Origin of the sequence: Methanohalophilus portucalensis (assembly GCF_002761295.1) — an archaeon.
In the GTDB taxonomy this organism is placed as follows: domain Archaea; phylum Halobacteriota; class Methanosarcinia; order Methanosarcinales; family Methanosarcinaceae; genus Methanohalophilus; species Methanohalophilus portucalensis.
Genome location: NZ_CP017881.1, coordinates 1,731,421 through 1,846,763 on the forward strand (window position 1 = coordinate 1,731,421; position 115,343 = coordinate 1,846,763).

Consider the following 115,343-nt stretch of genomic DNA (forward strand, 5'->3'; position numbering starts at 1 on the left):
CACCGGACCCAGCGCTGCACCGAGCCATCGAATCATATTGAACGTACTCATCGTGGTACCCAGTATGCTTGAATCGGTACGTACAACCTCGTCCACCAAGATGGTTGAGGTAAGTGTTACAACCGGACTGAAACACAACCCCACCAGTGCGAAATTCAGGGCGATTGCCAGCGGGTCCACTGGCATCCTGCAGAACAGGATTAAAGCGACCGCTGCCACGAATGTGACTGCGACCATAGGTTTTTTCCGGCCGATTGTATCGGAGCATTTGCCACAACCTGAAGCACTTATTGAACTGACCGCTGCAAACGGTACGAACAACAAACCGGTAGTTGACGTAGATATACCCTGGTCCTGGGCGAAGAAGGGCAGCACATAGGTGGCACCGATGGAAGCCATGTTGCAGAACATAGCTATAAAGGTCACATATACGATGGTGCGGGTCTTGAATAGATTGAGTGACAGGCTCATAAGTTTCAGGAAATGGGTGCTTTCCCGATATTTCGGAGCAGTCTCTTCCAGCAGGAAAAAGACAGCACATACAAGAAAAACGATCAATGAAAGTGCCTTGAAGACAACCCGCCATCCGTATTCTCCTCCCAGTGTACCCCCGGCTATATATCCGGAAATCGTACCCAACCCCACAGCAATGGCTATAATACCCATTGCCCTTCCCCTCTCCTTTAATTCATAAATGTCACCAATCATCGTGAACGAGGTCGAAAAAAAGATTGCAGCCCCAATTCCTGAAATAGCACGTGCCCCCAGGAGGCTGAGAAAGGAATAAGCAAAGGAAGTCACAAATAATCCGCTTGAAAAAATGAATATACCGCCGATTATCATGGGCTTTCTTCCCAACCTGTCTGACATCATGCCAAAGGGAATCTGGAAAAATGCCATACATATCATGAAAATTCCCGCCACCCAACCCAGGTTTGAGCGGGAAATGTTGAGTTCTGCAGCTATGGGGGGCAGCAGGGGAATAAAAGATAAAAGGGCCAGGAAAACACAGAAGGTCCCCAGGAATAAAAGGGTAAGTTGTCTGGATGGGTGCTTTCCTGATAGAATTTTCATTTTTTCTCTCGTTATTTACCTGAATCTGGAAGCTAAATAAAAGCACTTCATGAATGGACCACTGCAGAACTTTTTGTATCAAAAGGATTTGTTCGCATTGCCAGAGAGAAAAGATATGGGTGGTTGTGCTTTAAATACTTCATGTAATTCAGCCATTCTATAACAAGCCTGCTATAAGCCCTTTCTATATCAAGAGCCAGATGATCAAAATCCGACTCCGGAAGATCTTCCAGATCCGCGCGGCTAACCAGTTCCTCCATCAGGTGGAAGACGGCACGCAATAGACCCGTAAAGGATTCATGTTCAAGCAGTGAAGGATTTTCAAGTAAACCTGCCATGAAACTGCGGTGATTTCTCAGGAAATCACGCAGGAAGACAAGATCCACGTTGCCTATATCCACCGAATATTCATAATTGCGCAGGAATGTAGTAATTTCCTCAAAATCTTCGTCGGTCCAGTCTTTCCTCACGATTAGCCGATTGCGAACATTTTCAAGACCTGGATCGGCGTCTGAAAAGAAAGCGAGCAATTTAGTTCCCACTTCGCTGAAAAAAACACCGATAACCATATTCAATTTTTCAAGCCGCTTGCTTTTCTCCATATCACTAAGCAATTTATGTAATATCATCGTGACAAGCAAAACCTCTATTGGAACAAATGCTATATCGCTCACGAGGAATATGAATATGTGGTGTGGGTCGTTAAAAATCAGGTAATGGAAGAAGTAAATAATGGTTGATGCAACCACCAGCGTTATTCCAAATATTTTGTAACTTTTTGAAATGTCCATGAATTGATATCTCCTGTATAACAGATATTCTTAAGCAATCAAATATGTTTGTTCTTCCTATATAGGATTTCAAGAAATAAAAACTTATAATTATACTACAAAAAGCAACTATGAACAATTTAATCAAAATAATCCTGATATTTGCCATTTTAATTATAGCAGCCTCGGTCCTATGGGCCAACCACCAGAACCAGATGTACGAGGATACTTTCCAGAGCGAGTATCAATATGATGTCAGCATAGAAACATTGCAATCACTCCACAATGTGACCCTGTATTTACCCCTTCCTTCTGATGGGAATGAATCTTTTCTTTCAGAGGCCCTGAAATCAGAGAACAATCTGAATAAGCCAATCGGATGGAACTGTACCATTACAGAAACCAAACACGGAAAAATGCTGCAAATCACAGCACATGAAATTGACCCTGAATTCCATTCAACTCAGGTTCCAATAGAAGAAGGCCAGAGTGAAGGACCGAACCGTACAATAAACGAATCCACTGAATATTCAGAAGATACGCCTGTTCCCTATCCAGAGGGTTTCAGCATCTACCAGAATGCTGATCATGAATTGAACACAAAAAATCCTCTGGAAAACGAAACTACATTCATACCAAAATACAACATAAAAAAAGTTACAAACCAATTCCCCAATGAAGACAATGAAAATGTCAAGACGTACCAATACGAAAGCCGTCTTTATGCAAAGTACAACACAACTCCAGAAAACACGGTAGATATTTCCATGAGCTTTATGGGAATGAACAACTGGTGGATCTATGGCTGGAGCGGCAACCAGTATCATGAACATCTATCCATAACCCTGGAAGGAAGTCAGGACGGCTGGGCACCAATAGAAGGAGAAATCGTTACTGGTGAGGGGAATTACCGGTGAAATTGTAGCAATAACTTATTTACAAAAGAAGGGAGTTGCTTGGGAACTCCTCAATCAGTTAAACTTCAATTTTATCTCAAATCATCACCCAAAAACCCAACAAAATGAGAGATAAACCACTAATTAATTTCAAATATCTCCTGTGTTCACGAATACGTTTGGATAAAGTATACCCTCCAACCAATCCTATTCCTAGGAAAGGAGTCAATACCCCAAAACTGAAAGTAAACAATAGGACCAGATTGTTAATTGTTCCTTCTGTTAAAGACTTGTTCAGTAAAATTAGAAGCGTAGGTACAGTGCAAGGCACCTTTACCAGAGAAAACAGGACTCCCAGAAAAAACAATCCTCCAATTGTCCCTGCGTGTTTTCTGGCTGTGTTCTGAAAATATTTGTCAAAGGATATCGGAAGGCGAAAAATTCCCATCAAAAAGAGGCCTATTCCAATAACTATGATTCCTGTAATCACAGAAAATAATTCCATGTCTGGAAGTGTCTTCCAGAACACAAGCAATCCTACCCCTATGGCGAGGTAAGATGTCATTAATCCGACACCAAAGACTAGTGCCCGTTCCATACCGCTACGTGCAGACTTACCGGTACCGGCTGTAAAAGTCAAAAGAAATCCGAGTATGGCCATCAAACAGGGGGATAATCCGGCAAAAAGGCCAAGCGAATAAGCAAACGGAATATTCAGGTCACTGTTTATGTATTGGTTTTCAGGTTTACTGTCTTCAAGATATTTGTCAATCGATATCCTGAGATTTTTTTCGGTGATTTCTCCTTTTGGGATTTTAGTTTCATTATTTATGACCACACCCGGAACCTCAATAAAGCCGTATTGGTTCCACCGGTTGAATCCATCAGTTGTATCAACATTCGTTCTTACAATTTCCACATCATCATATTGTTTTTCAGTTTGATCAATAATGGGATCTGTTATCTCGCAGTCATGGCAACCTGTCTGATGGAAATATTCGATGTATATAGGCTGTGCTTGAACAGTTGGAATCAGTAAAAAGAGAAGAAGAAAAAGAACTATGCTTTTTTTCATCATATTTCCTTATTTCCTTTTGATGTCTATTAGCTCACTAGCAGTATATGATTTTTGAGGGGTAGAACGATGGATATTTTCAATGCCAAGGTCCTTATAAAGTTCTGAAAAATCAGTCATTGTATTTTTATTGACGTTGTATTCTGACTTTGCCAAAAAACCTCTGTCCAAATCAATCCAGTTTTCTCCTTGTACAACACCATTTGTTTTTAAGAAAATTGATTCATTTTCAGATTTATACTTGGCATCCAAGATATAATCAGTAGTGGTTTCAATTGCTACACAATCAAATTTTCCCGCCTTAACAGATATTTCGCTTCGCTCAGAGCATTTGTATGTAGTGTTCCCGGATACAGTATACTCGACTAAATTGTTGTCTATAAATAAACTATCATTTTTGCTAAAATATGAACTCCAGACATCACCTTCCGCAAACTCTTTTTTGGGATATTCTAATATTGATACCAACTCAAGTTGAATTTCTGGTATTATTAAGTCATTAGATTTTATTTTAATGATTTCTCCACTAGGAGTCATATTCATATGGTAAATTTGTTCTTCTGATTTGGTATTAGTCACCGTTTTAGTTAGCACTTTCAAATTTATATGATTGTTTTCTTCGCTTACCACATAGATATCAGTAGTTTCAGAAACTTTTGTACTTGGTTTTTCGATTGCAGTTAGAACTTCGTAGCTATATTGCTCGCCCTGCTTAAAGTTATACTTCAACTCATATTTCTCTAAATCGTTTTGTTGGGAAGTTACAAGGCACCCAGCAGTTAGCAAAAATAATGTGATTAATGCTATTAATGTTATTGATAATTTAAAATTCATATAAATACTCCAAGATGTCATTTTAATGTTTTTATATAATCTACTACAGCCAGTAAGAGAAATGTAATACCAAGTATTAGTGCATAGTAATTACCTGAGGTAACATAAGATCCAATAATAACTGCAGAGATAAATAAAACAACCAAGTATTTACAAACCCCGCCATATTCTGTTTTATACATACCAATGGACGAAAACAATGCAGCAAAACTGAGCAAAATCATATCCACATAATACTTTGAAACAACAAAATATCCGTAGAAAATCCACAATACTATGAAACAAAAAATGATAAAGGGGATGTATCTCCCCATTTTAGTCATTACCAAGTCCTCCTTTCAACAATGAGTTTCTGCCATCTCACAAGCGTCTTCAAAGCCCTCTGAACAACCACATAAATAGCATGGACACAGTGAATCGTATGCTGCAGCTGCAAGACATGCTACACAAAGTGCTCCCATGGTTAGTACTCCTCCACTAACACAGACTGCTGAGCAACCAATTCCATAAATTAATATTCTTGTTAGGCATGTTCCACAATCAGTGACTCCGCGCACTGCCAAACTTTCGCCCGTCTGATCATTATATGCATAATTCAACCCATCAATATTCCCGTCAGCATCTTCAAATTTAAATGTTGAAACTTTGGCATCAACAACAGATCCATCTTCTGCAGTTATTTCTAGGCTGTATGTTTCAACATCCTTTTGTTCAAATCCTTCTTCTTTTAGTTCTTCTTTAAGGCTAATGATTGCCTTATCTGCAAGAGCTTTATCTAGAAGTTCATCCCTGTCGTTTCCTTTTAATTCAACAGGTTCTCCCATCATTATATTGTCATCACATGTCTTCTCGCCACATGTTCCGCCAGGCACACATGCCATAGCAGGCACTACTGAAAACATACTCACAACCAACATTACCATAAGCAATGCTGCAATTCTAATTCCCTTACTTTTCATTTCTTCGCCTCTTTGATTTTATTCCAGAGACAAAGCTATGTTTATATAGTGTAAACCACAACCTAACCCTGCCTCCGGGCCAATGTGGAGTTCTGTTTGATAACGCGCATTCAAGCTCCACATTGCAAAATACTATAATGTAATACCATATATAGTTGAGGATTACACATATTAGCTTTCTTGTTAACAAAAATGTCGTTAATATTTATAATAAAAAATATGTATGAGAAGCATACAAAGTAATCATCCTCTAAATTTACAGAAATTCTTTTATATAAACTAAAATATATATAAATTATATTATCAAAAATGAATTAAAGATGAAAGACTGAATTATTCCTCCCCATTGATTTTTCATTAATATAACAGATGAATATTAATTACTCCGTTTTTGAGGGTTATCTTTTTGATTCCTATTAAACATAATTTTATCCCAAGCTTGACAGTATCCGCTCCTTGATGAAGATATCTTTTCCTCTTTCAACCTAAAATTTCCGCTTTTTTTGCCAGGAAACCCGTTTGACAATATGGTCTATTTTACGACAATTTCTACGAGTTTATCCTTTTTTGTCTTAAAGACAGTGTTCTAAAATACACTATTTATTTGGTTTCTCATGTAATCGACCGTAAGTGCCAGATTACTGAGTGAACATTATGTAAAGCATGCCACCTATTAAAAAACCAACTGGATAAAAAATAGCTCTGGTGGGTGTTTTGGTTGTATCACCTATTGATTTCCATATTCCTTTGTAACGATATGGTTTGTATTTTTTGAGATAAAACGGATATAGTGACATAATAGTAAGAACGGCAACAGTAACTATAATTGGTCCAACAGTCATGATCTTTCACCTATTAATACATACATTGATTTGAAATATTTATAAAAAATAAAAATTGTGCTTATTAATATCATACATAGTGGGATGAATCAGCCCTTTTCTATATATTATGAAAGACACGAAAAATATTATGACCACAGCCGGAACCTCAATAAAGCCGTATTGATTCAACCGGTTGAACACTTCAGTGTTTATGACATCGGTTCTCACAATTTCTACGTCTTCATATTCTTTTTCAATTTGATCAATAATAAGATCTGTTATCTCGCAGTCATGGCAACCTGTCTGATGGAAATATTCGACATATAGTGGTTGTGCACCAGATATAGGAATTGACAGTAGAAGAAAAGAAAAAATCTCACCATTTTTTCCCCCTAAACATTATGAGAATTGCTATAGCTCCTATCAAAGGTGAAAGGCCTAACGGTATTAATTCTGGTTCTGATTGGGAAGAAGAATCGATCGTTTCAATTGTATTTTTAAATTCTACTATTGCATTTGCTTGTTCTTTTGCAATAAATGCATTGCGTATAGATATGTCTGCAAGAGGTATAGAACTGGTTGAATCTTTTATTCTGGATTCTTCTAACCGAATTTTTGCGGATTCAAAATGAAGTACTATTATGGGAGCATCAATTTCAGGATTGCCAAGAAGGCTGCTCAGGGATGCATTTGTATTTTCCATTTGTTTTTCAGCGCTACGTATAGCCTCTTTGTGACCTACAACCCTTTTATAGTCAATTCCAAAATCAGCCAGAGCTTTAGCTTCTGCTGCATTCATAGTTGCCAAATAGTATCTTTCTGCAGAATAGTGCTGCTTTGCAGTTTCCAATATGTTTTCGGAAGAGGCGAGTATATCTTTTCGGTTTCCCGATTCACTTAAGATCTTTATTTGCTCGTCTGCAACCTGTATCCATTTGGATGCAGTTTCTTCTCCACCTTCAATACTCTGGATATGATTTATTTTTGAAGACTCATTGTTCTTATGTTTTGCAACATTTAACAAATTTTCTGCCTTATAAATAGCGAAATTTGATTCAATTAACGTTTCCAAAGTATCATTGAAATTTCCATTATCATAATGTTCTTGAGAAATAGAGAAATAACGTCTACTTTCTTCAATTTCATTCTCAGCAAGAGAAAACCATTCCATTCCCGAAAAGCTTAAATTGTTTTCACTTAGACCTGCTAATTGTTCATCAATTTCATTATTTTTACTCTCAATTTCATCAAACGTGTCATCAATAACGATTTTAGTTCCATGAACAGAGGCCATGTCATTCATGTCCATTTTCATAACAATTCTACGACATTTTAATGCTAAATTATAAGTGTAAAATGGATATTCCTTACTGTATTCAGAAGACTGGGTATAAAATTCATTCAATGGAAAAGTGGAGTTGTTTTGATAATAAAATGATAATTCTGAGATCTCTTTTGAAGATAAGTCGTAAAATATATTTTCTTCGGAAGCTGCCGGAACTATCGATATAATTACAATTACGAGTAAATAAAGTAATTTTTTAATATTCATAAAATCCCCTATTTATTGGATGAAGTATGTTGCTATAATTACACCAGAAATACCGCAAATAAGACAAAATATTGCGAATAACAGTGATTGGATTTGCGTCCATTTTTTTTCTCTAGCAACTAGATAGAAGTATATACCAATCAAAAACAGAATTGGTGAAAAAATCGATTCATACATTGATAATATCTCAAATTTTAAAATAAAGTAATTAAAGATTATTTCAAATATATCAATCAAAATTGTGGCGAATATAAAAAGTAGAAATAACTGTGAAGGTTTGTATTGTTTGTAGCCAATCATGATCATAATCCTCCAAAAAAGATAAATGCTGTATTAACATACAGCATCACAAATTGCATCACAGTAGACCGTTATGTCTACGAAACAAATACCTAGGCATATGCCCACACACGCTACATATCCGACACCAGTTGGAGCAAGGACTCCACAAAGATATGGACAAGCTGCACCACATCCCTGGCCTCCTAAACCAGCACATGTGCCCATACATAATTCGTAACAATCAATACTTTGAGTTGTTACCATCCCTGAAGCTGAATCATATACAGTAATTTTGCCACTGTTAGATGTGGAATCTCCTGCAATATTTACTGATATTTCCTGACCTTTGTCTGATACTAATGATACTTGGTATCCACCCACTATCACTGATGAAGTTCCACTCCATACTTCTGTTATTTCATAATTTTTCGATATGTCGTAAAGTTTAAATGAGTCGGCAGACTCTTGATAACTGAATATAAACCCACCTGTGTCTGGATTTTTTGAAATGGAATACTCCTCAGGCAGGCTTATTTCCTCTGCTACAAGTTTCAAAATTTTCTTTTCAGCAGACTTGTCTATAGGTTCTTGTGGTCCTTGTGGTGCACACGCCATAGCCGGTGCTATCGCAAACATACTCATAACTAGCATTGCCATAAACAATGCTGCAATTCTTGTTCCTTTATTTTTCATTTCTTCGCCTCTTTGATTTTATTCCAGAGGCAAAGCTATGTTTATATAGTGTAAACCACAACCTAATCCTGCCTCCGGGCCAATGTGGAGTTCTGATTGGTAACGCACATTCAAACTCCACATTGTAAAATACTATAATGTAATGGTATATATAGTTGAGGGTTACACATATTAGCTTTCTTATTAACAAAAATGTCGTTAATATTTATAATAAAAATATGTATGAGCTCTATATAAAATAATTATTTCTTACCTTTGTAGAAATATTCTATACTAATTAAAATATCTATAATTTGTAACATCAAAAAGGAATTACCGGTGAAAAAACCGAGTTATTCCTCCCCATTGATTTTTCATTAATATAACAGATGAATATTAATTACTCCGTTTTTGAGGGTTATCTTTTTGATGCCTATTAAACATATTTTATCATCTAATCTATACTTTATTTTGAATTTTAATTGTTTGAAAAGTATGTAAACTATAGGAGGAGTGGAAATGGTAAGTTTTGGGGATGTTTTTGACGTAGTAGCAGGAGTGGCAACAGGTGGATTATACACACTTGGTAAATCGATTTATGAGAGCAGTGAATCTGCAGGGGATGCCGCAGAAGCCGCAGGTATATCCATCGCGATAATTGGCTCGACAATCCAATCCGTAGGAGAACAGCTAAATTCTTTCCTGCAGGAAACAGAAGAACTCATAACCATAAGAAGGCTGAGCCCACGGGCAGAAAATGATCTCTGGGAAGAAGAGAAAGACAGACTTGATGAACTGAAAATTGAAAAACAGGAATTGTTGCAACAACTTCAAAATCTGGGTTTGGAAGACCCTCTGGATTTTTCCTTTACATTCGGGGATATGATTTCAGATATGGAAAATGTACTGGAAAAGTTCGAAATCCTGTCAAGAATCGCAGCTATCAACGGTCAGATAATGGAGATTCTCTACAAGGAACCGGGAGTTCTTACCACCGGGATATACAACGCAAAAGAAGTTCTTGAACGCCTGAATACCGTTGAACAGCCTATGATAGAAGATGTCCTCGGAGGAATTGATGACAATCTGGAGGTTAGTGAAGAAGTATTGACAGAAACAAAGAAATTGTTTGTTACCAAAGAAAAGGTACCTATATCCATTACAGACCTTAAACCTGCACAGAAACTTAAACTTGACAGAATAACTGCACGTAAAGCCTACTTCAATGACCTGATAGAACGCAAAGGTGAGATAACATCATCCCTGCAATCCTTAATGAAAGAAATGCCTGCTGCAAAATTTGAAGTGAAGAAGGATATCATTCAACCTGTGGGAAAGATTGATACATCCGACTACCTGAAATTTCCAACACCCGCTTTATTAGGGCAGGATTCATCCAGTTTCATGCCAGAAAGTGATGATAATGAAGTTAAAAGAACCTTTAATCCTGATGATCTGAAAAATGAAGAGAATCAATTTGCAAAGATCGACACAGGAAAAAGGGATTACCAAAATACGGAAGAAAAATCTGGATTTAAAGATAAAATACCTTCAAACACAGAGGCAAACATTTCAGCTATAAGGAATTCATTAGAATCTTCAGGAAAACATTCACTGGAAAAAGAACAGCCTGCAGGTGCAAGGGTTTCAGCTTCCATTGCGACAAAATTTGATGGCTACCAGCGCAATTTTGATCATATCCTGGCCCAAAGTTCCCTTTATGAAAGGCAATTGCATAAACTTGAAAAAGAAGAATTAATGCTAACCCATATCTGGAAGGATACACCCGGCATTATCCCGCAAACCCTTGATGAAGCTCATGGGGTCCTGGAAAGCTTGCATAACGACCAACAACCACGCATCAATACTGTGCTGGACAACCTGAATGATAATCTTGAAGAATCAAAAGAAACACTTTCAAAAGCAAACGACACAATGGATTCAGTACAACAATCCCTTTCAATATTCGATTTCAATACCACATGGCTCAAATACGGATTAATAGCAATCGGAGGGCTTGTTGTATTGAATTTACTGATGGGGCTTATAGTGCTTACACGTACGGCTTTTGGAATATAAGCAACTTTCAATACATAGGTTTAAATTTGGAAAGCTTAATAATAAAAAGGAGGTGGAAACTTAGAATCTCATTTGGACAATAAATTCAATAGAAATATTCTTAATGATATTATGAATCAGTAAATTCAGTTATCAACTTTCGACTGTGCTTCTTTGGTTTTTCATTTTGCATCTTAGAAGAAAAAGGGCTACTCAAAGAGAATATAAAGTTTATTTCCGTGATAAATCTCCTTTTCATGGATACATTAAATAAAGTAAACTTTCATAAGCAGCCAATATATGAACTGTCACCACACCAAAAAAGGATTATTTAGTAGAGTGAATTAATTGTCCATATTCCATTGTAATAACCCTGTTTGCATTTTTTAATATATTCTGATCATGTGAAATTACAATAAGGGTTTTACCATTGTTATGCATACCTTCCAACATCCCAGCAATTTTTTCAGCTGATTTTCTGTCAAGATTTGCTGTAGGTTCATCTACAAGTACTATGGTTGGATCATTCATTAGTGACCTTGCTATCCCAACTTTTTGTTGCTCCCCTCCACTTAGTTCATTCGGGTAATGAAATAATCGAGCCTCTAACCCCTGCTCATATAATAATCGTCTTGCTATTTCAACTATGGTAGAATAATCTTTGTTTGCAATGATAGAAGGAACAATTACATTTTGTAACACATTGAACTCCCTAATGAGATTAAATTGTTGAAAAACCATACCTATTTTTTTATTTCTGAATTGAGAAAATTGTTCATCATTAAATGTGGATAGATCAAATCCATCAACCATAATCTTTCCACTTGTTGGTGTATCAAATCCTGCAATTAAATTGATTAATGTTGTCTTACCAGAACCTGACATTCCCATAATACCTAAAAATTCACCTCTCTTAACAGACAGGTCTACATTATCAACTGCTTTCACTACATGGCTATTTTTCAAATATGTTTTTGAAACATTGTTCATATTAATGATGTTAGTTGCCATAAATTACACCTTCAATAATTTAGCAATCGGAATTTTACTGATTTTCCTATGACTGTACAACAAGGCTATTATAACAGCAATTGAATAAACAACTAAACCGATCATTATTCCTTGAAATCCCACTTCTATTGGAAGATAAAGTTCAAACAATAACTGGTATATCAAATACTTTGTCACAATTAAAGCAAGAAATAATACACAAACCATAACAAGAATCTGTTCAATTGTGTATATTTTCATAATTTGCTTTTTGCTAGCCCCAAGTGAAGTTAATATAGAAAAATTTCTTTTCTTGCTATCAATAGCAATATTTTGCTCACGGAGGAGTATTGTAAGATGAAGCAATAATCCACCTGAAAAAAATACAATTCTTATAGTTAAGGGTAATAGCTCTTTCAATTCTGTTGCTGCTCTATTTAGTTGTTCTTCTTTAGTAGTTAGTACCCAATCTTTTTCATTTTTAGTCATATAAGCTTGGATATATTCAAATGTAGCCTCTTGGTTACTACTGGCTATGTACAAATTACCAGCAAGTTCTTCATCTTCTGCAATAAGATCAATAGGTCTTGTATCTTCAATAATAAATTCTGTTTCAGAAGTCGGAATTGTTATACCTGTGATTTTATAAACATATTTGGAGCTGCCTACCCAATATATGATCGTGTCGCCAATATTAACATCCAGTCTCTTTGCTATATTCCAACCGACTAAAACAGATCTAAAATCCAGATATCCACTTTCAATATTACCTGAAATTAAGAAATGGTCAAGACCTATAATTTCGAGTTTTGATGTATTCTTAAGTGTTTCAGAATCCAATAATAAAGTATTAACAGGAATAGTTGTTTCTATATAAGTATCACTAATATTTCCATTGTATACTTTCCCGGACCCATAACTACCAACTGCAGAATCAACAATATTAGGCCCTTTTAATAATTGTGAATGGTCATATTTTGTAATTTCACCATTTACAAATATATCATAATTTGCTTTTTCTAAAGGAGAAAGTTGTTCATGTTCAAAACGAATGGGAACTAATATCAAAGTTAAAGCGATTGAGAAGACAATTGTTAAAACTAATAACTGCCTTAGCAATTGCCCAGGAGTTTTTCTAAATTCATTTTTTAAATAAAAAAAAGAAAGATAGGAAATATAATCCCTCCTTTTAAGAAAGATTGACATACACATATGCATTATCGCCATTAGCAAGTGTCAATCCCGCATATTGACGAGCTTTATACCTCCCCGTATTTTTGGCATCTGCATTTGAATAAACATGTTTATTAGTAGGTCCCCCAAACATGCCCATTGAATAACGATGAGTCCAAGCCTTACCTATCGCAGTATTCGACTTATAGACGTATTCGATATCCTCTGAAGATGATGTAACTTCAGGTTTATTGAAACCTTCATAACTTATATCATTAGCAAACCATGCATATTCCGGAAGAGGCACTCCATAAACTTCAGCCTCATATGTAGCTTCTCCTTCAAAATCAAAATTTGAACCTACTGTTCCTTGATGTTTATCTACAGATAAACTTGCATCTGCAACCAGGCTCCTAATAGTTACGTTTTCTTCAATGTCAGGATTTAGATTTTCTTTTGCACTCACGGTTGGCATTAAGCAACACGCCATCAACAACATTGCTGCAAACAATATACTGATTTGAAATTTTGGTATATTCCTCATTTTATTTCTACCTCTTTGATTTTACTCCAGAGGCAAAGCTATGTTTATATAGTGTAAACCACAACCTAATCCTGCCTACGGGCCAATGTGGAGTTCTGATTGGTAACGCACATCCAATCTCCACATTGTAAAATACTATAATGTAATGGTATATATAGTTGAGGGTTACACATATTAGCTTTCTTGTTAACAAAAATAAGAGCAATCTTTGCACTAAAATTGTGTATAGAAAACATAAATATATAAACTCTGACGGCAGGATAGTAAAACAAATTCTCATGAATCATTTCTTGATAATATCCCTAAACTTAACCCTTCTGCGAGTCATGATAACAGTTTTATCGGTACCACGAATGACCTGTTCAAGGAACACATCCTTCAGAAAGTTCTTGAAGAATGGGCGGGTGGTTGAGCCCAAAAAGATCACATCATGATTCTTTGCCTCTTCATCAATTACGGACACTGCATCATCACCAACAATAAACTTGCTTTCGTTTTCCGCTCCCGATAAATGAGCGGAAACTCCATGGAATACCTTGAAGAGAAAAGAAAAATACTGGAAAAGATTTTCTCTTTATGTGTCTGTATTGTTCAATAACAGGGGATAACTGTTATCGATTTTCCACTTTTCCATACATATTAATTCATGCAACATCCGGTGTATTTCGGAACATTTGATCCTTCAATATCCCGTATTCATCAAAACACATACGGGATGTCAGGAAAATTGCAAGTGTCACACATGTAACAGTGGATACATAAACAGAAACCATTACTGCAATCTGGTATTTGATCGCCAGGATCGGTGATGCTCCGGCTATCAACTGGCCACTCATCATGCCGGGTAGATGAACTATTCCTATCGTAGAAATATCTCCTACAGCCGGTTTCAGGGAAGAACGGAGACCTTTTCTTACATAGGGCATAAGTGCCTCATTCATTCCGGCACCAAAAGAAAGTCTGGACACATAGCGGTTTTCATTCCTTTTCAAACTGCTGTAGAAATTTCCTACACCAATTATAGTTCCGCCAAGGGAATTACCAAGCAATATACCACCTATGGGTATGAGGTAGGGAGCTTCAAACACATTGGCCAGGTCAATTACAAAGGAGTTCACATACATAAGTATCAGGAACGTCCCTCCCAAGAAAGCACCAAGTGTAGGGATATAGAGGGATTTGAGATCCATTTCCTGACGCTGGACAGACTCAAAGGCTGCAAATGAAACCATCAGGAAAAACCACAATAAATTCAATACAGGATTATTCATATCAAACACAAATGTCAGGAATAAGCCGGCAAGGAAAAGCTGTATCGTCATCCTGAGAATAGCTGTAAGGGATTCTTTACCCATATTCAGCCGCACATATCTCATTATGAATAAAGGAATTATGAGCAGAAGAAAACCAAAAAATAAACCTGTGTAAGAAATCTCGTCAGGCATTTATTTCACATCCGTCAACAAAGACTTCATCCATAGCTACTCTATCCCATGTGTTGTCGTGGGACACAACAAGAAGTGTCCAATCTTCATTTTCAAGAAAGAAGTCCACAACCTTTTCCTTAAGTTCGGGATCCAGTGCCGATGTGACTTCATCAAGCAGGAAAATCTCCTTGCCCAGTAACACGGAAATTATTATGCATATTCTCTGTTTCTCCCCTCCAGACAGATCCTCAAACTTCTTGTACACAATGGACCTGTCCAATCCAAAGTATTCAAGCAGGGAATTACGTCTCCTGTGATACTTTCTTCCCTGGTTATGGTCAAAAGAAAATATTTCGTTGATCAAATCCTTGACAATCCCCTCACCGATATCAGTATCCTGTGAAACATATGCGATTTCTTTCCTGATGTCCCATATGTTAGAGGCCGAAACTTTTCTGCCCCTGTAAAAAACCTCTCCATCATCGACACGTAAAATACCCAATAGTATTTTGAGAAGAGTTGACTTACCGCTTCCTGATCGCCCTTTCAGAATTAACTTATCACCCAGATTGACAGTCAGGTTAAAGTTAGAAAAAAGACGGGAACCATGAAAATCAACACATATATCCTTATATCGTATCAGTTCTGAACTCATGTATGAACCTCACTCAAAAATCCTCATTTAGTAACACTTAAATCATAAATATCATATTTATTCTTGCAATAAATCATACTAATTAATACAGCGTTACATATTGTTTTTTTATAAAATATAGCAATTAGATCTATTTTACTTGTTTTTTAGATTCAATTATTTCAATTAATAATCTATTATGTGCATATTAGATATGAATTTTACTTATTATTTTTAACACTAAAGTTGTATTTGATTATAATAAAATCCCCTATAGTAACACCCTAACTTCACATCGACAAAATCTGTCAATGATGTTGAAAACAAAAATATGGAAGGATAACACTGAAGTAGTAAATGAACCAAAGCTAAAGGAAATAGAGAATAAAACATCTTATACAAAGGTCAACCATGCAACAAAAACAGAGAATCATCAATGCACTGGAATGCAAATCGGTAGATAAAATTCCTGTAGGATTGTTCACAACCGCTGCTCCACTGGAAATTATGGATTCATGTGGTGTTGCCAGGCCCGAAGCTGACTTTGATCCTGAAAAGATGGCTGAGCTGGCAATAGCCACTCAGAGTATCCCCGGATTTGAGACTATACGCTACCCCTTTGACTTAACAGTGCTGGCAGAAAGTTTCGGCTGTAAGATTCACAGGGGATCAAAGGACATACCTCCTGCTGTACTCGAAGGACCGGAGATCAATATTGAAGACATAGAAGTTCCTGAAGATTTGATGCAAAAAGGAAGAATGCCTGCAATCCTTGAAGCCACACATATTATAAAAAGACAAGTAGGGAATGAAGTTCCACTTATATGTGGTTTTGCCGGTCCTGTGGACCTTGCTGTTAATCTGATGGGCATGAAGCCGTTCCTGTTAAAAATACTTAAAGAACCACATAAAATAGAAAGATTAATGGAAGTCACTACCCAGGCATGCATAAAAGCTGCTAATGAAAGCCTGGGAGCAGGAGCAGATGTGATATGTTTCGGAGAAGCAGTTGTTTCCCCCGACATTGTTCCACCGGCTATGTTTAAGTCCGTCATAAAACCATACTATAGACAACTTGTAGATTCTGTTAACGGGAAATGTGTAATCCATGTATGCGGAAAAGCCGATCCCGTAATAAAAGATATTGCCGAATGTGGATTTTGTGGTATAAGTGTTGAAGAAAGTGTTGAAGATCTGCAATACGCCATAAAAATGGCACATGAAGGCGGTGCTGCACTGATAGGCAATGTTTCAACTTCCACTACCATATACAATAAAACTGCTGAAGAAGTAAAAGCAGAAGCTTTGAAATGTCTGGAGGCAGGCGTGGATATCCTGGCTCCGGGTTGTGGGATCGCACCACAGTCACCCATAAAGAATATGCAGGCCCTTGCACAGGCACGGAATGAATTCTGCGAGGAAAGATAAAAACGGATCAAGAAGTAACTTATTTCTCAAAGGTGTAATGAATGAAAGTAATAATCATTGGCGGATTCCTGGGCAGCGGTAAAACTACTACCCTGCTTAAGCTGGGAAAATATCTCAATGATAAAGGCGAAAAAATCGCCATTATCGTAAATGAGATAGGTGAAATCGGAGTTGACGGGACAACACTGGATATAGAAGGAGTGGAAACCAGGGAAATCACCAACGGATGTATTTGCTGCACTTTGAAAATCGATATGGAACAGGCGCTTGACTCCCTTGCCGAGGAATATGGGCCAGATACAGTAATTATTGAACCAACTGGCGTCGCATTTCCCCGACAGATCAAAGAAGAAATTGAATTGATGAAAATTGCAGAAATGGAGTTTTCCCCCATAATAAATCTGATAGATGGAAGCAGGTTCGATCTGGAAATTGAGCAGATTCCAAAATTCATAAAAACTCAGATAGAGGATGCAGACATCCTGGGCATTAACAAAATAGACATTGCGACAGACGAACAGATCAGTAAGGTCAAAGCGTTATTGCAACACTATAATACAGATGCAAAAATACTGGAATTTTCGGCAAAAGAAAATGCAGGAAATTTTGAAGAATTAATAGAAACCATAGGTGGAGAAGGAAAACAAAGAGACCATTCCACAAAACAAAATTCTATTGCTGAATCAAATGTATCATCCCATGCCATTGAATTTGCAATTGAGTCAAATGATCTGGAAATCAAGAAGGGCCACAAGCTGGCAAATGAAATTGTTGATTCCATACATAGCCAGTTCATTCAATTGAATCCGGATTTTATAGGCCATATAAAGATGTCCATGGACCTACCGGAAACTTTCCTGAAAATCAGCCTCACATCCTCTACAAACAAACCTGAAATAGAAATTTTTGAGAGGGAAAATGCTGCAAACCCAAAGGTTAGAGCATTGGCAGCTGTGACAAATATCAGACAGGATGATGTAGTCAAAATACTGGAAAACACTATTGAGGAAATGTTTGCGGAAACAGGAATTGACCTTCAGAGACTTCAGCAACATACAGACACAAAAAATATCATTAACCTGTGTGATATTTCTATATAAACAGAACCGGGGGTCTAATAATAACTGATAACAAATCGGAGCAAAATCAGAGAGTGATGCCTATATGGGTATCTGCAGGAGCTATTGCGGGTGCACTCTACGGCAACCTGTTACTTGGACCGTCTATAGGAAGCGTGGGGCTTGGCACTATAATGGGTATAGCAATAGGGTCACTTGGTGGTATTTCTTTCGGATTATCACAAATCCGAAAACAGGAAGGAGATGAAAGATATTCTTTTGAAGGTGAAGAAAACCTCATGAAGATCATGGGAGCAGTCGCCATCATCCTTTTTGTAATCACTCTTGCTATGTTGTTCTGACCAGAAGAATGCCGATAAGGGGTGATCGACATTCCTCAAATGAGCCATGCAGCCTGTTATGCTATGCGAGAAACTTATATACCATTTGCAAACATATAAACATGTTAACAATTGTGAAATTGCAGATATAATAAATATTCAGGGGAAAAGAAATGACAAAAATAGAAGTAGATACAAGGGGAGAGACCTGCCCGGTCCCGCTAGTTGAATGCAGGAAGGCACTGAGAAAAGCTACACCGGGAGATGAGGTAATAGTTACCGGCACACATCCAGCTTCAAAGAAGGAGATACCAATGGCCTGCGAATCCATGGGGCTTGAAATTATCGGTATCGATGAAGAAGCTGATGAGTGGAAAATCAGAATTAAGCGTTAAAAGGGTTGGTTTCTGTGAGCAATAAAACAGTCATAATAGTCCATAGCGGGGACATGGACAAACTGTACAGTGCACTCATTATTGCAAATGGTTCACTGTCGATGGGAATGGAAGCTTCCCTATATTTTACTTTTTGGGGCCTTGAGCGGTTGAAAAAAGGAGGACTTGAAAAGGGTCCCTTATCCAAAATGAATTTCCTGGGGCTTGGCAAATGGATGGTCAAAAGCAGGATGAAAAAGGTCAATGTAGCTCCCCTTGAAAAAATGATGACCGATTTCAAGGAACTTGGGGGTAAAATAATTGCCTGTGAAATGACCATGGAAATTATGGGAATCAAGCAAGAACAGCTACGTACCGAATGGATTGATGAATATGGTGCTGTGGGTACCTATGTCCATGAAGCAAAAGATGCAGAGATTACATTGTTTATCTGAGGAATTTTATGGAAGACAAAACTGCTTATTTTGATAATTCCGCAAGCACAAGGCTGGATGAAAGAGTGTTTGAGGCAATGAAGCCGTATTATTTTGATACTTATGCAGTGGCAACATCAGAGTTTGCTTATTCGATGGGTATCGATGCAAAGGAGGCACTTGAAGAAGCCAGGTCCACAATTGCAGATTCATTAAATGCTTCGCCTGGAGAAATTGTTTTCACATCCGGAAGCACCGAATCAAGCAACATGGCAATAAAGGGAGTAACATCTGCACTCAAAAAGAAAGGGAAACACCTTATTGTCTCAAAAATCGAGGATTTCCCCGTCCTGAATACCGCAAAAGCACTGGAAAAACAGGGTTTTGAAATCGATTTCATTGAAGTGGATGGCAGTGGTCGGCTAAATACAGAACAACTTGCAGAGACGATCACAGATGAAACTGTTCTCGTCTCGATACAGCATGCCAATCAGGAAATAGGTACGCTGCAGGATCTGGAAAGCATTTCAAGCATATGCAAGGAGAAAGGAGTACTTCTGCATACAGATGCCACCCATAGTTTCACACGCGTTCCAATAGATGTACAAAAAATTCCTGTGGACCTGATAACGATTGCATCGCATACCATACATGGCCCCCGGGGTATTGGAAGTCTCTACATACGCAAAGACACACCTATCAACAAATGGATGGACGGCGGATTCCAGGAATTCAATCTCAGGGCAGGTCTTGAAAACATACCCGCATCTGTAGGGTTTGCAAAGGCAGTCGAACTTGTGACAGAAGAGGAAAACAGACAGATCAAAGCGCTGAGAGACCATCTTATAGAGAGAATATCCAGTGAAATCACGGATGTAATATTAAATGGAAGTAAGGAACACAGGAGTCCACATAATGCCAACATAACGTTCCATTATGTAGAAGGTGAATCACTTACCCTCCATCTAGATATGCGTGGATTTGCGGTCAGCACGGGTTCTGCGTGTTTTAGCCGCTCCCTTGAAGCAAGTCACGTTATACTGGGCATAGGTGGAGACCATGAAAGGGCCCATGGATCATTGCGCTTTACCTTCAGTCGTTACAATACCCTTGAGGAAACCGATGCCATTGTGGATGCGATTAAGGAAATAGTTGCTCAATTAAGAGAGATTAGTCCATTGTACGAGAAAAAGTGAGGTGTTTAATGTGAAATTCCCTTACAGTGAAAAAGTTCTTGATCACTTTAAAAACCCCCGAAATGTGGGTAAAATAGAAAATCCGGATGGCAAGGGGCTGGAAGGAAGTCCGGCATGTGGTGACATGGTGGCAGTATACCTGAATGTCAATCCCGAAACCCTGGTGATAGAGGATATAAGATTTGAATCCTATGGATGTGCATCCAATATCGCTACAGCTTCCATAATTACCGAAATGGCCAAGGGAAAGACCCTGGATGAGGCTAAAAATATCTCATGGAAGCAGGCCACCGAAGAACTAGGAGGGCTGCCCACCGTAAAAGCACACTGTTCAGTACTGGCTGTGGAAGGTTTGAGGGCAGCAATACGGGATTATGAAGAAAAGCATGGCCTTGTGAGCGAGAAAGAAACTACTACTGAAGAAGTCGTCAGAAGACGCCTGAAACATGTCATGAATCCCATGGCAGGGTTGGATATCATCAGGACAGAACTTGTGACAAAGATAGAGATCAATGAGGGTTCTGTGAGAATACTTATAGACCTTCCTTCAGATCACCAGTTCGCATCGGCTATTAAAGAGGATATTCTGGAGAAAGTAAAGTCACTCTGGGATATCGAAGAAGTGAATGTCGTTTTCACAGAATAATTACAGAAGAGGAGGAATATAATATTACAATCGATATCCTGGGAATCTGTGCAAGCCCCAGAAAGGCAGGCAATACTGACGTATTGCTGGATGAGGTAATGGAAGGAGCAAAAAGTAACGGTGCTACAGCCGAGATAGCACATCTGCGGGATTACAGTATCGAGTCCTGTGTGGGATGCGAAAGATGTCGCCAGGATAAGACCTGTACCCGCTTCCATGACGGGATGAATTTACTTTATCCGAAGATCGAAGAAGCAAAGGGTCTGGTTCTTGGCTCCCCTACCTACAATTACAACGTTACCTCCCTTATGAAAACCTTCATAGACCGCCTCTATCCTTACTACAATTTCACAGATGACAGGCCACGTGAGTATTCCAGCCGGCTGGCAGGACAGGGAAGACGTGCCTGCGTTTTCACCATTGGAGAGCAACCTATCATAGAAGATATCGGGTTCAGCCTGGAAGCCATGAGTTATCCCCTGGAAGCCCTGGGATACACAGTGGATAAGGCGATGCCTGTGCTTAACCAGTTTGACAGAGGAATTATCAAAAAGGATGAAGCAGCGCTTAAAAATGCTTTCGAAATGGGCGAGGAACTTGCAGGGAAATTAAAGTGAAGTATGGCCTATTGGATTGATAACTAAAATACATTTGTTATTGAAGAATACAGGCACAATTAATCAGTACTGTTTGATATAGAATTTACATAATCTATGTAGGTAACACTTATTGCCACATCAGCTCCTCTATATTTCATGAAAGAAAGCAACGAAAATGTCAAAGTACTTTTCATTTGTGTACACAACAGTGCAAGAAGCCAGATAGCAGAAGAATACCTGAAAAGACTTGGAGAAGGCAAGTTCGAAGCTGAGAGTGCGGGTTTTGAGCCCGAACAGATTAATCCACTAATCCTTGAAGTAATGAAGGAGGATGGATTCGACCTTACAAATAAAAAGACCCAGGATGCATGGGATCTCTTCCGGGCGGGTAAATTTTTCCATTTTGTAATCACTGTTTGCAACAGAGAGCACGAGGAGAGATGTCCCATATATCCAAAACCCTTTGCAAAATTATACTGGCCATTCCCGGAACCTGAAAATTTCACAGGCACACATGAAGAAAAGCTGGAACAAATGAGAAATTTGAGAGATGCAATAAAAAAGAGAGTGGAACAATTCGTAGAAGAAACAAGTGGATTTTCACAAGGACAAAAATAATTCAATTCCGGAATACCTTTTAAGTGGAGGGCATAAATCACTCCACATAATGCTTTTTGTTTTTTACTCACATAAGGATAAACTATATAAGAAACCTTTATCACAGCAATAGCAATAATCATTTTAATAAAGATGCACCACTGAGTGTATCGTCTTTATTTTACAATTATTGAGGAGAAAAAATGGTATCAAAAGAAGTACCTTTTACTAAAGAAAAAGTACAGGAGATCTCGGAAAAATATCCCACTCCTTTCCATCTCTATGATGAGAAAGGCATACTGGAAAATGTGGAAAAACTTAAAGAAGCCTTCGGGATTCTGGAAGGTTTTCAGGAATACTACGCTGTAAAAGCCCTCCCCAATCCTTATATACTCAAAATCCTGAAAAATCAGGGATTCGGTGCCGATTGCAGTTCCCTCCCCGAACTTGTACTTGCTGAAAAAGCGGGTATTGTTGGCGAAAATATTATGTTCAGCTCCAACGATACACCAGCAGAAGAGTTCGTCAAAGCAAAAGAACTGGGCGCTATAATCAATCTTGACGACATAAGCCATATCGATTACCTTGAAAAACATGCAGGCCTGCCTGAAATGATATGTTTCCGCTATAATCCCGGTGCATTAAAAAAAGGTAACAAGTTCATAGGCAATCCAGAAGATGCAAAATACGGTTTTACCCGGGAACAGCTCTTTGAAGGATATAAAAAACTGGCCGATAAAGGGGTCAAGAGATTCGGTATCCACACAATGGTAGCATCCAATGAACTGGACCCTACCTATTTCATAGAAACTGCCAGGATTCTCTTTGAAGTTATCGCCGATATTTCAAAGGAACTCGGTATCAAATTCGAATTCGCAAATCTGGGAGGCGGTATAGGAATACCCTACGAGCCAGACCAGGAGCCAGTCCCCTATGATGTTATAGCAAAGGGTGTTAAGGAAGAATATGATAAAATAATTTCCGCAAACGGCCTTGACCCCCTCAAGATCTACCTTGAATGCGGGAGAGTAATCACCGGACCCTATGGATACCTTATCAGTAAAGTACGCCATCTCAAGCATACCTACAAGGATTTTGTAGGAATGGATGCCACAATGGCAAACCTTATGAGGCCGGGCGTTTACGGCGCTTACCACCATATAACTGTACCTGGCAAGGAAAACCAGCCTCATGACCATACATATGATGTGACAGGCTCTCTTTGCGAAAACAATGACAAATTCGCCATAGACAGGAAACTGCCTGAAATCGAAATTGGTGACATCCTGGCAATGCATGATGCCGGAGCACACGGCCATGCAATGGGATTCAATTATAATGGAAAATTACGCTCTGCTGAAATTTTGCTCAGGGAAGATGGCAGTGCTGTACAAATCAGAAGAGCAGAAACCATGGAAGACTATTTTGCCACACTGGATTTTGAAGGTCTTGAGAATTTTAAATGAAATGGCCTGAAAAAACAAATATAATCGGGTATAAACCCGATTATTTATTATACCACCGTGAAGGCAGCTCATATCCCAGATTGAGATCGTATTCCTTTGGCAGGAAGAATTTCGTTCCCCTGTTGTCCAGAGCCTCTTCAAAGCCCGGATCTATGGAATCAAGTTTCAGTTTGGTTGTCTTTGCCTCTGAAGATTTACCTATCCTATAAAGGGCAAACCGCTTATTATAAAGTACAGAAGGATTGTTCGGATCAATCGAAAGGGCTTGATCATAGCATTCGATTGCCTCATCGACATTACCCATCATGTTATTGGCAAATCCTTTGTTGTACCATGCAGTAATGCAATTAGGTTTCACCTCAAGTAGACGATCATAATATTTTATTGAGCCTGCATAGCTACTCAACAGGTACTTGACAGTAGCCTTGTGATAGAGAGCATCAGCGTTGTTGGGCTGGAGCGTTAGAATCTGGTCATATACAACATCGGCTTTATTGTACTCCCCAAGAAGGTATAGATTAAACCCTTTATGCTCCATTGCAGCAACATGCTGTGGATTAACGGCAAGTAACTGTTCATAGCATTCAATTGCTTTCTGGTATTGTCCGATATTTTCAAAAGCCAGCCCCTTATTAAACAATGCATCCTGATTTTCGGGGTCAGAATCCAGAATTTCATCATAAACAACTATTGCATCACTGAAACGGCCCATCTTTTCAAGGTTGTCAGATTTGAGATACAAAGCATCCTGATCAGAGGGGTGATTATTAATGACAGTATCGATTGCATTCAGGGATACATCATACATCCTTGCTTTGTGTGCAGATTGGGCCAGCAGATACCATGTGTCCATATCTTTTGGCTCCAAACTGAGATATTTCTGGTAAGCATTGGCTGCATTCCTGAAACTTCCAATTTTGTCGTATATCAAACCCCTGTTATACAGAGCATCCTTATTATCCGGATCATTCTCTACCACTCTTCCATAAGCATACAGTGCAGTCTGGAGGTCATCTGCCTTTTGTGATACTATTGCGTATTTATGCCACAATTTTACAGAATCAGGATTAACTGAAAGAGCCTGTTTAAACGCATCTGAAGAATCGTCCCATTGATTGTATTTTTTGAAAAGATCCCCTTTACCTTCCCACGCAGCTGCATAATCAGGTGCTACCATTGTAGCCATTTCAAATGAAGAAAGGGATTTATTCGTATTATTTACGGCTGACATTGTCATGGCGCGTGAATACCATAGGTATTCGGGAGCTGGCAGCTTACCATCTTCAATAGACGTAAGGGGGTTGACGGACACATCTGTCCCACTTCCCATGAAAGCCAGGTCAAAGCCGTTACTCTTCAGGAAATCAAGGAACGGGGAATTGCCTGCATAATGAAAATTATTCCTATGATCAGATTCTTTTTGATTGGATTCTAATAGCTTACTCTGATCAGTCCTTAGTTGATAACTAGCTGCTGAGTGACCAGGATTCAGTTCAAGGACTTTTTCATAAGAAGTGATAGCTTCATCATATCTTCCAAGTTCATCCAGAACGGCCCCTCTCTCATACCACACCTGTGCTGAGGATGGCTCAAGTTCACAGACTTTATCATAGGCCTCTAAAGATTGCTCATATTTACCAAGTATTTTCAGGTCAACAGCCATTTCATACCAGGCAAGGGTATAGTTCTCATCCCTTTCTGTGGCCTCCTCATAGCTCTTTACCGCTTTTCCATACTCGCCTATCCTGTCTAACAATACCGCCTGTTCATACCATACAGCAGGAGCGTTCGGTTCAAGATCAAGGGCTTCTTCATAGCTATCGATAGCTTCGGAAAAATCACCATTATCTTTCAGAATAGTGGCTTTTCGGTACCATACAACTGCATGAGGTTCGGTATCAAGTACGTCATTATAGCATTCAAGTGCATCCTCATATTTTTCCAGCCTGTAGAATGCTTCACCTTTATTGAACAGTATCTGGGCAGACTCTGAATCAAACTGTGGTGTTTCATAAAAAACCTCATGGGAATCGGTTTCAATTATAATTGAGGGTGCCTCTGAAACACGTCCGATGCCACGTGCATGATCAGGATTTAATTTCAGTGCCTGGTCATAACATTCAATCGACTCCTCATACCTACCCATTTTATCCAGTAATTGTCCCTTCAGGTTCCATAGTGTCTTATTTTCCGGATCGTATTTCAGTGCCTGGTTGTAACAGGTAAGTGCATAATTATTCTGACCCAGCTCTTCAAGACTGCGAGCTTTGTATCTCCATGAATCCACATTGTATGGCTGTATCTCAAGCACCCTTTCATAATATTCAATGGCCAGGTTGTGATTATCCATTTTTTCTGCAACAAGACCATACTTCAATAATAATACAGAATTATTTGGATCCCTCTGGAGGGCCTTTTCATAATTATCCTGTGCTTTCTGGTACTCTCCCATAGCTTCATAGCATTCTCCCAACTGTGTCCAGGAATCGGTTTTGGAGGGATTAATACGCAAAGCAGCCTGGAAATGTTCAATAGCATCCCCGTAGTTGCCTTCATTTTTGTGATACAGACCTTTGTTATAGAGGTCCTCAGAATGATATCCATAAGCACTCAATGCTGCATTCTGATATGTAAGAGAATCATTATAATTACCCTCTAAATGGCTTAATTTTCCTTTAAGGAATAGAATTGGCAACGTTTCAAGATCTGGATTATCGACCATTTCAGTTATATTTTGATCAGCATCATTCAGGTTCAAAAGAGCTTTTTCATAATACTTTGTGGCTTCATTCTCACGAGCCAGATTTTCGAGACTCAGGCCAGCCATGTATAGGGCATAAGTAGAATTGGGATTGGAATCTAGAACCCTTTTGGAAACTTCCAGAGATTTATCATAGTTTCCTGATAAATAAAAAGATGAAATGTTCTCATATGTGTCATTATAAGGGTACTGAGAATCATTTGTCTGTGAAATATTTACTTCATCCGAATAAAGGGATATATCATCATTCAAATTGTCAACAGCAACAGCTGGATGACATAGAGTAATTGCTAAAAGTAAGACTAAAGTAAATCTTAATAAAATGTTTTTGAGCCCCATCATCATTTGAACCTACCACCACGGTCCATTAAATCAATATTATAATACAATGCTTTACTAAAATTTAAAGTTATTGTCCGGATATAAAATCATCACAGGACAACAAAAAAGACAAATGAATGTAATCAGAGGGGTTTGGCAGTCCACATTCTTATTTGCTTATAATCAATGTTGCAACCTATTAATCTTGCTTTTTGCTATTTGGATTCACATTCCTGCAAAAATGTACATTTACCAATTGTATTCCATATAATGCAATCTGAACAAAATATTTCTTTGTTTTCCTGAGAATAACCAAATTTTTCGATCTGGCACATTGTAACCCTTCATGTTAGCATATCAGAATTGGATCGATTCTAGCCTGGCCTTTTTGAGTCCAGTAATGGCAGCATTCACATATCTGATAACCGTTGTTTTCCCTGAGATCTGTTCCGCAAACCGGGCAATTTTTTAAGAGATAGTCATATTGGTTCATTGAATCACTCCTTACTGCTCCATGAGGAAAGAACATTAATATATATTTTTGGAATATAAACTATAGAAATAGTTCATTAATATATAGTTAATCTGCATGATTTCTAATTACAACCTGGAATCTGAATTGCTTCATGCAAGTCTTCAAAAATTAATTTTACCATTTGTGCACAAATACATATATAAAAATAAATTAAACTAAAAGATGACTTTTATAAATAATCAGTGCTTTATTAAACAAAAAATCTCTGATTTTCATGACAGGCTGGCCAAAATGCTTTACCGGAGAAGATAAAGGGAAAAACTATACCCTCTATTTAATAACTATCGCATTAGTTTCCATGCTCATATTTCCATTCTTAAGCAGGGAAATCTTACTCCTGATCTTTGCAGGTGCCGGTGTATATGGCTACATAACCAGTAGCAATCGGAATATAACCAATCTTATTGTCTCAGTAGTTTTGCTACTTTTGATAAGTATTACTGCGAATCACTATTCCTATTCCCTACCAAAATACATAATTATATCAGCAATCCAGATCTCCACTATTGGTTTCACAAGTGCAACCATAGTGCGCTGTGGCACCAAAAAGGACTTACAGGAAAATACCACCAACCTGCCATCAAGCCTTGCTTTATTAATAGCAGGGGCCTCTTCTGCCTTCATAGCAGGTTCATGGTATGCATACTGGACAGCCGCTGTATCATACGAACTTATATTTTTCATAGCAGTAATCGGAGCAATTACAGCAGCTCTATTTGAATCCATACCATCCTCTGTAGATCGGCTTTTTTCAATGACCCTCGGTTCGGCAATGGCAATGTGGATTCTTGCATCCTTTGGTTACACAGTTGCCCCTTTACATTTATTGATTGCATTCAGTTTTGCACTCTTTTTGGGGTATCTGGCATATCGCACCAATATAGCCGATATTTCCGCAGTGTTGAGTGCTACACTTATGGGAGTTTTGATAATTGTTTTTAGTAACATCCTCTGGTTTGTTTTGCTACTTACCTTTTTCATACTCGGAGGAGTATTCACTAAATACAAATACAACTATAAGCTCGATCTGGGTATCGCACAGGAAAAGGGAGGAGTAAGGACTTATGAAAATGTTTTCAGCAACAGTACTGCTGCCCTTGTGCTTGCCATTGCATGTGGCATATATCCACAACATAGCAATCTAATAACATATGCTTTCCTGGGAACCGTAGCAACAGCTGCAGGGGACACCCTTGCAAGTGAAATCGGAACAACTGCACGCCAGACACCCAGGATGATAACAAACTTAAAACCTACAAAAACCGGTACTGATGGGGCTGTAACATCACTCGGAGAGCTTGCAGCCTTTGGAGGAGCACTGGCAATCGGAATACTCGGAGCAGCCTTTGGTTTTGTGGAGCAGATAATTCCTGCCATAATTATTACATGTGCAGGCGGATGGGGAGGTACAAATATCGATAGTTTACTAGGTGCTACATTCCAGAAAAATGGTTACCTTTCCAATAGTGGAGTCAATTTTGTAGCAACTGCCACAGGTGCCCTCATATCCGGTATACTGTATATTCTTGTCCTGTAAGGACAAAAAAGATATACTTACCGCAATTATATCTAACATATGAAAGTAGAGGGGATTGCCCGGGAAACACTGGAATTTATATTGAAAAGTAGTGAATCAACATATCCCCGGGAATTTGTGGGTTTACTGGAAACAGAAAAAGGCATAATAAGCAATGTGATGATTCTGCCTGGAACAGAGAGCAGTGAAATGAATGCAGTAATCAAATTATTCATGATGCCAAATGTACAATCCGTAGGTTCTGTGCACAGCCATCCGGGACCCAGTTATCGGCCCTCAAATGCCGACCTTATAATGTTTGGTAAGACAGGGGACTGGCATATAATCGTTGCCGAACCTTTTGATGAGAACAGCTGGCAATGCTATAATAGGGAGGGCTATCCTGTAGACCTTCCAGTACTTGATGTAGAATTGGACCAGCCGGAACTGCCCTAACAAAAAAATAAATATGAACAGAAATAGAATTCTTTAAAGGGATGATAAATATGGAACCTGAAGACTATGTAATAAAAGAAGGACCAATACCACATGAAAATGCCAAATTTGGAGCCGGTCTTGTAATATTGATCCTGTACATTATTGTACTTGGAAGATGGCTGGGAGTATTTTAATCCCATTACTTATTTTTCCCGCAGGACCGAATATGTAAACCCCCCGAGCCAATAGCCTATCATTCCAAAAAGGAAAGCTGCGGGGATCAGTATAAGAGATTCATAACCCAAATCCAGTATCCATTCAAAAGCCAGTATTACAAACAGGATTACAAAAAGAATATATCCTGCATATTTGGCACTTGTTTTGCCCAGGTACATTTTAATCACTTTAAATCATCTGGCAGGCAGATCCTCCAAATCCACATCTGGACATCATAGAGTCTATTTGTTCTTCAGAAGAAAAATCATCATATGCTTTATTCGCCTCTTCCACACTGGAATAGAGGCGTGCAAAGATACAATCCCAGCACCCATCATCACTTTTTACAATTGAATTATAATGATTGGTTTCAGCGGGTGCCCATATCAACACCTGTCCACCGGTTCCCTGCTGGGACTGGACTTCGACCTTCAACCTTCCAAGAGCCTTGGTTTCATGATTAATACTATTATTTTCTGCCATAGCATCCCAATATAATTCCATCATTTTTAACCTATTGGGTCACCGGAAACGATTTGTATTTAAAGATCAAAAACAAAATTCGACAGGTACTTAAAGAAGATAAATTAAAGAGGAAATGCGAAAGAAATAATGGGGGTAATTATTCCTATGCAGGACAAAAATCAAGAATACGAAAATCCCATAATAGTTTTTCTATGGAATGCAGAAAAGGACTGGCCGGTTGAATTTGTATCCGATAATATTCAGCAATTCGGATACAACGCCGAGGATTTTATATCCGGGGACAAGACTTATGCACAGATAATCCATCCACACGATATCGATGAAGTCAGAGAAAACATACGCCGCATCTGTAAGGAAGGCATCAAAGAATACACCCATCGATACAGGATACTAACTGCTGATGATCAGGAAAGGTGGGTTATGGAAAAAACCCTTGTGGAAAGAGACATCGAGGATGAACCTTGCCATTTCCAGGGTTTTGTAATGGATATCACAGGCCAGATGGATTCGGAAGAGATGAGTGTGGATATGATATCTACAAAAAGTCCTGTTGTAGCATTTGTCTGGAAAGTAGAAAAGGGGTGGCCTGTAGAATACGTATCAGATGAAATTGAAAAGTATGGCTACACAACCGAAGAATTCCTGTCCGGCAATCTCAATTACGGGGACATTATCCACAAAGACGATCTAAAAAGAGTAGAAGACGAACTGAGCAGGAGATGCCGCGAAGGATACAATGATTTCTATCAGGAATATCGGATATACACAAAAGAAGGCCAGATACGCAAAGTTGCTGAAAGGACCCTTATAATTCGTGACGAGCATGGCAATCCTTCAAAATACCAGGGAATCATTGAAGACCTCTGATTCCCAGATAAATTATATATAAAATAATATTATATTTTAATAGTAAGTATGCGTGCCTACTTCAACAGAAAAGGTTTGAGAGATTATATAATATACACACTGGCCTTGCTTCCCATAGCCATGTTGTGTTACAAGCAACAGCTAACTCTTGGACCAATTTCATCATACCCCCTCTTTTTAATCCTAGTTCTGATGCCAATTGCATCAAATATAGAAATACCGATAACCAAAATCAGAACTCGCAAAAACCAGCATATGCATAGGGACGCCCTTCTTCTGGAGGAAACGTACGGTGTACCTGTGGTAAATGAACTTACTACAGGCACAAACCTGATCTATGACACAAAGATCACACTGAATATCGGTGGATTTGTAATTCCTATGTTAACAATTCTGTACCTACTTGTCAGTGAAATGGATTTTGTTGCGTTGGAGATAATGCTCATAGTACTGGTTGTCGTTGCATTACTGTCCGATTTTGTTGATGGTATAGGAATAGTAATACCCTCATACACAGGAATATTTACAATTCCATTGGCATTGATATTGGCCCCTCAGAATGCAGATACTATAATATTCATCGCCGGGGCAGGCGGAATCATAGCAGGCTCTGTGGCATCCCTGATGGCCTTGAAAAGAGAAGAAAAAGGAAGCGCTTATATTGATATAGGTGGAGCAGCCTGCTTTCAGGCAATATATGTAACCACCTTACTGGCCGCATTAATATCCGGGTTCATTCCTTGAATAAGGACTAACATTCCCCTCATTTCCAATTTTATTTTGCAGGACTTTTGATGTTTGAATGGAACGATATTTTTCAATCCCTTTCTCACCGAACCTGAATGATTGAGGAGTGGAATCTATTTTTGTGGCCCTCATTTTTTGTATGGCCATAACAGGAGTCAAAGTGTTATCAATATCATTTAATTGCATGGAATCAAGAAATATGATACCATCACCCAGAAAATCATATTCATCAAAATCTTTGGTTTCAATACCATGCTTTTTTTCTGTTATTAAAAATGAAGTTATATTCCTATTCTTAATTGTCCTGTGTAACGAACGCCAGCCTCCGGAATTGCGGAATTGTTCAGGATTGCTAAAAACATTAAGGGAATCAAACACGATGCGACGGGGCTTATACGTCTCAATAATCTCTGTGATCTCTTCAAAGGTCAACATCGACATCCCAAAAACTTCCAGGTAGCCATCATCGATGTATTTTGCAACATCCCATCCAAATCTCATAAATTGTTGCACCAGCTGTGGAAGACGTTCTTCAAAGGAAAAAAGAACACATTTCTCTCCTTTGGTTACACCCTCCATAAGATATTGCATGCAAAGAGTGGTCTTTCCCGTACCAGGAGGACCTGTAACAATCACAGAGAAACCTTCCGGTATACCTCCTTCAAGCATATCATCCAGCCCAACAATACCGGTACTTATCCGTTTTATTGAACATTGCAAATTACCGGCATCCATTTTTGACCTGAAGCGCCCCTTGTCAAGCGAGAGTAAAGCTTTCTCGAGTACAAGGTTTTTAGCACCAAGTTCTTTTTCATACCTATCAAGAACTTTAATGGCATCCGAACTGAGTGTCGTATGAACCGGATATTTGTTACGTACCATGCTTTAAGGATATAGTCCATAGTGCATATAAAATTTTGCGCACCATGGACACAAAAAAAGAAAGTATGTACATCAATCGTCGTCTTTAGCAGAGCCGGCACCCGGAAGGAAGTTACCCCTTCCCCGCCTTCCCACAATATCACCATCCCAGATAATCTCCCCGCGGGAAATGGTATATTCAGGGAATATGCCTTCCATCCCTTCATACGGAGTCCATCCTGCCTTACTGTGCAGCATGTCTGAATTAATAGGTTTCACATTACCCGGATCCATGACTATTAAATCAGCATCATAGCCTTCAGCAAAAACACCTTTTCCGTGTTTGTCAAGTCCGAAAATTCTTGCCGGATTGCTGCTTGTGACTTCAATGAGACGCTTGATATGGAAAAGATTTCTTTTAGCCCCCACCATCATAAGGGGCATAAGGGTTTCCACTCCCGGTACACCCGATGGAGCGCTCTTAATGTCTCCCTCCTTCTCTGATTCCCTGTGAGGAGCATGATCTGAAGCTACAACATCAACTGTACCATCATTTATTCCATTAACAAGTGCTTTCACACTTTGCCGGTTCCTCAGAGGGGGATTCATTTTACCGAAAGTATCAAGTCTTTCCCAATCACGGTCTGATAGGAAAAGGTGATGAGGAGCTACCTCAAAGCTTAAATGACGCGAAACATCCTCTTTTTCAAGAATGTATTTTTCCCTTTTTAGCTGACCAAAAGCTTCCAGGGTACTGATGTGGCAAAAATGAGTATTCACGGATGTCAAACCAGACAGCTCAAGCGCATTCTTAACTGCCATTGCCTCACATTGATTGGAGCGAATCCGGGAATGGGACTGAGGAGTGAAATCTTTCTTGAGTAAGATTTCGTTATCGCATTTGATATTTTCATCCTCAGCATGGATACAGGCCAATGCTCCAAGTTGCTGGATTGTTTCAAGAGCCTCTTTTAGCAAATCTGAATCCAATCCCAGACCGGCAGTTGATTCTGCCATGAAAATTTCTCCAAAAGCCGTAACACCCAGCCCCCAGAGACTTTCCAGCTTTTCAATGTTCTTTCCCACACCACCATTAATTCCAAAATCAATGATGGATTTACGGTTTGCCAATTTGAATTTTTCCCTGAAAGATTTTCTGTCAAGAACCGGAGGCAATGTGTTTGGGTGTTCCACAACTGTCCCAATACCACCCGCAGCAGCAGCACAACTTCCTGAATACCAATCTTCTTTGTGAGTCATACCGGGCTCCCGGAAATGCACATGTACATCGATGCCTGCTGGAATAGTAAGTCCGCCGTGTGCATCAATATGCCTGTCCGCCTCCTCACCCTTCAGATTTTTGGCAATTTTCTTTATTTTACCTTCATCTATGAGCACTTCGCCGGGTTGCAACTGATTTTTATAAAAAACTTTAGTGTTCTTAATTAATATATCATTCATACTCTTCCCTTCGACTAGTTATTGGTAGGTATGCATATTATTTTTCCCATTTTACATCTTCCGACCGGATGGAAATAATGATTTAAATTTTATATATAGATATTTGGGATAAAGTATATATTAATGAAATACATTACTTATTTTGGAGGAGGAAGTGATAGACAATATGAAATGCATTGAGAAAAATGAAAGGGAACTTAAATCCCAAAAAGGTAATCCTAACATTTCCCATACAATCTATAGGGGAAGGATTAGTGGAAACCTTGACAATGAAGAAATGGACCTTTACAGATTCCTTATAGGTGGAATCGAAGGAAAATGAGTGCAAAAACAATGGCCAATGTTGTGCCAGGCAATGTACAATGTTATTTTTGCAGCTCATATCTTGAGAACAGGCGCCTGGGAAATATGGCCATATACTTTTGCAACAATTGCAATCATATAATACCAAAAAAGATCGAGTAATATTAACTACTCAATCACTTTTTTCGATTCCATAAATGAAGAGTAAGTCAATATATTCACCATAGAATATATACACATATATAGAATATAGTAACAAATATTTATAAATGCCTAGTTCACTTATTTTAAAAAGAAACTTTACTTACATTAGAGGGTTTATATGATAAAATCACACAGGCCATTAATAATTATACTTATTTTATTGCTGGCATTATTTGCTGCAGGATGCCTTAATGAAAGTGATAACACACAAGACGAGAAGATAAATGAAACAATAACAGAACATACTAAAGTCGAAAATCTTAACTTAGAAGGATCCACTACTGTCTTCCCTCTTGCACAGGCAGCAGCTGAAATATACATGGAAAATCATCCTGAGAAGTCAATAAATGTTATTAGCGGAGGATCAACCACTGGCATAAAAGCCCTGATCGATGGTAAAGTAGATATTGCAATGGCATCCAGGAAAATGAAAAATTCCGAAATAGAAGCAGCAGAAGCAAACGGACTTGACCCTGTAGAACACGTAATTGCATGGGATGGACTCACAGTAGTTGTAAATCCGGAGAACCCTGTAAACCAGCTGACCTACGATCAGATAAAGGGAATTTATGATGGCTCCATCAGCAACTGGGCAGATGTAGGCGGAGAAGATCAAGAAATAATAATACAGAACCGCGATCCGAGTTCCGGAACCTATGGCTATTTCAAAGACGAATTATTAGGAGAAGATAAATTCCGCCCGGATTTAGTCTCGCGGGACTCAAACGGAGCCATTGTCCAGGCAGTCACCCATGAAGATGCAGCAATTGGGTACATAGGATTTGCATATCTGGATGATAGTGTGAAGGCCGTAGATATCGATGCCGGGAATGGAATGGTTGAGCCTACTTCAAAAAATATCCTTTCAGGCAAATATCCACTTGCCAGACCCCTTCATTTATACACAGACGGACAGCCTACAGGCCTTGCTGCAGACTTCATAGAATTTATCCTGAGCGAAAAAGGCACAATAATTATAAATGATGTGGGATACTTCCCCGCATAAATCTCCTAAAAACGCCTGCTGTTAACCCTCTATTTTTTTAAGTGCACTGAAATTACATACCCAATATACCTATATAGACTATATGTTGAAATATAGTGTAGTATAGAATATTGCGATAAAGACTATAAGTACGGTATCCATTACTTTTTCCGAGGCTTAAGCCTTCAAATGGAAAAGGATAATGTAACTATGGTAGAAAGGTCAAAAATACTTTCAATAGCACTTACTTTAATAATGGTACTGGCGTTATTCACCGCCGGCTGTGTCAGCAATGATGAAGAACCAGCAGAACCAACAGAAAGCTCTGGTGATGACTATTCAACTGGTGCTGAAGAATCTGAAGAACTTAATGTAAAAGGTTCAACAACTGTGCTCCCCCTCGCACAGGCAGCAGCTGAAACCTACATGGAAAATCATCCTGAGGCTTCAATCAGTATCAGTGGTGGCGGCTCCGGTACAGGTATCGCAGCCCTGATCGATGGTGACGTTCACATTGCAATGGCTTCTAGGCAAATCAAAGATTCCGAAATCGAAGAAGCAGAAGCAAACGGAATTGATCCTGTAGAACACGTAATTGCATGGGATGGACTCACAGTAGTTGTAAACCCGGAAAATCCCGTAGACCAGCTTACATACGACCAGATAAAGGGAATCTATGACGGTTCCATCAGCAATTGGGCAGATGTAGGTGGCCCTGACAAGGAAATTGTAGTAATTAACCGTGACAGCAGCTCCGGTACATACGGCTATTTCCAGGGAGAAGTTCTTGGTGATGATAATGAATTCCGTGAGGACGCAGTTTCCACAAGTTCAAACGGTGCAGTATTACAGTCCGTTTCACAGAACGATGCAGCAATCGGCTACATTGGTTTTGCTTACCTCACTGACAATGTGAAAGGCCTTGATGTCAACAAGGGAGACGGAATGGTAGCACCAACCGCTGAGAACATTCTTGCAGGCGACTACCCACTTGCCAGACCTCTTCACTTCTACACAAACGGACAGCCCACTGGCCTTGCTGCAGACTTCAAAGAATATATCCTGAGTGAGGAAGGTACAGAGATCGTCTACGATGTAGGATACTTCCCTGCAGAATCATCTTCTGAAACTGCAGAGGCTGAAGAAATCAATGTAAAAGGTTCAACAACTGTGCTCCCCCTCGCACAGGCAGCAGCTGAAACCTACATGGAAAATCATCCTGAGGCTTCAATCAGTATCAGTGGTGGCGGCTCCGGTACAGGTATCGCAGCCCTGATCGATGGTGACGTTCACATTGCAATGGCTTCCAGGCAAATCAAAGATTCCGAAATCGAAGAAGCAGAAGCAAACGGAATTGACCCTGTAGAACATGTAATTGCATGGGATGGACTCACAGTAGTTGTAAACCCTGCAAACTCCGTAGACCAGCTTACCTACGACCAGATAAAGGGAATCTATGACGGATCCATCAGCAACTGGGCAGATGTCGGTGGCGAGGATGAAGAAATCGTAGTTATTAACCGTGACAGCAGCTCCGGTACCTATGGTTACTTCCAGGAAGAAGTACTCGGTGAAGAAAATGAATTCCGCCCGGACGCACTTGCACAGAGTTCAAACGGTGCAGTGGTACAGGCAGTTTCACAGAACGATGCAGCTATCGGTTACATCGGTTTTGCTTACCTCAATGAAAACGTAAAGGGTGTAGATGTCAACAAGGGAGACGGAATGGTTGCACCAACTTCCGAAAACATCCTTGCAGGCGACTACCCACTTGCCAGACCACTTCACTTCTACACAGACGGACAGACTACCGGCCTTGCTGCAGACTTCAAAGAATATATCCTGAGTGAGGAAGGTACAGAGATCGTCTATGAAGTAGGATACTTCCCTGTTGAGTAAATGATTTGAAGCATGAACCCTTAGAGGTGAGCGATGTTTCACAGAAGACTTAAAGAGAAGGGCATTGAAATCGGCCTGTTCTTAGCAGCGGCAACGACTGTCGTTGTCCTTCTCTTCATTTGTATTTTTCTTTTCCGAGATGGATACCTGTTATTCGAAACAAGTTCTTTTACTGGTTTCATAACCGGTAGTTCATGGTACACCGCTTCAACACCGCCACGTTTTGGAATACTCCCCCTTTTATTCGGCTCATTTCTGGTCACAGCAGGCGCAATCGCCATAGCTGTACCCCTGGGTGTTGCTGCAGCAATATATATTTCAGAGTTGGCAAGCCCAAAAATCGCCGACTTATTGAAACCATTCATTGAAATCCTTGCAGGTATACCTTCTGTTGTATACGGTTTCTTTGGTCTGATAGTCCTTGTCCCCCTTATAAAAGATATTTTTGATATACCCACAGGTCAAACAGCCCTTACAGGTTCTATAATGCTTGCAATGATGGCACTACCCACAATAATTTCAATTTCCGAAGATTCCATTAATGCGGTACCACAGGCACTTAAAGAAGGTTCGTTAGCCCTGGGAAGTACACAATGGCAGACAATTTATAAAGTAACATTGCCGGCTGCCCTTTCCGGAATATCCGCCGCAGTGATATTGGGAGTAGGCAGAGCAATCGGTGAAACAATGACAGTATTGATGGTAACAGGTAACATGGCCATAATACCTGGATTCCCCGAGGGATTTCTTGATCCTGTCAGGACAATGACAGCAACTATTGCACTTGAAATGGGAGAAGTGCCTAAAGGCAGCCCGCATTTCCATGCATTGTTTGCAGTTGGTTCTGTATTGTTTATTACGACCTTCATAATAAATATGGTTGCAGATCAAATAAAGAGAAAATATAAACTCAAGGAGGGGCTCTGATTGGACTCAAAAACTACTGAAAAATTAGCATTTGGTTTCCTCAGAGCATGTATATGGATTGTTGTTGCATTTGTAGCAATCCTTATACTCTACATTGTAATACAGGGATACAGCATAATGAGCTGGGAATTCCTGACTGAGATGCCCAAAAACCGGATGACTGAAGGTGGCATCTATCCCGCTTTGATAGGAACGGCACATCTTGTTGCCATATCCATGGCTGTCGCAATTCCCCTTGGCGTTCTTTCAGCTATATACCTAAATGAATATGCAAAGGAAAGCCGTTCAACCTGGATCATTGAAATGGCAATCAACAATCTTGCCGGCACCCCTTCCGTAGTATTCGGATTGTTCGGATTGGCATTGTTTGTCAAATATTTAGCATTTAAACCTTCAATTATCTCGGCATCCCTTACCCTTTCCCTCTTGATATTGCCAGTTGTAATCAGAGCAAGCAAAGAAGCCCTGATAACCGTTCCTCAGGCACACAGGGAAGCTTCTCTTGCCCTTGGCGTAACAAAATGGAAGACCATAAGTAGTATAGTATTACCAGAAGCATTACCCGGAATAGTAACCGGAATTATCCTGAGTATTGGCAGGGTTGCAGGTGAAACAGCCCCCATAATGTTCACAGGTGCAGCTTTCTTCTTACCACGTCTGCCGGAGTCTGTATTTTCACAATTCATGGCTTTGCCCTATCATTTGTATATACTGGCTACCTCCGGCCTCAACCCTATGGAAACCAGACACATACAGTACGGAACTGCTCTTGTGTTACTGATATTGGTACTGCTCATAAACAGCATAGCAATTATTATCAGAAAACATTACAGGAAAAAACTTCACAGATAATTATTCGAGGATAAGAGATGAGTGAAATTAATGATTTCGCAGACATAGAGGTTGAGGATCTCAACCTATGGTATGGATCCAACCAAGCCCTCCAGGACATAAATATTAAAATCCCCAGCAAAAGTGTAACCGCCCTTATAGGTCCTTCAGGATGTGGAAAATCCACCTTCCTGCGCTGTATAAACCGGATGAATGATCTTATAAAAGTATGTCATATCGAAGGCAGAGTGAAAATCGACAATAAAAACATCTACGATGAAGATGTGGATGTAGTTGAACTCAGAAAGAAGGTTGGCATGGTTTTCCAGAAACCAAACCCATTTCCCATGTCAGTTTTTGATAATATTGCCTATGGTCCAAAAATCCACAAAGTTCCCAAAAAAGACATAAAGGGAATTGTTGATAAAACCCTGCAGGATTCAGCTCTTTACGGAGAAGTATCTGACAGGCTGGATTCATCAGCCCTGGACCTCAGCGGAGGACAGCAGCAGAGACTCTGCATTGCAAGGACCATGGCCGTAGAACCGGAGATAATTCTTTTTGATGAGCCATGCAGTGCCCTTGATCCCATATCTACAAATAAGATCGAAGACCTGATTCTTGAATTGAAGAAAGATTACACAATTGTAATTGTTACCCACAATATGCAGCAAGCGGCCAGAATTTCTGACTACACCGCATTTTTCCTTATGGGAAAAATAATCGAGTTTGGAGAAACAAACCAGATATTTGAAAATCCCAGGGAAAAACGTACTGAAGATTACATCACGGGAAGATTCGGGTGATTAAATGGTTCGTGAGAAATACCACGCTGAACTAGATGAACTAAAAGAAAACATCTCTGATATGAGCGCCGTATCCCAGGAAATGTTCAGGAAGTCTATAAAGGCACTTGCAAATATTGATAAAGAACTTGCTCAGGAAATCATTGAAATGGATCATACAGTAAATGATTTTGAAGAGAAAGTTGAAACCCGTATCACAAGATTACTGGCATTACAGCAGCCAATTGCCAGTGACCTGCGACTTATAACGGCTTCTTATCGAATATCAATCGATCTGGAAAGAATGGGTGATCTGGCAGTGGATGTAGCCAAAAGAATAAAAAAGATGGATGCTGAGAAGGCTCTTTCAATTTCTGAATGTAAACCTATTATATCCACATGTGAAGAAATGATAGAACAATCCATAAAAGCCTATTCTGAATTGGATACTGAGCTGGCAAAAGATATCACTTCAAAAGATGACATCGTCGACAGGAATGTCTACGCAGGCTGGCAGGATCTGGTCCAGATGATGATCGACAACTCAACTGTTATTGAAAATGCAGTGGAAATGATGTTTGTTCTCAGGTATCTGGAACGCATTGCAGACCATACATGCAACATATGTGAAAGTATTGTATACATTGCAACCGCTAAAAGGGTCGATCTTAACTGATTGATCCTTTATTTTTTCATTGTCCATCCTATTTTTCAATTCGTAAAATTAATATGCTGAAGGTCTCTTCTATGACCCCTGAATAACGAAAAACAGAGGCTTTCAACGTGACCCAAGAACTTTTTGATCTAAATATAGGATACATCCATTTCAAAAATCCAGTCGCCATCGCTCCAATGGCGGGTATTACAGACAGCTCATTCGTAAACAGTTATGGCAAAAGTGCCGCACTTGTGGTAATGGGCGGATACAACCTTGATGAGAAAACCAATGCTGCAGCATGTGAGCTCATAGAAAGAGGAAGAAAAGAATTCGTATCACAGGAGCCTATCGAATATATCACAAAAGAGCTAAAAGCCGTTGATTTCGATGGGACAGTGGGAATAAACCTGCGCAGCAGTGAACTTAAACCCTTACTTGATGTGGCAAAAATCATCAGGGATGCTGGTGCATTAATGGAACTGGATGCACACTGCCGCCAATCTGAAATGAAAGAAGCAGGAGTTGGAGAGGCCCTAATGGAAGACCTCCCACGCCTTACAGACTGGATAAGGCAGATAAAAGAAACTGGTGTCGTGCTTTCTGTTAAAATCAGGGCTAATGTTGTTGATGACATACAACTTGCAAAAGCAATTGAAAGTGCAGGTGCCGATATTATCCATATCGATGCCATGAAAAAAGGTGCAAGTGCCGACCTTGATGCCATACGCCGTGTAAGGGATGCAACACGTATATTCCTGATAGGCAATAATTCGATACAGAGCTTTGATGATGCAAAGGAGATGTTTTCCAGAGGTGCAGATATGGTATCTGTGGGAAGACAGGCAATGGACTCCCCGGAAATTATAGATTCCCTTGTAGAGGCTGTTTCTGAATTTCAGGAAATTACTGGCTGGTATAATGCTCCAAAACATATTTGCAGAGGACAGGGCGATATGCGAGGACTAACGTTCTGTTGCCTCCCGGTAAAGCCCTGTGCTGTAAATAATAAGGCCAAACAACTGGGTTTCAGTCCCCGGGAATTTGCAAACCTGAAAATGGAATTTGTAAAAGGTACCCCCCTTGAATACGGTGACAGTACCTGCTTTGGCAGTCTTGCATGGTGTTGTAAAATCACAAAACCATGTTTCATGAGAGATGGTGTGCTGGATCTTATAGATCTCTCCCCACAAGAGTACATGAAACTCAAAAAACAAATGGCTGACTACATCCTCGACCACGCCAAAGAAAAATAAACGGTGGGGATATGAACGCCTGTTACAAAATACAGCCCTCCGAAGTTGCCCGAAGTGCCCAGCTTGCAATGATACTGGAGGTATCGGCATCACCCAAACCCGGAAATATCGACAGGACACATGATTATGTCGATACACGTTATGAGCATTTCCTCGCATCTGCAACAGGCGTTTATCCAGTATTTGAAAGGGCTGTTTCCGGAAAAGAAAAGATAGGGGAATTGCTTAAAGAAGCTGTGCTTGAAAGCAATAAATGGCAAAAGGGGGGAAACACACATTTCGGTGCGTTCCTACTCCTTCTTCCCCTGACAAAAGCTGCAGGTCAGCTGAGTCAGGAAAATGAAAAGTTTGATATGAACAAAATCGTTGAGAGAGCCCACTTGATAGTTAAACACACAGATGTAGAGGACTCGATTAATTTCTATCAGGCTTTTGGAAAAGCAAATGTCTGCGTACAGGATGTAGAGGATCTTGATCTCAACGATTCGGATTCCATCACAAACTTAAGGAAAAATCAAACCAGCCTTTTCGAATTGATGGAAATATCCGAAAACTACGACATGATAGCTAATGAGTGGACCAATGGTTTTGAACTGTGCTGCCGGTGCAGCGAACATATCACTGACCTTATGGAAGGAAAAGGGATTTGTACAGACATAAATTGCTCCATTGTTTACACTTTTCTCAAGTTATTGTCGAATAATCCCGATACATTCATACAGACTAAATTCAACCGGGAAACTGCAGTTGAGGTTTCAGAAAAGGCAACCTCTATTGCCACACAGATAGAAACATCAGGCTATGAAGCAACCCTTCCTTCAATAATTGAACTTGATGAAGAGTTACTCAAAAAGAAAATAAATCCCGGTTCAACTGCAGATATAATTATTGGGGGGCTTTTCCTTTCAATTATTGGAGGCATGCGGTTTTGATGGAAGTTTCAGAACTTGACAAATACGGTATATGCGATGGAATTTCCGAGATCATATTGACATCTGGCATTAAAAATCCCAACGCTGCTCCAATTGGCCTGATTCGTAAAGACAACAAAGTCTTCATAAGACTTTATAAAGGTTCTACAACATATGAAAATGTGAAACAGGATGAAATTTTTGCTGCCAATGTGACCTGTAACCCTCTACTTTTTGTAAAATCGACTTTTTCCAATCTCGAAAATGAGAATTTCAAATACTATCACCTGAATTCAACAAAAATACCACTGCTAAAAAATTCAGCCAGCAGTGTTATTTTCAGATGCGGCGAAATAAAACATACAGAACAGGCCATGACAGCAGAAATCATTCCAATGAATGCAATGGCCAATGATTATAGACCAAGGGCCATTAACCGGGGCCTTACAGCAGTTATTGAGGCAGCTGTTCACGCTACTCGTTATGAATTAACAAGAAATAGTGATTTTCTCGACTTGATTGATAGATGTCTGGAAACTACCTACAAATGCGGAGGACAAAGGGAAAAAGATGCCGCTGAAATCCTCTTAAATGAAATTGATGAAATTAAGAAACGTGTAGCCGGAGGCAAAGACACTGAATAATTTCATGGAAATTGCCATTGAACAGGCACGTCTGGGCATGAGAAACAATCTGGGAGGGCCTTTTGGAGCTGTAATTGTAAAAGATAAAACTGTAATCTCCAGAGCACATAACAGAGTGCTTGATTCTAATGATCCCACGGCTCATGCTGAAATAGTGGCAATCAGGATAGCCTCGTCAAAGCTGGGAACATTTGACCTGTCTGACTGCGAAATATATACTACCTCTTATCCATGCCCTATGTGTATGTCAGCTCTGTACTGGGCACGCATCAAAACGCTTTATTATGGGACAACAACAACCGAGGTAGAAAAAATCGGATTTGACGACGGAAAGATATACAGGGCCCTCTGTAATGATCATACTGATACAGGAATGAATATGGAAAATATGGACAGCAAAATATGCCAACAATTGCTGTCCGAATGGGAAGAAAAAGAAGACAAATATATGTACTGAAGATATTCACTCTTTCTCTTCAGCAGGATTGGCAGGTTTTATGTGATCTTTTGCCTGAGAGTTTTCAGGATCAAGTTCCAATAACTTTGCAAAAGCTTTATTGACCCTATCCTTGTCTCCAGTTTTCAGGTAAGTATTTGCAAGACCCTGCCATATTTTGGGAGATTCTGGCTCTATATCAATGGCACCATTAAAGGCTTCTATAGCCTCGTCGAACCGTTCCAGTTTGAACAAAGTATTACCTTTCCCATATAAAATGCCTGCAGCATCTTTTTTAAGTTTGGGCTTTGGATTTATGTTCAAAAATGAATATCGCGGAAATGCAAAATCCTTGACATCTGAATGTTGGGCCGCCATTTCATAACATTCAAGAGCTTGCGTAAATTCACCATTGTGATAAAGAAGAGTGGCTTTACAATACCAGGCATCTGCGAAAGCAGAATCCAGATCCAGACATTTAGAAAAGGATTCAATCGCTTTTTGGTGTTCTCCTATCGATTGCATTACAAATCCATGTCCAAACCATTTACCGGCATCTTGCGGATCATCTTCAAGAAAACTATCAATCACTTCAAGAGCCTCTTCATGCTTTCCCATTTTGTAAAGGACAAAACAACGGCTATAAAGAACATTCTGGGATTTTTTTCTCAAAGTGGCCAGGTCATCTTCCATATCATCTTCAAGCTCACTTAATTTATTTTCCAGTTCGCCCCATATAGCGGCCGCCTCATTGTATTTATCCAGCGCTTCTTCATAATTGCCCATTTCAAAAAGTACATATCCATTCCCATAGATTTCTTCACCACGTCTATAAAGAGCCGTGAATTGTTTCTTCCGGGATACTTTATCGTACCATTTTTTCAGAAAACTCATGGCAGTAGAATAAGCCTTCTCTGTATCATATATCTTTTGTAATATAGGCACATCAAATTTGTAGATGGCAAAAAAAGGACTTGAGCCGATAATTCATCAGGACACCGAAATATTAATTCTGGGATCCCTGCCAGGAGAAGAATCCCTCAGACAACAAAAATATTATGCCAATAAAGGAAATGATTTCTGGAAGCTCACAGGTAATGCTATCGGAGAGGAACTTGACAATAAGGAATATCCAGAAAAATTAAGGCTCCTAAAAGAACATAAAATAGGCCTGTGGGATGTTTTCAGGGAAGCAGAAAGAAAGGGAAGTGGTGATTCTGAAATCAGGTATGAGGTTATCAATGATTTTTCCCTGCTTGAAGTGATAGCACCGAACATACGTAAAATCCTTTTCAATGGAAAAACAAGAGCCGGGAAATATGAGTATTTGTTACAGGAAAAGGGATACGATACTGCAGTATTGCCTTCATCCAGTGGAGCCAACAGACAAAACAGAATTGAAAGAGAAAAAATATGGAAACAGCAATTGCAATGCTGATTCGATACAGTATATTATATAAGTGTTCAGATACCAATTTTAATAAGTAAGATCAATCAGTAGAAGTGATACCATCGCAACTCCCAATCATCCATCCCCGAAAAATGACAGTTCTTTTTCTGCAGGTATTGACACCCCAACAATGAAAAGTGTACTTGAAGATATTGTCAATGCAAGCCCTGCTATTGTTTTCGTATGGAAGGAAGAGGACAGGTGGCCTGTGGAGTTCGTCTCGAAAAATATTTCTCTTTTTGGCTATACTCCCGATGATTTTATTTCAGGCGCCTTAAGGTACAGTGACATTATCCATCCGGATGACCTTGAAATGGTAACTGAAGAGGTGGAAAAACATCTGGAAAGTGGAGATGAACAGTTCAACCTTACCTATCGTGTCCTCACCGGGAAAAAAGATGTACGCTGGGTAGAAGAACGTACCATAATCCACCATAATCCGGATAACACCTACTATGAAGGTATTATCATGGATATTACTTCCAGGAAAATGGAAGAAAAAAAGGTCATTGATGGTGCCCTGGAGATGAAAAAAGCCCTCGAGACAGTAATCAATTCAAGCCCTGTAATTGTTTTCCTGTGGAGAGCAGAAGACGATTGGCCTGTGGAATTTGTCTCGGAAAACATTACACAATTCGGATATGAAGTTGAAGAATTCACATCAGACAAACTGGTGTACGGTGATATCGTTCACCCTGATGATATAGAGAAAGTTCGCCAGGGTATGGCCCGGTGTGTTGCAGAGGGTAACCGGCAGTTCACCAAAGAATATCGTATCCTGACAAAAGATGGAAATGTACGCTGGGTGGATGAACGCACAAAAATCCAGCAAAATGATACAGGTGATGTGACATACCTTCAGGGTATAATTGTTGATATAACAGAAAGAAAGAATGTGGAAAACGCTCTCTATCTTGAAGAAAAACGTCATGAAGCTCTTTTAAAACTATATGCCATGTCTGATTCCTCAATTCAGAAAATAATGGATTATGCGCGTGAACAGGCAGTCTCACTAACTGAAAGCAAGATTGGCTTTCTGGCATTCCTGGATGAAACGGAAACAAACTACGCGGTTATTTCCTGGTCAAACGGCAAACAAAGTTCCGATAAGGCTCCGGCAGAGAGTTACAGTATCTGGGATGAAGCACTTTACCATCGCACCCCCATAATGAACAATGAATATTTAGCTGAGAAAGATACTGATCCTAAATTAATCCAGAGAAATCTGAGCGTCCCCATTTTTGAAGGCAGTAGAATTGCAGGTATTGTGGGTGTTGCCAATAAGGGGCAGGATTATACATCTACAGATGTGAGGCAGTTAAAATTACTCATGCAGGGAATGTGGAATATAATCCAGCAAAAACTGGCTGATGAAGAATTATACCAGTATATGGAAGATTTGAAAAGATCAAGTGAAATAAAATCAGTCCTTTCTGATGTCATTAAGAACAGCCCTGCAGTCGTATTTATATGGTGGGCCGAAGAAGACTGGCCTGTTGAATTCGTTTCCGAGAACGTAACACAGTTTGGCTACACTGTGAATGATTTCCTGTCGGGTAAGCTGGTCTATGCCGACATAGTACACCCATATGACCTGGAAAGGGTCCAGAAAGAACTCGCAAAAAGAATTGATGCGGGGCAGACTGATTTCAATCAGGAATACAGGATAATGACGAAATTTGGAGATGTCCGATGGATAGACGAAAGGACTTTTATCAAATATGATGAGGATGGAAAAGTAACGTATTTGCAAGGTATCATTGTAGACATCACAGAAAGAAAGCATTCCGATGATTTCATGCACCTGCAGTATGATCTTGATAGTGTTATCAGCTCTGCCACATCAAATAGCGAGATATTCAACAGGCTACTGGATCTTGCACTGAAAATCACACCCATTGATTCAGGAGCCCTGTACCTTGTTGACGATAAAACAGGAGACCTGAACCTGGTAGCTCATCACGGGCTGTCTGAGCAATTTGTGAATAGTACCTCCCACTATGAAAGGAATTCTGTACAGACACGCCTTGTTATGAGTGGACAGGCGGTGTATAAACATCATTCCGAACTCAGCGCAATCACCACCGGCAAGAACCTCCGGTATGAAGGGTTGCATGGAACTGCAATAATTCCGATTCGATACCACAACGAGATAATAGCTGCTCTCTACCTATCCTCACATTCTGAATATGAAATCCCCGATAAATCCAGACATGATCTCGAAACGATAGCAAAACAAATCGGGGAAGTCCTATCAAATATGCACAAAGAAGCATCCGCCCAAAAGGAGATCAGTGATTTGCAGATATTGATTGACAATGTAAAAGAAGGGATCACTGTAACCGATAAAAAGGGAGCGTTGCTTTATACAAATAAGATACTTGAGAAGTGGATACGATACTCTGCAGATGAACTTAAAAAGATGGACATTACAGATATATATCCGCTGAGATACAGGCATGTCCTGGATTCCGTAAACAAGCCAATAAACCAAAACCGGCCTTATAGTGAAGATATCAGGTTACACTCCAGCACAGGAAGAGAAATTCCCTGCAGAGTAACTTTTAAGAATATAAAGTGGAACGAAAAGGATTGCATACTAGGAATCTACGAACATATCAATACATAAGCAACCTCCATTCATAATACATAAAGTCCGAAGATATTTATATATTAGAAGGACTATCGTAGTTAAATTCAACAGGGATGACTGCGGAGTGAATTCATGAGTCCTAGAAAAAAAGATGAAAAAAAATATACAAAATATGTAGGTATATTCCTTGCAGTAATAATGGTCGGATCAATCGGTATGTTCTTTTTCAGCGGCGGGTCAACCAACAACAATAATGAACAGACATCTGAAAATGTTCAGGTATCTGGTTTTGAGAGTGTGCCGGGTCAACATATAGGGATAACATTAAACTCCATCCAGGATGGTCTGCAGGTAACTCCAGATAATGTTACTACAGCCAGATACATGAACATCGCCTACCTGAAAGGTACGCCACTACAATATCTTACAGGTAATACATCCGTTTACAATAATTTCTACGGATCAAATGTAACCAAACTATATTCAGCAGGATATGATAATTCTTCATGGATAGAAATGCATGAGATCGACCCAAAGGTTGTGGCATTCCAGTATTATACTGCTCCTGAAACATATAAGGGGTACCAGCCCCTTTCCAGAGGACAGGGTATCTACAACGTCATAGGAACTCCCATGATCCTGGGAGAACAACAAAGTGTTGAAGCCACAATAGATGTAATTGAAGGAGATGCAGAATCCGCCCAGAAATTCAATGAGATTCTACAATTCGCAAGTACAGATGCCCCTATACAGCAAGTTGTCGATCTGGAAAATGAATTCGCAGACCAGTATTATGTTGAATGGGATATTGAAGATGATAGCAGTTTCAGAAGAACTGCCCTGTATGCAGATCCCACTGAAAACACAATGAACAACCTTACAACCAGGGCATCCAACACAAGCCAGAGAGGCCTAAACTACAACATTACAGAATATGGGAATATTATTAAGGTGGATATCAATGCCAATGCATCTAATTTCTATGCAATGGCTATGGAACCCATCCAGTAATTTTTCCTTTTACTTTTTTAAATCGATACCAGAAGTTTTATAATCGATAGGCATATTCAAGAAGTGCTATCGAGTTGTCGCAAGTTATATATGTACCAGTGGCGATTCATACCAAATACTCCAACGAATGTAAACAGTATGGTAGAATTGACCTTTGTTTGCATCTATACAATGAATAATGACAAACCGCGGTGAAAACCGTGATTTCGAAGGAGATAGAAATTATGGCAAAATTTGATGTTCCAGATGAACTAATAGATAAAGCTCTTGAAGCAGTAGAAGTTGCCAGAGATACTGGCAAGGTAAAAAAAGGAGCTAACGAAGCTACAAAGGCTGTAGAAAGAGGTATTGCAAAACTGACAGTCATTGCAGACGATGTCGAACCTGCAGAAGTAGTAGCTCACATTGGTCCCCTTTGTGAAGAAAAGAATGCACCTTACATCTACGTGAAACAGCAGAAAGAACTTGGGGCTGCCTGCGGAATAGGCGTTGGCTGTGCTGCAGTGGTAATTACAGATGCAGGTAAGGGCGCAGAGACCATCGAGGACCTGGCCGAAAAAGTCAGTGCCCTCAAATAAACTTACCCATAAAAAAGGAGTAATTCTCCATGGCAGATGAAAACTTAGGATATGCCGCGGAGGTCATAGATGTCATCGGCAACACCGGTATGCATGGCGAAGCAAGCCAGATCCAGTGCAGAGTACTGGATGGCCGGGACAAGGGCAGGATCATCACCCGTAACTGCATGGGCCCTGTTCGTATCGGCGATGTGCTGATGCTGATGGAGACTTCCAGAGAGGCAAAGAAACTTACAACAAGGTGATGCGCAATGGAAACCAAGAAATGCTCTTTCTGCGGAACTAAACTGGAACCTGGAACTGGTATCCTTTTTGCAAAGAAGGACGGTTCTACCTATAATTTCTGCTCCTCTAAATGCAGGAATAATTACAAGATGGGTAGACTTCCAAGGCGTACTATCTGGACCGAAACGGGCAGAACCTACATGAAAAAAGCCTGATGAGGAATTAATCAATGGAACGCACATATGTTATGATCAAACCAGACGGAGTCCAGAGGGGACTTATCGGAGAGATCATAGGAAGAATCGAAAGGAGAGGCCTCAAGATAAGTGCCATGCGCATGAATGTTATCGATGAGAATGACGCAAAGGAACATTACAGTGAACACTGCGAAAAGCCATTTTTCGGTTCACTTATATCCTATGTGATTTCCGCTCCTTCAGTTTCAATGATTGTTGAAGGCAAGGATGCAATAAAATCCATGAGGACAATAAATGGTGCCACCAATCCATCCGAAGCAATGCCTGGTACAATAAGGGGCGATTTTGCTCTTGAAACCGGTAGAAATGTGGTACATGCATCCGATTCAGTAGAATCAGCTGAAAGAGAAATCAGCATCCATTTCAAGGATGATGAGACAAACGAATATTCCCGTATAGACGAAGAATGGCTCTATGAGTGAGTACCCTTTTGCTCACTCCCCTGTTTCTTAAGGAAGGGATGCATATTACCGATAACGAAAATCTCAGGACACCCATTGTATGCGTTATGGGACATGTGGATCACGGTAAAACCACACTGTTAGACAGGATACGCGGTAGTTCTGTGGCTGCAGGAGAAGCCGGTGCGATCACCCAGCATATCGGTGCAACGGAAGTAATGATCGATTCCATAATAGAACGTAGTGGTGCTTCCGGGATGAAGAACAATTTCATCGTACCCGGCCTTTTATTCATAGATACACCGGGACACCATGCATTCACATCCCTGCGTAGCAGAGGAGGAGCACTTGCTGATCTGGCAGTCGTAATTGTAGACATTAATGAGGGCTTCATGCCCCAGACAAAAGAAAGTCTGCAAATACTCAAGCGGTTCAAAACTCCTTTTGTGGTTGTTGCAAATAAGATCGACAGGATACATGGCTGGCAACCACATGAAAGTGCGAGTTTTCTGGAAACTTACAACAAACAAAGTGAACGTGTAAGAACTGATCTTGATAACAAGTTCTATGAAATTGTCGGGGAACTATATAACAGTGGTTTTAATTCCGAACGCTATGACCGTGTTTCTGACTTCCAGAGAAATATAGGAATAATACCAATAAGCGCGGTTACCGGCGAAGGTATACCTGACCTGCTTATGGTATTACTCGGACTGGCCCAGAAATTCCTCGAATCTAATCTTCATTATAACGCAAGTGGACCTGGCGAAGGAACAATACTTGAAGTAAAGGAAGAAAAGGGATTGGGAACCACCATCGATATTATTCTCTATGATGGAACCCTCAAAAAAGGGGACACTATTGTAGTCGGAAGTCTTGGGGAACCTATTCAGACCAAAGTGAGGGCTTTGCTAAAACCCAATCCAATGGGAGAAATATCTGCCGAGGAAAAGTTCCAGAATGTGGAATCAGTTACGGCTGCTATTGGTGTAAAGATATCTGCGCCAAATCTTGATGATGCCCTGTCAGGAGCCACTGTAAGAGCGGCTAACCCGGAAAACATTGAAACTATTGTCAAAGAAGTTCAAGAGGAACTTGACGAGGTACAGATTAGTACGGGCACCACAGGTGTGACTCTTAAAGCAGATACAATCGGATCACTGGAAGCGCTTGTTAATGAACTCCAGAAAGAGGATATACCCATCAGAAAAGCCGAAGTAGGAGACATATCCCAGAGGGATATTATCGAGGTTTCGGCTATCGAAGATCCTTTTAATGCGGTTCTTATTGGCTTTAATGTAAAGATGTTACCTGATGCAAAAGAAAAAGCAAAGGGTGCCGATCTTAAAATATTCCAGAATGATGTTATTTACAGGCTTATTGATGATTACAAAGACTGGGTCAAAGAAAAGAAGGAGAAATCCGAAAAAACAATATCCCAGCTCATAGTCAAGCCTGCAAGATTCCTGCTTCTTCCAGAATGTACGTTCAGACAAAGCAAACCTGCTGTTGTTGGTGTAAGAATCACAGGTGGAAAGGTCAAAACTAACATCGGTGTTACAGATAACAGTGGCAGAGTTGTAGGCACAATCAAAGGGCTCCAATTAGAGGGAGAAAACATCAAGGAAGCCAGTGCAGGGATGGAAGTTGCAATGGCGATTGATGGACCTACAATAGGTCGCCAGATCAAAGAAGGTGATGTACTTTATTCAAATATTCCCGAAAAGCATGCAAAGGTGCTTGAAACGGAGATACTTGACTCACTTTCGGCAGATGAAATGGAAACCCTCGATGCTTTCCTTGAAATCAAACGCAGGGATAATCCGTTCTGGGCCAAGTAATAATATTAATTCATGTTGGAGGTAAATAATGGTAGATTTCAAAATTGTCGTATCAGATCCAAAAGCCAAAGCATATCAGTTCGATGTGAGTGGTGCCGAGGCAAATAAGTTTATAGGAAAAGCAATAGGCGAAACTGTAGAAGGAACAGTAGTCGGTCTTCCCGGTTACACCATCCAGGTTACTGGAGGAAGTGACAGAAGTGGTTTTGTCATGCGCAAGAATGTACCCGGTCCCAAAAGGCAGAGGTTACTCGTAGCCGAAGGTGTCGGATATAAGCCAAAAGACAAGGGAATGCGTCGCCGTAAATTCCTGAGAGGAAGAGAAATAGCTCCGGATATTGTCCAGATCAACACGAAAGTTGTTGGATACGGAGACAAAACCATCGAAGAAATTCTCGGTGGCGGAGAAGAGGGAGAAACTTCCGAAGAGTAATCTCCCGCCCTTTTTTATTTCAATTGATATTTCATCCCTGAATATTCCTTGTAGGCTACACATTATTATATCTTCAATTACATTATAATACAATAGTTATTTATAAAAATTAATTATATTGTATATATAGAGAATTGGGGATAGATGTGGCATGGATATCCGGAATTCAAACACAAAACAGCTCTTCTCTTATGAGAAGAAGGCCAGCAGACTTGAATTATTTTTCAGGATCATTTATTCCATTCTTATAGGAATTGTACTCTATATATACGGGATATTTACCGGAATCTGTCTTGTCCTTCAATGGTTTGTAATCCTTATTGCAGGAAGGAGAATCGAGAGACTAAACCGTATCATAAAGGGCTACCTTGAGTACTGCACTCATGTCATAGGATATCTTTTCCTCACAACTGATATAAGGCCGTCTATAAAGCCACCCTCAATAGCAATATTTGAAAAGAAGCTGTACTATGATAGGGATACAGTAGAGATAATAAAAAAAGATAGCTGATAATTAAAATGATGCTCACTCAAAAGTATAAATAGACATAATCCAATTGACATATATAAAATATATAAAAGAAATCAATTTGCAGACAGAATTTGTACCAATTAAAAGCAAAGCAGGAAGAATAGATATGAGGCGCTCACTTATTGACATTACATGTTTTTCCGAAAAACGTAAGCGCCTTCTTCTCCTGCTTATGGAAGGCAAAAAAGATATTGATGAAATAAAAGAGGTTCTTGATGAAACTTCGCCTTCAATTCTTCCCCAGATAAAAATATTGAAAGAAAACGGCCTCATAGTTCAGGAAAATGGTACGTATTCATTAACCAGAATTGGCATGTTGCTGGTGCACATGCTTCAGGAGGTGTTTCAAACATTTGATGTACTTGAAGACCATTTCGATTATTTTAATGAACATGATTTAACCCCTATTCCAAAAGAATTATTGAACAATATCGGAGAATTAAATAATAGTGAATATATAGTACCTTCACTTACTGATGCATTCGATCCTTTCACAAAAATAAAACCACTTACAAAAGCATCTATCTGGATTAAAGCTTTTATTGCAGTCTATCATCCTGAATATCCTCCGCTTGCCTCTGAAATGGTCTCAAAAGGAGCAAACTTATCGTTGATAATGACAGAACCGATGTTTGAAAAAATGAAAAATGATTATCCTGAAGCAACCCGGATACTCAAAAATTCAGACAATTCCCGGATATTGATCTACAAAGGAGAAGTTATGCCCTCCTTAATCATTGCTTCTGATCAATATTTCCTTTTATCCCTTATGTTGAAAACCTGCCGTTATGACAACAGCTACCTTATGGGTACAAAAAAAGAAGCCATCGAATGGGCAACCAAGCTGTATGAATGGTATGAAAAAAAATCAGAGTTAGTCCCAAAAAAGGACTAACATAATTTCAGAGCAACTTCTTTCCAGCTTCAGGGCCACCTTTACACTCAAAGACATCGGTAATTTTCATGACAATCAGGGCTTTGGCAGGATATTTCTCTCCTTTTTCCTTTGCCATGGCATATGCAGCATCGTAATCATCACCTTCAGTCTTAATTTCCACATCACCTTTTATCTGGAAACAGCCCTTTGAGCCTTCACCCCACACATAAAGTGATGCTTTAGGATTTTCTTCAAGGTTATTGCGGGTTTTCAAAAAATAATTATCCACAATCCAGATAGTTGCATCATCCACAAGTTTACACATACCAATTGGAATTACATTTGGTATACCGTCTTTAGAGGCGGTAGCAAGAGGAAGCGGCCTGACATTGGCAATTGATTCTTTCATATCTTCTGTGAGTTTTACCATATTTAGATCTCCTTGATAGATAATAAAATAGTAAGGTAGAGGTATATTACATTTATGATTTTTTAATTTCTGACTTCAGGTAACCGATATCATATCCAGGAAATAATGATGCAACCGTAGATCAGGCGTCAGTTCGGGATGGAAAGCCAGAGCAAGTACATTGTTTTGTCTTGCTGCTACAATTCTCCCATTAATTGTTGACAATACATCAACTTCCGGACCTGCATCCATGATTGCAGGGGCCCGGATAAAAATTGCTGTATAGGGAGAATCCAGGAATGGAAGATCCAGATCAACCTCAAAGGACTCCCGCTGCCTTCCGAAAGCATTCCGGTTCACTTTTACATCCATCAGACCGAGAAGATGCTGATGGGTCTTATGCACCTGTTCGTCCCCGCGGGTTGCAACAAGGATCAAGCCGGCGCAGGTGCCAAGTACAGGAATACCGTTCTTTGCAGCATTCTGAATTTCACCTGCAATTCCTTCTCTCTCAATCAGACGGCCCAATGTTGTACTTTCCCCTCCGGGTAGTATGACGGCGTCACACCGGGGCACAATGCCTTCATGACGGATTTCCAGCACTTCCCCTTCAATGCCCCTTTCGCAAAGGGCACGTTCTACGGCATCAACATGTTCGGAAACATCACCTTGTATGGCGATTATACCGATACGCATCAATTTCACCGTTGATAATTTACCAGCCACGGGTCTGCAGAGCTTCTTCAGGGAGTATAGTGTCAGCACTCATACCCTTCATTCCTGAACCGATTCCCCTGGAAATTTCTGCCAGTTTTTCGGGGTTATCATAATTATTAACTGCTTCCACAACTGCTTTAGCCATCATTTCAGGATTTTCAGCCTTGAAAATTCCAGAGCCTACGAATACACCATCTGCACCCAGCCTCATCATTAGGGCAGCATCTGCTGGAGTGGCAACACCACCTGCTGCAAAGTTTACCACAGGCAAACGCTGTAAGTCTGCAGACTCAAGAACAAGTTCTATGGGTGCTTCGATATCACGGGCAACCTTGATGAGTTCTTCTTTGTCCTTGCCGGCAAGTTCACGTACTTCCCCCATGATCTTTTTCATGTGGCGCACAGCCTCACGGACATCCCCGGTACCTGCTTCACCTTTGGTACGTATCATTGCCGCACCTTCATTGATACGTCTCAGGGCTTCACCAAGGTCTCTTGCACCACATACAAAAGGAACAGTAAAACCGGTTTTATCAATATGGTACATTTCGTCTGCAGGAGTCAGGACTTCAGACTCATCTACCATATCAGCTCCCAGGGATTCAAGGATTTCAGCTTCTACAAAATGGCCGATCCTGGCCTTTGCCATTACAGGAATTGTTACAGTATCAATAATCTGCGCAACTATTTCCGGGTCTGCCATTCTGGCCACTCCACCGGCCTTACGGATATCAGCCGGAACTGCCTGCAGGGCCATTACAGCCACAGCCCCTGCTTCTTCGGCGATTCTAGCCTGCTCAGGGTTGGTTACATCCATAATAACCCCGCCTTTCTGCATTCTGGCAAAACCTCTTTTAATGAGTTCAGTACCGTGCCTTAAGTTTTCAAGTTCCATCTCATAAGCCTTCTTTTTTTTAATCGGATATAGGGTCAATAGTAAGTATATTTACATAAAAAGATTTGGTCGCAGCATCTCTGCGGAATTATATTGAAATGTCTCACGTGCCCTATATTCTTTTTGGGTAATCCAACAGCTTGCATGAAACTCGTTGATTGCCAGAAATAAGACAACATCCGGCGCTTTCTTTATTGAATAAAAAAGGAACAGGCGAGTGGGGCCCATATATTAACAATGTTAACCATTCCAATAAAAACATATTTATGAAATATGTTAACATGTGTCAATATAGCATATGTAGAGGTGCCCTCATGCTTGGAATAGAAGACCCCCAAATATGGATAGCATATATCCTGTGTATAGCAGGTGCGATAAGCTGTATGATATATGGTATAATGAAATGGAATGACGGCGAGGAAACGGAGGTCTGCTCATGATAAGCACCCCCGTCCTTGGTGTAATTATCCTGATCTATCTTATGATAATTTTTTATCTGGGAATGCTTGGATACAAAAAGACAAAAGAAATTGACGATTATATGGTCGCCGGCAGGCACATCAATCCATATATACTTGCCCTTTCCTATGGCGCCACATTTATCAGTACATCGGCAATCATTGGTTTTGGCGGGGCTGCCGGTGCACTGGGAATGGGATTGCTCTGGCTTGCGGTAATGAACATCATTGTCGGGATACTCATAGCGTTTGTGTTTTTCGGATCCAGAACACGCCGCATGGGATTAAGGCTTAAAGCAGTTACATTTCCTGAATTACTGGGACGCAGATTCCAGTCACGTTTCATACAGGGTTTCTCGGGCGGCCTCATAGGAGTATTTATGCCCCTTTATGCAGGTATCGTGCTGATTGGCGGAGCCCGTTTTGTCGAAACCACCCTGGGGATAAACTATGATGTGGCAGTCCTTTTACTTACGGTAATTGTTGCAGCATACGTTATCACCGGGGGATTGATAGCAGTTATGTACACAGACGCCCTTCAGGGAGCATTCATGTTTATAGGAATGCTGGTCCTGCTTGCACTTACTTACGTCAAACTGGGAGGAATCGCTGAAGCACATCAAGCACTCACAGCAATGACACCCCTTGTTCCTGATTCACTTGCAGCAGGGGGACATCTGGGATGGACGGCAATGCCCGCCTTCGGGTCGCCTATCTGGTGGACACTGGTATCTACCCTGATACTTGGAGTTGGTGTCGGTGTACTTGCTCAACCTCAACTGGCTGTCAGGTTCATGACTGTGGAAAATGACAGGGCATTGAACAGGGCAGTCCTTGTAGGCGGCCCATTCATTTTAATGATGACGGGAGTTGCCTTTACAGTAGGTTCTCTTTCAAATGCTTTTTTTTACAAAACAGAAGGGTTGATATCCGTAGCTGTAACGGGAGGAAATACCGACCTGATAATTCCACAATATATCAACAATGCAATGCCTGAAACTTTTGTTATCCTATTCATGTTAACCTTACTGGCAGCCGCCATGTCAACATTAAGTTCCCAATACCATACAATGGGAACATCAATCGGACATGATTTCTATCGCCAGTTTGTTAAGAGAGGAGAAGTTGGCAAAACAGTCAATATTACAAGGTTGGGAATTGCAACAACCATTCTGATAAGTGTTATATTGGCTTACATCCTGCCTATAAGTATAATAGCCCGTGCCACAGCAATCTTTTTTGGATTATGTGCAGCGGCCTTTTTACCGATGTATGCAGGAGCTTTATTCTGGCCACGTATGACAAGGGAGGGAGCAATTGCAAGCCTGTTAGTTGGAACATTTGCAAGCTTGTTCTGGCTGGGCTTTGTTCATGCAAAAGAAGCAGTCCCGCTGGGAATCTGCAAATTCATATTCGGAACGGATACTCTCCTGACCGGAACCTGGACAGTTGTGGACCCGATTCTCGTTGCAACCCCCCTTGCAGCAGTCGTAGCCGTTGCAGTAAGTTATATGACAAAACCGACATCTACAGAACATCTGAAAAAATGCTACGGGAAATAAGTGTAACCTTAAAGGCTACACTTACTCCTCTTTTTTAATTCTGGCCAAACTGACCACTTTATCTTTCTCCCTGATATTCATAATTTTTACACCCTTAGTATTACGTCCCTGCACTCTAATATCTGTCACAGGGATACGTATCACAATGCCGGCAGAGCTTGTCAGGATGATCTCGTTATCATCTTCCACTGTTTTTACAGTGACCACGGGACCATTGCGCATATCAGTGAAAATGGTTATCACTCCCTGCCCTCCACGACGAAGGGTACGGTACTCATCAAATGGCGTGCGTTTACCAAAACCATTCTCTGTAACGGTCAGCAGGGTAGCATCAGAATCTACAACATCTAGGCTTACAATAACATCCTCACCTGTCAGTTTCATACCCTTCACACCACGTGCCGTCCTGCCCATCACACGCACATCTTCTTCAGAGATACGGAGGGCTTTGCCATGCCTTGAAGCCAGCATTATATCCTGGTTTCCGTCGGTCTGGAGGACATTTACAAGTTCATCCCCCTCTTTCAGGGAAATCGCAATAATACCGGCTTTGCGAGGATTACTGAAATCCGAAAGACTGCAACGTTTTACGGTCCCATCACGGGTACCCATGAAAAGGTAGCGATCCTTCTCAAAATCATGTACCGGAATCATAGCATTTACTGATTCACCTTCAGCAAGTTCAAGCAGGTTAACAATAGCCTTGCCTCTGGACTGGCGGCTTCCCCTGGGAATATCATAGACCTTTTGCCAGTAAACCTTACCGCGATTTGTGAAAAAGAGGATGTAATCATGGGTAGAAGCCACAAAGATGCTTCCCACAGTATCATCTTCCTTTGTTTCCATACCTCTCACACCACGACCGCCCCGATGCTGCATATTATATGTCTGGAGAGGAATATTCTTTATATAACCACTCTGGGTTGAGGTTACAACCACTTCTTCCTCGGGTATCAGGTCTTCATCCGCAAGTTCTTCACGGCTACCCTGAATAAGGGTTCTGCGCTCATCACCATATTTATTTTTCAACTCCAGAACTTCATCCTTAATAATCGCATATTTACGCTCATCATTTGCAAGAATATCCTTAAGATCGGCAATCGTATCGATCAGACCATTATACTCTTCATCGATCTTTTGCCTCTCCAATCCAGTCAGACGCTGCAGCCTCATATCCAGAATAGCTTTGGCCTGAATTTCATCCAGATCGAAATTACTTATAAGCCCTTCTCTTGCTTCCTCTGTGGTAGAAGAGCCGCGTATCAATTTGATAACTTCATCGATATTATCCAGGGCTATTTTAAGCCCCTGGAGAATATGTGCCCTTTCCTCAGCCTTTCTTAGATCAAAAGCTGTACGTCGACTGATAACATCTATACGATGTTTGAGATATATCTGGATCAGTTCCCTGAGATTAAGCACGCGAGGTACACCGTCAACCAGAGCCAGGTTAATGATACCAAATGTTGTTTCAAGCTGGGTCTGTTTGTAGAGCTGATTGAGCAGGACTTTGGGATTGGCTGCCTTCTTAAGCTCAATAACCACCCGCATACCTTCCCTGCCGGATTCATCCCTTAAATCTGAAATACCCTCAATTTTTTTATCCCTTACAAGATTGGCGATGGATTCCACAAGACGTGCCTTGTTCACCTGATAAGGAAGTTCGTATACCACAATGCGGTATTTATCATTCTTCATCTCCTCTATCTCGGTCACGGCACGCAGATGGATAGGGGAGCGTCCTGTCTCATAAGCAGTCTTGATCCCACTGGTACCCATTATGATACCACCAGTAGGGAAATCCGGTCCTTTCACGATCTTTCGAAGTTCTGAAAGTTCAGTATCAGGGTCATCAATCAATTTGACAGTAGCATCCACGACCTCCCTGAGATTATGGGGAGCCATGTTGGTCGCCATTCCCACAGCAATACCTGTGGAGCCGTTCAAGAGAAGGTTGGGCAACTTTGAAGGCAGGACTTCAGGTTCCTCCAGGGAACCATCATAGTTAGGTTTGAAATCTACAGTTCCCTTCTTGATATCCTCAAGCATTTCAGTGGTTATCTTATCCATGCGGACTTCTGTGTAACGCATTGCTGCAGCAGAATCACCATCAACAGACCCAAAGTTACCCTGCCCGTCTATTAATGGATAACGCAGGGAAAAGTCCTGGACCATACGCACCAGACTGTCATAAACAGCAGTATCACCGTGCGGATGGAACTTACCCAATACATCACCCACTACACGGGCGGATTTCTTGTACGCCTTATCATGGGTTATACCGGCTTCATTCATCGAATGAAGAATACGACGATGAACCGGCTTCAAACCATCACGGGCATCAGGTAGGGCCCTCCCCACAATAACACTCATCGAGTAATCAATATAAGAACGTCTCATTTCATCCTGGATAAGCACCGGAACTACACGTCCGCCTTCCCCGTCATGCTGCTCGATTTTTTTATCAAGAGGATTAATATCATTATCTTCTGCCATTTTATACCACCTCATACATCCAGGTTGATAACATCCTTTGCATGCTCCTGTATGAATTTACGTCTGGGAGCAACTTCATCTCCCATCAGAACTGAGAACATCTCATCGGCCGCGACCGCATCCTCCATTGTTACCTGCAAAATAGTGCGTGTCTGAGGATTCATGGTTGTCTCCCACAGTTGATCGGGATTCATTTCACCAAGACCCTTGTAGCGCTGTATACTTACACCCTTTTCGCCAATCTCTTCAATTATTTTGTCCTTTTCCCTCTCGGTATAGGCAAATCTTTGATTTTTACCTTTCTTGATACTGTAGAGAGGGGGTTGTGCGATGTATACATAGCCAGCATCTATCAAAGGGGTCATGTAGCGGAAAAAGAAAGTCAGCATAAGGGTGCGTATATGTGCGCCATCCACATCGGCATCAGTCATGATGACTACCTTGTGATAACGAGCCTTTGAGAGGTCATACTCATCCCCTATACCGGTGCCCATTGCAGTGATCAGGGAAAGGATCTCATTATTCTTCAATATCCGGGACAAACGGGATTTTTCTACATTCAATATTTTACCCCTAAACGGAAGAATTGCCTGGAAACGTCTCTCACGACCCATCTTTGCCGAACCACCTGCAGAATCACCTTCCACAAGGTAAATTTCAGATACAGAGGGGTCTTTTTCAGAACAGTCTGCAAGTTTGCCGGGAAGAGTGCTGACTTCCAGGGCACTTTTACGCCGCGTTAATTCCCTTGCCTTTTTGGCCGCTTCCCTGGCCCTGCGTGCATCCATTGCTTTTTGCAGGATAGCAGAAGCAATCTTGGGGTTTTCTTCCATGAATTCCGATAGACCCTCAGAAACCATGGATTCCACAATACCCTTAAGTTCACTGTTTCCAAGTTTTGTCTTTGTCTGCCCTTCAAATTGAGGGTCCATCAATTTAACACTGATAATTCCTGCCAGACCTTCCCGGATATCATCACCGCTGAGTTTGATATCCCCTTTGGCAAGGTTGTTGCGTTTGGCATAATCATTGGCAACCCTGGTCAGGGCTGACTTGAAACCCGCCAGATGAGTACCACCTTCATGGGTATTGATATTATTTGCAAAAGAATAAACATATTCACCATAACTGTCTGTATACTGCATGGCGATTTCAACACGGGTATCTTCCTTTTCCCTCTCAAAATATATAGGTTGTTCATGCAATACATTGCGGCTCTTGTTCAAATATTCAACAAAAGAGACAATACCGCCATCATACTCAAAAACTTCCTGCAGGGGCTCATCTGATCTCTTATCAGTTATGACAATCTTAATTCCACGATTTAAAAATGCAAGTTCCCTTAACCTTGTAGCCAGGGTTTCGAAATTAAAATCTACTGTTTCAAAAATGTCGGTATCCGGTTTGAAGGTCATCGATGTACCGGTACTTTCAGTATCCCCTTTCTCGATAACATCATCAAGAGGTTTTCCTCTTACGTAACGCTGATAGAAAATTTTGCCATTCCTGTGAACTTCAACATCGTTCCATTCAGAAAGAGCGTTCACAACAGAGACACCTACTCCATGAAGACCACCTGATACCTTGTAGGAACTCTTATCGAATTTACCCCCTGCATGCAGAATGGTCATTACAACTTCAAGTGCCGATTTTTTGTATTTGGAATGTATATCTGTAGGGATTCCCCTGCCGTCATCCCTGACCGTAACCGATCCATCCCTGTTTATAGAAACGTCAATTGAGGTACAATAGCCTGCAAGGGCCTCATCTATACTGTTATCCACTACTTCATAAACAAGATGGTGTAAACCCCGGCCATCAATGCTTCCGATATACATGCTCGGTCGCTTGCGCACGGCTTCCAGTCCTTCCAACACCTGAATATGGGTCGCATCATAGACATCTCTGTCACTCATCGCGTTCTGTCTCCATGAATCCATTTAAATAATAAATGCAAAAAATAAACAAAAAGAGAACACAAAAACTGTAGCTAGCGTCTCCTATTGAGTTTTGCTCCCCCTATGTGTTCATTTATTAAATAGTTAAGTATAATCTGTGACGGGACCCTTTAACTAATGGTTAGATATATTTACAGGAATGTTTTTTAAGAGGAAAACCGATAATGACCAGAAATCATATTCACAATATCAATAAAATCAAGGTGAGCAAATGTCATTGGCAAATTTAAGGACGCATTATACTACACAAATCGATCCCGGTAAAATCGGAGACGACAAGGTTGCTCTTGCAGGTTGGGTACATGAGGTACGTGATCTTGGAGGAATCTGTTTTGTTGTATTAAGGGACAGACAGGGAAGAGCCCAGGTTACTCTTGTGAAGAAGAAAATTGACAGGGAACTGTTTAATTTCGCCAGAAAACTTATCCGGGAATCAGTAATCTCTGTCAGGGGCAGTATTAAGCCCGAAGAAAAAGCCCCTAATGGTTATGAATTAATACCTGATGAGATAGAACTGCTCAATGAAGCAGAATCTCCCCTGCCTCTGGACACCACAGGGAAAGTGGATGCTGAACTCGACACAAGACTGGATTCACGTTTCATAGATTTGAGAAGAAGCAGAACTAATGCCATATTCAGAATAAGACATGAGGTTCTGCATGCTGTCAGGAATTATCTTGCAAATGATGGATTCCTGGAAACTTCAAGTCCAAAGGTAGTGGCCACAGCAACCGAAGGAGGTACTGCCCTTTTCCCGATTACTTATTTTGACAGGGAGGCCTTCCTCAACCAGAGTCCCCAGCTTTTCAAGCAGATCCTGATGTCCGGTGGAATGGACAGGGTATTTGAGATCGGACCGATCTTCCGTGCAGAGGAACACGACACCCGTCGCCACCTGAACGAAGCTACATCTATTGATATAGAGGCGAGTTTTGTCGACCACTTCGATGTAATGGAAATCCTCGAAAACATGGTGGAATATGTTTACACCCGGGTAATAGAGAACGTACCCGATGCTCTTGAAGTACTGGGAATTGAACTCAAGGTCCCGAAAACCCCATTCCTCAAACTGACATATCAGGAAGCGATAGAGATTGTCAATTCCCATGGTGAAGAGGAATTGAAATGGGGAGACGATCTTTCCACCCTTTCCGAACATACGATAGGGGAACATGTATTTCAGGAAACCGGGGAAGAACACTATTTCATCATAGACTGGCCAACCGAAATTAAACCATTCTACGCCATGCCCTACGAGGAAAAACCTGAATTCTCCAAGTCTTTTGACATGATGCACAGGACCATGGAACTCTCCTCCGGTGCACAGCGCATACACATTCCGGAAATGCTCAAAAACAGGATAGCAGATCAGGGACTTGACCCTGAAGGCTTTGATTTCTATCTCCGCGCTTTCAGTTACGGGATGCCCCCACACTCCGGCTGGGGCCTGGGTTGTGAAAGATTTGTGATGACCATGCTTGGCGTGGAGAACATACGCGATGTCGTGTTGTTCCCAAGGGACCGCAGGCGTCTTTCCCCATAAGAAGGCAGGATTATGACAGATCGAAACGCAAAAAGTCATCATCCGGGCAAGGAAGCCGCCGGCAGGGCCGCAGCAGAACTTGTGAAGGACGGGACTATCGTGGGGTTGGGTACCGGCTCCACAACTGCCTATGCAATCAAAGCCCTGGGAGAAAATGTCAAAAAGGGACTGGACATCAGGGCAGTTGTCACATCATACCAGTCGGAAATGCTGGCGATACAGGCAGGCATACCCCTGACAAGCCTGGCCGAGAATCCCGTGCTTGATATTGCAATTGACGGTGCAGATGAAGTCGATGCAAATCTCAATGTGGTAAAGGGAGGCGGAGGTGCTCACTTTCGGGAAAAAGTAGTATCCCTTTCTGCCAACAAATTCATTGTAGTTGTGGATGACTCAAAGATAAGTGAAACAATATCAATGGCTATTCCATTGGAAGTCCTGCCATGTGCCCGTGAACTTGTACAGCAACAGGTTGCTCAAATGGGCGGAGAAGCCAGTATACGCCCGGCATCCAGAAAAGATGGGCCTGTTATATCTGATAATGGTAATTTCATTATGGATGCTGCTTTCGGAGAGATCCCAAATCCACAGGAATTTGCAGATAAACTGTCAAATGTTGTCGGAATCGTAGAACACGGAATATTTACCAATACCGATAAAGTGTATATCGGTTACAAAGACGGAAAAATTGAACTGAGGGAATGATTACATTCCCATTTTTTTCATCATTTTCTTCATGTTGAATTTGCCGCCACGCATACCTTTCATGGCGTTTTGCATCTGTTTATGATATTTCAGCAGCTCACGAACGGTTTCCGGAGTGGAACCAGCACCTATGGATATCCTTTTTATGCGGGAACTCCCAATAATACGTGGATTTGTCATTTCTTCTTCTGTCATTGAATCCATAAGGGTTTTGTACTGTGCCATTTTCTGCCCTGTAACTTCATAAGCATCATCGGAAACTTTCATTCCCATACCGCCCAGTGGCAACATTTGCATGATCTGTTTCATGGGGCCCATCTTGTTCATGGCTTCAAGCTGTTTGTACATGTCCTTGAGGGTAAATTTCCCCTTCATCATGGACTCAACATCGAGTTCATCTTCTGATAGTGATTCTTCTGCCTTTTCCATCAGGGACCTGAGATCCCCCATCCCAAGCAGACGGGAAATGAACCTGTCCGCCTCGAATTTTTCCAGGTCTTCTGGTGTTTCACCAACACCAATGAAGGCTATCGAGGAATCTGTTGCGGCAACAGCAGACATAGCACCGCCACCTTTTGCGGTACCATCAAGTTTTGAAATTACAACACCGGAAATTCCAACTGAGTCGTTGAATGCTTTTGCCTGTTCACTTGCCTGTTGACCTATACCGGCATCGAGTACAAGCAATTTATAATCAGGACTGGAAATTGCGTGGATTCTCTCCATCTCATCGATAAGATCGTTTTCGAGAGAGTGACGACCTGCCGTATCAATGATCTTCACATCATACTTGTCTATTTCAGCAAGGCCCCTTTCGACTATACCCACAGCATCAGGATTGCCTTCTTCACCATAGAACGGCACACTCAGGGATTCACAAAGGGTTTTCAGCTGCTGGTAAGCCCCGGGCCTGAAAGTATCGGCACAGACCACAGCAGGTTTGAGACCTTTGCGCTGGAAATAGCGGGCAAGTTTAGCTGTGGTTGTAGTCTTACCACTACCCTGCAATCCAATCATCATTATTTTTTGAGGTTTTAGCGGGATATCGGTACCTTCACCCACAATTTTCATTAGTTCTTCATAAACGATGCGTATCACATGTTCCCGGGGATTCATACCCTGTGGAACGTCCTCATCAAGAGCTCGCTCCTTTATGCTCTTGGAAAGCTGCATCACCATCTTAACATTAACATCGGATTGAAGAAGTGCCCTCTGGATATCCTTTACAACATCGTTTACCGTCCGCTCATCAATGCGTCCGGCACCTACGAGTTTTTTGAGGGCATCCTGCAGGGAATTACTGAGTTTGTCCATTACCATAATAGGGATCGTCCTTTTTAAGTTCTGCTTCAATAGTACTCGATTGTTTTATATAATTATTTTGTGACAAATGGTCAGTACCCTATCAAACAGACAGCAAAATAACTGAAAACAAAGCCATAAATACGCCCATCCATTGTCTGGACGATAGATATTCACCAAGCACTATCCAGGAAAGCAGGACTGTGCCTGCCGGGTAAAGAGCAGATGTGACCGTGGCAATATCCAGCCTTCCTACCTGACTTGCTGCTGTGAAAAAGATACTGCCTGCAGTGTCACCAATACCTGCGATAAGAATGGGCAGAGCCACTTTTCTAGCTGGTATGCATAGATTACCTTTTGAGAGTAGAAACAATAGCAATATTGTTGCACCTTCAATTTTAGCGACTGCCAGTGTCCAGAAGATCGAAACTCCACTGAAATTGCTGATCGAGATATAAGCCAATCCAAATCCCAGTCCTGCAAGAAAGGGGAGTTTTAGATCACCTGTATTGATTTTTGACATACTGCTGCTGCTTGAAACTAACCAAACACCTACAAGAGCAATACTAAATCCCAAAATTTTATGGAATGCAGGTAAGCCTTCTGTAAAAAGGCTATAAATAACAGGAACAAGAACGGCAACTACCGCTGAAACAGGTGCTACAAGTCCCATTTTCCCCGATGAAAGGCCCTTGTAAAGGGAAAGGATTCCTACATTCCCAAATATCCCTACCAGAAGGGCCCATAAATAATCAATTTTTAGAGGAAAGGGTTCTGAGGTTATGTGGCCTGTAGTAACAAGTAAGAAGAAACCTATGAACTGGGTTATCATAACAACTATGTAAACACTGGCCTTTCTGGTTGCAATACCGCCGCTGAAGTCTCCCGTACCCCAGGACATAGCAGCTGCAAGACCAAAAACTACGACTAGCAATTCAGCAGGAAATGGAAACATATTCCCTAGAATGAGTCTGAACTATTAAATTTGACGATATTGAACAATAACTATGATGCTATTTAAAATTGAAATGAAAGTTGATATGTCCAAAAGAAGAGTGTATAGCGGGGGATGGATTCGAACCATCGGTCTACGGGTTATGAGCCCGTCGGGATCTCCTGGCTACCCCACCCCGCTACGGGTGGATACTCCAACAATCACAATACAGCAAAAATTAGCCATTTCCAATTAAGAGATATATAGCGGGGGATGGATTCGAACCATCGGTCTACGGGTTATGAGCCCGTCGGGATCTCCTGGCTACCCCACCCCGCTACGGGTGGCTTATACTGCGCTTGTCGAGGAACCTGATAAGGGTATTATGGTACATAAATGTTGTGCATGGAAAAACTATATGAAAAAAGATATAATACAGCACGGTTAAACCAGTCCATAGCAGGAGGAAATTCAATGGCATTACCTGATAAATTCAAATGTGTTATTACAAACTGGGATTACATCTATAATCTTTGCAGGGACGTTTCTGAAGACGTTAAAAATTCTGGTTATGAACCTGATATCATTATTGCACTGGCCAGAGGCGGATGGTTTGCCGGTCGCGTGATGTGTGACTTTCTGGGACTGGATGATCTTACAAGCCTTAAGATCGAACACTATACAGGAACTGCCGTTGCAGGGGACGAACCTCTGATACGCTATCCATTGGCAGAAAATGCCGCTACCGGCAAGAAGGTACTCATTGTGGATGATATAACAGACAGTGGCCAGAGTATGCTTCATGCAAAGGATTATATTCAGAAGCAGGAACCAAAAGAGATCAGGACCGCTACTCTCCAGTACCTCTATAACTCTGCTATTGATCCTGATTATTGTGGTGAAAGATTGGAGGAATGGGCATGGATAGTCTATCCCTGGAACTTCATTGAGGATATGACCGACATCATTAATGGTACCATGGAGCGTGAAGAAGCCGAATACTGGGACATTCCCGCTCTAAAACATGTTCTTTATAAACACCATTCCGTGGAATCCATATCCTTTGAAATCGCCCAGCCCGGACGTCTTGTTGAAGTACTCAGGGAGATGGAAAGAAGAGGATTTTTAACTTCCGAAACCACAAGGGGCAAAACATTCTGGAAAAAACTTTGAAAAAAGGTGATACATTGAAAGGACATGCTGACATTGCAATTATCGGCGGAAGCGGTGTATATGACGCAAATATGTTTGACAACATACGCCAGATAGAGGTGGATACACCTTTTGGCAAACCGTCGGATTCGATTACTCTGGGAGATTTTGGAGAAAAGAAGGTCTGTTTCCTGCCACGACATGGAAAAGGACACAGGGTATCTCCAACAAGCCTGAATGCCAGAGCCAACATCTTTGCCCTGAAAAAACTTGGTGTCAAACAGATAATAGCCGCCTCTGCTGTTGGAAGCCTGAAAGAAAACATAAAGCCTCTGGACATTGTAATCCCTGACCAGATATATGACAGGACAAAACTTCGTCCTTCAACTTTCTTTGATCAAGATATAGTTGCTCACACTGGTTTTGCTGATCCTTTTTGTTCCGGGATGTCAAATTTGCTTCATAGAATTGCAATTGAAAACGGCTACAACAGTCATCCAGAAGGGACCTATGTATGTATCGAAGGCCCCCAGTTTTCAACCAGAGCCGAATCAAATGTTTATAGGTCACTGGGTTTTGATATAATCGGAATGACTGCCACACCTGAGGCAAAACTTGCACGGGAAGCCGAAATCTGCTATAGCACCATTGCAACTGTAACCGATTATGATGTATGGCACGAAGAAGATGTGACTATGGAAACAATCATTGGAAATGTAATAAAAAACGAAAAAGCAGTTAGAACTATTATTCGTCAGGCACTTGAATCCCTTGATATTGAGCAGGATTGTGAATGCAGACATGCTCTTGATGGAGCAATAATGACTGATTCTGAGATGATACCTTACGAAACAAAGTATAGATTAAAAACCCTTATTGGCAAATATATCAACTAAAATAAGCCATTTACTCGTAAGGGTTAAAAGACAGATAGCCAAATAGTAAACCGGTGAACTAATGCCTCACAAATGTACTAAATGTGAGACTGTATTTGAAGACGGGGCCGAAGTTATCCTCAATGGCTGCCCTAACTGTGGATGGAACAAATTTCTCTACGTAAGCAATGAGTCCGAAAAGGAAGCTGATGAAGTTGAGAAAGGTAGTGAAACCACAAAAGAAGTTACTGAGGAAAAAGAAAAGACATCTCCTTCCGAAGAATTCATTCATGAAGTTGATGAATTTATAGGAATTGAGCATAAAGAAAGCACCATTATCGAAGACGATGGGGAGAAAGTTGAATCTGTACGTATTATTGGACCGGGGTCCTACGAGTTGAACCTGGATTCTCTGCTTGAACGCGATGAGATCATCATGGCAATCAAGGAAAACGGGACCTATGCAGTAGATCTGGCCTCCACATTCCACGGCAAGCGCAAGAAAAAATGATATTATTCCTTTTTCATGGTAAAACCAATGGTACTGCCTGAACAACGTTTCTGGGAAGTTGACCTTTTACGGGGCTGTGCCATTGTCCTCATGATTATATATCATACGTTCTATGATCTGGACCTGCTGGGTAATTTTTCTTTCGCGATAAACCAGGGCAAATTATGGATAATCGGTAGAAGTTCAGCTTTTCTTTTTATATATACTGCAGGAATTGCCCTGAGCCTTAGTTATTCACGATACCGGTTGAAGCATCACGAAAACAGAAATCCCTGGCACAAATATGCAAAAAGGGGAATTCGGATATTTCTCTGGGGGAGCCTTATTACTTTGGTCAGCTGGTTTGCGTATCCCTCCATGCCAATCATTTTCGGGATTCTGCATTTTTTGGGGATCTCAATAATAATTGCCTATCCGTTGATTGAAAAGAAACATGCCAACCTAATTGTCGCGGGAGTTGTTATCACAATTGGGTTTTACCTGAAGACAATACGTGTGGCTGATGACTGGTTTTTGTGGCTGGGACTGCATTCCACATCATTCCAGACACTGGATTACTTTCCCCTGCTTCCCTGGTTTGGCCTTGTGCTGATAGGAATTGCCACCAGCAATCACCTGTATCCGGCCTATGAAAGAAGATTTAACATTCCTGATATGACAGGCTTTGCCCCGGTAAGACTGCTCACTGCAATGGGAAAAAGGTCCCTTGCAATGTACCTGTTGCACCAGCCGGCCATAATCCTGGTCCTTTACCTGCTGGGTCTGATCAGTTTTCCATTTTCATTCTGATCTCCTCTTATGAAATCTTCCAGGGTAGTCTGTTGAGAATCTATCTTCATCAGGCTCGAAACACCTATCCCGATAAGCCTTACCTTCTTCTTGCAGCTGAATTCCTGTAACATACGGGTGCCTATCTTGCATATCACAGAAAGGTCATTGCTGGTTGCCCTGAGAGAAAAAGCCCGTGTGTATGTAGTAAAATCCTCGAACCGTATCTTTAGGTTGACAGTACGGAACACATAACCATGCCTGACCAGCCTGCTGTGTACCTGTTGTGCAAGCCTGTCCATAGTTTCCCTTAATAGTTCCATATCCCCGACATCTTCTTCAAAGGTATCCTCCTTGCTGATGGATTTAACCTCACTTTTACCGGCCACCTTACTGTGATAATTACCCAGCGCCATCTGGCGCAATTTAAGGGCGGATTTGCCCAGACGGGATACTAGCAGTTGCACATCGGTGCGTGCAAGGTCCCCAATGGTCCGGATACCCATTTTTCCCAGGATCTCACGGGTACGCCTGCCTACACCGGGAATGGCAGATACTTCCATCGGAAACAGGAATTCCTGTACAGTTTCAGGCTGCACAACTGTCAGGCCATCGGGCTTTTGGTAATCAGAAGCAATCTTAGCCACAATCTTGTTGGGTGCTACCCCGATAGAACAGGTGAGATTCTTGTCATCATACATCTCTTTCTTTATCCTGAGAGCAAGGTCCTGTGCCTCAGTGTAGGTTTTCACAATATCAGTAACATCCAGATATGCTTCATCCACACTTACCTGCTGGAAAACAGAAGTGTAGCGCTGCAGCAGAAGCATTATATTTTCCGATGCCTGCTTATAGAGGGGCATATTCACCCGCAAAAAGACTGCATCCGGACAAAGCATGTAGGCTTTCGAAATAGGCATTGCCGAATGGATGCCGTACTTGCGCGCCTCGTAGGAACACGTACTTACCACACCCCTTCCTTCCCCTTTTTTTGGGTCAGACCCAACCACGACTGGGAGCCCCTTAAGGGATGGTCTTTCACGCACTTCTACCGAGGAGAAAAAACTGTCCATATCAATATGGAAAATTATTCGGGACGGAGGCATCTGCATATCTTCTGTTGTCCAGAATTAAAATGTTTTCACCAGATAGCATGATACCTGTAAATTGAACTACTCCAAGCTTACGCATGGAGATTCCTACGAGTTGTTATGTCATTCATAGGATGTATTTGGGACACATCAAATGTCAATAACCCTGTTTGTCGTAGATTATGAGCAAAATGTTCATAGCCTGTCCAGGTGGCATAATTGGATAGGTAACGTATCATGATATTGATAGCACTGTTTCTATCTCTATCAATAACGTTACCACAATCACATGTCATATCACGTCTATATAATGGCATATCATGTTGTTTTCCACAAACATAACATGATTTTGACGTATATCTTTCATCAATTTTAACTACTTGTTTACCTATAAGTTCTGCTTTATAGGTGAGAAATTCGATGAAACGTGATAAATAACCATTATTTTGTGTAGAGCGGTTCAACGATCTTGATTTCGATTTGCCCATGTTTTTAACGTTGAGTTCACCTACAATAATTGTATTGGCTTTTGTATTCTCTACCATTGATTTTGATAATTTATGTTGCCAATCTTTTATCTGATTGTTTTTCTTTTTGACCATAGTACGAATGGTTTTGTTTAATCTGAACCATTTTTTACTGTATTTTTTGCAATGGTCACGCCTTGATTGAACTGCACTGATTTTAGAATCCCAATATAAATCATATCGTGGATTGTTTATTTCAAAAAATTTTCCTTTATCATTTATTGCAGTAATCGTTTTGGTAATCCCTAAATCAATTGCTTGAAAATGATTATTTTGAACATAAGGTACATTGATTTCAGGTTCATACGTAATAGTGACAAAGAAATCTCCATTGCCCTTTTTATCTTCATTGAATATTTCGATTTGTTTGATTTTCAAATTTGATATATCTTGTTCAATATCAATAATCAAATCTTCATTATTCATTTTATGTGAAAATCTAATTGTATTTCCAACTACTTTGAAACCACTCTGATTATATGTTATTGTAAAAAAGTATTTACGACTTCTAAATCGTGGAGTTCTTGCTTTTTTATCTCCATTTTTCCGGAGACCAAAGAATGATTTGTAATTGGCATCTAATTTACGCAAAACCATCTGACATGTTTTAGAGTAAAGAATATTTATATCAGGATTTTCTTCTTTAATTTGTGGTAAATTATTCTGTTGTTTTGTATATGAAATGGATTTTTTATCATATTTCCATATATCTTTTCTTTCAGATAATGCAATATTATAAAGATATGTACATGCATTGGATAACTCCCAAAGCATATTCTTTTGTAATTCAGTTGGATGAATTTTGTATTTCTTTGTTAATTGCATTATTTACCCTGATAAAGGATTCACAAAGCATCTCTTCTATATTTTACACATTGCACAAAATGATATTACAGTGAATAAATAGAATGACTACCTTTATCCAGTTTATAGTTCATAGTTACATATATAAATATTGCCATAAGTAACTTATGCAATTATATTATTATAGCACGGCTTTCATCCCCCACCTTACGGAGGGGGACTTCTCGCCTGTTGAGTTAAATAATCCTTTCACCACTTACTCAAAACTATTTATCTCTGGAGAACTATTAAACCTAAAAGAAACAAGGAAGGTATACAAATGGAAATAGAAAAACTTCTTGAAGAACTGGCTAACGCCCACGGAATTTCCGGCAATGAAGAAAGTATCCGCAAAATCATGGAAAGGGAAATCAAGCCCTATGTCGATACTATAGAAGTAGATAAAATGGGAAACCTCATAGGTACTAAAAAGGGCACAGGTCCTTCCATTATGCTTGCTGCACATATGGATGAGATCGGGCTTATGGTTAAATACGTCGATGAGAACGGATTTCTCCGATTTGTGACTATCGGTGGCTGGTTTGACCAGACCCTGCACAGCCAGCGTGTCATGGTGCACACTACCAAGAGACCTATCCCGGGTGTCATTGGTTCCAAACCCCCTCACGTAATGAAAGATGAGGATAAAAAGAAACCGATAAAGGCAGAAGAAATGTTTGTGGATGTGGGGGCAAAGGACAAGGAAGATGCCGAAAACTTAGGAATCGAAGTTGGTACACCCATTTCTATAGACAGGAACTTCGTTGCATTACAAAATGGTCTCTACACCTCCAAAGCCTTTGATAACCGGGTTGGAGTGGCCATGGTGATCGACGCCCTGAAACAGATTTCCGAGATGGATATTGATGCCACAATTTATGCTGTGGGAACGGTCCAGGAAGAGGTGGGACTTAAAGGTGCACGCACATCTGCTTTCGGTCTGAATCCGGATATTGCAATTGCAACAGATGTCACCATCCCCGGTGACCATCCCGGCATAGAAAAGAAAGATTCAGCCCTGGAAGTTGGCAAGGGTCCGGTAATTACTGTAGTTGATGGTGCTGGCAGGGGCCTGATGGCAGACAAGCAGGTTGTCAAATGGCTAAAAGAAACAGCACAGGAAAATGACCTGCCCCACCAGCTCGATGTGGGAGACGGAGGAACCACCGACGCAACCGCAATACACCTGACAAGGGACGGTGTGCCCTCAAGTACTATCAGTGTGGCTGCAAGATATATTCACTCACCGGTAGAAGTGATTTCCATTGATGACCTTAAAGCAAGCGCCTCTCTTGTTGCAAAAGCAGCTAAAAATGTAGGGAAGTATTTCTAATACTTCTCCAATTATTTTTTTACATTAAAAACGACTTATACCATCAATTATTTTAATAATAGAATTCTACTTTTCACAGCATTTCATGATTATACTTTTTGTATGCATGAAAGGCTGACAGTCATGTGGCCAACGCGAACTTATATTTAATATGAACGTGTCACATGGTTGCACAATATTCATAAAAATCGTGAGGGATTGTATTATTCGAAAATGTACGCTTTCTGGACACTACCCTGAGAGACGGTGAACAAACACCCGGTGTAGCACTGACTTGTGAAGAAAAACTCTGGATCGCCCGTAAACTGGACGAAATGGGAGTACACATCATCGAAGCAGGCTCTGCTATCACCTCCGAAGGTGAGAGAAACGCTATAAGAGGAATCACTGCTGAAGGTCTTGATTCTGAAATATGCAGTTATTGCCGTATAATGAAGCAGGATGTAGACTACGCCCTGGAATGCGATGTGGATTCCATCCATCTGGTCGCACCTGTATCAGATCTGCATATCAATGTGAAATTGAAAAAGGACAGGCAAGCAGTCAGGGAAATGTCAACCAGTGTAATTGAATACGCAAAAGATCATGGCCTGATTGTTGAATTCAGCGGGGAAGATGCATCCAGAGCAGATTTTGATTTCCTGAAGAGCCTCTACCAGGACGGAATCGATGCCGGAGCCGACAGGTTATGCTATTGTGATACTGTGGGAATGCTGGTTCCAGAGAAAACGGAAGCTATTTTCAGCGAACTTTCCAGCGAATGCAGTGTACCGGTAAGCATTCACTGCCATGATGATTTTGGATTATCAGTATCCAATACTATAGCTGCCCTGAAAGCAGGGGCCGGGGAAGCCCATATGACCATAAATGGAATCGGTGAAAGGGCCGGGAATACCTCACTGGAAGAAGTCGTGATGATCCTGGAATGGCTTTATGATCACAGAACTGGTATAAAATCAGAAGAAATTTATAAAACATCTAGACTGGTCAGCCGCTTGACCGGCATACCTGTGGCCATCAACAAATCGCTCGTGGGAGGCAATGCATTCACCCATGAAGCAGGCATTCATGTACACGGACTGCTGGCAGACACTTCTACATATGAGCCCCTGAAACCCGAAGTTCTAGGCAGGGAAAGAAAAATAGTTCTGGGCAAACACGCCGGCAAAAGCTCAGTAACCCTGGCATTGAAGGAACTAGGACTGGAAGTAGACGATTCCCAGCTCAATGAGATTCTCACCAGGGTCAAGGAAATAGGTGACCATGGAAAACATGTCACAGATTCCGATTTACAAACAATTGCTGACACCGTACTGAACATTTACAGGGAATCCCGGGTCAAACTCAAAGATTTCACCATAGTATCCGGTAACCAGGTTATGCCAACCGCATCAGTAAGGATAACCGTGGATGGTGAGGAAGTTGTGGAAGCCGATATCGGGGATGGTCCCGTAGATGCAGTTGTAAAAGGAATCCGCAAGGCTGTATCAGGTATAGGGGATGTACAGCTGGAAGAATACCACGTCGACGCGATAACCGGCGGTACTGATGCGCTGGTGGAAGTACGTGTTAAACTTTCAAAGGATGGAAAAATGGTTAGCTCCCGGGGTGCCCGTACAGATATAATCACAGCATCCGTTGAAGCTGTGATAAATGCGATAAACCAGCTAATGAATTGAAGTTAGAAGCAAGAGAAGAAAACGAAGGGATATAATGAGTGAAAATAACAACAAGATGACAGGTGCACGCGCAATCATCGAGTGCCTCTATGAAGAAAATGTGGAGGTTATCTTCGGCTATCCCGGTGGTGTCCTTCTTCACATATATGATGAGATATACAAATCCGATCTCAGACACATTCTTGTCAGGCATGAACAGGCAGCAGCCCATGCCGCAGAAGGATACGCAAGGGCAACCGGCAAGGTTGGTGTATGTCTTGCAACCTCCGGACCCGGAGCCACCAACCTTGTAACCGGTATTGCAAATGCCTACATGGATTCTATACCAATGGTCGCACTTACAGGACAGGTTCCCAGTTCAATGATAGGTAACGATGCGTTCCAGGAAGCCAATATAACCGGCATCACAATGCCAATCACCAAGCACAATTATCTTGTGCAGGATGCAAAGGATCTGCCCCGTATAATCAAGGAGGCTTTCCACATTGCATCCACAGGAAGGCCCGGACCCGTCTTGATCGATCTACCCAAGGACATCACAACCGAGGAAATCGAATTTTCCTATCCGGATAAAGTGGATCTTAAAGGCTATAAACCAACCTACAAGGGAAATCTCCAGCAGGTAAAGCGGGCTGCATCTGCAATTGAAAAAGCCCATCAGCCTTTGATATATGCAGGCGGTGGAATACTGGGGTCCAATGCCAGTGAAGAACTACTGCAATTCGCCGAACATATACAGACTCCCGTTACCACTACCCTTACTGGAATAGGAGGGTTCCCGACCCAACATCCCCTATACGTAGGAATGCCCGGCATGCACGGAACTAAATATGCCAACTACGCCATACAGGAATGTGACCTTCTCATAGCAGTCGGTGCCAGATTTGACGACCGTGTTACGGGGAAACTTGCGTCCTTTGCACCCAACGCAAAGATCCTGCATATTGACATCGATCCTGCTGAGATTTCCAAGAACATAAAGGTGGATATACCGATTGTTGGGGATGCAAAGAACATCCTTGCTTCTCTTTATAAATATGTAAAGCCTGTTGAGAAAGAAAACAGGAAAGAGTGGCTTGACAGAATTGAGGGCTGGAAAAAATCCTATCCCCTGCACTATGTTGGTGAACAGGACGGGCTCAAACCCCAGTACATTATTGAACAGATCTATGAAGCATGCAAAGATGCTATCATAGTTACTGAAGTCGGCCAGCACCAGATGTGGGCAGCCCAGTATTACAAATTTAGCCAACCTCGCAGTTTCATCACATCCGGGGGACTTGGGACAATGGGATACGGCTATCCTGCGTCAATCGGTGCCAAGGTCGGAAAGCCGGACAGGGTTGTTTTCAATATTGCAGGTGATGGTTCGTTCCAGATGAATTCACAGGAAATCGCAACTGCTGTCCAGAATGACATTCCGGTGATCGTAGCAATAATGAATAACGGTTATCTGGGAATGGTCAGGCAGTGGCAGGAATTATTCTTTGAAAAGCGTTATTCACATACCTGCATCCGGGACAGTGTTGATTTCGTGAAACTGGCCGAAGCTTATGGTGCGGTTGGTATCAGGGTCGAGAAAACTTCAGAGGTCAAACCGGCTCTTGAAAAAGCGATGGGTTCCGGTAAACCGGTAATTATAGACTTTATTGTAGAATGTGAAGAGAACGTATCGCCAATGGTGCCTGCAGGTGCACCCATCAATGAAATACTTGACCTGGAGAGGAAAGAATGAGACACACACTTGCAGTTCTGGTAGAGAACAAGTTCGGAGTGCTGTCAAGGGTGGCAGGGCTCTTTGCAAGACGCGGTTATAATATCGATAGTCTTGCAGTAGGAGTTACCGAAGATCCTAATGTCTCCAGAATGACCCTGGTGGTCCGCGGAGATGATCATGTCGTAGAACAGGTTAGCAAACAACTGAATAAGCTGATCGATGTGATTCGTGTTACAGATCTTGGTGCTGACGAATCCGTGGAAAGGGAACTGGCTCTTATCAAGGTTAAGTCCGATAAGGATACAAGAGCCGAAATTATCCAGATAGTTGATATCTTCCGGGCACGTATTGTTGACGTAGCGTCAAAATCCATTACCATTGAAGTTACCGGTGATGAAGAAAAAATTGCCGCTATTGAGAAACTTCTCAAACCCTTCGGAATCAAGGAACTTGTCCGTACAGGAAGAATTGCCCTAACAAGGGGCTCAAAAAGTTCATAATTATAATATTTAACAGGAGATTGAAATAAATGGTAGACCTATATTACGATGAAGATGCTGATTTTTCAGTGATGGATAACAAGAAGATTGCAGTTATCGGTTATGGCAGCCAGGGACACGCTCAGGCACAGAACCTTCATGACTCCGGTCTTGATGTAGTGATCGGCCTGAGGGTTGGTAGCAAACGCTGGAATCAGGCAGAAGAAGATGGCCTGAAGGTCATGTCTGTTGAAGATGCTGCAAGGGAAGCCGACATCATCCAGATTCTCATGCCCGATGAAGTACAGGCTGATGTATACAGGGATAAAATCGAGCCGGGACTTGAAGGAGGTAATGCACTTGTCTTTTCCCATGGATTCAACATCCACTACAACCAGATCGTGCCCCCTGCAGATGTTGATGTCTACATGGTTGCTCCAAAGAGTCCGGGACATTTAGTCAGGAGGACCTACATGGACAATGCCGGTGTGCCCGGTCTGATAGCTATCTACCAGGATGCTACAGGCAATGCAAAGAAACTGGCCCTTGCCCATGCCCGGGGTGTGGGATGTACCCGTGCGGGTGTCATTGAAACAACTTTCCGCGAGGAAACCGAGACCGATCTTTTCGGTGAACAGGTAGACCTCTGTGGGGGTGTGGCTTCCCTGATCAAGAATTCCTTTGAGGTTCTTGTCGAGGCAGGTTACAAACCGGAAATGGCCTATTTTGAGACACTGCACGAAGTCAAACTTATCGTAGACCTCATCCACGAGGGCGGACTGGAAAAAATGTGGTACTCTGTCTCCAACACAGCAGAATACGGTGGAATGACAGTGGGACCCAAAGTCATCAACGATGAATCCAGACTGGCAATGTATGAAGCCCTGGAGCGCATCCAGAATGGTGAATTTGCAAAAGATTTCGTACTGGAAAATAAGGCCAACAATCCTGTCCTCAAAGCAATGGAACGGCAGGACAGGGAACACCCGGTTGAAGAGGTAGGCAGGAAACTGCGTGCCATGATGCCCTGGCTCAACAGTGAACTCAACGAAAAATAATCTATTTTCTCTCTTTTTCTTTTCCTTTTTTGGAGGAAAACATGAACACGTTAGATAATATCTACAACCGCAGAAGTGTACGCCGTTTTACGGAAAAGGATGTGGATGATGAGGCCATCACAACTTTGTTAGAATGTGCTCGCTGGGCTCCTTCAGGACTCAATAACCAGCCCTGGAAATTTGTGGTGATTCGCAGTGAAGATACTATCGAGCAACTAGCCGGTTGTACCCATTACAGTGATACTGTGAAAGGGGCAAAAGTGCTTGTTACTTTCTATTTTGATAAGGAAAGCGGATACAATCGTACAAAGGACATCCAGTCCATAGGTGCTTCGATAGAGAACATGCTCCTTGCATGCAATGAACTTGGCCTGGGTGCTGTCTGGCTGGGAGAAATACTCAATCAGGAAGAGAAAGTGAACTCAATTCTCAAAGCACCGGCAGATATGGAACTTATGGCTGTCATTGCAATAGGCCATCCGACAGATGAAGAAAGGTCATCCACAAGGAAATCCCTGGCAGAAATTACATACAGGGATAATTTTGAGAATGAATGGTGATTCTCAGGAATCATCATTTTCACTCAATGCTTTTGGTTTTTGCCCGATATCCTCGATTGCTGATTTTATTTCATTTACAGGACAGGTCAACCTGTGGAAAAGATGGGATTGACAGGAACAATCCGAACAACCGAATTTCGACACATAGTTACCCTGCAGGTTGTCAGCAATGCCACATTCGATATGTCTGCCAGAACAGGTGTAAACAACATCCACAAATTTAAAATCCGGATGTACAAGTAAATAATCAATATGCCACCTGGGTTTTTTGTCCTTTTGACGGGCAAACTTTTGGTGGCGATGCATACGTTTGAGTCCCCCGGGACCCAGGGCAGACCCCACATAAATATAATAGCCTGCCTCAAATACGATGGATTTGAGACTGCCCACATTAACCGTACAACCATCCGTTTTCAGTATAAGACAGTAGGTCCCTTTGGGACACATAATATAACCTCAGAGCAGATTATTGAATTTTTTATTGCATTTGCGGTTAATGCAATAATGTTTGGCATCCTTTTTGGGTTCCTTTACCCTGACTATTTTCCACCCACATTCTTCACAGGTCTCCTTGCGCAGTGTAACACGACCCTTTTGGGGGTATGAACACGTAAAACCACAACGTCTTGCACATCCCAGGAATTTCGAATCTTTGGTCTCAATCAATATCATATCAGAGCCACAGGAAGGACATTTTCCCATCACAGTAGGCGGGAAGCATAATTTTTGCTTTTCACAATTAAAGCATGGACCTACTCCAACACTCCAGTAATATTTTCCACCACCGACCTTGAGTACGGCAAATCCGCCCATTTTGCACTCCCGGGAGCGCATTACATCTAGGGAACCTTTTCGGGGGAGAGGATACGTGTTGCGACAATCCGGATAGCCGCTGCAACCTACAAAACGACCCTTATCAGTACGTATAATGCTCAGCGTCCTGCCACATTTATCGCATTTGCCAATGTGATTATTCTTATCTTCAGCCAGTTTTTCATCCTTTATAGAACCTGCAATACGCAGCACAATATCGCCTTTACCGGACTTGAGCCGGGTATACATTTTCTGTATAAGGACGGTACCTTCACTTATGGCCTCGTCAAAGGATTTCTTTCCCTTTTCAACATCCTCTATCAACCCTTCAATTTTTGCCCTGATTTCAGGTTGTATCAATATAGGTACTGAAACCCCCAGTGCATCCATGAGATTAAAACCGGTATCCAGCATAGAAATGGTCTTGCCTTTGATCTCAAAATAGCCTCTTTTCTTGTTTGTTTCGATGTGTGAAGGGGCTGTTGCCTTGGTTCCGATACCATGCTTATCCATGAGGGTCAGAAGTTCGGCTTCAGTTAGGCGTTTGGGAGGTGTTGTCTGGGATTTGGTGTTTGTGAGTTTTTTTACAGCCACCTTGTCCCCTTCTTGTACATGAGGAAGAAGGTTTTCTTTTGATATCTCAAACGGATAGACCTGTTTCCATCCTTCAGATTTCATAACCGAACCTTTACAATCAAAAGGTTCATCCTTCACATGTACTTCCATGTGAGTTTTTTCGAAAAGGGCAGGATCCATTAGATTGGCAAGAAAATGACGTACAATCAGGTCATATACTTTCCAGGAATTATCCAGTTTAACTGCATTTTTGATCTGTTTTTCGGAAACTGCTTTTATAGGATGGATAGGCGGGTGGTCATGGCCGTCCTTTTTCCCATTACGGGGAGATACTGTCGTTTTGAGTAAATTTTCTGCAAAGGAAGCATATTCACCTATCCTGAGAAGGTTTTTAAGCATGGATTTAAAGTCATGGTCCTCAGGATAGAGGTTTGTTTCTGTCCTGGGATAACTGATAAAACCGGCCAGGTAAAGCTGCTCTGCTATTTCCAGGGCTTTTTCCGGACTGATATCCAGGAATTTGGAAGCCCTTTTGAGGAATTCATTCGTATTTAGAGGATAAGGAGGATTGATCTGTTTTTCTTTGATATTGAGGCGAAACACGGTGGCTTCTCTTATACCCTGAAGTTTTTCATATATCTGTTTTGCAAGTTCAACATCCCGAATGTTGCCTTTACGGTGCACACCCTCAAATTCACTGGATCCTGCCTGGAAAACCGCCTCTATCTTCCAGAAATCCTCGGGTTGAAAATCACGGATGGTTTTTTCCCTTTCATATACAAAACCGCAGGTTGGAGTCTGGCAGGGACCAATTGACAGGATGTTTTTGGTGTATGCCTTCTCCCTGACAGCAAGGGTCATAAACCGGGTGAAAGCCGCACCCATTCTCAGGTCAAGTATCTGACGGGTATCCGCTGACAGGGCCAGATTGGTATCCGGCTCTACAAGATTATTAAAAGCCTTTTGGACCTCATTTGCAGACAGGGAAGAAAACCTGGCCCTTTTTACAGGAACTTGTTTGACCTGCAGAGCAATATCACGTGCCTCAAAACCGATATTCTCTCCTTCCCGGTCATAGTCACAGGCAAGTACAATGGAATCTGCTTGTTTTGCAAGTTGCCTGACAGCCCGTTCATAATTTTTCTTGGTGATGTTTTTGATAGGATCGGCTGTCAGAAGGACCGTAGGGTCAATTGCCTTCCAGTCCCGGTAAGCCGGATCAAAATCATAGGATGTAATGTGCCCGGCAAGACCAATGATCTTGTATTCATCTCCTTTAGCCACAAAGGAATACACCGGCAAGTCAGCCACATGCTCTCTTGTACTATTTCCTCCGCTCAAAATAGTCGCAAGTTTGGCTGCAGCCTTGTTTTTTTCAGCAAATACAACAATAGTCATATACAGGGCAACTAGATGTTGCCATGATTACATAAAGGTAGCTGGAAACGTTTCTTTTAGTGTTTAGAAAGACAAAATAATAATATATACCTATAGATAGACAAATATAACCAAAAATTGAAATCAGTGCAAATTTTTTGTATATACATAACTTAACCAAAAATATAGTTATGTAAAATATTATATGCCTACAAATAGTTATTCTTACACCGGAGAGTGCTTTTAGTGGAAAAAGAAAGACTTCTAGTCCTCCAAAGGGATATTGCTATTGAACTTGGTTCATCAAATAACTTACAAACTGCTTTTCATTCCCTCTCAAAACATATTCTTTCCCTGAAAGATATTGATGCCACAGCGATATACCTCAGGTCAAAAAATGGTGGATTTGACTTCATAGCCTGTGGGGGCGACATTCCAGAAGACATCCTGAAAAATATCCAGCATTACCCTGAGGATTCATTGCAGGCAAAGATCGTTAAAGAAGGTAAAATTCGTTATATTCCACCTGAAGAAATTGCGGAAATACTTCTGGATAAACAGTATTTCAAAGAAATGAAGACAATTGGCATAATCCCCATAAAAAAAGAAGATGGAGAAGTAATAGCTTCATTTATCATCTTTTCTTTTACTCGGGAAGGAATTGCTGAAAATACAAAAATAGTTTTGGAATCGATTGCCGGTCAGATTGGGAACTTGATTTTAAGGATTAAAACTGAAAATGAACTTAAGGCAAAAGAAAGAGAATTAAGACAGGAAAAAGAACGTACACAGGAGTGCATGGATGCAGCTGCAGTTATTTTTATCGTGCTGGACCCTCAAGGAAACGTTCTTTTCTCAAACCAAAAGGCTTCAGAATTACTTGGATTTCACAAAAAAGAAATTATTGGAAAGAACTGGATAGATAATTTCATTCCTCCTGGATACAAAGAATCTGTCAGAAAGTTATTAAGTGATATCGAATCAGGTAAAAGTGAAATTGTACAGGGTTACGAAAACCCGGTACTCACTTCCAATAATGAAGAACTAATAATCGAATGGCATAACTCAGTGCTAAAAGATTATAATGGAAAAGTGGAAAGTATAATCGCTTCAGGTTTGGATGTTACCGAACGTAAATTGGCCGAGGACGAGATTCAAAAATTCAAAAATATAGCTGATAGAGCCAATTACGGTAACCTCATTGTTGATTTTGATGGGAATATCAAATATATAAATGATTATTTTGCAAATATTCATGGCTACACTCCAGAAGAAGTAATTGGAAAAAATATTTCTATTTTCCATAGGGGGAAACAACTGGAAGATGCATACAAATTTAGAGATAAACTCATTGAAGATTCTGATTACAAGCACCGTGAAATCTGGCACACACATAAAGATGGTACCGAATTCCCTATGTTAATGGGAGCCGTAGTTCATGAGGATGAACTGGATAAAGAGCGGTATATAGCAGCTACCGGAATCGATATTACTGAACTGAAGAACACAGAAAATGCCCTGAAGAAAAATGAGGCTAAGTTCAGAAATTACATAGATAATGCTCCTGATGGTGTTTTTGTTGCAGATGAAAACGGAGATTATATTGAGGTCAATAAAGCTGCCTGTGAAACAACAGGATATTCGCAAGAGCAACTCCTCTCGATGAACCTCATAGATCTCATACCTCCTGACAATCGTGAAAAAGCTATGAAAGCTTTTGAAACCCTTGTTAAAAAAGGATATGTTGATGTTGAATTTAATTTCTTAAGAAAGGACGGAAGCAGAAGATGGTGGCGTGTAACTTCTACTAAACTTTCAGATAAACGTTATTTAGGTTTCACAAAAGATACCACAGAATCCAAACTTATGGAAGAGGAATTGATCGAGAGCAAGTTGTTCCTGAACAGCATTATTGAAAGCATAAAGGATGGGGTCAGCATACTTGATGCAGATCTCAATATCGTGCGTGTAAATGATGCCATGAATAAATGGTTTGCAAAGAATATACCTCTTGAAGGCAAAAAGTGTTATGAAGCATATCATGACAGGGACAGCCCCTGTACACCTTGCCCGATAATCAGGTGCATGGAAACAGGCGAGACAGAAAGAAATATTGTACCGGGTTTACCGGGCTCCGAAGCACAATGGTTCGAACTCCTGGGTTATCCATTAAAAGATTCCACTACCGGTGAAATTACCGGTGTAGTCGAATTCGTAAAGGATATTACAGATCACAAACGTGCTGAGGCAGAACTTGCAGAAGCCAGGCATCATGCCAGGGAAGTGAGCAAAACCAACTCAGAATTAAAGGCCAATTTGAATCATGAACTGAGAACTCCATTGGGTAACATAATTGGCTTTACCCAGCTGCTTGACAATGATATCTATGGAAAACTCAATCCAAAACAGCAAAAGCACATTCAAGGTATACAAAAAAGTGCGGAACAGTTGATAGGTTTAATTGATGACATTCTGGAAATATCAGATGTTGAAGCAGGAAAAATGGAACTCAATATTGAAATGGTTTCCATTGGTGAATTACTCAGTGATATTTTAAAACTCCTTAAACCTTTTGCAGAAGACAGAAATGTTGAAATAACTACTGATATACCTGAATACATACCGGAAATAAGTTTGGATAAAGTAAAAATCAAGCAGGCACTATATAACCTCATCATCAATGCAATACACTTTACCCCTGAAGGAAGAGATGTACACATCAGTATTGAATACAGCAGTTATGACCTGAGGTTTGAAGTAAATGATTCCGGGATCGGTATTTCTCCGGCCCATTTGGAAGAATTGTTTAGATCTTTCAAAGAAATATATTCCGAATCCGGAGTGAAACCAAATAATAGTGTCCTGGGTCTTTCACTGGCTAAAGATTATATAGAATTGCATGGCGGAGAGATAAAAGTGGAAAGTGAACCCGGAGTCGGAAATACCTACATATTCACAATTCCAATCCAGCCTATTTAATGGAACTAAATGTTAACGATAGACTTTCATTCTAATTCCTTTTTTACCTGTGAAACCTATATATGCGAATACCTATTATTCTGGACTAAATTAAACACGGCAGGCGTTAAAAATGACATTGATGGATGAAGCAAAGAAGGGAAACATCCCCCCTCAGATACATAAGGTTGCAGAAAAAGAGGGTATTGATCCCGAAATCGTAAGAAAATATGTTGCAGAGGGTCTTATTACTATTCCAAAAAATGTGTTGAGGGAAACATATCCCAAAGCCATCGGAAAATGTATGGGTGTCAAAGTCAACGCCAATGTCGGAACCTCAAGAGATTTTGTTGATGTGGAAGATGAAGTTAAAAAGGCAGAAACTGCCGTTAAATATGGAGCAGACAGCATAATGGACCTCTCCACAGGGGGAGACCTGGATTCCACTCGCAAACTTCTCATGGAAGCCGTAGATGTACCCTTTGGTACAGTGCCAATCTATCAGGCGGCTTCATCCCAAAAAACTGTAGTTGATATGACTTCTGATGACATCATCAATGCTGTGCGCAAACATGCAGAAGATGGTGTGGATTTTGTGACAATCCATTCCGGAGTGAATCAGAACGCCTTGCAACGCCTGCGTAAAGGGGAGAGGGTGATGGATGTTGTCAGCAGGGGAGGCTCCTTTACAATTGCCTGGATGATTCACAATGAGCAGGAAAATCCCCTCTACAGTGAATTTGACTACCTGATAGAGATAGCAAAAGAATATGATATGACCCTGAGCCTGGGTGACGGAATGCGTCCGGGTTGTATCCATGATGCCTCAGATAATGCAAAATTCATGGAATTCATAACCCTGGGTGAACTTGTAAAAGAGGCACGTAAATCCAATGTCCAGACCTTTGTTGAAGGACCCGGTCATGTGGCAGCTGACGAGGTACAGCTGAGTGTGCAAAGCATGAAACAACTATGCCACGAAGCTCCCCTCTACCTGCTTGGTCCACTTGTTACGGATATTGCACCCGGTTATGACCATATTACAGGTGCAATTGGCGGAACCATTGCCGGCATGTCTGGAGCGGACTTCCTGTGCATGACCACTCCTGCAGAACACCTTGCCCTTCCCACCACAGACGACATCAGGGAGGGAGCGATTATCACAAAGATAGCAGCACATGCTGCCGATCTTACACGGCAGGGACAGCGTGAAAAGGCAAGAAAAACAGACCTCCAGATGGCACAAGCCAGACGTGACCTTGACTGGGAGAAACAATTTGACATTGCAATTGACAGTGAAAAACCTGCTGCCATCCGCCAGAGCCGCAAGACAGGAAGTGATGCATGTTCCATGTGCGGTGAACTCTGCGCCCTGAAAGTAGTACAGGATGCCCTGAAAGGTAATACTAAATAACAGGGCCTCAATTTTTTCTTTATGAAAATTACAGTGCTTGTGGATAATAATACTCTGATAGACAATTATTTTGAAGGTGAACCTGCTCTTTCCTTTTTTATCGAAGAAGAAGGAAAAAAAGTTCTTTTTGATACAGGTTATTCAGGTTTGTTCTTAAAAAACGCCGCTCTAATGGAAATAGATCCTGCAGGACTGGATTATGTAGTATTATCCCATGGGCATCTGGACCATACCTGGGGATTGACAGAACTGATAAAGTACTACACAAACCGGGAATTTCAGGAAAAAAAGGTAAATAAACCCACTCTTTTGTGTCACCCCCTTGCTCTGACACCTACTATTTTTGAAAATACAACACATATTGGCAATATAATAAACGATGAGGTTTTCAAAAATTACTTTGCCCCGAATTTAACAACAGAACCATTCTGGATTACTGAAAATCTTGTTTTCCTGGGAGAAATTCCCCGAAAACTGGAGTTTGAGACCACAAAAGCAATTGGAGATAAGCAAAATCCCAACGGGGATGTCATACCGGACAAAATGTCTGATGATTCGGCACTTGTGTGGTGCTCGGATGAAGGAATTGTCATCATAACAGGCTGTTCCCATGCGGGGATTTGCAACATAACTGAATACGCAAAGAAAGTCTGTAAAAAAGACACAATTATTGATATAATAGGCGGCTTTCACCTTTTATCTGCTTCTAGACAGCAACTCCGGAACACAGCAGAATATCTATACCAGAGAAATGTAAAAGATATCCACCCCTGCCATTGCACTGATCTTGAAGCAAAGATATTCCTTTCCGGATACTGCAATGTTAGAGAGGTTGGTGTCGGTTCAACTTTTCATTTTTAACTTTTTCTTCTCGCGTCTGCACATATTAAAAGCAAACTCGTCTATATATAGTAAAGTATATATACAACATAACCGTAGTCTAACCTGTCTAAAAATAGACAGGTATTGCTATAATAAAGAGGTGTGAATGGATGCAGCAACCTGAAAGAGAATACACAACAGCATGTAACCCTGCTATCGAAACTATAGGCCTGCTCAAAAGTTACATGCTCGCTGATCAGGAAATCCCAATATTACATGGACTTGATCTCACAATAAACCGCGGGGAATTCGTGGCGATAATGGGACCTTCAGGTTCCGGAAAAAGTACACTTATGAATATGCTTGGTTGCCTTGACAGGCCCACCATGGGAGAGGTACGGATAAACAATCGTAACATAAGTGAACTTTCTGATAGTGAAATTGCAAAATTACGAGGACTGGAAATAGGTTTTGTCTTTCAGAATTTCAATCTTATTTCCCGTATGAATGCTCTTGAAAATGTGCTGCTTCCAACCTACGAGAACAGCAAGGATAACGTGGACCCGGAAAAAAGAGGCATTGAACTCCTTGAACTCGTTGGCCTGGGAAACCGGATGGATCACAAGCCTTCCGAGATGTCAGGGGGCCAATGCCAGAGGGTTGCCATAGCACGCTCACTTATCAATAACCCCTCGATAATTCTTGCCGATGAACCCACAGGGAATCTGGATTCTAAAACCAGTCTGGAAATAATGAATCTCTTCTCCGAACTACACCGGCAGGGAAGTACAGTAATAATGATAACACACGATCCGCAGACCGCTGAGTATGCAAGCCGGACCATACACCTGAAAGATGGATACATAGAAAACAACTGAGGTGAAACAAATGAATTACAGGAAAACGTTAACTTATATTTCACTGATGATACTGCTTGTCGCGCTGACCCCAGTAAATTCAACTACAGTAGCAGCATCTCCAAACACTCTCGATGTGAGCGTGATGCGCTATAGTCCTTCGCCGGCCGAGATAGGCCAGTACGTGGACATATGGATTAAAATAGAAAACACAGGAACCGGAGAGGCAGAAGATGTCTCAATTGAAATGCTCCCTGAATATCCACTGGCCCTGGATTCCTCATCCAATGCTGTCAAAAATATTGGAAGACTGAAACCGGACACTGCAGCTGTGCACAAGTATCGCCTTTACGTGGATGAGAAAGCAAAATCAGGATCTGTCGAGTTTGATATCAGATATCAACCTGAAGATTCTATTTGGTTGAAAAATACCTTTGAGATCAAAGTGGGATCAACAGCCTATGACAGCAAAGGTTCAATTGAACTTGAAGAAGTAAGTGCCGAACCCGAAGTATTCTCACCCGGCGACAGTGGAACGATTACTTTTACCCTGAAAAACAGTGCAACAACTCATTCTGTAACTATTGATGGTGAAGAGTATGACACAAATGCTCATGTCCAGTCATCTTCCCTGAAAGCTGATGAAGGAATAGAAGTATCAAGCATATCCGATACTTACGGATTACTGGGCCCCGGGGATAAGATGGAAATTACTTATAACCTTGAAATGGATGAACAACTTTCTGCAGGTACTCATTACCTGAATCTTGCAATCAAGAGTAACTCCCACATATATGACTGCAACTGGGAGATTCCTGTAAAGATTGATAATGCGGATGTAAAGGTAATACCAACCATCACCCCTACCCTAGTTAACGGGAAAGGAACAATAGAATTTGATGTAGCAAATATAAGACAGAATACCCTTTACTCGGTCAACGTAATACCAAAAGCAGAGGGTATTGAATTTTCACCCAGAGAATATTTCGTGGGTACAATGGAACCTGATGAACTGTTCTCCATCCAATTCGAAGCCAACCAGATAAGAGAAAATATCACAGAACCTCTGGAAATAACCGTTGAATATCGCAACGGAATGAATGAGCACCAGACCACGTCACAGCTGGAAACTTTCAAAAAGGTACAGGAAGACAAAAATGGAATCAGCAATATTGCAGTTGCTGCTCTTGTTTTCGTTGGTATGCTGATTCCGGCAGCTGTACTGTACCGAAGAAAGAATTAAGGTGGGATAACTTATGGTAAATCCCAAACAGGCATTCAAAATAGCCCTTGGGAGCATACGCAGTGCAAAGCTGCGTTCCCTCCTGACTACCCTGGGAATTGTAATAGGAGTGGCAGCAGTAATAGCCAATGTCTCACTGGGCGCCAGTTTCAACCAGTTTTTTACCGATGAGATCGGAGCTGTAGGCTCAAATTTCATTATAGTAGAAAGTAAAGAACCGGGCACTCTTGGCAAAGAGGAAATGAATCTTATTTCTAACCTCCAGGAAGTGGACGGAATCTCACCTATAAATAGCCAGACTGCGACTGTCAGCTATCAGTCTTCCCGGCGTCATATAGGTATAATGGGGGTGACGGAAGATTACCCCGAAGTGGCAAATCTGCGGCTATCAGAAGGAAATTTCCTGACAGATAAAGACAGCTATTCTGCAGTGATTGGTTCTGAAGTTGCAGAAGAAATCTTTGACAGGCCTGTAGGCAATAAGAATTCAATAGACTTGACTTTCACCAAAAGCAATGGGGAAAGTGTCACCCACCGATTTGTTGTAAAAGGAATACTCCAAAGTCCTGATACAAAACTGGTACAATCAGGAATAGAACCTGACAATAGAATATTCATACCGATTTCCACAATGAATTCAATGCTTGATGAAAATCATTATGATTCATTTTTTATAAAAGCAAAAAGTATAGAGGTAGTTGAGCAAACCTCAGAGGAGATTGATGATAAGCTGGGACGCCAGTTCGGCATAGACTCCAGACAAATGGATAATGACAACGCTAAGCCCTATTTCATAATGGATCAGGTGGAAATCCTGGAACAAACAAAACAACTATCTGATTCACTGGGGGCACTGCTAACCGCTGTCGCTCTGATATCCCTTGTAGTTGGATCAATCGGAATAATGAATATTATGCTTGTCACGGTGACTGAAAGAACACAGGAAATCGGATTGATGAAATCCCTGGGATATACGAATACAAGTATACTGAATCTCTTTATCGTAGAGGCAATGATAGTAGGACTTTTAGGAGGTATTGCAGGAACTTTGATGGGAATGGCAGGTGCCTATTTAGCTGAAAGTTACATGGCTTTGCCTGTAGTATTCCCTTTATCCAAAATCGCAGCAGGTTTTATAATTTCAGTCCTTGTAGGGCTTGTAGCAGGGGTATATCCTGCCAATAAGGCTGCAAAGATGAATCCGACAGATGCTTTAAGAAACGAATGAGGTGATGGAATGTTTGACATGATGGGAATGCAAATTTTTAATATCATCCTTTTTTTGGGGATAGGAATATTCGGAACGGCATTCTGGATATGGATGCTTATAGATTGCATCACAAAGGAAACAGACCGAAGTAATGAGAGACTGATCTGGATAATAGTTATTGTGTTTACCCATTTACTGGGAGCCATACTCTATTTTATCCTCAGGAAGAATAAACGCAACCGATAATAGAAATATAATACAGCAGGATTTGTGATGAGAAAAATAAACAAATTGTTCAGTTCATTTTTTGGTGTGATTTTTCAACGCCAGACCTATCTGAACCTGCTTTATGTCATATTCACATTTCCACTGGGTACCGCATATTTCCTTTTCCTGACATCTGGCCTGCTTGTAGGCTTAAGTTTTTCCATAATTATCATAGGACTACCAGTCCTTCTGCTGGTACTGGTGGCATGGTGGGAACTGGTAAATTTTGAAAGGGAACTGGCAACGAGATTGCTTGGTGTAGATATACCTCCGCTGTCCTATGAGGAAAAACCCCTTGTAAACTTATGGAGTGACATTAAAAATCGGTTTGCAGACCCAGCTGCCTGGAAGGGAATGATGTTTTTATTCATCAAATTCCCCTTCGGGATATTTACACTTATAATACTGGCTATCTGCTTTACCCTGACCCTTGGACTTATATTCGCACCGCTTACCACTATCTACTGGTCGTCAGGAAACACAAAAATCCTGATAGACAGCTTCCCTGAGGCAATTCTTACCTCCATTGTGGGAATAATAATTGCAGTCTGTACACTTCACATAACAAATATACTTGCAGCCATATCAGTCAGTCTTGCAAAAATTATGCTTGGAAAGAATAACAGTAGCGTACACCCGGAAACATTGGATGAACAAAAATCCTATTAAGAATCAATCGGCAAACTCTTGGATACGCTCATAGAATTCAAGGACAAGCTGTGTCAATTCACTATCCATATTGATACTGAAAGTACGTATCTGTTTTCCCAGAGGTTTCTCCTTAACAATACCTGTTTCTACAAGAGGTGCTATTACACGGGCAACACTCGAATGAGACAAGCCTGTCTCTTCTGCAATTCCTGAGAGATAGGTAGATTCCCCCTTATGGGATATCAGGTTTTTGAGAACTGTCATTTGTGCAGTCTTGCCGAATATCTTTTCAAGAACATCCATCCTGTTTACTTACAATATTATATTTTATAAGGTTTTCTAATTATGGTCAACTTATATCTCTAAATAACAGGTCTTCCATATATTTGGAAAGGCTTTAATAGCATAGACTATTTTATAGGAATAACGAAGTTATTTAGTGGTCCTTATGCCCGAAAAAGAACTTGACGATAAGATACTCAGTCTTCTTGAAAAGAATCCGGCCCTTTCTGCAGTCGAACTGGCAGATGTACTGAACGTATCTGAAAAAGCAGTACAAGCAAGACTTGGAGAGATGGGAGATTCCAGGCAAACTATCCTGATAATAGATGACGAGCCCGATGCTATAATTGCTGCAAAAAGAGCATTGCAAGCAGAAGGATATAATGTTATTGAGGCCTATAACGGGAAAACCGGTCTCGAAGCAATTGAGGAAAAAACACCCGACCTTATCCTCCTGGATGTAATGATGCCGGACATGGATGGTTTTGAAGTGTGCAAACACCTGAAAGAAGATGAACTGCATAACCACATACCTATAATAATGCTTACCGCAAAAGGTGAAGTTGATGACCGGGTAGAAGGAATTGAGACAGGTGCAGACGATTATATTACAAAACCTTTCAACCTGAGAGAACTGAAGGCCCGCATTAGAATGGTATTACGCCGGAAACAAGACTGATCATTCCCATGTTTTTCAGTAATCGACGATATAACATAATAATCATAACTTTCATTGCCCTTCTTTTTATAGGTTCTGTTATTTTTTTGGGGGCACGTTCAAACCTCGAGGTACAGGAAATCTTTGAGGAGCAATATACAGAACAACAGACCCTCAATGCAAGACAAATATCATCGGGCGTCACAGAATTTCTGAATGAGAAGATCGTAGCCCTGGAAGTAATAGCAGGTGCTGAAAATGGAGTTCCTGATGACTTCTATATGAGATCTTTCAAATCCCTGTACGAAAGGTCACAGGGATTTTATGCCCTTCAGTATATCGATGAAAACGGCACCATTGCCTCTGGTTATCCTGAAGATAGAACACCCCTGGGATATAACCTGTATGAAAACAACATGGATCAAGCTTTCCAAAAAACAAAAACAATGGGCAGGACCTATATTACCAATCCTACATACACGTTTGAAGACGAACTTGCAATGTATGTTTGGGTTCCCGTCTATTCTGGAAATGATTTTAAAGGAACGGTCCTGGCAATAATACGTATCGAGGAAATCACAGAAAGGGTCATACAAAGTTATGATTCATCTGCCGGTTATGTCTATATTATCGACGACAGAGGGAATCTGCTGTATCACAGTGACAACCCGAATGAAACAGGGAAAAATTATTTTGACATTCTCAATGAGCCCGATCAGGACCGTCTTTACATACTTGGGGAACAGACGGAAGGAAAAGAAGGTACAGGACGTTTTGAGGAACTCAATGAAAACAATGGACTGGAAGAAAAACTCGTATCATATGTACCAATAAAATGGTACAATCAAGTATGGTCTGTGGGTGTTGTGACACCAGTACCTTTCATAACCTCAATTGTACGCTCCATATACCTGAAACAGGCAACCTTCATGATAATAACGACATTTTTCATCTTGTTCTTCACCTCATTAATATCATTGATCTTTTTATCCTGGAATCGTAAACTGGAGGAAGAAGTACATAAAAAAACCGAACTACTTGAAAATTCCAACCAGCGCTTGCAAAAACTCAACCGCGTGAAAAATGAATTCCTGTCCATGGTATCACATGAATTGAAAACTCCTCTCACAGCCATGCGCACATCAAGTGAATTCCTCCGGGAAGAAGAATGTGACAAAGAAACACAGGAAGAAATGCTTGACCTCATTATCCGCAATATAGACAGGCAATCCAGAATGGTTGATGATCTGCTTGATATTTCCCGCATTGAATCAGGCAGGATGGTTTTCAAAGAGGAAAAGATCAACCTCAAAGAAATCATTGATAATGCAATCCAGATGATGGAACCGATGGCAACAAAAAATGGAATTAGAATTGAAAGAGATTTGGATAATGATTCCCGGGTCAAAGCAGATAAAGATAAACTGTTGAGGGTTTTTGTCAATTTGCTCAACAACGCTATCAAATTCACAGCCAATAAAGGTGAAAACATAAAAATTGAAACTGAAGAAGCGGGAGATTTCGTGGAAATAAGTGTCATAGACAGTGGTATAGGCATACCTGAAAAAGAGCAGGATAAAATATTTGAAAAATTCTATCAGGTAGACAGTACCTCCCGCCGCAAAGTGGGGGGTAGTGGCCTTGGGCTTGCGATTATCAAAGGAATAATAGAAGGCCAGGGTGGTTCCATAAGGGTAAAAAGTGAGCCAGGACTTGGCAGCACATTTACATTTACATTGAGGAAGTGGGAAGAATGAAAAAAATAGTAATGATATGTGTAGTTCTGTTCTTGTTGACAGCAGGATGCCTGCATGATTCAGAAGAACAACGTACAAAGGAATATGCAGACCCCATTGCAAACCAGCTTATCAGGGGGATGCAACAGGACAATTACACGCTTTTTTCGGAAAAATTCACACCTACTATGAAAAAGGCCCTGCCAGAGGAAACCTTCTATGAAGTGAACGGGATGTTGATGTCCACCGTAGGCAAGCCTGTATCACTGGAATTTCTCAAGTCTGTTGAAGGAGAGAGGTTTGTAACTATTGTTTATACCGTTACATTTGAAGACGGTTCTGAAGGATTGTTCAGTATCGCCTTAAAAGAAGAAAATGGGGAAACAAAGGTTGCTGGTGCCTGGATCGATTCCCCGAAATTGCGTCAGGAACAGGAAAATGTGACCCTTTAAGGGGTCACTCATATCGCAGTGCATCCAGAGGATTCATCATTGATGATTTTTAGCTGGTATACTTTTGCATTTCAAAAGTAACCGTCCCGATGTCACCTGGAAGCAATGCTTGTGGTTCCACACTGTAACTTACCGCTACTGTTGGACTTATCTCTGTATCGGCAAAAGCTGTCGATGAAATAAAAAAGAAAAGAAGAAATAGGGTAAATACTACTTTTTTCACGCAATCCCTCCAATATAACTAATGAGGGAATAGAGAATAAGGAGACCGATAGGAATTCCTACAGAAATCAAGGCCCCACGAAGGTTTAAGTTACGTGCATTCTTGAGACCAAAAATCCAGATATTGGCACTCCACAGTTGGAATATGATACCAACAAGTGTTGCAACCTGCATTATGGGATCATTGGAAAGCATCTGGGCTATCTGTGCGGGATTTGCAGAAGATGCCCGGAGAGAATCTGATACCTGGTTTATAGCATACAGACCAAAGATAGAATTCAATAGAACCGGGATGTAACCATAACCGACAAACTCAAGGCTGCGCTTAAATGAGCCTTCTCCGCCAAACAGGGCTGACAGTCCATAGAAAACTGCTGTGTAGATCGGCCATAAGACAAGGACGCCAAGGAATCCTCCCACAGCAACAAAAATTGCACCCGCTCCTGCAAATCCTCCCCCAACAGCTGCGGATGACAAAATTGCCTTTACCATTATATAACCAGAAATTGCTCCCATCAAGGCATTCAGAACCACAATGAGAGCAGGCATTTTAAACTGAATTCTTTCCGTCATTTTTTCTTTGAAGAAACTGTCAGGGTTTGTAAGTACATTGATGATTTCACTCATAGAATTACCTCATAAAATAATAAAATTTAAAGTTGCCAGAAGAAGCGAAATACTGAGAGGGGGTATTAAGGTGGCATCAATACGGATTGATGGTGCAGTATCCTTCATCTGGCAACATAGAAAGAATAGACTATATAATTAATAAACCTTTCTATATTTAGACAAGCAAGGGTTATAAAAGTCGTTTGTTTTGATATACTTAGTACTCTAAAAAACCTATTAACTAAACTCACCTTTCCAACGAACCAGTTATAAATGGGAGTAGGGAACCGGACACATAACCAACATAGTGTACGAGAACATTAGTGCGCACACCATCCGGAGAAATTATATTTCCAGGGAAAAGAAATGCAGACGTAGCCGGAAGGAGGATAATAATAGATACTGCAGTTACGATCTCAATAAATCTTTCCTGTTTTTTTCTTTCCCAGGGACGATGGATCAAATCCAGATTTTCCTGATTCCATCTACTCAGGATTAATTCGGCCCGGGAAAAAATCCGATGCAACACTTCCTGACCCTTTATAATATTGGCAAATACAATAAAGGAGCAAAAAATTACCAGCCATAAATTTCCATAAGTAAGGGATATGATCACAAGATTGGTACAGAGTGCTGCAAATAGAAGATGAATAGGGTTACCAGTACTCCATTTCCCTGCCATATAGGCAAATGTGGAATATAAAAGATAACCAAACATCGCTGCTACAATGCCGGACATACCAGTAACGGTACCTGCCGAGGGAACACCCCGGAGTGTTAATATTGAGAACAGGATGGGAAGGAGGAGAAAAATGAGTAACATGTGAATTCTAAACTTTATACGTTCAAAATTCAGGGCTATAATAAGAGGCATTACAAACAGATAACTTCGCATATTGGAAAGCAGATGGGACAAATCTACATGTGAATAATTTGATAATAACATGGGCAATCTAGACGGATCATTGGAATCGAGGACAAAATACGTTGCAAGAGAAGGATCCGATAAAAGGAGGAAGTAAATCACAATGTTTAACCACGGCATAAAAAGAAGGAATACAAAAAAATCTACAGGATCATGCAGTATATTATCAAGCAATGGCTTATCCATTTCTTCTTCTACAAAAGAAAAAAAATGCCTAACATCACTCATATATACACATTAAAAAAAGCTGTATAAATAAGCTGTACCGGGACAAAATAAAAACTAATAAAACTCATAGCAGAAACAACTGTGTGAATCTAACTCAATTTTATTCATTGAATAAATCACTTTATATCTCTTAATAAGCAGATAAGGTGAGAGGATATATAGATACCTTTAACTGCGAACCATTTTGAAGTCTAATGATGTCGTTTTTAAACTAAGAACCAGTTGTGCAATAAAAATGCAAAACTTATATATTAAGCAGTAATGTGCCATAAACATAATATCTTCACATTTAACAAACAAGGAATACAAAAATGAAAATTGAAGAAATAAACCAGATGGGAAAAGAATTGAAAGACCTTTTAAAACTCAAAAATCCACCAGTAGCTGTTGCGCTTGTGCCTGAAACTCATGAAGTACCTGAAGGTATCAATAAAGTTGAAGAAAAAATGAGACACTGCCAGATGGTAGACAAAGTTCGCAAAGAGGAAAGCGAATTCTATGCCCTGGTTGATGACCAGCAATGCAAAGGAGGTGCAGCTGTTATGGGACTACAGGAAATGGCACCCAAACTTGCCAACGGGGATGTCTATTACAACCTGAACAGGTATAAAACAATCAACTCCGCAAGACGTACTATGCAACAGGTTCCCAGACTCAAAGCAGGGTCTACAAAAGCAGTATTATATGGTCCTCTGGACAAGGTGAGCTTCATCCCGGATGTGGTACTTGTTATTGATACACCTAAAAAGGCAATGCAACTCTCACAGGCCCTTTTGCACCGTTTCGGTGGCCGTGTGAATGCAAACTTCGCGGGAATCCAGAGTCTTTGTGCTGACGGAGTTGTCCAGCCTTATAAAGATGGACACATAAGTGCATCTCTGGGATGTGGCGGAAGTCGAAAGTATGCCAATGTTGCAGAAGATGAAATGATAATCGGCATCCCTGTGGAAAGGCTGCATGATATGATAGAAGCAGCTCATGAGATGTTTGGCTGAAATCTCTGTACCTTATTTTACCTTAATCGGGGTGGCATCTATACACCTTAGATCACCTCATTTTAATTTGAATTAATAATAAATTTTGTTTTTACCCTTCAGTTCTCTTTGTCAAGACAATTCACAATCGTTAACTATAAATATACGCAAGCGCACATCTATATGTGTAACAAATACCTTACACATGTATTTAATAAAATGGTGATGGAAATGGAAAATAAAACAATTGTACTGCTTGCAGGTACCATTATTATCGGTATAATGCTGATAGGGACCGTTTCAGCCCACTTGGCTAGTGGTGGATATGGGATGACCGACTCCCGAAACAGTGGTTATGTCGATGGCAGTGGAGCAGGTTATTACTGCAACTATGGCTATGGGCAGGGATATAATGCCAACGGGGTTGATTCAGCTGAGGATGCAACATCAGTGATTACCGAAGATGAAGCAATCTCAATTTTTGAAGAAGCTACAGGCATCAATGTAAAAGATGAAAATGTCTATCAGATGGGACGCTGGTTTGTAATCAACTACATTGATCAGGACACTATTAAACAGGGACGTGTAGATTCAATAACAGAAGATGTAATCGAGGATCTTTCGTCCTATGCAACGCAGGAATCCTATGAATACCAGAATAATTACAGGTACCAGAGAGGAGCTGGTGGCTGCATAGGCTACCGTTAATCCTCCATATTCTTTTTATTTAGAGGTGACACAATAATATGATGTTTGGTAATATGATGTATGGCACAGGTTTCTCAGTATGGGGAATGATACTAAATTTCCTCCTGATCTTACTAGCCATAGGCTTGGTTGTTTCACTTTTGAACAGAGGTGGCACAATGTGTTGTGGGAGCCAGAATACGCCACGCAATGAAGCTATAAATGCTGAAAGCCAGAATAAAGCAGACACGGAGCGTTTAAACAGGCTGGAAAAAGAGGTCAAAGACACAAAAAAGATGATTGAAGAAATAAAGGATAAATTTGATGAAGTCTAATTATTGGACAAATGAATCTTTTACAGGGGTGACATGATAACATGATGTATGGAAATATGATGTATGGCACAGGGTTTTCAGTATGGGGAATTATACTAAACTTACTTCTTATCCTGCTTGTAGTTGGTGCTGTTGTCGTGCTTTTAACACGCAGTGGTGCCATAAATTGTGAAAGCCAGAAAACAGCAGACATAGAACGTTTGAACAGGCTGGAAAGTGAAGTAAAGGATACCAAAAAAATGGTAGAAGAAATTAAAGATAAACTTGACGAAATATAATTTGGTTTAAACTTTAGTATAAAGGGTACAACCCATGCAAAAAAAACTCCAGGGAATTGTCAGCCTTGGCGAAGCTCTATCACATCCTCTGCGACTGAAACTCATATGCATGCTTGCAGACAGGGAATGGTATGTATATGAGCTTGCCAAAGAACTAGATGTTTCCAGACAGGTACTGTATCTTCACCTGAAACGTCTTGAGAAAGCCGATATCGTTGAAAGTGATCTTCGCCTGGAAGAAGATGATATGCGTGCCAAGAAATTCTTTAAGTTAAAGGAATTTGATATAAAATTGGACGTTCAGGACCTTAAAGACATCTTTGAGACAGAAACAATCCCAAAAAAGAATTGATATTTATTCCTCATCGAGCCCTTTTGTACCGAATATATAATTGGCAACCCTTACAGCATCCCTGTCTCCTGTTACTTTTTCCTCTGAATCACTGAGTTTGACAACAGGAATATCATTGATTTTATGCAACTTGATCACAATGTTCAGGGGAGGATTTTCCTTGAAGAATCCTGAGTTATTGGTCAGGCTTGTACCTATACCGAAACTGCATTTGATTTTACCCTTACAATATTCCTGTATCCTGATTGCATCTTCGGCTTCAAGGGAATTACTGAATACTGCCATTTTCTGCGAAGGATCAATTCCAAGAGATTTGTAATGTTGAATTGCCTTGTCAATGAAAATATAAGGATCACCACTATCATGCCTGATACCATCATAAAGACGTGCCAGGCGACCATCAAAGTTGTTGAAGAAGGCGTCACATCCATAAGTATCTGCAAGGGCAATCCCGAGCCTGCCATCATAAACTTTAACCCAGTTTTCAAAGGCAAATTTATTGGCATTGCGCAAACCCACAAGGGCAGAATTACCCATAATCCATTCATGGCCTATAGTACCTATCGGCCGGGTTCCATATTTCATTGCGAGATATACATTACTGGTACCCGCAAAACTTGTGGCTCGATTTAAGGTTTCCACGACCCTATCATGAAGTTCAAAACTGCGACGACGGCGAGTTCCAAATTCACTGAGTACACATCCGGAATTATCAAGTTTGTCAGATACTTCTTTAATCATATCTCCATATTTGTCCAGAAGGTCACCTTTTGAAAGATATCCATCGGCCCAGTTATTTTCAATTGTCTCAAAATAAAGTTCAGAAACTGTAGCCATAAGCACGATTTCCCAGAGAATTGTACTATGCCACGGCCCTCTGATACATATATCAAGATTATTGTCATCCGTCAGGGATATTTCAACCTCATCGGGATTAAAGCGGTAATTCTGTAGATGGTCAAGATAGGTATGCTTGAAAAAAGGACAATTCTTTCCCAGCCAATGCCTTTCTTCATCAAGAAGGCGTAATTTGGGAATTTCTTCCCGGACTATATATTCAAGTTCTTCCTTGAACCGGGGGTTGAAACGTTGGTCTCCACGGTTTATGAAGCGATATTCTGCCTGTGCTTCAGGAAAAAGCTCAAGTACTGCCATTTGCATGGTCAGCTTGTACATATCATTATCAAGTATTGACCGGATCACCGTATTGCCTTCAGATAATTGTAACATTTATTAGAGGAATAACAGCCCTTCTGTATTGCATTACAACTATTTAATATAAATGCCTACGATGTATTAAATCGGAGATCGGTAGGAGAAGAGAAAGTATGGAAAAGAAAGAGGAAGAACTTGAAGGTGAAGGCTTTGATGAATTACTTCGCTATACTTTTCCGGGTTATATTTTAGGTTTGATTGCCGGTATATTTCTTGATATTCAGGGCTACCAGACCAATCCCTATGGCCAGTGGATTGTAAGAACTCTTGCAGGCGAGGGAGAATCAATACTCGAAGGTTTGTATTCCATCAGGCAACATCTGGAAGGTGCAGCTGGATCAATGGCTCAGGCATACGGATGGGGTAAATTTTTTGGTATCACAATCCCATGGATAATAGATGCTGCAAGCCGAATGGCAGGAGTGGATGTATATGGAATACAGGGATTCTATATTCCTTACTTTTATGCTCTTAGTGATCAAATTGGTGCCAATATTTCCGGACTTGTGTATCTCAAACGAATCGAAGGTACATGGTCTGCAGGAATAGAGCGATACCTGCACCATCCGGTGATGCTTACCAGTATTGCTGTAATCCTGCTGGTGCCGTTGGGATTGCTTTCAGCCCGAATTCTCGGATTCAGCCCTACAACACAGACTTTCACTGCCTTTGAAACAATTGTAGCAAATCTCTGCTGGCTGCCTCCTGTTGTTGGATGGATGGTTCAAAAAGGTAAGTAAATCGCTCGAAGCATTCATATAACTTGTACTGTTCTGTTGCATAAAAAGACGAACTGCAACGGAAATTGAAAAACTATGGCCAAATATCCTGAAAAAACTAATTCTCCTGAAATACTATCGCCTGCAGGGAATTATGATGCACTGCTGGGCGCTATCAAGGGAGGAGCTGATGCTATATATCTGGGGGTTGGTGAATTTAATGCTCGTCAGGGTGCATCCAATTTTACACCCGAAGAGATGGAAAATGCAATAGATCTTGCCCATTTGCATGGAATCTCAGTATATCTGGCATTCAATGTGCCGGTAAAAGAAACGGAACTACAGGATGCAATCGATATCATAGACTGCGCCTATGCAGCAGGAATTGACGCAGTTATCATGAGGGATTTCGGATTTATAGACCTGGTCAAAAAGAACTATCCTGACCTGTCCATACATGGGAGCACCCAGCTCAATACCAATAACACTGAAACTGTCAAATTTCTGGAAACACTTGGCCTCTCAAGAATAATCGTAGCAAGGGAACTTGACACTGCAGAATTGAAACACATCATTGACAGCACCGACATGGATATCGAAATCTTTGCCCATGGCGCTCTTTGTTATTCTTACTCCGGACAATGTCTCTTTAGCAGCTTTGCTGCCAACAGGAGCGCAAACCGCGGAGCTTGTGCCCAGCCTTGCAGATGGAAATTCGACCTGTTTATCAACGGCAAGGACATGAACCACCACATCGGCGGTGTATCTCCCATAAGTTGTGCCGAACTCTGCACCCTGCCGGGTTTGGAAGAACTCATCAACACAGGTATCAAAAGTCTCAAGATCGAAGGACGTATGAAAAGAGCTGAGTATGTGACCGCCAGTTCAGAAATATACAAAGAGACTGCAGAGATAATCTGCCAGGATAAAAAACCCGATTCCAACTGGTTGAAGGAAAAAGAAAACGATCTGGCAAAAATATTTTACAGGGGCTTTACCCGTGGGTTTGTACTGAGTGACAGGAATGTGACCCACCCCGAATACAGTTCCAGTTATGGGGCATTTCTGGGTAAGACACGCCGGGTAAAACGAAGTAAAAATGCTGCATCCATTAAGGTCAAATTGAACCAGACACTTGAAGTCAATGATGGAATAAGTATCCATACAAGACAAAGGATGCTTGGATCAAAGGTTGAAAAACTCACAGTTGACGGCGGGGAAGTTGAGGTAGCAGAAAAAGGGAGTATTCCCTACATACATATCAGTCCTAAAACCGTAAAATCTGTAAAGACCGGGGATGATGTATACCTGAATACAGACGTATCCCTTCTGGAAGAAATGGGTAAAAGGGATGTTAAAAAGGTACCCGTGAATTTCCAGATACGTGCAAATATCGACAGGCAACTGGAAATCACTGCTTCTGCAGGAGATATAGAGGTGCTTCATGTATCCGATTATCTTGTACAGGAGCCAAAAAAAGCCCCTACTTCTGTAGAACAGATTACTGACATAATAAAAAGACTGGGAGATACTCCATATATAGCAGATGAAATTGAGTTGAAAGGCCAGGAAGATATCTTTATCCCCCTCGGGGAACTCACCCGGGCCCGTCGCAACGTGGTGGAAAAACTACAGGAGAAGCAACTGGAAATCTACCACCGCCAGCCCAAAAGCCCAGAATTACCAGCATCCATACACAAACCCGAAGACAAAATTCCAGATAAATTACTCCTATCTGTAGAAGTAGCAGATATAGAGGGAGCAAAAGCAGCTGCTGACAGCGGAGCAGACATCATATATATCCCAGCGGATCTATTCGACAAAGTCGAGAATGACAAAGACCTCGGTCAAAAAATTAAAAGGAATAATATTGAAATAGTACTCACATTGCCTGCTATTATTCATGAGGATGAGCTCGGAGAATGGGCAGATATCCTTGGAAAAATAAAAACAAGAGGATATACTATCGGCTGTGGTGAGCCTGGAATACTTCGTTTGGCACACCAGATGGAAATTAAATGTGTTGGACTGAAAAATTTCACTATTTTTAATTCCCTAACTACAAATGTGTTACAGGCAAATGGTGCATCCCGTGTAATACTTTCCCCGGAACTTAGCCTTGAAGAAATGAAGGATGTTGTGAAGGCGTCAGATTATACTATCCAATTTGAGGCTATAGCATACGGCAGGCAGCAATTACTTGTTACCGAACATGACCTGCTCAAACCTATTGTGGATAAAGGCTTCTATGATGAAGATAGTAATGCTTTCCTCCAGCACAAAAAGACAGACAGGTACCCCGTTAAAAGATGGAGAAACAGAACTGTGATCTATGATTCCCATGTCATCAATATGTTGAATAATATAGATGACATGAAGAATACCGGTATAGATGTTCTTCGTTTAGAATTCCCACAGGAAAGTCATCGGAAAGTAGCAATTGTCGTTTCTGAGTTTAAGAAGATTCTGGATGGAAAAGGCAAAAAAAACATTCCTGACTCAAAGGTATATTCCAGAGGACTCTATTACACAGGCATCTAAAGTGTTTCAACATAAATTGAAATAGACAGGTTTATATACCTTCATTTCAATTAATATTGAAATAGAGGTTGCACAATGCCTGACCAATCATTAATTTATCACCTTGCTATCGTAGGACTGGAATCCGTACAGGAATACCTGGCACTACATGTACTGCTATGTCTGGTGCCGGCCTTTTTCCTGGCCGGAGCTATAGCATCCCTCTTTTCCAAAGAATCTGTACTGAGATTCTTCGGCAATGAGACCCCAAAATACATTTCATACCCCGTTGCTGCAGTTTCAGGCTGCCTGCTTGCAGTATGCAGCTGTACTGTACTTCCGCTTTTTGCAGGAATCTATCGCAGGGGTGCAGGGATCGGTCCTGCAACTACCTTCCTGTTCTCGGCACCAGCAATAAACATCCTGGCAATTGTCTACACAGCAAAAATCCTGGGATATGACCTGGGAGTGGCAAGAGCTGTAATTGCAATCCTTCTGTCAATCGCTATTGGACTTACAATGGCGGCCGTATTCGAGCGCCACAGGGAAAAAAAGGAAGGAATAAAAAATTTTGGTGGAAAAAGGCATGCTCATAGTGCATATCTTTTCCTTCTCCTTCTGGCAATCCTCGTTGTTCCGGAGATACTTACAGAATGGATTCCGCTGCTAGCCGTGGAAACTGTGCTTGTTATTATAACAGTATTGCTATCATTCAACTGGTTCAGTAAAGATGAATTGAAAGACTGGATGGCAGAGACATGGTTCCTGGTTAAACAAATTACACCTCTCCTTTTGTTTGGTGTTTTCTTTGCAGGTATTATGGTGGAACTGCTCCCGGCAGAATATGTGGCTGCAGTGGTTGGAGGAGCATCATTCGGTGCAAGTTTCATAGCATCGGTTGCCGCAGCACTGATGTATTTCTCCACCCTGACAGAAGTGCCTATAATCAGCGCCCTTACAGAACTTGGAATGGGAAGAGGTCCGGCCCTGGCGATGTTGCTTGCAGGCCCTGCACTGAGTCTTCCGAATATGATCGTAATCAGCAGGATAATGGGAGTGAAAAAAGCTTCCATTTACATAGCTTTGGTAGTAACAGTGGCATCAATCGCCGGTCTTATATTCGGCCTTTATTTTGTATGAAGAGGTAAAATATGAAAATACTTGTGATTTCGGATATACATGGGAATATGAAAGCTCTGGAAACTGCAATGGAAATTCCTCATGACGAGGTTATCTGTCTGGGTGATCTGGTTGATTATGGTCCATCACCCAGAGAGGTAATAGATTTCATGATGGAAAACAATATTCCCGTTATAAAGGGAAACCATGATAATGCAGTTGCAACAGGAATTGATTGTGGCTGCAGTTATGAAATCAAGCATCTTTCAATTGCCACCAGGGATTACACAAAAGACCAGCTGGATGATAGACAGCTGGATTTCCTGAAGAACCTTCCTGCGAAAATTAAAAAAGAATACAGAGGAGGCAGTGTATTATTTACACATGGAAGTCCCAGATCCTTTTATGAATATATAAAACCGCAGACATCTGATGCAGAAGTACAGGAAATGCTGGAAGGAGTGGAAGCGGATCTGCTGGTGGTCGGCCATTCACATATTCCAATGACAAGGAATGTTGGAAATATCACCATTGTAAATCCCGGATCAGCAGGACAGCCACGGGATGGCATTCCCCGCGCATCCTGTGCAGTTTTGGATACAGATTCAATGGAATTCGAAATATACAGGCTGGAATACGATATGGATAGCGTAGTGGACAAAATAAGAGAAAGGATGCCCCACTGTGATGAACTTATATCAATACTTGTAAATGCAGGCGTAAACAAAAAAGAAAACTAACTATAGGGAAAATGAAAGGAGAAAATCAAATGAAAATAGAAATTCTTGGAACCGGATGTGCAAAGTGCAAGAAGACCTTTGAAGTTGTCGAAAAGGCAGTAAATGAAGCAGGGATTGAAGCCGAGATCACAAAAGTTGAAGATATTAACAGTATTATGGATTATGGTGTAATGGTAACACCAGCAGTTGTTGTAGATGGTGATGTAAAGATTGCAGGCAAGATTCCTTCAGTCGATGATGTAAAGGAATGGATACAATAACCAGAGGGAAAATATGACCGATAATAACTGTTGTTGTTCCTCAGTAGTAGGAATATTCCCCTGTTCGGGAGCCTCCAATGTAGGACAACTGGCAAATCAGGCAGCAATCGAAATGACCAAAAATGGCAAGGGAAACATGATGTGTACAGTGGGCATCGGTGGCCGTATTGCAGGCCTTATGAAATCAGCAGAAGGAGCTGATGAGGTCGTGGCTATTGATGGATGCCCACTAAACTGTGCGAAGAAAACCCTGGAAAATGCCGGGATCGATGTAAATGAACATGTAATCATAACCGAACTTGGCATCAAGAAAAACAAGGATCTGGATCTCAAACAGGAACAGGTCAATGAAGTCCTTGAAAAAATCAATTCTTAAAGTCCAAAAGTAGATTCTAATTTAATGGAAGGGGATAAAACCTTCCATGTTTTTTGCTCAGGCACGATCCATCTTACGATAACCTTCAACAAGATCCAGATTCACACTGGAAACTTTTTGTTTAAAATCCATTAGGCCCTGATCGACCAATGGCAATTCTGTGACATCTTTCTCGCTCAGCACAGTGTGGCCTACAGGCACACTTTTGGATACCGGTAGACGGACACCCTGTACCGTAGCATTATGGAGTATCACCACATCATCTTCAAGGACACTGTCAAATACTACCGCACCAAAACCTATGAAACATCTTTTACCCAGCTGGCACGGTCCATGCACAATGCACCCATGAGCCAGTGAGGTACCTTCATCGATAACTACTTTCGATCCTTCAACTCCATGAAGAACCACATTGTCCTGAATATTACATCCTTTTCCGATAACAATAGATGCACCCGGTTCATCTGCCCGTATTACAGCATTTGGCGCTACAAGGACATCTGCTTCTATCCTCACATTTCCCATTACAACGGCGCTGTCAGCAATCCAGGCACTCTCATCGATTTGTGGTTTGTCTCCCGCTGGGTTTTTCATGATTAATTCTCCTGTTATCCCTATAAAGGATAATTACAACTATAATAGATAGCCAAATATATGAATTATATTGTAATATATAATTCATTACAGTATAGAGAGGTCAGCAATGAATCTCAAAAATCTTCTTCAAAAATACAAAAACGGTGAAATCGGGATTGATGATACCCAAGCTCGTATCCGGTCCCTGGGTTATGTTCCGGTATGTGATGTCGCCAACATCGATACCTTCAGGAAACACAGGACAGGCATCATGGAAGCAGTACTTGCAGAAGGAAAAACACCGGAAGATATTCTGGAAATTTCAAAAGCCCAGATTGGGGCAACTGGTCGTGTCCTTATTACCCGCCTTAATGAAGATCAATCCTCGTGTCTGGAAAATGAATTTGGTAGTGAGCGGATAGATTGGGGAATCCACCACAGGACTGCAGCTGTGCATGACGGGACAAACATCGTAAAGACCGGAGGTGTTGTGGCTATAATTTCAGCCGGTACTGCTGATATCGATGTTGCAGAAGAAGCACGTATGACGGCAGCGGAGATGGGATGTGAGACTGTGAAGATATATGATGTGGGAGTTGCCGGTCTTCACAGGTTGCTCAACGAAGTAAAGAACCTGGAATCTGACAGACCGGATGCTGTAGTAGTTGCCGCCGGCCGGGAGGGTACATTACCAACCGTGGTATCGAGCCTTTTTGATGTACCTGTAATAGGTCTGCCTGTATCCACCGGATATGGAATAGGAGAAAAGGGCGAAGCTGCCCTGTATTCGATGTTACAGTCATGCTCGGTTCTGTCTGTTGTTAACATCGATGCAGGTTTTGTTGCCGGATCATTCGCAGGCAGGATCGCAAATACGGTTGCTGCTGCAAGAGAACAGACTAATTCAGTAGTTATTGAGAATCAACAAGGGCGATCATAATGAAAATTCTACTGTTCGATCCATTCTCCGGTGCTGCCGGAGATATGATTATAGGTTCATTGATTTCACTCGGAGCCGATGGAAACAAAATAAAAGAGACTCTCGAATCAATACTTGATATCTCAATGCTTTTTGAAAAAAAAGTCAAACTGGGAATTGAATCTGTTGATGTAAAATTCAATATACCCGGCTTTGAAACTGCTAGAAGTTACCGGGAAATCGAGAATTTCATAAAGGGATGCGGCCTTGATTCAGATATAGAAAACGATGCTAACAGTGTTTTTGGTATCCTTGCAGATGCTGAATCAAAAGTTCATGGAAAGCCAATTGAAGAATTACATTTCCATGAAGTTGGACAAGCCGATGCTCTTGCAGATATCATCGGCTCATGCATTGCAATGAATGAGCTGGGTGTCAGAGAAGTACTTTGCCTGCCAATAAATACAGGGACAGGGACGGTAAACACATCTCATGGAATTATGCCGATACCTGCCCCTGCAACCCTTGAAATATTAAAAACGTCGGAACTGGAATTTTATGGCAAAGGAAATACGGAACTCCTGACACCCACAGGTGCTGCTTTACTGGCCCATTTTGCAAAAACCACCCTGTCCATTCCTGCCGGAAAGGTTAGGGATACAGGATACGGGGCAGGAGATATCGACACTGATTGGCCTAATGTGCTGCGTGCTTTTATGATAGAAACAGAAAAATCCTTATCCAGGGATGAAGTGGAAGTACTTGAAACAAATGTAGACGATGTAACCGGGGAAGTACTGGGAAATCTTTTTGATCGTTTACTGGAAAATGGTGCTAAAGATGTATCTATAATACCTGCGACAATGAAAAAGGGAAGAGCAGGACATATCATCAAGGTTGTAACTCACTCACATCATGGTGAGGAACTTGCCAGGATAATCATGGAAGAAACCGGAAGTCTGGGTATCCGGACTATCCCCACAAAACACCGGTATATAGCAGACCGCAAGATGGGAACAGTGGAACTGGAAATTAACGATACTCCCTACCAGATTGCAATCAAGATAGCCTACACACCAGACAGTGGCATATTACACATCTCAGCAGAATATGATGATTGTAAAGAGGTCTCAAAAAATACCGGAATTCCGGTCAGGGAAATTATAAGAAAAGCCCAAACAAAGGCCAGAGATAAATATGAATGAAATTCGAATTTCATTACCTTTAATGCATGGGCCCAATCTAAATTAAACTTCGTCTTCTTCATTTGATAGGCGATTTCCCTCGTAATAATCCTGCTGCTTTGCTATTTTATTGAATTTTTTGCAGGCACGAACCCATAAACAAAGAGGTCTCTCACTGTTTTTTTTACATGTTTTAAGAGCCATAAACTACCTCCAGATTAAACTTGAACAAGATTGAATTTAAAGTTTTTCACCGAATATGGATATTCAAAGTATATATGAAAAAAGACAAAAATTAGTATGAGGATGTCAGAGTGACCATTTCAGATGCTACTTTGATAAGCCGATACCAGGTATTCAATGTGGACCTCATCGATATTAGGTCATCTGATTTAACCCTCATTACCAACTGATAGTCCTTGACATCTATTTCTATTGATGAACGATCGGTAACCAATCTATCCAGTTCTGGTTTTACAGACAGGTACAATTTACGGGCATCCGGAGTTTCAATGATTGTTTCAGAAGATGAATCCATACTTAATCATCCGTTGTCTTGAACCCTTTTACCTTTAGATTGAATAGATTATTGCCATTACAATAAAAACTCATTAAATCATCATCTACCTGAATAGAACACGTGGAGTTATTATCACTTTCAGGTAATAAATCAGCGAGTAATCCTGCCAGTTTACCATTGCCTTTAATGGCTGGCATACTGCCCTTTGAAGAAGATTTTTTGGGTTTGTCATGGAATGCAACATTCATCCATATGGATAATTGTTGTTGGCCTTCACTATCAAAAAATGTCAGACTGGCAGGATTGCCATGATATTGTCCTACAATAAGCAGGGTTTCAGTATCCATACCATACAGTATGTCCTCCAAACCACTTTTACCCCGTGTGACATACTCGCAGTGAAAAAAAGATGCAAGATACTTACAAAGGGTACGGGTTGGAGGTGAAGGAGAGCGTGATGAGGAAATTAACATCCTCTCACTCTGCTTTCAATGTCTTTATAGTGGTAGGTCTTCCTTTTACAAGAATACGATTCCCACAATAAGGACAGCGTATTCCGGTGTACTGGTAGTCAATTTCAACTGCTCTCTTACACCGGGTACATTTATAATCCATATATATTACTCAACCTGTTCAACTGCCTTTTTAACGGTTCTGGATATCGTTTTGCCCACAGAGGTGGATGGGGTATATGTACCACCGGCAAATGTATGGCCACATTTCCTGCATTCCCATATACCTGTACCGACCCTTTTTACAGTAGGCCTGTCACATTTTACACAGGTATGTGGCATATGTGTCCGTTCTTCGATATCTCCAACAAGTTTACGATCCTTACGACCGTATCTTGTACCGTACCTTCCTGCTGAACGGGAAACCCTTCCCTTTTTTGAATACTTTTTTGCCATGATAATTGTCTCCTTGGAGGGTATGATCTAAAAACCCTGTTACTCATATTTCCAATAAATACTTTTCTCGTATAATCTCGCCTTTTTCCTTCGCGATCTTACTTGCCTTAACAACTTGTGCCGGTGTCAAACTACCTGAACCACTTTTTTGCATTGAACAAATGGAACCATCCTGATTAGAGGATATGGTAATTCTTGTTTCACATACTGATTCTTCACCATAAGTGGGATCTAACAACATTTCATCACCAATCTTGACCAGTGATATACCCACAGGCATTTCACGCACTGGCATGGGGTAATCTTCACCTTTTCCTTCTCTTTCAGAAGGTACTATTGTGGTCATGAGGGCAGCGATTGCACCCAGGGATGCGGCATCAAGTATATTTCCGGAATTGTTCAGAACATGGACATCAATGAAAACCATCCATACCTCTTCGCCTTCCGTAATACAGAGCTTGTTTATATCTATTGCGCCAGATTCCCTTATGCCTCTATCTACAATCCTGGCCATCTCAATAGCTTTCTCTCTTGGAGGACCTGCTTCAAAGTCAGGTGAAGCAATTGGATTAAGTTCCATACTGGTAATGATAACTCCTTCTGCAGGACTATCGGGGAAAGGAGTACCAACCTGCATTTTGACACCCACCATTACCTGGGTATCCCCGTACTGCACCATTGCAGAACCTTCTGCCTTATCGATAATACCTGTTTCAAGAGCAATATCCCTTAGCTCATCGAATTGGCGACCGTCTTCACGTTCACCCTTGAGCATAAGGTTGTAAATATAATCCCTTTTCAGTCTGGAAATAACCTCACTGCCGCTCATCTTCTTCACCCTCATCCTCTTCGGTTACATCATTTTCATCCGCGTTTTCTGCTTCAGATTCTTCATTGTCGAATGAGTCATCCCTTTCTTCTTCCTCTTCTTCTGATTCAGGGACTTCTTCTGGAGTTTCCTCTTCAGCTTCTTCGCCTTCTTCATCCTCATTCCCATATCTGGAAACAAGGGCTTCACGCTGAATTTCAAGAATTTGCTGGCAGCCTTTTTTAACCATCTCCAAGCCTTCTTCAAGTTCTTCAGGAGTAAGGTGGCCATCCATCTGGAGAAGAGTTATTTCCCCATCCTGGGTCATTGCGACAGGAAGATCAGCCTGACCATAATTATCTTCTGGTTTGTTGAGATCAAGAACAAGCTGCCCATCAACTTTCCCTACTGCACAGGCTGAAACAAGCCCTTTCATGGGTATGCCAGCATCTGCAAGAGCAAGTGTTGCTGCATTGATAGCAGCGGTCCTGGTCCCTGCATCGGCCTGTAATACTTCTGCGAATACATCTATTACAGCACCGGGATAATATTGTGTCATCACAACAGGTTCAAAAGCTTCTCCACTGACTTTGGATATCTCAGTACTTCTTCTGCTTGGGCCCGGTCTTATCCTGTCTTCCACAGAAAAAGAGGCCATATTATACTTGTAGCGCACAAGTACTTCATTGGGTTTCTGCATCCTTCTCGGGTGCAGTTCACGGGGGCCATAAACTGCTGCAAGCACCTTATTATTTCCCCATTCAAGGTAACATGAGCCATCAGCTCTTGAAAGCACACCCATCTCTACTTTCATGGGTCGGATCTCATCAACACGCCTTCCATCAAGGCGGAGACCCTCATCATCAATAAAACGTTCCGGTTTATCACTCATTACAAGTTCTCCAAAATCCTGCTCAGTATATTAAATATTAAAAGGCCGCTCAATTTTCATCTTCATCACTAAGCAGCACATCTACTTTTCGGCAAGCGTCTTCTGTGTAGTCCTTCTTACTACTGGTAAATGGTACAGGTTTTTCCTTTTCCTCGATTTCATCGGATTCTTCATAACGCAGGAAAGCACTAATATGGTTGGTCAATCCTGATGTGTGGGATTTATTTTCGATAATCTCTATGGCCTGTGTCAGCCTGTTCATATCCTCATCTTTACCCTTTAACCATATCCTTCCGTTTTGTCCTATGAAGATGTCACAATTGGATTCCTTTTTGAGCATTGAAACCATGGATCCATTATGACCGATGATACGTGGAACCTTCGTAGTGGATACATCTATAATCCTGCCTTCATCCAGACGGCGAAGACCTCGATCCTTCATTGAAAGTTCCACTTTCATGGAAGTATTAACATCTTTTATACGCAAAATCGCACAATCCCCGATGTCTATTTCCTTTCGCATCATTGAACTATCCACCCTTTTGGGATATTCAGATACATGAAGAAGTCCGTCATAAGGGGAGCCGATATCAAATATCCAGTTTGAAGAAGTAACTTCTATTACATAACCGATCACATAATCCCTGGGGGACGGTATGTACTTGCCTGAAAAAGGAACAACTGTTACACGGTTTTTATCATTGGCTACCCCGTAGAACAGTGAGTATACTTTGCCTTCATGCACATACGTACCTGTTCCAGCTTGCTTTTCATTTTCGGAAAGCATCTGACCGGGATAAACGATTTTGCGTTTCATCCTGAAATCTCCTTATAAGAGCTCAGTCTCAGCATCGCCTTTTGTGAGCCTGTTAATAAGACCATAAAAATCATTCTGCAATCCTGCGGGCATCCTGACTACAGCTGTCCAGGAACCATCATTTTCCCATTTATCTTTTACAAGGGTTCCGAAATTTGCTATTTCACCGTAAGATTTAGCTGCATATGAAGGAGGAACCTGTACCTTAACATCGACCTCTTCAAACCTGATAGGGATTATTGGACGAATTGCTTTCATCACAGTTTTTACCTGCTCATCAACACTTTTGAGAGGATCAATATGTACTTTTGCTTCTTCCATTGCAGTTTTAATACGGGCCGGTGGATGAGGTGCACGCGTTTGCGGATTAAGCGCATTATGAGCAATAATGCTTACAACCTGCTTTGTCTTTTCTTCAAGGAAATGTTTTCTCTGCTCCTGGGTAAGCTGTAATTCTCCATGCATTATGATGTTGCCTGCAACTTCATAAACATCATCCGTACCAAAACTGTTAATGATATCGGATTCTGCTGCATGGTCTCCTTTCTTTGCATCGGAGAAAATATCTTCAACAGCAAGAATTGTCTCCAGCTTTACATCATTTCCTTGCCTGTACTCAAGAGCACCATCCGGGTCAACCAACACTTCAAAATGGTTACTACCTTTCTTAAGACGGGCAATTAAAGCTTCATCAAGAGATACCATAATTTTTCACACCTTTACTGGATTTACTGTTCTGCTTCTTCATCTTCTGCTTCTTCGGTTTCATCTTTGTGGTTTTCAAGTATCCGCTCCACATAGGATTCAACCTGCTGACTGGAATATTTGGAGAACATCTTATCTTCCACTTTCACCACACCGACTTCCAGAGTGGATGCATCCAGTTTCATGTCTGAAGCATTGTAAAGGGCTTCCATACCAAGCATAATAGCTTCATCCAGATCCATTCCGTCCTTGTATTTTTCTTCGAAAACTTCCATGAAGGCGTTTCTACCTGCACCGATCGCTGTTGCCTTATATTCAAGTAGTGCTCCGCTTGGATCTGTTTCAAAGAGTTTTGGTGTGGAGCCATCAACACCTGCTATTAAAAGAGCTGTTCCATAAGGACGTACGCCTCCGTACTGAGTGTAGGTCTGCTTGTGATCACAAATCTTCTTTGAGAGCACATCAACGCTTATAGGCTCATCATAGGAGACAACATTAACCTGTGCTTCTACTCTGGCACGATCTACAAGAGCACGTGCATCAGCTACAAGTCCTGAAGTAGCTACCCCGATATGTTCATCAATCTGGAATATCTTTTCAATGGATTCAGCTTCAATCAAATGACTGGTAATTCTTTTGTCCACCAGGAGGACTACACCGTCACGGGCTTTGATTCCAGCAGCTGTGGTTCCTCTCTTTACTGCCTCACGGGCGTATTCTACCTGAAATAATCTGCCATCAGGACTAAAAACCGTGATCGCTCTATCATAACCCATTTGTGGTGCCATCTGCATTTCGTATCTATCTCCTATTAATTCTTATGCACGTGGTATCGATAACAACGTATAATATAGTTTCTATCCATTTATATGTGTTTGTCGTCAGGGACGCTATATGAATCCCTTTTTTCAATGTACTTTTCGGTTGCCGATCGCACAGTACCTGCAATTCCAAGCACATTTACAATTGCAGGATAACCACCTACTTTTGTAATTGTAGCAAGTATAGCCCGGGTCAGGTCTTCTGAACCTCGCTTGCAGCGAAGTATACCCATATTATCATTAAAATCAAGCAGCCTGATACCGGCCTGACTTGAACCAAAGTCGCCAATTAATGCAGCGGAATTGGAAAATATCTCATTGAGCAAATCCTCCCGTGAAACCCGCACCTCACATATTAATTCCAGTGCAAGATACCTTTTCGGGTCCCGAAGAGTAGGAGGGAGTACTTTCATTGACAAAGCTCCTGACTATTGTATTGAATAATGCGAACACCTTGCGGAGTTGAGGTATTTCTTCTGTTGCGTTTGATGATTCCTTCCGGAATAGTACTCAAAGCTGCATTTGCTTCATCCTCTTCCATACCGAACAACCCGGCAAGCGCAATCATTTCCCGGGGAGCCCGCATGTCATAGCAGGACA

The 115,343-nt window shown here is 41.1% G+C and carries 127 protein-coding genes and 2 tRNA genes (2 of these 129 only partly in view); 77 read left to right on the forward strand and 52 right to left on the reverse strand.

What is annotated here, in order from left to right; all coding sequences use genetic code 11:
* Both BKM01_RS08905 and BKM01_RS08910 read right to left on the reverse strand, forming a co-directional pair.
* Positions 1-1,074: the 5' portion of an MFS transporter gene (locus BKM01_RS08905; RefSeq protein ID WP_072357831.1), read on the reverse strand. 114 nt of this gene lie to the left of the window's left edge; the window shows 1,074 of its 1,188 coding nt (coding positions 1-1,074); it begins with the start codon at positions 1,072-1,074; its stop codon lies off the left edge, out of view.
* Between the two features lie 47 nt (positions 1,075-1,121).
* Positions 1,122-1,865: a hypothetical protein gene (locus BKM01_RS08910; RefSeq protein ID WP_072357833.1), complete on the reverse strand. Its 744-nt coding sequence runs from the start codon at positions 1,863-1,865 to the stop codon at positions 1,122-1,124.
* Between the two features lie 110 nt (positions 1,866-1,975).
* On the opposite strand from BKM01_RS08910, the gene BKM01_RS08915 reads away from it, so the two are divergent.
* Positions 1,976-2,761: a hypothetical protein gene (locus BKM01_RS08915; RefSeq protein ID WP_072357835.1), complete on the forward strand. Its 786-nt coding sequence runs from the start codon at positions 1,976-1,978 to the stop codon at positions 2,759-2,761.
* A gap of 76 nt (positions 2,762-2,837) precedes the next feature.
* Here the strand turns inward: BKM01_RS08915 and BKM01_RS08920 are convergent, their stop codons facing one another.
* From BKM01_RS08920 to BKM01_RS08960, 7 genes are all read right to left on the reverse strand, one after another.
* Positions 2,838-3,818: a cytochrome c biogenesis protein CcdA gene (locus BKM01_RS08920; RefSeq protein WP_233125545.1), complete on the reverse strand. Its 981-nt coding sequence runs from the start codon at positions 3,816-3,818 to the stop codon at positions 2,838-2,840.
* 6 nt (positions 3,819-3,824) lie between these two features.
* On the reverse strand, positions 3,825-4,649 hold the full coding sequence (locus tag BKM01_RS08925) for a hypothetical protein (protein ID WP_072357838.1): 825 nt from the start codon (positions 4,647-4,649) through the stop codon (positions 3,825-3,827).
* Between the two features lie 17 nt (positions 4,650-4,666).
* Positions 4,667-4,972 carry a hypothetical protein gene (locus tag BKM01_RS08930; protein ID WP_072357841.1) on the reverse strand — a complete coding sequence of 102 codons (306 nt, stop codon included), beginning with the start codon at positions 4,970-4,972 and terminating at the stop codon, positions 4,667-4,669.
* A 15-nt stretch (positions 4,973-4,987) separates the two neighbouring features.
* A complete protein-coding gene (locus tag BKM01_RS08935; protein ID WP_072357844.1) occupies positions 4,988-5,608 on the reverse strand; it encodes a hypothetical protein in 621 nt (206 codons plus the stop codon).
* A 638-nt stretch (positions 5,609-6,246) separates the two neighbouring features.
* Positions 6,247-6,450 carry a hypothetical protein gene (locus BKM01_RS08940; RefSeq protein WP_072357847.1) on the reverse strand — a complete coding sequence of 68 codons (204 nt, stop codon included), beginning with the start codon at positions 6,448-6,450 and terminating at the stop codon, positions 6,247-6,249.
* A 358-nt stretch (positions 6,451-6,808) separates the two neighbouring features.
* Entirely contained in the window at positions 6,809-7,984 is a 1,176-nt protein-coding gene (locus BKM01_RS08950) for a hypothetical protein (protein ID WP_072357854.1), read from the reverse strand.
* Positions 7,985-8,317: 333 nt separating this feature from the next.
* Positions 8,318-8,959 (reverse strand): hypothetical protein, encoded by a 642-nt coding sequence (locus BKM01_RS08960; protein WP_072357860.1) that lies wholly within the window; start codon positions 8,957-8,959, stop codon positions 8,318-8,320.
* Between the two features lie 498 nt (positions 8,960-9,457).
* On the opposite strand from BKM01_RS08960, the gene BKM01_RS08965 reads away from it, so the two are divergent.
* On the forward strand, positions 9,458-11,017 hold the full coding sequence (locus BKM01_RS08965) for a hypothetical protein (protein WP_072357863.1): 1,560 nt from the start codon (positions 9,458-9,460) through the stop codon (positions 11,015-11,017).
* A gap of 306 nt (positions 11,018-11,323) precedes the next feature.
* Here BKM01_RS08965 and BKM01_RS08970 read toward each other — a convergent pair whose 3' ends face one another.
* The 6 genes from BKM01_RS08970 to BKM01_RS08995 all read right to left on the reverse strand — a co-directional run bounded on the left by BKM01_RS08970 (position 11,324) and on the right by BKM01_RS08995 (position 15,785).
* Positions 11,324-12,007, reverse strand: coding sequence for an ABC transporter ATP-binding protein (locus BKM01_RS08970; RefSeq protein ID WP_072357866.1), 684 nt, complete (start codon positions 12,005-12,007; stop codon positions 11,324-11,326).
* Positions 12,008-12,010: 3 nt separating this feature from the next.
* Entirely contained in the window at positions 12,011-13,192 is a 1,182-nt protein-coding gene (locus BKM01_RS08975; RefSeq protein WP_157769635.1) for an ABC transporter permease, read from the reverse strand.
* Entirely contained in the window at positions 13,176-13,625 is a 450-nt protein-coding gene (locus BKM01_RS08980; protein ID WP_143744084.1) for a hypothetical protein, read from the reverse strand. Before BKM01_RS08980 ends, BKM01_RS08975 begins: the two co-directional genes overlap by 17 nt.
* A gap of 361 nt (positions 13,626-13,986) precedes the next feature.
* Complete coding sequence (locus tag BKM01_RS08985) at positions 13,987-14,166, reverse strand: adenine nucleotide alpha hydrolase family protein (protein ID WP_198926171.1); 180 nt, start codon at positions 14,164-14,166, stop codon at positions 13,987-13,989.
* A 181-nt stretch (positions 14,167-14,347) separates the two neighbouring features.
* Positions 14,348-15,148, reverse strand: a complete 801-nt coding sequence (locus BKM01_RS08990) for an ABC transporter permease (protein ID WP_072357873.1) — start codon at positions 15,146-15,148, stop codon at positions 14,348-14,350.
* Positions 15,141-15,785, reverse strand: a complete 645-nt coding sequence (locus BKM01_RS08995; RefSeq protein ID WP_072357875.1) for an ABC transporter ATP-binding protein — start codon at positions 15,783-15,785, stop codon at positions 15,141-15,143. The genes BKM01_RS08990 and BKM01_RS08995 overlap by 8 nt, the downstream gene beginning before the upstream one ends.
* Positions 15,786-16,175: 390 nt before the next feature.
* On the opposite strand from BKM01_RS08995, the gene mtaA reads away from it, so the two are divergent.
* The 10 genes from mtaA to lysA all read left to right on the forward strand — a co-directional run bounded on the left by mtaA (position 16,176) and on the right by lysA (position 23,903).
* Positions 16,176-17,192, forward strand: coding sequence for a methylcobamide:CoM methyltransferase MtaA (gene mtaA, locus BKM01_RS09000; RefSeq protein ID WP_072357877.1), 1,017 nt, complete (start codon positions 16,176-16,178; stop codon positions 17,190-17,192).
* A gap of 41 nt (positions 17,193-17,233) precedes the next feature.
* Positions 17,234-18,292 carry a CobW family GTP-binding protein gene (locus BKM01_RS09005; protein ID WP_072357880.1) on the forward strand — a complete coding sequence of 353 codons (1,059 nt, stop codon included), beginning with the start codon at positions 17,234-17,236 and terminating at the stop codon, positions 18,290-18,292.
* Positions 18,293-18,348: 56 nt separating this feature from the next.
* Positions 18,349-18,612, forward strand: a complete 264-nt coding sequence (locus BKM01_RS09010; protein WP_072357883.1) for a hypothetical protein — start codon at positions 18,349-18,351, stop codon at positions 18,610-18,612.
* A 152-nt stretch (positions 18,613-18,764) separates the two neighbouring features.
* Positions 18,765-18,986: a sulfurtransferase TusA family protein gene (locus BKM01_RS09015; protein ID WP_072357887.1), complete on the forward strand. Its 222-nt coding sequence runs from the start codon at positions 18,765-18,767 to the stop codon at positions 18,984-18,986.
* Between the two features lie 14 nt (positions 18,987-19,000).
* Positions 19,001-19,420, forward strand: coding sequence for a DsrE/DsrF/DrsH-like family protein (locus BKM01_RS09020; protein WP_072358322.1), 420 nt, complete (start codon positions 19,001-19,003; stop codon positions 19,418-19,420).
* Between the two features lie 8 nt (positions 19,421-19,428).
* Positions 19,429-20,595 carry a cysteine desulfurase family protein gene (locus BKM01_RS09025; protein ID WP_072357890.1) on the forward strand — a complete coding sequence of 389 codons (1,167 nt, stop codon included), beginning with the start codon at positions 19,429-19,431 and terminating at the stop codon, positions 20,593-20,595.
* 10 nt (positions 20,596-20,605) lie between these two features.
* The gene (locus tag BKM01_RS09030; RefSeq protein ID WP_072357893.1) at positions 20,606-21,241 is read left to right on the forward strand and encodes an iron-sulfur cluster assembly scaffold protein; all 636 of its coding nucleotides are present in this window, start codon (positions 20,606-20,608) and stop codon (positions 21,239-21,241) included.
* A gap of 44 nt (positions 21,242-21,285) precedes the next feature.
* Positions 21,286-21,858, forward strand: coding sequence for a flavodoxin family protein (locus BKM01_RS09035; RefSeq protein WP_257790298.1), 573 nt, complete (start codon positions 21,286-21,288; stop codon positions 21,856-21,858).
* Positions 21,859-21,996: 138 nt separating this feature from the next.
* The gene (locus BKM01_RS09040) at positions 21,997-22,458 is read left to right on the forward strand and encodes an arsenate reductase ArsC (RefSeq protein ID WP_072357899.1); all 462 of its coding nucleotides are present in this window, start codon (positions 21,997-21,999) and stop codon (positions 22,456-22,458) included.
* A gap of 182 nt (positions 22,459-22,640) precedes the next feature.
* Positions 22,641-23,903 (forward strand): diaminopimelate decarboxylase, encoded by a 1,263-nt coding sequence (gene lysA, locus BKM01_RS09045; protein WP_072357902.1) that lies wholly within the window; start codon positions 22,641-22,643, stop codon positions 23,901-23,903.
* A gap of 40 nt (positions 23,904-23,943) precedes the next feature.
* Here lysA and BKM01_RS09050 read toward each other — a convergent pair whose 3' ends face one another.
* Positions 23,944-26,916: a tetratricopeptide repeat protein gene (locus tag BKM01_RS09050; RefSeq protein WP_158008560.1), complete on the reverse strand. Its 2,973-nt coding sequence runs from the start codon at positions 26,914-26,916 to the stop codon at positions 23,944-23,946.
* Between the two features lie 818 nt (positions 26,917-27,734).
* Between BKM01_RS09050 and BKM01_RS09055 the strand changes: the two genes are divergently transcribed.
* From BKM01_RS09055 to BKM01_RS11175, 3 genes are read left to right on the forward strand one after another with little or no spacing between them, the layout of a single operon-like run.
* Entirely contained in the window at positions 27,735-29,057 is a 1,323-nt protein-coding gene (locus BKM01_RS09055) for a DUF92 domain-containing protein (RefSeq protein WP_072357908.1), read from the forward strand.
* A 39-nt stretch (positions 29,058-29,096) separates the two neighbouring features.
* Positions 29,097-29,492 (forward strand): Mov34/MPN/PAD-1 family protein, encoded by a 396-nt coding sequence (locus BKM01_RS09060; RefSeq protein ID WP_072357911.1) that lies wholly within the window; start codon positions 29,097-29,099, stop codon positions 29,490-29,492.
* A gap of 50 nt (positions 29,493-29,542) precedes the next feature.
* Positions 29,543-29,668, forward strand: a complete 126-nt coding sequence (locus tag BKM01_RS11175; protein ID WP_257790277.1) for a hypothetical protein — start codon at positions 29,543-29,545, stop codon at positions 29,666-29,668.
* A gap of 9 nt (positions 29,669-29,677) precedes the next feature.
* Here the strand turns inward: BKM01_RS11175 and BKM01_RS09065 are convergent, their stop codons facing one another.
* Both BKM01_RS09065 and BKM01_RS09070 read right to left on the reverse strand, forming a co-directional pair.
* Entirely contained in the window at positions 29,678-29,878 is a 201-nt protein-coding gene (locus BKM01_RS09065; protein ID WP_148039282.1) for a hypothetical protein, read from the reverse strand.
* Position 29,879: 1 nt separating this feature from the next.
* Complete coding sequence (locus BKM01_RS09070) at positions 29,880-30,173, reverse strand: hypothetical protein (RefSeq protein ID WP_143744085.1); 294 nt, start codon at positions 30,171-30,173, stop codon at positions 29,880-29,882.
* 147 nt (positions 30,174-30,320) lie between these two features.
* On the opposite strand from BKM01_RS09070, the gene BKM01_RS09075 reads away from it, so the two are divergent.
* Together BKM01_RS09075 and BKM01_RS09080 are read left to right on the forward strand one after the other, a co-directional pair.
* Complete coding sequence (locus BKM01_RS09075) at positions 30,321-31,043, forward strand: PAS domain-containing protein (protein WP_158008561.1); 723 nt, start codon at positions 30,321-30,323, stop codon at positions 31,041-31,043.
* A gap of 192 nt (positions 31,044-31,235) precedes the next feature.
* Positions 31,236-31,787 (forward strand): DUF1614 domain-containing protein, encoded by a 552-nt coding sequence (locus BKM01_RS09080; RefSeq protein WP_234993656.1) that lies wholly within the window; start codon positions 31,236-31,238, stop codon positions 31,785-31,787.
* Here the strand turns inward: BKM01_RS09080 and BKM01_RS09085 are convergent.
* Together BKM01_RS09085 and BKM01_RS09090 are read right to left on the reverse strand one after the other, a co-directional pair.
* Positions 31,764-32,672, reverse strand: a complete 909-nt coding sequence (locus tag BKM01_RS09085) for an RAD55 family ATPase (RefSeq protein WP_072357925.1) — start codon at positions 32,670-32,672, stop codon at positions 31,764-31,766. The genes BKM01_RS09080 and BKM01_RS09085 overlap by 24 nt on opposite strands.
* Positions 32,673-32,744: 72 nt before the next feature.
* Positions 32,745-34,112 carry a dihydroorotase gene (locus tag BKM01_RS09090; RefSeq protein WP_072357926.1) on the reverse strand — a complete coding sequence of 456 codons (1,368 nt, stop codon included), beginning with the start codon at positions 34,110-34,112 and terminating at the stop codon, positions 32,745-32,747.
* 154 nt (positions 34,113-34,266) lie between these two features.
* On the opposite strand from BKM01_RS09090, the gene BKM01_RS10820 reads away from it, so the two are divergent.
* The 11 genes from BKM01_RS10820 (at position 34,267) to BKM01_RS09140 (ending at position 43,969) form a co-directional block, all read left to right on the forward strand.
* The gene (locus tag BKM01_RS10820; RefSeq protein ID WP_157769636.1) at positions 34,267-34,434 is read left to right on the forward strand and encodes a hypothetical protein; all 168 of its coding nucleotides are present in this window, start codon (positions 34,267-34,269) and stop codon (positions 34,432-34,434) included.
* Positions 34,435-34,737: 303 nt separating this feature from the next.
* The gene (locus BKM01_RS09095) at positions 34,738-35,625 is read left to right on the forward strand and encodes a PstS family phosphate ABC transporter substrate-binding protein (protein WP_072357929.1); all 888 of its coding nucleotides are present in this window, start codon (positions 34,738-34,740) and stop codon (positions 35,623-35,625) included.
* A 168-nt stretch (positions 35,626-35,793) separates the two neighbouring features.
* The gene (locus BKM01_RS11105; protein ID WP_234993657.1) at positions 35,794-37,503 is read left to right on the forward strand and encodes a PstS family phosphate ABC transporter substrate-binding protein; all 1,710 of its coding nucleotides are present in this window, start codon (positions 35,794-35,796) and stop codon (positions 37,501-37,503) included.
* Positions 37,504-37,536: 33 nt separating this feature from the next.
* The gene (gene pstC, locus BKM01_RS09105; protein WP_072357932.1) at positions 37,537-38,430 is read left to right on the forward strand and encodes a phosphate ABC transporter permease subunit PstC; all 894 of its coding nucleotides are present in this window, start codon (positions 37,537-37,539) and stop codon (positions 38,428-38,430) included.
* Positions 38,431-39,282: a phosphate ABC transporter permease PstA gene (gene pstA, locus BKM01_RS09110; RefSeq protein WP_072357935.1), complete on the forward strand. Its 852-nt coding sequence runs from the start codon at positions 38,431-38,433 to the stop codon at positions 39,280-39,282.
* Between the two features lie 17 nt (positions 39,283-39,299).
* A complete protein-coding gene (pstB, locus tag BKM01_RS09115) occupies positions 39,300-40,067 on the forward strand; it encodes a phosphate ABC transporter ATP-binding protein PstB (protein ID WP_072357937.1) in 768 nt (255 codons plus the stop codon).
* A 4-nt stretch (positions 40,068-40,071) separates the two neighbouring features.
* Positions 40,072-40,722, forward strand: coding sequence for a phosphate signaling complex protein PhoU (gene phoU / locus BKM01_RS09120; protein ID WP_072357939.1), 651 nt, complete (start codon positions 40,072-40,074; stop codon positions 40,720-40,722).
* Between the two features lie 107 nt (positions 40,723-40,829).
* Entirely contained in the window at positions 40,830-41,957 is a 1,128-nt protein-coding gene (locus tag BKM01_RS09125; RefSeq protein WP_072357942.1) for a methanogenesis marker 9 domain-containing protein, read from the forward strand.
* An 11-nt stretch (positions 41,958-41,968) separates the two neighbouring features.
* Positions 41,969-42,889, forward strand: a complete 921-nt coding sequence (locus BKM01_RS09130; RefSeq protein WP_072357945.1) for a triphosphoribosyl-dephospho-CoA synthase — start codon at positions 41,969-41,971, stop codon at positions 42,887-42,889.
* On the forward strand, positions 42,889-43,512 hold the full coding sequence (locus tag BKM01_RS09135; protein ID WP_072357948.1) for a DUF447 domain-containing protein: 624 nt from the start codon (positions 42,889-42,891) through the stop codon (positions 43,510-43,512). Before BKM01_RS09130 ends, BKM01_RS09135 begins: the two co-directional genes overlap by 1 nt.
* Before the next feature lie 4 nt (positions 43,513-43,516).
* A complete protein-coding gene (locus BKM01_RS09140) occupies positions 43,517-43,969 on the forward strand; it encodes a nucleoside deaminase (protein WP_084006223.1) in 453 nt (150 codons plus the stop codon).
* A gap of 6 nt (positions 43,970-43,975) precedes the next feature.
* On the opposite strand, the gene BKM01_RS09145 is transcribed toward BKM01_RS09140, so the two are convergent.
* The gene (locus BKM01_RS09145) at positions 43,976-44,842 is read right to left on the reverse strand and encodes a tetratricopeptide repeat protein (RefSeq protein ID WP_072357953.1); all 867 of its coding nucleotides are present in this window, start codon (positions 44,840-44,842) and stop codon (positions 43,976-43,978) included.
* Between the two features lie 64 nt (positions 44,843-44,906).
* Between BKM01_RS09145 and BKM01_RS09150 the strand changes: the two genes are divergently transcribed.
* From BKM01_RS09150 to BKM01_RS09200, 11 genes are all read left to right on the forward strand, one after another.
* Positions 44,907-45,386, forward strand: coding sequence for a DNA-deoxyinosine glycosylase (locus BKM01_RS09150; protein WP_072357956.1), 480 nt, complete (start codon positions 44,907-44,909; stop codon positions 45,384-45,386).
* 142 nt (positions 45,387-45,528) lie between these two features.
* Positions 45,529-48,027, forward strand: a complete 2,499-nt coding sequence (locus tag BKM01_RS09155) for a PAS domain-containing protein (protein ID WP_072357959.1) — start codon at positions 45,529-45,531, stop codon at positions 48,025-48,027.
* Between the two features lie 96 nt (positions 48,028-48,123).
* The gene (locus tag BKM01_RS09160; RefSeq protein WP_072357961.1) at positions 48,124-49,002 is read left to right on the forward strand and encodes a hypothetical protein; all 879 of its coding nucleotides are present in this window, start codon (positions 48,124-48,126) and stop codon (positions 49,000-49,002) included.
* Positions 49,003-49,217: 215 nt separating this feature from the next.
* On the forward strand, positions 49,218-49,580 hold the full coding sequence (rpl7ae, locus tag BKM01_RS09165) for a 50S ribosomal protein L7Ae (protein WP_091828985.1): 363 nt from the start codon (positions 49,218-49,220) through the stop codon (positions 49,578-49,580).
* 29 nt (positions 49,581-49,609) lie between these two features.
* Positions 49,610-49,825 carry a 30S ribosomal protein S28e gene (locus BKM01_RS09170; RefSeq protein WP_013037328.1) on the forward strand — a complete coding sequence of 72 codons (216 nt, stop codon included), beginning with the start codon at positions 49,610-49,612 and terminating at the stop codon, positions 49,823-49,825.
* A 6-nt stretch (positions 49,826-49,831) separates the two neighbouring features.
* Positions 49,832-50,020 carry a 50S ribosomal protein L24e gene (locus tag BKM01_RS09175; RefSeq protein WP_072357968.1) on the forward strand — a complete coding sequence of 63 codons (189 nt, stop codon included), beginning with the start codon at positions 49,832-49,834 and terminating at the stop codon, positions 50,018-50,020.
* A 14-nt stretch (positions 50,021-50,034) separates the two neighbouring features.
* Complete coding sequence (gene ndk / locus BKM01_RS09180; protein ID WP_072357970.1) at positions 50,035-50,484, forward strand: nucleoside-diphosphate kinase; 450 nt, start codon at positions 50,035-50,037, stop codon at positions 50,482-50,484.
* Between the two features lie 44 nt (positions 50,485-50,528).
* The gene (gene infB, locus BKM01_RS09185; protein WP_072358324.1) at positions 50,529-52,304 is read left to right on the forward strand and encodes a translation initiation factor IF-2; all 1,776 of its coding nucleotides are present in this window, start codon (positions 50,529-50,531) and stop codon (positions 52,302-52,304) included.
* A gap of 28 nt (positions 52,305-52,332) precedes the next feature.
* Positions 52,333-52,737: a 30S ribosomal protein S6e gene (locus BKM01_RS09190; RefSeq protein WP_072357973.1), complete on the forward strand. Its 405-nt coding sequence runs from the start codon at positions 52,333-52,335 to the stop codon at positions 52,735-52,737.
* 151 nt (positions 52,738-52,888) lie between these two features.
* Positions 52,889-53,248: a DUF4389 domain-containing protein gene (locus BKM01_RS09195; protein WP_072357975.1), complete on the forward strand. Its 360-nt coding sequence runs from the start codon at positions 52,889-52,891 to the stop codon at positions 53,246-53,248.
* 79 nt (positions 53,249-53,327) lie between these two features.
* On the forward strand, positions 53,328-54,164 hold the full coding sequence (locus tag BKM01_RS09200; RefSeq protein ID WP_143744086.1) for a helix-turn-helix transcriptional regulator: 837 nt from the start codon (positions 53,328-53,330) through the stop codon (positions 54,162-54,164).
* A gap of 7 nt (positions 54,165-54,171) precedes the next feature.
* Here BKM01_RS09200 and BKM01_RS09205 read toward each other — a convergent pair whose 3' ends face one another.
* The 3 genes from BKM01_RS09205 to pdxS form a co-directional block, all read right to left on the reverse strand.
* Positions 54,172-54,576, reverse strand: a complete 405-nt coding sequence (locus tag BKM01_RS09205; protein ID WP_072357981.1) for a pyridoxamine 5'-phosphate oxidase family protein — start codon at positions 54,574-54,576, stop codon at positions 54,172-54,174.
* Positions 54,577-54,651: 75 nt separating this feature from the next.
* Complete coding sequence (gene pdxT / locus BKM01_RS09210; protein ID WP_072357984.1) at positions 54,652-55,251, reverse strand: pyridoxal 5'-phosphate synthase glutaminase subunit PdxT; 600 nt, start codon at positions 55,249-55,251, stop codon at positions 54,652-54,654.
* Positions 55,252-55,270: 19 nt separating this feature from the next.
* Complete coding sequence (gene pdxS, locus BKM01_RS09215; RefSeq protein ID WP_072357987.1) at positions 55,271-56,167, reverse strand: pyridoxal 5'-phosphate synthase lyase subunit PdxS; 897 nt, start codon at positions 56,165-56,167, stop codon at positions 55,271-55,273.
* A 314-nt stretch (positions 56,168-56,481) separates the two neighbouring features.
* On the opposite strand from pdxS, the gene BKM01_RS11180 reads away from it, so the two are divergent.
* Together BKM01_RS11180 and BKM01_RS09220 are read left to right on the forward strand one after the other, a co-directional pair.
* Positions 56,482-56,607 carry a symporter small accessory protein gene (locus BKM01_RS11180; RefSeq protein ID WP_257790278.1) on the forward strand — a complete coding sequence of 42 codons (126 nt, stop codon included), beginning with the start codon at positions 56,482-56,484 and terminating at the stop codon, positions 56,605-56,607.
* Complete coding sequence (locus BKM01_RS09220) at positions 56,604-58,187, forward strand: sodium:solute symporter family protein (RefSeq protein ID WP_072357990.1); 1,584 nt, start codon at positions 56,604-56,606, stop codon at positions 58,185-58,187. Before BKM01_RS11180 ends, BKM01_RS09220 begins: the two co-directional genes overlap by 4 nt.
* A 21-nt stretch (positions 58,188-58,208) precedes the next feature.
* Here the strand turns inward: BKM01_RS09220 and gyrA are convergent, their stop codons facing one another.
* Positions 58,209-60,683, reverse strand: coding sequence for a DNA gyrase subunit A (gene gyrA, locus BKM01_RS09225; RefSeq protein ID WP_072357992.1), 2,475 nt, complete (start codon positions 60,681-60,683; stop codon positions 58,209-58,211).
* Between the two features lie 11 nt (positions 60,684-60,694).
* On the reverse strand, positions 60,695-62,599 hold the full coding sequence (gyrB, locus tag BKM01_RS09230) for a DNA topoisomerase (ATP-hydrolyzing) subunit B (RefSeq protein ID WP_072357995.1): 1,905 nt from the start codon (positions 62,597-62,599) through the stop codon (positions 60,695-60,697).
* A gap of 253 nt (positions 62,600-62,852) precedes the next feature.
* Here gyrB and aspS point away from each other — a divergent pair, with 253 nt between their 5' ends.
* Together aspS and rpiA are read left to right on the forward strand one after the other, a co-directional pair.
* The gene (gene aspS, locus BKM01_RS09235; RefSeq protein WP_072357998.1) at positions 62,853-64,184 is read left to right on the forward strand and encodes an aspartate--tRNA(Asn) ligase; all 1,332 of its coding nucleotides are present in this window, start codon (positions 62,853-62,855) and stop codon (positions 64,182-64,184) included.
* Positions 64,185-64,196: 12 nt separating this feature from the next.
* A complete protein-coding gene (gene rpiA, locus BKM01_RS09240; protein ID WP_072358001.1) occupies positions 64,197-64,889 on the forward strand; it encodes a ribose 5-phosphate isomerase A in 693 nt (230 codons plus the stop codon).
* On the opposite strand, the gene BKM01_RS09245 is transcribed toward rpiA, so the two are convergent.
* From BKM01_RS09245 to BKM01_RS09260, 4 genes are all read right to left on the reverse strand, one after another.
* Complete coding sequence (locus BKM01_RS09245; protein ID WP_072358004.1) at positions 64,890-66,209, reverse strand: signal recognition particle protein Srp54; 1,320 nt, start codon at positions 66,207-66,209, stop codon at positions 64,890-64,892.
* An 85-nt stretch (positions 66,210-66,294) separates the two neighbouring features.
* Positions 66,295-67,146, reverse strand: a complete 852-nt coding sequence (locus BKM01_RS09250; protein ID WP_072358007.1) for a DMT family transporter — start codon at positions 67,144-67,146, stop codon at positions 66,295-66,297.
* A gap of 105 nt (positions 67,147-67,251) precedes the next feature.
* Positions 67,252-67,326, reverse strand: a tRNA-Met gene (locus BKM01_RS09255).
* A gap of 63 nt (positions 67,327-67,389) precedes the next feature.
* Positions 67,390-67,464, reverse strand: a tRNA-Met gene (locus tag BKM01_RS09260).
* Positions 67,465-67,599: 135 nt separating this feature from the next.
* Here BKM01_RS09260 and BKM01_RS09265 point away from each other — a divergent pair.
* The 4 genes from BKM01_RS09265 (at position 67,600) to BKM01_RS09280 (ending at position 70,452) form a co-directional block, all read left to right on the forward strand.
* A complete protein-coding gene (locus tag BKM01_RS09265; protein WP_072358009.1) occupies positions 67,600-68,298 on the forward strand; it encodes a phosphoribosyltransferase in 699 nt (232 codons plus the stop codon).
* 14 nt (positions 68,299-68,312) lie between these two features.
* Positions 68,313-69,173, forward strand: coding sequence for an S-methyl-5'-thioadenosine phosphorylase (mtnP, locus tag BKM01_RS09270; protein WP_072358326.1), 861 nt, complete (start codon positions 68,313-68,315; stop codon positions 69,171-69,173).
* A 61-nt stretch (positions 69,174-69,234) separates the two neighbouring features.
* Entirely contained in the window at positions 69,235-69,663 is a 429-nt protein-coding gene (locus BKM01_RS09275) for a Zn-ribbon domain-containing protein (RefSeq protein ID WP_072358012.1), read from the forward strand.
* Between the two features lie 27 nt (positions 69,664-69,690).
* Positions 69,691-70,452, forward strand: a complete 762-nt coding sequence (locus BKM01_RS09280) for a DUF1624 domain-containing protein (RefSeq protein ID WP_233125549.1) — start codon at positions 69,691-69,693, stop codon at positions 70,450-70,452.
* On the opposite strand, the gene dinB is transcribed toward BKM01_RS09280, so the two are convergent.
* Both dinB and BKM01_RS09290 read right to left on the reverse strand, forming a co-directional pair.
* On the reverse strand, positions 70,413-71,537 hold the full coding sequence (gene dinB, locus BKM01_RS09285) for a DNA polymerase IV (RefSeq protein WP_327078526.1): 1,125 nt from the start codon (positions 71,535-71,537) through the stop codon (positions 70,413-70,415). The two genes, BKM01_RS09280 and dinB, sit on opposite strands and share 40 nt — an antisense overlap.
* A gap of 77 nt (positions 71,538-71,614) precedes the next feature.
* Positions 71,615-72,874, reverse strand: coding sequence for an RNA-guided endonuclease InsQ/TnpB family protein (locus BKM01_RS09290; RefSeq protein ID WP_072358020.1), 1,260 nt, complete (start codon positions 72,872-72,874; stop codon positions 71,615-71,617).
* A gap of 298 nt (positions 72,875-73,172) precedes the next feature.
* On the opposite strand from BKM01_RS09290, the gene BKM01_RS09295 reads away from it, so the two are divergent.
* From BKM01_RS09295 to BKM01_RS09320, 6 genes are all read left to right on the forward strand, one after another.
* Positions 73,173-74,225 (forward strand): M42 family metallopeptidase, encoded by a 1,053-nt coding sequence (locus tag BKM01_RS09295; RefSeq protein WP_072358023.1) that lies wholly within the window; start codon positions 73,173-73,175, stop codon positions 74,223-74,225.
* Positions 74,226-74,422: 197 nt separating this feature from the next.
* On the forward strand, positions 74,423-75,904 hold the full coding sequence (locus BKM01_RS09300; protein WP_072358026.1) for a (R)-citramalate synthase: 1,482 nt from the start codon (positions 74,423-74,425) through the stop codon (positions 75,902-75,904).
* Between the two features lie 34 nt (positions 75,905-75,938).
* Positions 75,939-77,639 carry an acetolactate synthase large subunit gene (locus BKM01_RS09305; RefSeq protein ID WP_198926173.1) on the forward strand — a complete coding sequence of 567 codons (1,701 nt, stop codon included), beginning with the start codon at positions 75,939-75,941 and terminating at the stop codon, positions 77,637-77,639.
* Positions 77,636-78,121 carry an acetolactate synthase small subunit gene (ilvN, locus tag BKM01_RS09310; RefSeq protein WP_072358032.1) on the forward strand — a complete coding sequence of 162 codons (486 nt, stop codon included), beginning with the start codon at positions 77,636-77,638 and terminating at the stop codon, positions 78,119-78,121. Before BKM01_RS09305 ends, ilvN begins: the two co-directional genes overlap by 4 nt.
* 29 nt (positions 78,122-78,150) lie before the next feature.
* A complete protein-coding gene (gene ilvC, locus BKM01_RS09315; RefSeq protein WP_072358035.1) occupies positions 78,151-79,158 on the forward strand; it encodes a ketol-acid reductoisomerase in 1,008 nt (335 codons plus the stop codon).
* 41 nt (positions 79,159-79,199) lie between these two features.
* Positions 79,200-79,718 (forward strand): nitroreductase family protein, encoded by a 519-nt coding sequence (locus BKM01_RS09320; RefSeq protein ID WP_072358038.1) that lies wholly within the window; start codon positions 79,200-79,202, stop codon positions 79,716-79,718.
* Positions 79,719-79,721: 3 nt separating this feature from the next.
* On the opposite strand, the gene BKM01_RS09325 is transcribed toward BKM01_RS09320, so the two are convergent.
* Together BKM01_RS09325 and BKM01_RS09330 are read right to left on the reverse strand one after the other, a co-directional pair.
* Entirely contained in the window at positions 79,722-80,165 is a 444-nt protein-coding gene (locus tag BKM01_RS09325) for a GIY-YIG nuclease family protein (RefSeq protein WP_072358041.1), read from the reverse strand.
* 9 nt (positions 80,166-80,174) lie between these two features.
* Positions 80,175-82,505 (reverse strand): DNA topoisomerase I, encoded by a 2,331-nt coding sequence (locus BKM01_RS09330; protein ID WP_072358044.1) that lies wholly within the window; start codon positions 82,503-82,505, stop codon positions 80,175-80,177.
* A gap of 225 nt (positions 82,506-82,730) precedes the next feature.
* Between BKM01_RS09330 and BKM01_RS09335 the strand changes: the two genes are divergently transcribed.
* From BKM01_RS09335 to BKM01_RS09370, 8 genes are all read left to right on the forward strand, one after another.
* Complete coding sequence (locus tag BKM01_RS09335) at positions 82,731-85,463, forward strand: sensor histidine kinase (RefSeq protein WP_072358047.1); 2,733 nt, start codon at positions 82,731-82,733, stop codon at positions 85,461-85,463.
* A 112-nt stretch (positions 85,464-85,575) separates the two neighbouring features.
* Complete coding sequence (gene thiC, locus BKM01_RS09340; protein ID WP_072358050.1) at positions 85,576-86,856, forward strand: phosphomethylpyrimidine synthase ThiC; 1,281 nt, start codon at positions 85,576-85,578, stop codon at positions 86,854-86,856.
* A 21-nt stretch (positions 86,857-86,877) separates the two neighbouring features.
* Positions 86,878-87,717, forward strand: a complete 840-nt coding sequence (locus BKM01_RS09345; protein WP_072358052.1) for an MBL fold metallo-hydrolase — start codon at positions 86,878-86,880, stop codon at positions 87,715-87,717.
* Between the two features lie 131 nt (positions 87,718-87,848).
* Positions 87,849-88,556, forward strand: coding sequence for an ABC transporter ATP-binding protein (locus BKM01_RS09350; RefSeq protein ID WP_072358055.1), 708 nt, complete (start codon positions 87,849-87,851; stop codon positions 88,554-88,556).
* A gap of 10 nt (positions 88,557-88,566) precedes the next feature.
* On the forward strand, positions 88,567-89,778 hold the full coding sequence (locus tag BKM01_RS09355; RefSeq protein ID WP_072358058.1) for a COG1361 S-layer family protein: 1,212 nt from the start codon (positions 88,567-88,569) through the stop codon (positions 89,776-89,778).
* Positions 89,779-89,791: 13 nt separating this feature from the next.
* A complete protein-coding gene (locus BKM01_RS09360) occupies positions 89,792-91,006 on the forward strand; it encodes an ABC transporter permease (protein ID WP_072358061.1) in 1,215 nt (404 codons plus the stop codon).
* 9 nt (positions 91,007-91,015) lie between these two features.
* Complete coding sequence (locus BKM01_RS09365) at positions 91,016-91,234, forward strand: PLD nuclease N-terminal domain-containing protein (protein WP_072358064.1); 219 nt, start codon at positions 91,016-91,018, stop codon at positions 91,232-91,234.
* Between the two features lie 27 nt (positions 91,235-91,261).
* Entirely contained in the window at positions 91,262-91,924 is a 663-nt protein-coding gene (locus tag BKM01_RS09370; RefSeq protein ID WP_072358067.1) for a sensor domain-containing protein, read from the forward strand.
* A 3-nt stretch (positions 91,925-91,927) separates the two neighbouring features.
* Here the strand turns inward: BKM01_RS09370 and BKM01_RS09375 are convergent, their stop codons facing one another.
* On the reverse strand, positions 91,928-92,209 hold the full coding sequence (locus BKM01_RS09375; protein ID WP_072358070.1) for a MarR family transcriptional regulator: 282 nt from the start codon (positions 92,207-92,209) through the stop codon (positions 91,928-91,930).
* Between the two features lie 145 nt (positions 92,210-92,354).
* Here BKM01_RS09375 and BKM01_RS09380 point away from each other — a divergent pair, with 145 nt between their 5' ends.
* Genes BKM01_RS09380 through BKM01_RS09390 form a run of 3 tightly spaced genes read left to right on the forward strand, consistent with a single transcriptional unit; the run spans position 92,355 to position 95,034 of the window.
* Complete coding sequence (locus BKM01_RS09380; protein ID WP_072358073.1) at positions 92,355-92,867, forward strand: response regulator; 513 nt, start codon at positions 92,355-92,357, stop codon at positions 92,865-92,867.
* Between the two features lie 8 nt (positions 92,868-92,875).
* Entirely contained in the window at positions 92,876-94,603 is a 1,728-nt protein-coding gene (locus BKM01_RS09385) for a sensor histidine kinase (protein ID WP_072358076.1), read from the forward strand.
* Positions 94,600-95,034, forward strand: coding sequence for a DUF3887 domain-containing protein (locus BKM01_RS09390; RefSeq protein WP_072358079.1), 435 nt, complete (start codon positions 94,600-94,602; stop codon positions 95,032-95,034). Before BKM01_RS09385 ends, BKM01_RS09390 begins: the two co-directional genes overlap by 4 nt.
* 49 nt (positions 95,035-95,083) lie before the next feature.
* Here BKM01_RS09390 and BKM01_RS10825 read toward each other — a convergent pair whose 3' ends face one another.
* From BKM01_RS10825 to BKM01_RS09400, 3 genes are all read right to left on the reverse strand, one after another.
* Positions 95,084-95,257, reverse strand: a complete 174-nt coding sequence (locus BKM01_RS10825) for a hypothetical protein (protein WP_157769638.1) — start codon at positions 95,255-95,257, stop codon at positions 95,084-95,086.
* Positions 95,254-95,883, reverse strand: a complete 630-nt coding sequence (locus BKM01_RS09395; RefSeq protein ID WP_072358082.1) for a YIP1 family protein — start codon at positions 95,881-95,883, stop codon at positions 95,254-95,256. The genes BKM01_RS10825 and BKM01_RS09395 overlap by 4 nt, the downstream gene beginning before the upstream one ends.
* A 229-nt stretch (positions 95,884-96,112) precedes the next feature.
* The gene (locus tag BKM01_RS09400; protein ID WP_072358085.1) at positions 96,113-97,018 is read right to left on the reverse strand and encodes a hypothetical protein; all 906 of its coding nucleotides are present in this window, start codon (positions 97,016-97,018) and stop codon (positions 96,113-96,115) included.
* A gap of 311 nt (positions 97,019-97,329) precedes the next feature.
* Here BKM01_RS09400 and BKM01_RS09405 point away from each other — a divergent pair, with 311 nt between their 5' ends.
* From BKM01_RS09405 to BKM01_RS09425, 5 genes are all read left to right on the forward strand, one after another.
* Positions 97,330-98,013: a DUF169 domain-containing protein gene (locus tag BKM01_RS09405; protein WP_072358087.1), complete on the forward strand. Its 684-nt coding sequence runs from the start codon at positions 97,330-97,332 to the stop codon at positions 98,011-98,013.
* Between the two features lie 210 nt (positions 98,014-98,223).
* Complete coding sequence (locus BKM01_RS09410; protein WP_143744087.1) at positions 98,224-98,700, forward strand: hypothetical protein; 477 nt, start codon at positions 98,224-98,226, stop codon at positions 98,698-98,700.
* 38 nt (positions 98,701-98,738) lie between these two features.
* On the forward strand, positions 98,739-99,014 hold the full coding sequence (locus tag BKM01_RS09415; protein ID WP_072358091.1) for a hypothetical protein: 276 nt from the start codon (positions 98,739-98,741) through the stop codon (positions 99,012-99,014).
* A gap of 41 nt (positions 99,015-99,055) precedes the next feature.
* Positions 99,056-99,292: a hypothetical protein gene (locus BKM01_RS09420; RefSeq protein ID WP_225419921.1), complete on the forward strand. Its 237-nt coding sequence runs from the start codon at positions 99,056-99,058 to the stop codon at positions 99,290-99,292.
* A gap of 34 nt (positions 99,293-99,326) precedes the next feature.
* Complete coding sequence (locus BKM01_RS09425; protein ID WP_072358093.1) at positions 99,327-99,644, forward strand: ArsR/SmtB family transcription factor; 318 nt, start codon at positions 99,327-99,329, stop codon at positions 99,642-99,644.
* A 3-nt stretch (positions 99,645-99,647) separates the two neighbouring features.
* On the opposite strand, the gene pncB is transcribed toward BKM01_RS09425, so the two are convergent.
* Positions 99,648-100,874 (reverse strand): nicotinate phosphoribosyltransferase, encoded by a 1,227-nt coding sequence (gene pncB, locus BKM01_RS09430; protein WP_072358096.1) that lies wholly within the window; start codon positions 100,872-100,874, stop codon positions 99,648-99,650.
* Between the two features lie 98 nt (positions 100,875-100,972).
* On the opposite strand from pncB, the gene BKM01_RS09435 reads away from it, so the two are divergent.
* The 6 genes from BKM01_RS09435 to BKM01_RS09460 all read left to right on the forward strand — a co-directional run bounded on the left by BKM01_RS09435 (position 100,973) and on the right by BKM01_RS09460 (position 106,593).
* Complete coding sequence (locus BKM01_RS09435; RefSeq protein WP_072358100.1) at positions 100,973-101,599, forward strand: hypothetical protein; 627 nt, start codon at positions 100,973-100,975, stop codon at positions 101,597-101,599.
* Between the two features lie 75 nt (positions 101,600-101,674).
* Positions 101,675-104,119 carry a DUF3656 domain-containing U32 family peptidase gene (locus BKM01_RS09440; protein ID WP_072358103.1) on the forward strand — a complete coding sequence of 815 codons (2,445 nt, stop codon included), beginning with the start codon at positions 101,675-101,677 and terminating at the stop codon, positions 104,117-104,119.
* A gap of 75 nt (positions 104,120-104,194) precedes the next feature.
* Positions 104,195-105,238: a permease gene (locus BKM01_RS09445; protein WP_072358105.1), complete on the forward strand. Its 1,044-nt coding sequence runs from the start codon at positions 104,195-104,197 to the stop codon at positions 105,236-105,238.
* Between the two features lie 11 nt (positions 105,239-105,249).
* Positions 105,250-105,957: a metallophosphoesterase family protein gene (locus tag BKM01_RS09450; protein ID WP_072358108.1), complete on the forward strand. Its 708-nt coding sequence runs from the start codon at positions 105,250-105,252 to the stop codon at positions 105,955-105,957.
* A gap of 29 nt (positions 105,958-105,986) precedes the next feature.
* A complete protein-coding gene (locus BKM01_RS09455; RefSeq protein ID WP_072358330.1) occupies positions 105,987-106,217 on the forward strand; it encodes a thioredoxin family protein in 231 nt (76 codons plus the stop codon).
* 13 nt (positions 106,218-106,230) lie between these two features.
* Entirely contained in the window at positions 106,231-106,593 is a 363-nt protein-coding gene (locus BKM01_RS09460; protein ID WP_072358110.1) for a putative zinc-binding protein, read from the forward strand.
* Between the two features lie 57 nt (positions 106,594-106,650).
* Here the strand turns inward: BKM01_RS09460 and BKM01_RS09465 are convergent, their stop codons facing one another.
* Entirely contained in the window at positions 106,651-107,187 is a 537-nt protein-coding gene (locus tag BKM01_RS09465; RefSeq protein ID WP_072358113.1) for an LbetaH domain-containing protein, read from the reverse strand.
* Positions 107,188-107,296: 109 nt separating this feature from the next.
* Here BKM01_RS09465 and larB point away from each other — a divergent pair, with 109 nt between their 5' ends.
* Both larB and larC read left to right on the forward strand, forming a co-directional pair.
* On the forward strand, positions 107,297-108,109 hold the full coding sequence (larB, locus tag BKM01_RS09470) for a nickel pincer cofactor biosynthesis protein LarB (protein ID WP_072358116.1): 813 nt from the start codon (positions 107,297-107,299) through the stop codon (positions 108,107-108,109).
* Positions 108,109-109,293 (forward strand): nickel pincer cofactor biosynthesis protein LarC, encoded by a 1,185-nt coding sequence (larC, locus tag BKM01_RS09475; protein WP_072358120.1) that lies wholly within the window; start codon positions 108,109-108,111, stop codon positions 109,291-109,293. The genes larB and larC overlap by 1 nt, the downstream gene beginning before the upstream one ends.
* A gap of 42 nt (positions 109,294-109,335) precedes the next feature.
* On the opposite strand, the gene BKM01_RS10830 is transcribed toward larC, so the two are convergent.
* From BKM01_RS10830 to rnp3, 12 genes are all read right to left on the reverse strand, one after another.
* A complete protein-coding gene (locus BKM01_RS10830) occupies positions 109,336-109,476 on the reverse strand; it encodes a hypothetical protein (RefSeq protein ID WP_157769639.1) in 141 nt (46 codons plus the stop codon).
* Positions 109,477-109,567: 91 nt separating this feature from the next.
* Positions 109,568-109,810: a KEOPS complex subunit Pcc1 gene (locus tag BKM01_RS09480; protein WP_072358123.1), complete on the reverse strand. Its 243-nt coding sequence runs from the start codon at positions 109,808-109,810 to the stop codon at positions 109,568-109,570.
* A 2-nt stretch (positions 109,811-109,812) separates the two neighbouring features.
* A complete protein-coding gene (locus BKM01_RS09485) occupies positions 109,813-110,265 on the reverse strand; it encodes an rRNA maturation protein (protein WP_072358126.1) in 453 nt (150 codons plus the stop codon).
* Positions 110,266-110,269: 4 nt separating this feature from the next.
* Positions 110,270-110,407, reverse strand: coding sequence for a DNA-directed RNA polymerase subunit P (locus tag BKM01_RS09490; protein ID WP_013037265.1), 138 nt, complete (start codon positions 110,405-110,407; stop codon positions 110,270-110,272).
* Between the two features lie 5 nt (positions 110,408-110,412).
* On the reverse strand, positions 110,413-110,700 hold the full coding sequence (locus BKM01_RS09495) for a 50S ribosomal protein L37ae (RefSeq protein ID WP_013037264.1): 288 nt from the start codon (positions 110,698-110,700) through the stop codon (positions 110,413-110,415).
* Between the two features lie 43 nt (positions 110,701-110,743).
* On the reverse strand, positions 110,744-111,538 hold the full coding sequence (gene rrp42, locus BKM01_RS09500) for an exosome complex protein Rrp42 (RefSeq protein ID WP_072358127.1): 795 nt from the start codon (positions 111,536-111,538) through the stop codon (positions 110,744-110,746).
* The gene (rrp41, locus tag BKM01_RS09505) at positions 111,516-112,400 is read right to left on the reverse strand and encodes an exosome complex exonuclease Rrp41 (protein ID WP_072358129.1); all 885 of its coding nucleotides are present in this window, start codon (positions 112,398-112,400) and stop codon (positions 111,516-111,518) included. The genes rrp42 and rrp41 overlap by 23 nt, the downstream gene beginning before the upstream one ends.
* A gap of 49 nt (positions 112,401-112,449) precedes the next feature.
* On the reverse strand, positions 112,450-113,217 hold the full coding sequence (rrp4, locus tag BKM01_RS09510) for an exosome complex RNA-binding protein Rrp4 (RefSeq protein ID WP_072358132.1): 768 nt from the start codon (positions 113,215-113,217) through the stop codon (positions 112,450-112,452).
* A gap of 12 nt (positions 113,218-113,229) precedes the next feature.
* Positions 113,230-113,922 carry a ribosome assembly factor SBDS gene (locus tag BKM01_RS09515; RefSeq protein ID WP_072358135.1) on the reverse strand — a complete coding sequence of 231 codons (693 nt, stop codon included), beginning with the start codon at positions 113,920-113,922 and terminating at the stop codon, positions 113,230-113,232.
* Positions 113,923-113,945: 23 nt separating this feature from the next.
* Complete coding sequence (psmA, locus tag BKM01_RS09520) at positions 113,946-114,716, reverse strand: archaeal proteasome endopeptidase complex subunit alpha (RefSeq protein WP_072358139.1); 771 nt, start codon at positions 114,714-114,716, stop codon at positions 113,946-113,948.
* Positions 114,717-114,787: 71 nt separating this feature from the next.
* Positions 114,788-115,156: an Rpp14/Pop5 family protein gene (locus BKM01_RS09525; RefSeq protein WP_072358142.1), complete on the reverse strand. Its 369-nt coding sequence runs from the start codon at positions 115,154-115,156 to the stop codon at positions 114,788-114,790.
* Positions 115,153-115,343, reverse strand: partial view of a ribonuclease P protein component 3 gene (gene rnp3 / locus BKM01_RS09530; protein ID WP_072358144.1) — the 3' end only. Its footprint extends 526 nt past the window's final position; 191 of the gene's 717 nt are visible here — the last part of the coding sequence; its start codon lies off the right edge, out of view; the stop codon is at positions 115,153-115,155. Before rnp3 ends, BKM01_RS09525 begins: the two co-directional genes overlap by 4 nt.

Excerpts from the sequence above, each read along its gene's own strand:
- gyrB (WP_072357995.1), bottom strand. The coding sequence starts at position 62,599 with ATGAGTGACAGAGATGTCTATGATGCGACCCATATTCAGGTGTTGGAA.
- BKM01_RS09155 (WP_072357959.1), top strand. The coding sequence starts at position 45,529 with ATGAAAAGTGTACTTGAAGATATTGTCAATGCAAGCCCTGCTATTGTT.
- rrp41 (WP_072358129.1), bottom strand. The coding sequence starts at position 112,400 with ATGAGTGATAAACCGGAACGTTTTATTGATGATGAGGGTCTCCGCCTT.
- larC (WP_072358120.1), top strand. The coding sequence starts at position 108,109 with ATGAAAATTCTACTGTTCGATCCATTCTCCGGTGCTGCCGGAGATATG.
- BKM01_RS08975 (WP_157769635.1), bottom strand. The coding sequence starts at position 13,192 with ATGTCAATCTTTCTTAAAAGGAGGGATTATATTTCCTATCTTTCTTTT.
- dinB (WP_327078526.1), bottom strand. The coding sequence starts at position 71,537 with ATGCCTCCGTCCCGAATAATTTTCCATATTGATATGGACAGTTTTTTC.
- BKM01_RS09330 (WP_072358044.1), bottom strand. The coding sequence starts at position 82,505 with ATGACTATTGTTGTATTTGCTGAAAAAAACAAGGCTGCAGCCAAACTT.
- BKM01_RS08910 (WP_072357833.1), bottom strand. The coding sequence starts at position 1,865 with ATGGACATTTCAAAAAGTTACAAAATATTTGGAATAACGCTGGTGGTT.
- BKM01_RS09095 (WP_072357929.1), top strand. The coding sequence starts at position 34,738 with ATGATAAAATCACACAGGCCATTAATAATTATACTTATTTTATTGCTG.
- BKM01_RS09205 (WP_072357981.1), bottom strand. The coding sequence starts at position 54,576 with ATGGTAAAACTCACAGAAGATATGAAAGAATCAATTGCCAATGTCAGG.
- BKM01_RS09515 (WP_072358135.1), bottom strand. The coding sequence starts at position 113,922 with ATGGTATCTCTTGATGAAGCTTTAATTGCCCGTCTTAAGAAAGGTAGT.
- BKM01_RS09385 (WP_072358076.1), top strand. The coding sequence starts at position 92,876 with ATGTTTTTCAGTAATCGACGATATAACATAATAATCATAACTTTCATT.
- BKM01_RS09170 (WP_013037328.1), top strand. The coding sequence starts at position 49,610 with ATGGCAGATGAAAACTTAGGATATGCCGCGGAGGTCATAGATGTCATC.
- BKM01_RS09435 (WP_072358100.1), top strand. The coding sequence starts at position 100,973 with ATGGAAAAGAAAGAGGAAGAACTTGAAGGTGAAGGCTTTGATGAATTA.
- BKM01_RS09060 (WP_072357911.1), top strand. The coding sequence starts at position 29,097 with ATGAAAGTAGAGGGGATTGCCCGGGAAACACTGGAATTTATATTGAAA.
- ilvN (WP_072358032.1), top strand. The coding sequence starts at position 77,636 with ATGAGACACACACTTGCAGTTCTGGTAGAGAACAAGTTCGGAGTGCTG.
- BKM01_RS09415 (WP_072358091.1), top strand. The coding sequence starts at position 98,739 with ATGATGTTTGGTAATATGATGTATGGCACAGGTTTCTCAGTATGGGGA.
- BKM01_RS09275 (WP_072358012.1), top strand. The coding sequence starts at position 69,235 with ATGCCTCACAAATGTACTAAATGTGAGACTGTATTTGAAGACGGGGCC.
- BKM01_RS09160 (WP_072357961.1), top strand. The coding sequence starts at position 48,124 with ATGAGTCCTAGAAAAAAAGATGAAAAAAAATATACAAAATATGTAGGT.
- mtaA (WP_072357877.1), top strand. The coding sequence starts at position 16,176 with ATGCAACAAAAACAGAGAATCATCAATGCACTGGAATGCAAATCGGTA.
- BKM01_RS10830 (WP_157769639.1), bottom strand. The coding sequence starts at position 109,476 with ATGGCTCTTAAAACATGTAAAAAAAACAGTGAGAGACCTCTTTGTTTA.
- BKM01_RS09440 (WP_072358103.1), top strand. The coding sequence starts at position 101,675 with ATGGCCAAATATCCTGAAAAAACTAATTCTCCTGAAATACTATCGCCT.
- BKM01_RS09460 (WP_072358110.1), top strand. The coding sequence starts at position 106,231 with ATGACCGATAATAACTGTTGTTGTTCCTCAGTAGTAGGAATATTCCCC.
- BKM01_RS09365 (WP_072358064.1), top strand. The coding sequence starts at position 91,016 with ATGTTTGACATGATGGGAATGCAAATTTTTAATATCATCCTTTTTTTG.
- rpiA (WP_072358001.1), top strand. The coding sequence starts at position 64,197 with ATGACAGATCGAAACGCAAAAAGTCATCATCCGGGCAAGGAAGCCGCC.
- BKM01_RS08925 (WP_072357838.1), bottom strand. The coding sequence starts at position 4,649 with ATGAATTTTAAATTATCAATAACATTAATAGCATTAATCACATTATTT.
- BKM01_RS08960 (WP_072357860.1), bottom strand. The coding sequence starts at position 8,959 with ATGAAAAATAAAGGAACAAGAATTGCAGCATTGTTTATGGCAATGCTA.
- BKM01_RS09370 (WP_072358067.1), top strand. The coding sequence starts at position 91,262 with ATGAGAAAAATAAACAAATTGTTCAGTTCATTTTTTGGTGTGATTTTT.
- BKM01_RS09245 (WP_072358004.1), bottom strand. The coding sequence starts at position 66,209 with ATGGTAATGGACAAACTCAGTAATTCCCTGCAGGATGCCCTCAAAAAA.
- BKM01_RS09490 (WP_013037265.1), bottom strand. The coding sequence starts at position 110,407 with ATGGATTATAAATGTACCCGGTGTAAGAGAGCAGTTGAAATTGACTAC.
- BKM01_RS11180 (WP_257790278.1), top strand. The coding sequence starts at position 56,482 with ATGCTTGGAATAGAAGACCCCCAAATATGGATAGCATATATCCTGTGT.
- BKM01_RS08990 (WP_072357873.1), bottom strand. The coding sequence starts at position 15,148 with ATGCCTGACGAGATTTCTTACACAGGTTTATTTTTTGGTTTTCTTCTG.
- BKM01_RS09455 (WP_072358330.1), top strand. The coding sequence starts at position 105,987 with ATGAAAATAGAAATTCTTGGAACCGGATGTGCAAAGTGCAAGAAGACC.
- BKM01_RS11175 (WP_257790277.1), top strand. The coding sequence starts at position 29,543 with ATGGAACCTGAAGACTATGTAATAAAAGAAGGACCAATACCACATGAA.
- BKM01_RS09075 (WP_158008561.1), top strand. The coding sequence starts at position 30,321 with ATGCAGGACAAAAATCAAGAATACGAAAATCCCATAATAGTTTTTCTA.
- BKM01_RS08970 (WP_072357866.1), bottom strand. The coding sequence starts at position 12,007 with ATGGCAACTAACATCATTAATATGAACAATGTTTCAAAAACATATTTG.
- BKM01_RS09395 (WP_072358082.1), bottom strand. The coding sequence starts at position 95,883 with ATGAGTGAAATCATCAATGTACTTACAAACCCTGACAGTTTCTTCAAA.
- psmA (WP_072358139.1), bottom strand. The coding sequence starts at position 114,716 with ATGCAGATGGCACCACAAATGGGTTATGATAGAGCGATCACGGTTTTT.
- BKM01_RS09350 (WP_072358055.1), top strand. The coding sequence starts at position 87,849 with ATGCAGCAACCTGAAAGAGAATACACAACAGCATGTAACCCTGCTATC.
- BKM01_RS09250 (WP_072358007.1), bottom strand. The coding sequence starts at position 67,146 with ATGTTTCCATTTCCTGCTGAATTGCTAGTCGTAGTTTTTGGTCTTGCA.
- aspS (WP_072357998.1), top strand. The coding sequence starts at position 62,853 with ATGTCATTGGCAAATTTAAGGACGCATTATACTACACAAATCGATCCC.
- pstB (WP_072357937.1), top strand. The coding sequence starts at position 39,300 with ATGAGTGAAATTAATGATTTCGCAGACATAGAGGTTGAGGATCTCAAC.
- BKM01_RS09480 (WP_072358123.1), bottom strand. The coding sequence starts at position 109,810 with ATGGATTCATCTTCTGAAACAATCATTGAAACTCCGGATGCCCGTAAA.
- BKM01_RS09390 (WP_072358079.1), top strand. The coding sequence starts at position 94,600 with ATGAAAAAAATAGTAATGATATGTGTAGTTCTGTTCTTGTTGACAGCA.
- BKM01_RS09420 (WP_225419921.1), top strand. The coding sequence starts at position 99,056 with ATGATGTATGGAAATATGATGTATGGCACAGGGTTTTCAGTATGGGGA.
- BKM01_RS09405 (WP_072358087.1), top strand. The coding sequence starts at position 97,330 with ATGAAAATTGAAGAAATAAACCAGATGGGAAAAGAATTGAAAGACCTT.
- ilvC (WP_072358035.1), top strand. The coding sequence starts at position 78,151 with ATGGTAGACCTATATTACGATGAAGATGCTGATTTTTCAGTGATGGAT.
- BKM01_RS09265 (WP_072358009.1), top strand. The coding sequence starts at position 67,600 with ATGGCATTACCTGATAAATTCAAATGTGTTATTACAAACTGGGATTAC.
- pdxT (WP_072357984.1), bottom strand. The coding sequence starts at position 55,251 with ATGCGTATCGGTATAATCGCCATACAAGGTGATGTTTCCGAACATGTT.
- BKM01_RS09410 (WP_143744087.1), top strand. The coding sequence starts at position 98,224 with ATGGAAAATAAAACAATTGTACTGCTTGCAGGTACCATTATTATCGGT.
- BKM01_RS09305 (WP_198926173.1), top strand. The coding sequence starts at position 75,939 with ATGAGTGAAAATAACAACAAGATGACAGGTGCACGCGCAATCATCGAG.
- BKM01_RS09220 (WP_072357990.1), top strand. The coding sequence starts at position 56,604 with ATGATAAGCACCCCCGTCCTTGGTGTAATTATCCTGATCTATCTTATG.
- lysA (WP_072357902.1), top strand. The coding sequence starts at position 22,641 with ATGGTATCAAAAGAAGTACCTTTTACTAAAGAAAAAGTACAGGAGATC.
- BKM01_RS08935 (WP_072357844.1), bottom strand. The coding sequence starts at position 5,608 with ATGAAAAGTAAGGGAATTAGAATTGCAGCATTGCTTATGGTAATGTTG.
- BKM01_RS09150 (WP_072357956.1), top strand. The coding sequence starts at position 44,907 with ATGGCAAAAAAAGGACTTGAGCCGATAATTCATCAGGACACCGAAATA.
- BKM01_RS09445 (WP_072358105.1), top strand. The coding sequence starts at position 104,195 with ATGCCTGACCAATCATTAATTTATCACCTTGCTATCGTAGGACTGGAA.
- BKM01_RS09465 (WP_072358113.1), bottom strand. The coding sequence starts at position 107,187 with ATGAAAAACCCAGCGGGAGACAAACCACAAATCGATGAGAGTGCCTGG.
- BKM01_RS09375 (WP_072358070.1), bottom strand. The coding sequence starts at position 92,209 with ATGGATGTTCTTGAAAAGATATTCGGCAAGACTGCACAAATGACAGTT.
- BKM01_RS08940 (WP_072357847.1), bottom strand. The coding sequence starts at position 6,450 with ATGACTGTTGGACCAATTATAGTTACTGTTGCCGTTCTTACTATTATG.
- rrp4 (WP_072358132.1), bottom strand. The coding sequence starts at position 113,217 with ATGAAACGCAAAATCGTTTATCCCGGTCAGATGCTTTCCGAAAATGAA.
- BKM01_RS09130 (WP_072357945.1), top strand. The coding sequence starts at position 41,969 with ATGAACGCCTGTTACAAAATACAGCCCTCCGAAGTTGCCCGAAGTGCC.
- pdxS (WP_072357987.1), bottom strand. The coding sequence starts at position 56,167 with ATGGAACTTGAAAACTTAAGGCACGGTACTGAACTCATTAAAAGAGGT.
- BKM01_RS09175 (WP_072357968.1), top strand. The coding sequence starts at position 49,832 with ATGGAAACCAAGAAATGCTCTTTCTGCGGAACTAAACTGGAACCTGGA.
- BKM01_RS09450 (WP_072358108.1), top strand. The coding sequence starts at position 105,250 with ATGAAAATACTTGTGATTTCGGATATACATGGGAATATGAAAGCTCTG.
- BKM01_RS09040 (WP_072357899.1), top strand. The coding sequence starts at position 21,997 with ATGAAAGAAAGCAACGAAAATGTCAAAGTACTTTTCATTTGTGTACAC.
- BKM01_RS09140 (WP_084006223.1), top strand. The coding sequence starts at position 43,517 with ATGGAAATTGCCATTGAACAGGCACGTCTGGGCATGAGAAACAATCTG.
- pncB (WP_072358096.1), bottom strand. The coding sequence starts at position 100,874 with ATGTTACAATTATCTGAAGGCAATACGGTGATCCGGTCAATACTTGAT.
- BKM01_RS09290 (WP_072358020.1), bottom strand. The coding sequence starts at position 72,874 with ATGCAATTAACAAAGAAATACAAAATTCATCCAACTGAATTACAAAAG.
- BKM01_RS09355 (WP_072358058.1), top strand. The coding sequence starts at position 88,567 with ATGAATTACAGGAAAACGTTAACTTATATTTCACTGATGATACTGCTT.
- BKM01_RS09320 (WP_072358038.1), top strand. The coding sequence starts at position 79,200 with ATGAACACGTTAGATAATATCTACAACCGCAGAAGTGTACGCCGTTTT.
- BKM01_RS09485 (WP_072358126.1), bottom strand. The coding sequence starts at position 110,265 with ATGTTAATTTCCTCATCACGCTCTCCTTCACCTCCAACCCGTACCCTT.
- gyrA (WP_072357992.1), bottom strand. The coding sequence starts at position 60,683 with ATGGCAGAAGATAATGATATTAATCCTCTTGATAAAAAAATCGAGCAG.
- BKM01_RS08915 (WP_072357835.1), top strand. The coding sequence starts at position 1,976 with ATGAACAATTTAATCAAAATAATCCTGATATTTGCCATTTTAATTATA.
- BKM01_RS09145 (WP_072357953.1), bottom strand. The coding sequence starts at position 44,842 with ATGAGTTTTCTGAAAAAATGGTACGATAAAGTATCCCGGAAGAAACAA.
- BKM01_RS09135 (WP_072357948.1), top strand. The coding sequence starts at position 42,889 with ATGGAAGTTTCAGAACTTGACAAATACGGTATATGCGATGGAATTTCC.
- BKM01_RS09280 (WP_233125549.1), top strand. The coding sequence starts at position 69,691 with ATGGTACTGCCTGAACAACGTTTCTGGGAAGTTGACCTTTTACGGGGC.
- BKM01_RS09380 (WP_072358073.1), top strand. The coding sequence starts at position 92,355 with ATGCCCGAAAAAGAACTTGACGATAAGATACTCAGTCTTCTTGAAAAG.
- BKM01_RS08950 (WP_072357854.1), bottom strand. The coding sequence starts at position 7,984 with ATGAATATTAAAAAATTACTTTATTTACTCGTAATTGTAATTATATCG.
- pstC (WP_072357932.1), top strand. The coding sequence starts at position 37,537 with ATGTTTCACAGAAGACTTAAAGAGAAGGGCATTGAAATCGGCCTGTTC.
- BKM01_RS08965 (WP_072357863.1), top strand. The coding sequence starts at position 9,458 with ATGGTAAGTTTTGGGGATGTTTTTGACGTAGTAGCAGGAGTGGCAACA.
- BKM01_RS09295 (WP_072358023.1), top strand. The coding sequence starts at position 73,173 with ATGGAAATAGAAAAACTTCTTGAAGAACTGGCTAACGCCCACGGAATT.
- ndk (WP_072357970.1), top strand. The coding sequence starts at position 50,035 with ATGGAACGCACATATGTTATGATCAAACCAGACGGAGTCCAGAGGGGA.
- thiC (WP_072358050.1), top strand. The coding sequence starts at position 85,576 with ATGACATTGATGGATGAAGCAAAGAAGGGAAACATCCCCCCTCAGATA.
- BKM01_RS09080 (WP_234993656.1), top strand. The coding sequence starts at position 31,236 with ATGCCAATTGCATCAAATATAGAAATACCGATAACCAAAATCAGAACT.
- BKM01_RS09345 (WP_072358052.1), top strand. The coding sequence starts at position 86,878 with ATGAAAATTACAGTGCTTGTGGATAATAATACTCTGATAGACAATTAT.
- BKM01_RS08995 (WP_072357875.1), bottom strand. The coding sequence starts at position 15,785 with ATGAGTTCAGAACTGATACGATATAAGGATATATGTGTTGATTTTCAT.
- BKM01_RS09195 (WP_072357975.1), top strand. The coding sequence starts at position 52,889 with ATGGATATCCGGAATTCAAACACAAAACAGCTCTTCTCTTATGAGAAG.
- BKM01_RS08920 (WP_233125545.1), bottom strand. The coding sequence starts at position 3,818 with ATGATGAAAAAAAGCATAGTTCTTTTTCTTCTTCTCTTTTTACTGATT.
- larB (WP_072358116.1), top strand. The coding sequence starts at position 107,297 with ATGAATCTCAAAAATCTTCTTCAAAAATACAAAAACGGTGAAATCGGG.
- BKM01_RS08930 (WP_072357841.1), bottom strand. The coding sequence starts at position 4,972 with ATGACTAAAATGGGGAGATACATCCCCTTTATCATTTTTTGTTTCATA.
- BKM01_RS09055 (WP_072357908.1), top strand. The coding sequence starts at position 27,735 with ATGACAGGCTGGCCAAAATGCTTTACCGGAGAAGATAAAGGGAAAAAC.
- BKM01_RS09015 (WP_072357887.1), top strand. The coding sequence starts at position 18,765 with ATGACAAAAATAGAAGTAGATACAAGGGGAGAGACCTGCCCGGTCCCG.
- BKM01_RS09010 (WP_072357883.1), top strand. The coding sequence starts at position 18,349 with ATGCCTATATGGGTATCTGCAGGAGCTATTGCGGGTGCACTCTACGGC.
- BKM01_RS09025 (WP_072357890.1), top strand. The coding sequence starts at position 19,429 with ATGGAAGACAAAACTGCTTATTTTGATAATTCCGCAAGCACAAGGCTG.
- BKM01_RS09525 (WP_072358142.1), bottom strand. The coding sequence starts at position 115,156 with ATGAAAGTACTCCCTCCTACTCTTCGGGACCCGAAAAGGTATCTTGCA.
- BKM01_RS09085 (WP_072357925.1), bottom strand. The coding sequence starts at position 32,672 with ATGGTACGTAACAAATATCCGGTTCATACGACACTCAGTTCGGATGCC.
- BKM01_RS09090 (WP_072357926.1), bottom strand. The coding sequence starts at position 34,112 with ATGAATGATATATTAATTAAGAACACTAAAGTTTTTTATAAAAATCAG.
- BKM01_RS11105 (WP_234993657.1), top strand. The coding sequence starts at position 35,794 with ATGGAAAAGGATAATGTAACTATGGTAGAAAGGTCAAAAATACTTTCA.
- phoU (WP_072357939.1), top strand. The coding sequence starts at position 40,072 with ATGGTTCGTGAGAAATACCACGCTGAACTAGATGAACTAAAAGAAAAC.
- BKM01_RS09495 (WP_013037264.1), bottom strand. The coding sequence starts at position 110,700 with ATGGCAAAAAAGTATTCAAAAAAGGGAAGGGTTTCCCGTTCAGCAGGA.
- BKM01_RS09325 (WP_072358041.1), bottom strand. The coding sequence starts at position 80,165 with ATGTGTCCCAAAGGGACCTACTGTCTTATACTGAAAACGGATGGTTGT.
- BKM01_RS09190 (WP_072357973.1), top strand. The coding sequence starts at position 52,333 with ATGGTAGATTTCAAAATTGTCGTATCAGATCCAAAAGCCAAAGCATAT.
- BKM01_RS09360 (WP_072358061.1), top strand. The coding sequence starts at position 89,792 with ATGGTAAATCCCAAACAGGCATTCAAAATAGCCCTTGGGAGCATACGC.
- BKM01_RS09425 (WP_072358093.1), top strand. The coding sequence starts at position 99,327 with ATGCAAAAAAAACTCCAGGGAATTGTCAGCCTTGGCGAAGCTCTATCA.
- BKM01_RS09005 (WP_072357880.1), top strand. The coding sequence starts at position 17,234 with ATGAAAGTAATAATCATTGGCGGATTCCTGGGCAGCGGTAAAACTACT.
- BKM01_RS09400 (WP_072358085.1), bottom strand. The coding sequence starts at position 97,018 with ATGAGTGATGTTAGGCATTTTTTTTCTTTTGTAGAAGAAGAAATGGAT.
- BKM01_RS09070 (WP_143744085.1), bottom strand. The coding sequence starts at position 30,173 with ATGGCAGAAAATAATAGTATTAATCATGAAACCAAGGCTCTTGGAAGG.